Genomic DNA, 115343 nt, shown 5'->3' on the forward strand with positions numbered 1-115343 from the left:
CAGTTCCTGCCGCAATTTGATGCCAATGGCATGCTGGACACTCTTGGAGTCTGGGTAGTCGAACACGTTATAGCGCAAGTTGATCAATGGCAGCAGCAAGACATTGTTCCCGGAAAAATTGCCATTAATCTGGCAACAGAGCAAATTTCACAGCAGCTTTATCAGACGGTGAGCCGGTTCATTCAGCACAATCCCAAACTGGCTAAAGAACTTGAGTTTGATTTAAGCGAAAGTAGTTTAAACGAACCGCTGCCGCACACTCTGGAAATTATTGAACAGTTGCATCAACTCGGTATAACTCTGGTGATTGACCGCTTCGGTAAAGGTATTGCCAGTATGCTGCATTTGAAAACCATGCCGGTGAGTAAAATTAAAATAGAAAGAGAGTTTATTCGCGATCTTGATACTAACGAGCGCTCACGCAATTTGGTGCGTGCGGTTATTCGCATGACTTCTGAGCTGGGACTGGAAGTACAAGCGGTTGGCGTAGAAAACCAGGCCCAGTTAGGTATACTCGCCGAATTTGGCTGCCAATACTGGCAGGGTGAGCTTTACAAGTTACCGCAAACCGCCGACACCGTATTTACTCAGGACACTAACTAGCCCGGTCTGCCATTAAGGCCTCATAAACCTGAGTAATATGAGGGTCGTTGACGCCCAGTTGCTGTAGCGCCAGCTGTAACTTGACCAGGTATTCGGCATTGGGTCCGCTGGGACCGGACGAACGAGCGATATGTCTGGCAATTTCCGACGCCGGAGCCTCGCCAAGAAACGCTTCGTTGTCTTTTGTTGCAATATAAACAAGGCCTTCTTGTTGGCTGCCGTCACGAAAGCTCATAGGCGTGGTGAACCTTAAATAGCCGTTTTTCTCACGATGATCTAAATGCCCGAACACATCGGGTGAGACTTTGTAGGCCATTCCCGTGCACTCTTCACCCGGAGTTTCTGTTAAAGTCAGTACCCTGCCCGGAGCTTCGGGTGTACCCCGATGGTCGTGCGACCCTTGCCAGAAACGTCGTGACCATCCTTGTATTGAGGCAGCCGCCCGTTCCAGATACGGAAAGTCGACTTTATAAATCAGTGAGCCATAACCAAACAACCAGACGGCCTCCAGCCCACTTAAGTCCTGCCGCTCTTTATTCATTGCAATGGTATCGTGTGACATACTGCTCTGCCTCAATGTCGCCTGACTATCTAAAGGGGGCGTAGCCTGACGTTTACGTCAGGATAGATATTTCACCTGACATAAATGTCAGCCTACATGCGCTCACCTGACATGAATGTCAGGCTACAGCGGCTTATAGCCGATACGGAAGCCGCCCCAATGTTTTCCATTTACATAAACGGGTACCGATAAGTCGTGCATAACCTCGCCGGTATCGCGCTTATAGGTCTGTAACAATAACGTTTGCGTGTGAGCTCCGCAACGTGCCCCGGTTTTGTCATTAAATAGCCGACGCGAACGGTTGCCGACCAGGTCTTTCTTCGGGTCACCTGTTAACGGTTTATTAAACGCATCGTTGTGCCGCGCCACATAGCCTTTCGGATCAGTGGCAATAGCGTAAATAATGTGTTCATGCCGCTTCAGAGTTGGCTCCTGAATAGCAGGCAATATACTCTCGAAAAACTCCGTGTAAGGTGTCTTGTATTTTACCGGCTCGGTTCCTGGAACCGCTTGGTAATCTCGCGAAAACAGTTGTTCTGACGTCAGCTCGCCTTGCTCAATAGCCTGCTCTAAACGTTGCCCAATTTGTTCAGCGGCGTCGGTTGCGGCCTGGTAAATCATTCTATGTTCAGCGTCGGCATCATTTTCAACCAGGTGTGCGAATAATTGCTCCGACTGCAATTCCAGTTGCTCGGCCTGCCCACTTACGTCATCCAGTTGCTGGTACTGTTCAGATAAGTCTGAGTTTACAGAATGCAGAAGCTCGCCGTTGCGGGAGAGATCTTCTGCGTTCTCACCCATTAACCCGGTAATTTTCTGCAATTGCTGCTCCACCGTTTCAGCTTGTTCTACAATACTGGCCAACTGTTCAACAATGCCCTCGGTTGTTTCCGACTGCTGTTCAATGTGCTTTGACAGCTGCTCAATATTATTGACCGCAACCGTGGTTTCATTATGAATCGCTTCTACCAAATTACTCACTTCTACGGTTGCATCCGAAGTTCGCCCGGCAAGCGTTCTGACTTCATCGGCTACGACCGCAAAGCCACGACCATGTTCACCGGCGCGCGCCGACTCTATTGATGCATTCAGCGCCAGCAAGTTGGTTTGTTCAGCGATGCTGTCAATAACCTGAGTCACTTTACGAATATCATCGGCTTTAGCCTGCAGTCCTCTGACCGCTTCAGCACTTTCGCGGCTGTCCGCCACTACCAGAGCTATTTTTTGAGTGAGCTGCTTTATTCTTTCGCGGCCTTCGTGGCTTATCTGCTTGGTTTGCTCTGCCGCAACAGCCACTTCCGATGAAAAGCTTTCTATTTCCTTCGCCCGCTCACTAACCCTTGACGAGTTATCAACACTCTCTTTCAGGCGCTCGACAATATCCGCTAAAACGGTTTTAAACCGGCTTATCGCAAAACTAAGCTCCGCGGTCGCTATCGCATTTTTACCTGAGTTTTCGGCCAACTGATCCGTGCCGTCACCCTCAAGGGGCTCTTCATCACCCACCATTCCAGCAGAGTTAAAATAGCGGGCATAAAACCAGCTCAAGCCAATGAATAATAGGCTTTGCAGACATAACTGCAGCCACAGCCAGGGCACAAAAGAAAGGACAAGAACACCGGCGGCTATCGCCAAAGCCGTTATTAACAAAGGAGGTTTCACATCAACTGTGGACATTTATTTGCTTCCATAAGGCGTAAAAAACGCAACGTACCATGTATAATTATCGAACAGTTTCTATGAAACTTTATGGTGCTGCACTACGACCTTGGTAGCAGGTGCAGACGGGCAAAGCACCCGCCTGCGGTTTTTAAGGTTGGAAATTAACGATCTTTGTCGGTATCAGAGTCGTTGTCTGAGCCCAATTCTTCCTGCTGACGAAGGTAACCAGCGGCCTCTTCATCAGAAGTCTTCGACTGCGATTGCTGCAATCTGTCCTGGTCTGTTGGAATGGCGCGGGTCTGCTCATTTAACTGATGTATCTGTGAGGCATTGCCCAAATCGCGATTACTGGTTATAGAAGCAATAGACTCGCGGTCTTTCAGGAAGTCGATAACATCCTTACGGATAGACGCCATTTCGTCATCCGATTTATGCATTTCCAGAATATGTCGCGGATGCTCCAGATTTTTCATTCCGGTTGCAGCGAAAGTGGTCGACACAATACGTGACACGATAACCCAAGGCGTAATACTACTGCGAACCAGCGTATTCTCTGAGCGAGTACTGTCGTGAATACCGGTACCGGTTGAAATTTTAGACTCAGTAAAGGTTCCTTCGCACTTAAAGTAAATAAGCATGGATTCAAACTGAATTTCCGCATAAAACAGATGCGCGATATTAGCGGCTAAACCCGCAAATGCCCGCAGGACATAGCCAATAAGATAAAAATGAGCGGCAGTCATGACTCCGCCTGCTAAGGTCATTAAGTCGCTATAGGGAGTCTCTTCAGTCAGCCTATAGTTCATGCTATCAAGAAGTTTGACCACATCGACTGCTGCATAGGCTAAGAAAAACGTAAAAACCACACCGATAATGAACAAGCTATTACCCAGCAACAAGCTGACCAAACGCGACTTATCAAATAACCCGCCCAGTCCCATAGGTTTTACCTGAGGCTGAATTTCCTGAATCATCTCGCCGCTAAAGGCGCCTTTGCCGTCAACGTGTTCCTGCAAGTTAGGGTCGAGTTCACGATACACCCGGTTTGGCACTTCGCGATAACGGCGGTTTGCCATTACCAGGTTGTCGAGGTTAATAAAAATCTCTTTAGGGTGCACCGACTCCTGCCAGTTTTCCCGTAATTCAGAGACTTCAGAAACCGGATTCGCATGGGCTAAACGTCTTTTCAGCAACACCACAGTGACAGCCGTGCAAACTAAAGCGCCAACAAAAATGCCAAATAAGTACCAACCGGCATGAAAGTCCGGCAAAGCCGCATAATATTGCTCAACCGTTGCCGCCGTTACGTCTGTTGCAGCCATCCACCAGCTCACTACCAGCCCTACCACAACAGGCAACAACAAGGCGAAGGCAATAATTTTGACCAAATCGCCACTGCCCATAGAGTCAATAGTCTGCTCTGCCCCACGGGATATCGCCTTACCCGCGGCCTTCCATACGTGCATGATGTAAAGCGTCAGTAAAACAGTGTAGACAGGGAAAGCCAGCACGCCTGCGTCTCCGGCAAAACCAGCCAGGGACACAAAGGCAGCAAAGCCAAACGCAACCATTGCCGTAAGAGTACGCACCCAGGCACCTAATAAGCGTTGCGCCATATTACGAATGGGGTAAGGCATAAACAGTAATTTGGGAAATACCGTGTGAGCTATTCGCGCCAGTAAGCCTTTGGGTTCAATAAAGGTGCTGTTTTTGCGGCCCATAAGCATCTCTTCCAGAGCCTGATCGTTATAAGCAACATAACGCGACTCTTCCTGCGCAGTACTGCGCTCAGACTTACTAAAGTTAGGAGCCAGTGATGTAGGGTGATTACGGCCAACAAAGTAGCGCAGCATTGCCATAATGCCGCCGCTAAGTACCTTAATGCCTACGGCCAGAAGTGAAATACCAAAAATAGCCAGTACCCAACCCATAATCGGGTCTTGCTTTACAGAGCCTGCTCCGGCTACCAGCAAATAAACGCCAAACAGCGATTGCACAACCCCACGAATACTCGTTACCAAGCCTTCGGTTTTAAACGGGTTTTTTAACCCAAGATCAATCGAACCGTAATCAAACGCCACCGGATTTCCCCTACTCAATGCCTGCTTAAAATAAAGGCATTAGGTTAGCGGTAAGTTAACTACTGAGCAATAGAAAAATAAAAGCCTGAAAGCATTGAGCTCCATTGACATCAAGCCATGTGCGTAGCAATCTAAGCCTCTATTTTACTACCAAGCGGCACAGACTATGAAAACCATCGTTGATCACCTGGCACAGTATGCGGCTTATCACCGGAACCGTAAGAATGTAATGACTCATCTTGTCGGTATTCCGCTGATTGTTGTCGGCATCATTAGTTTATTATCTCGGCCTGCGCTACCCTTGGACTACTTTTTGATTACCCCTGCCAACTTAGTTGTTCTGGCGGCGGTTATTTTTTACATCCGCCTGGATATCAAACTCGGTTTACTCATGACTATTTTGCTATGGCTGTCGCTATCAGTCGGGCGTGACATAGCCGCATTACCAACCAGCTTATGGCTTAGCTGGAGCATTGGTCTGTTTGTTGTCGGCTGGGTATTTCAATTTGTCGGCCATTATTTTGAAGGCCGCAAACCGGCTTTTGTTGATGATATTATGGGCTTAGCAATTGGCCCCCTATTCGTCGTAGCAGAGGTCGTATTTATGTTGGGCTTTAGAAAGGACTTAAAAGCAGCGGTGGAACAAAAATTATGATGGAACTGGATTACCCGCAGTGGTTTCATGATTGGGCAGCAACCCAACCCTGGGCCTACACAATTGGAGCCTGTTTTTTCCTTGTTATAGCGGTTTGGTTGTCTCAGCTTGTAACCAAACACGTTTTACTGCGCGGTATTTCCCGTCTGCTGTCTCAAACCCAGCTAGGCAGTGACCCGGGCATCGGCATTCGCGTTATTGTCAGCCGCCTGGCTCAGGTTGTTCCTGCGTTAGTGTTGTCCGGCGGTATTTATCTGGTGCCGGACTTACCGGAAACGGCCACCACCATCATACGTAACATCAGTATTGCTTACCTTATACTAACTCTTGCGCGTTCGTTCAGCGCGGCCATGACCAGCGTTAACGAAATATACACCCGGCAGCCTGACGCGCATACAAAACCAATAAAGGGTTATCTGCAAATTGCGAAAATAGTCGTCTATGTAGTGGCGACTATTCTCATTATTGCCTCACTGCTGGACCGCTCTCCGGTTATTCTGCTGTCAGGAATTGGCGCCATGGGTGCGGTTGCCATGTTGGTATTTCAGGACACCATTTTGTCACTGGTCGCCAGTATTCAGCTCTCATCTAATGACATGCTTCGTGTAGGCGACTGGATTGAAATGCCCCAGTTAAACGCTGACGGCGATGTCATTGATGTGGCACTGCATACGGTTCGGGTACAAAACTGGGATAAAACCATTACCAACATTCCCACCAAGCGCCTTATTTCCGAGTCGTTTAAAAACTGGCGAGGCATGCAGGAAAGCGGTGGACGCCGTATAAAACGAGCTTTATACATTGATCAGAACAGTATTCACTTTTTGTCCGCAGAGCAAAAGAAAAAGCTAAAACGGTTTTCGTTGCTTAGCGAATATCTGGAGCAAAAAGAAAAAGACATATCGGAATGGAATGCAGGGCTGGAGAAAAAAGGTTTCGACCCTATAAATGGGCGTCAGGTAACGAATATTGGCACCTTTCGCGCATACATAAAGCAGTATTTAATGCACAGACCGGACGTACATCAGGGAATGACACTCATGGTTCGCCAGTTAAACCCCGGGCCTCAGGGGTTGCCCATTGAAGTGTACTGTTTTAGTAACGATACCGCCTGGGAAATCTACGAAGGTATTCAGTCCGACATTTTTGATCACTTGTTTGCCATACTGCCACAATTTGACTTACAGGTTTTTCAGGAAACCTCTGGCCAGGACGTTCGTTCAGCGGTACAAGCGCTTGAGATTAAACCAAGAAGTGATGATGAATAAGTTAAGACTGAACTAACACTTTACTGTCATTAAGTCTTCATGTTTGCGGAGTAATTTCTTTTACTCTGGGAAAAATGCATGGAGTAAAACAGTGAAGCAATTTAACCGACGTGACTTTTTAAAGCTATTTGCAGCAACTGGCGCAGCAGTCACCGTATCAACAGCATTACAGGGCTGTGTAAGTATTGGCAAAGCCAGTGAGCGCAGCTCCGTCAAGTTTGACCACGGCGTAGCCAGTGGCGATCCAACTTCAAACGCCATTTTGTTGTGGACTCGCGCAGTCCCGGAAAATAGCGCAGAGAAACAAGTAACGCTGGGCTGGGAACTGGCCGCCGATGAAAACTTTTCAAAGATCATTCGCTCCGGAACAGCCACAACAAGCGCCAGCCGCGACTATACAGTCAAAGTCGACGTTACCCAATTATCGCCAAACCAGCGTTACTACTATCGTTTTTTAGGTAAGAACAGCAAAAGCCCCTCCGGCAAAACACAAACGCTTCCTGAATCTGGCTTAAGACCACTGAAGTTTGCGGTTTTCTCCTGCTCTAATTATCCCGCCGGTTACTTTAACCCATACTCCGAAGCGGCAAAGGACGACTCTATTGATGCGGTCATTCATTTAGGTGACTACATATACGAATATGGAGCTGACGGTTACGCCACCGAGGGTTCCAAAGAAATAGGTAGGGGCTTACCCGACAACAACAATACCGAGCTCTTCACTCTGACCGACTACCGCCGTCGCTACGCGCTTTACCGCACCGACCAAGGGTTACAGGCGCTGCACGCACACGCCCCTTTTATTGCCGTATGGGATGACCATGAAATTAGTAATGACACCTGGAAAAACGGCGCAGAAAACCATCAGGAAGATGAAGGTAGCTTTATAGAAAGACGCGCAGCCGCGGTTCAGGCGTACTATGAATGGCTTCCTATTCGTCCGCCACAAGGCGAAGCCAACCTCACTATTTATCGTGATTTCAAATTCGGTGACTTAGTCGATTTGATCATGCTGGATACCCGCGTCATCGGGCGTGACAAACAACTCAATTATGACGACTACCGCGACGTAGAAAGCGGCCAGTTCAATACCCAAAAATTCCAGCAGGACATGTCCTCTGACCGCAGTATCATGGGCAAAAAGCAGTTACAGTGGCTGGTTAATAAACTGAATAACAGCTCGGCGCGCTGGCAAGTTTTGGGGCAACAACTGCTTATGGGGAAAATGAACTTTCCTGCAGCCGCATTCGCGGCAGATGACCGCAGTAAAGTCACACCACTGCTGTTACAAATAGCGGAGCTTAAAAAGCGCCTTCAGAACGGCGAAGAGTTAACAGCCCAGCAAAAGGCAATGGTCACTCAGGTTACGCCCTACAATCTCGATGCCTGGGACGGTTACCCCATTGAACGTGAGATGCTGTACCGGGCGGCGCAAAAAGCCAACAAGCAACTGGTGGTTATTGCCGGTGACACTCATAACGCCTGGCACAGCGAGCTGCGCAGCTCTGATGGTGCTCACATTGGAGTCGAGTTTGCCACGTCTTCGGTCTCATCTCCGGGAATGGAAACTTACCTAAGTCTGGACACAAAAACCGCAGAACAGCTGGCAAAAGCACTTCCTACGCTTATAGAAGACTTAAAATATACCAACCTGCATCAGCGTGGTTATATGAACCTCTTTGCATCCGAGGACGCGGTAGAAGCGGAATGGGTATTCGTGGATACGATTCGCAGCAAAGACTATCGGGTAGTGAATAAGCACAGAGCGCGCTACACGGGAAGTTAGTTTAAAACTCATAAAATGAAAAAGGGAACCGTGACACAGGTTCCCTTTTTTCGTTTAGCGTAAATTTACATACCAAACTTCTTAGTAAACTCTAAATAGAATAAACGCGGAGGACCAGCAATAAAGGTTGGGTTACCAAAGCTTCCGCCCGTATTCCCGGCATCAACCAGGTATTCTTTGTCGAACAAGTTGGTGGCTTTCAGCGCCAGACTCCAGTCGGCAGAGTCATTATAAAGACCCAGCGACGCATTCACTAAAGTGACAGAGTCCTGACTAATATCCAGACCGGCTACCGGCGCATTTTCCGGTTCAAAGAACACTTCAGACCGATAGGTGCCGACTACAGAGCCGCGCAAGGCGTATTGACTGGAAAGTGCCGCCTCGTATATCACCCCAAGGCTTGAAGTCCATTCAGGCTGAAGACGGAAGCGGTTTCCGGCTAAACTGCCGTTGGTGCTGTCGTCATCGATTTTCGCATCCAGATAGGCCAGATGACCAAACAGCTCAATGCCTGCGCCTAAATTCGCATTAATTTCAGTTTCGACACCAAAGTTCGTCGCAGAGCCTGCGTTTGCGGTGTAAAAGTTGCCCGAATCGTCCTGCAGCGTTACCTGAAAGTCTGAATAGTCCTGATAAAACACCGACGCAGAATAACGTACACGGTTTTCGGTTAAGTTTCCTTTAAGACCGGTTTCATAATTCCAGATAACTTCCGCCGGAATTAAACCAAAATCACCCACTGCTTCACCGTCTGCATCAAGAGTCGAGCTTACATCAACAACTTCCGAACGACGTCCCTTTGAAACAGTAGCAAACCAGTTATTGTCGTCGTTCAGCTTGTAAATAATATTAAAGCGAGGCAACCAGGCGTCTGAACTGTTGCTGGCGGAAAACACCTCGCCGTCGGTTGAAACAGTCGGCAGCAGCGTTTGGGTTGGCAGACCCAGCAAAGGCAGCAACTGGCTGTTCGGCATGGTCGCAGCAAAACCACTTTCGCGATCTTCTGAAACGTAACGAATGCCCGCAGCAACTTCGGTTTTATCGTTTAACTGGTAAGTTAAATCGACAAAGGCAGACCAGGATTCGTTGTCACCAAAGTTTGTAAACTCACCTGCGTATGGAATTTCCTGCAAAGCGCCACCGGTTAATACCGGCGTTAACTGATTAACCGAACCATCAGCATTAATACAAGGTAAACCACTTGGCAAAGCACCGGCGCAGTTCAGGAAGATAGATTCTTCTGTGCTGAACGGTACGCGCTGACTGCCGTCTTCCGTGAAGTAATTTATGCCCCACAGCATTAAAAGATTATCGCCGGCGTAGTTAAAGCGAAATTCCTGACTGAACTGGTCACCTTCGGCATCTTCACCAAACTCCAGGAACCATGCCTGGGTGCCGTCTGCGTCGAACACTTCCAGTGAATCGAAGCTGCGATAACCACTCACCGAGGTAAAGCTTAAGCGCGGGCTAATAGTCCAGTCCACGGTTAAATTAATGTCATCAACAGTTCTGTCTAAACCCAGCTTTTCACGGCCTAAGACCGAGGCCGAGTAAGGGCTGCCGGTCATTTCAACAAAACTGTAAGGGCTGGTGTCGCCGCCAGTTGGTGCGAAAATACCATTCTTAAATGAGGTTCCGGTATCTTCATTTTTCTCATAGCTGTAAATTAGGTCAGCAGTCACCGCATCGCTAGGCTTAAAGCGAAGTGAACCTCGCAAGGCTTGTCTGTCAACGCCATTCATGTCGTCCTGACCCGGCGCAATGTTCTCAATAAACCCGTCTCGTTCACGATAGCTGAACGCCAGGCGCCCGCTAACTAACTCATTACCACCGTTAATGAAACCACCCAGTCGTTTCTGAGATTCATTTCCTGCACCAGCGCTTAGCTCGGCGGAGAAGCCAGGCTCTGGCTTACGAGTTATGACACTAATAGCACCAACCGATGCAGCCGTACCGAATAACGTTGCCTGCGGGCCTTTTACTACCTCTACACGCTCTATATCAAACAACTCAAAGTAGGAGCCACGTGAACGTGACACATCCACTCCGTTGTAATAAACCGACACCCGCGGAGATGCCTGAGCTGAGCCGCTGTCTGAGGTAATACCACGAATGACAAAACCAGGGTTGTTCGGGCTTTGTTCCTGAATAACCAAACCCGGCGTCAGATCGGAAATCATATCCAGTTCGTTCAAGCCCAGCTCGTCCAGACGGCTTCCTTCAAACGCACTGATACTGGCAGGCACGTCGTTAATAGACTGCACACGTTTTTGTGCAGTCACTTCAATTCGCTCAAGTTCATCTGATGTGTCCTGTTGCGCAAAAGCAACAGGCGCACTTAACGCACAAAGCGCGGCAACAACAGAGTTTAATACTTTATTTGTTGGGAACGGTAATGCCGATGTTTTCTTATGAGTAGTCATAACCCTTAAAACCTTAATGTGAGTGGTTAACGCGTTAACGCCGGGCTAATGTACTGAGGTCAGTTGACGATACGATGACGAATAAATGACGCATTTGTTGCTGATCTGTCAATTTTGTTGAGCCGCCCTTTAAATACTTGTATGGTCTCCAGTCCGTTATATTTAAAAACATTAAGACAGGTGGTATCACTTGAAAAAGCTTTCCTCAAAACTGGCGGCCTGCGGGCTTGTTATTTTCAGTCTGGCTGTCTCTAATGCCTTTGCCGGTGACAGTTCGTTGCAACAAGTGTCTTTCCAGTCAGTGCTCGAACTGCCTTCTGGTAGCCCCGATAACAACTACAATTACGGACCTCAATCCTCTCAGTTTATTCAATACTGGAAAGCGCCAAAACAGTCCGACACCGCAGCTAATGTGATTTTTATTCACGGTGGTTGCTGGCTAAAAGAATACGATATTACTCACACTAACCCGGCAAGCAGTGCATTAAGGACAGCGGGTTTTAACGTCTGGTCTGTTGAATATCGGCGTCTGGGAGAGCAAGGCGGAGAATGGCCAGCGAGTCTCAATGACGTGAAAACCGCAGTTCACTTTATACAGCAAAAGCTCAATGGCCAGCCGGTAGCGGTGATGGGACATTCTGCCGGTGGCCACCTCGCATTTCTGGCTACCACCCAGGAAACACCCTTGGCTGAAAATATAAACGCGGTTATTGGCCTGGCCGCCATTACTGATATGGTTAGCTACACTCAGGCGCAAGGCAGTTGTAACCGTGCCGCCAGCAACTTAATGAAAACAGCTTATACCAACGAAGACGACTACCAGGCCGCCAGCCCCAAAGCGCAGAAGCTGCACGCTAATACCTGGCTTATGCGGGGTACCGACGACCAAATTGTCCCCATGAGCCAAACCGCCGATCTCGACGTAGAAAAAGAACAACTTGAAGGCGCAGGCCATTTTGATTTGATACACCCGAATTCAACTGCTTGGGAAGCCATTATTCAGCGACTGAACAAAGAGCTAAAACCATGAACCTTACTGACGTAAAAGAACTCGACAGCATTGACCCCTTTGCCCAGCACCGTGAACAATTTCAGTTGCCGGTTAATAAGGTTTATCTGGATGGCAACTCGTTGGGGGCCATGACCAAAGCAACGTCAGCCCGTTTACAGCAAGTTATTCAGCAGCAATGGTCGCAGGATCTTATCAGTAGCTGGAACGAGCATAACTGGGTTAACCTGCCGCAAAGCGTCGGTGAAAAAATTGCCAACCTTGTTGGCGCACAGCGGGAGCAGACCATTTGCTGTGACTCAATATCGGTGAATTTGTTTAAGGCACTGGCGGCGGCACTTACCATCGCGCAACGTCAGGGTTCCGGCCGTAATATTGTGTTATCAACAAAAGACAACTTCCCTACAGACTTATACATGGTGCAGGGAATTTCGCAGTTTGTTGGTGAGCACCGTTGTCAGCTAAAGCTGGTTGAGGAGAACGAACTGGAGCAACAGGTTGACGATAAAACCGCAGTAGTTTTAGCAACCGAAGTGAACTTCAGAACAGGGAAACGACTTAACGCTAAGCAACTTATTACCAGCGCACACAGCCAGGGAGCACTGGTTATTCTGGATTTAGCCCACAGCGCAGGGGCAATGCCCGTGCACCTGGACGACTGGGAAGCGGACTTTGCGGTTGGCTGTACTTATAAATATTTAAATGGCGGCCCTGGCGCGCCAGCCTTTATTTATGCCGCAAAACGCCATCATAAAAATATGAGTCAGCCTTTAAGCGGCTGGTTCGGACATGCCCGCCCGTTTGATTTCACTCCGGACTACGAGCCCGCTACCGGTATTCAGCAGATGCTGACCGGCACCCCCTCCATTCTCGCTATGGCAGCGGTTGACTCGGCGCTCGAAGCTTTTGAAAATGTGGACATGGAAAAGTTAAGAGAAAAGTCCCTTCAGCTGGCCGAGGTTTTTCATCAATTATTAGAAGACGCTGCGCTGGGCAGCTGCCTACAGCTTATTTCTCCGCAGCAACGGGAACAGCGAGGCAGTCAGTTGTCGTATCGTTATGAGCACGCCTATGGCTTATGTCAGGCGCTTATTCAAAGAGGCGTAATAGCTGACTTTCGTGCCCCCAATTACATCCGCTTTGGGTTTACCCCTCTTTATAACAGCTTTGAGGATATATGGCAGGCCATTGAGCAGTTAAAGCAAGTTATTGAAGCCAAAGAGCATCTCGACCCGCGCTGGCAAAGCCGTAATACTGTAACCTGAAACAAAAAAGCCTCAGCAACTGTATCCTGCTGAGGCTTTTCATTACCATTTTTCTATCACCAAGCAATAATTACATCATTTTGGCTACTGGAATTTTCTGACCATTAAGTACGCCTTCACCGTTTTCCATCTGGAATTCGCTGCGGTACTCGTCATCTTCTTCCTTCAGCAAACCTTGTTGTATGTACATATCAATCATCATTGGCGCTTGTTGTTCAGCCATTTTCTGCAGTTCAGCTTCATCGGCACCCGGCATTTGCATACGCATTGTTGACAACATCTGCTGTTCAGCAACCCATTTCAACAGTGGCTTATCAATAGCAATGGATGAGTCAACAATCAGGTTGGAAAGCCAGAATTGCATGTCTTCCATATTGTCCGGCATTTGGCTTACGCCCACCAGCTTAGCGCTTAGGTCACCTTTAAATTCGCCCGGCTCCATTTTCCCGCTAAATTCACTAATAACGAACTCAGGCTCTGCCTGCAGTAACTTAGGTAGGTTTTCCTTTACCAGCTTTTGCGTCGCAACTTCTATTTCGTCGGGGTTCTGGTCATAGATCTTTTGCATCATTTGGTTATAAGCAAGCAAGAACTCAGAATCGATGTTATTAAAAGCCATCTTCAGCTTCAGATCGTCAAGGTCAAAGTTTTCGGCTTTCAGCGACTCTACAGAATAGTTCATATCAATATTCATGCGCTCTTTGTCGTCGCTGAAATAATTAACGAACTCAATTCCAAGATCTTTCAATTCAAACAGGTCGACATCATCCGGCTGGCCTACAATGATTTTATCAAGCTTCATAGACATTTCGCCTTCATAAAGCTCGCCCTTCACAATTTCCAGCATGTTGCCTTTAGCTTCGGTGCTTATTTCAAACTCACCAATGCTGATAGCCTGGCCCTCAATAAGACCTTCTGCGCCTTCCAGTTTTCCTTCGTAACTGAACTCATCCGAAGAAATGGAACCTTCACCTTCATAGCCAGTAAAGGTCAGTGACGTTTGCTCATCATTCGGTTTAGAACTGAACGCGACAATTTCATCGTCATAACTAACACCACCAAAAAAACCTGCTGAACCCGTCAGGTGATAAAAAGGCGTGCCTTCTTCCCATTCAATATATTCTCGTAACCCATCGTCCTTGGCATGAGCTTCAAACGAAGCCATACCCAGACCAGGAGAAAATTGAGTCAGAACCGGACCGTGCTGAACATCAATAACCACTTCAAAAGACAAGTCATCAGGTGCTGACCCTTCCGGATAAATAGAGCCGAAATCTACGCCCAGCGCTATGGTTGCAGTTGAACCGAACCAGCCACTATCAAATGAGACCATACGGGCGTTATAAGCCGGTAATTGATTTATCACTTCAACATGTTGCTTTAACGCACCCTCAACTTGAGGGCCAACGAATTTAGGGCCAATTAGAGCGCCTGCAACTATGACGATACCGACGCCACCAAGGAGTCCTTTCTTATTCATAATATACCTTTCATTTATAGGGCTGGATTGTAATTATAATGTTGTAAATGATACAGAAACTTTTTAATAACGGCAAAGTTTTTGAGTGTAAAGGAGCGTTAATGAAACCCACGCGGATAATGATCAATAAGTGAAAAGATGGGATAATGCCGCTTATTGCTCGCTGACAGCAGTCAACTTATCAACCGCGGTGCCCCTTAAATGGAAATCAATGTAAACTTTCTCGACAATATGCGCCTTGAGGCGAAATTCGATGACTTCACAGTTATTTCGGATCAGCCTATTCGATACAAAGGCGATGGCTCTGCTCCCGGTCCTTTTGACTACTTTCTGGCATCTTCTGTTATGTGCGCGGCGCATTTCATTCGCCTGTATTGCGATACCCGCGATATTCCAACCGAGAATATCCGCATTTCACAAAACAACGTTGTCGACCCGGAAGACCGCTATAAGCAGCTGTTCAAAATTCAGGTTGAGTTACCGGCCGATATTTCCGAGAAAGATCGCAAAGCCATTATTCGGGCCGCTGAGCGTTGCGCCGTTAAGCGCGTTATAGAAAATGATCTGGAGTTTGACGTTGAAGCGGTTGAAAGCATTACTCAAGATGCTCAGGCGTTACTGACCATACGCCCGGACAGCGAAAGCAGAACCTTTATTGAAGGCAAAGACTTACCGCTGGAACAGACCATTGCTAACATGACGGCCATACTGGCCGATTTAGGCATGAAGATAGAAATATCCTCCTGGCGCAATATTGTCCCGCATGTGTGGTCGCTGCACATTCGCGATGCCGCCTCCCCCATGTGCTTTACCAACGGTAAAGGCGCGACCAAAGAAAGCGCGTTATGTTCCGCACTGGGTGAGTTTATTGAACGCTTAAGCTGTAACTTCTTCTATAACGACCAGTACTTTGGTGAAGAAATAGCAAACGCAGAGTTCGTACATTACCCCAACGAAAAATGGTTTAAACCCGGCGCAAACGACGAGCTGCCAACGGAAATTCTGGACGAATACTGTCGTGAGCTTTATGACCCGGAAGGCGAGCTGCGTGGTTCACACCTAATAGATACTAACTCAGGCCGAGCTGACCGCGGTATTGTGTCCTTGCCGTTCACACGTCATTCCGACGGCGAGACAGTCTATTTTCCGTCGAACTTAATTGAAAACCTGTATTTAAGTAACGGCATGAGCGCGGGTAATACTCTGCCAGAAGCTCAGGTTCAGTGCTTATCAGAAATTTTTGAGCGCGCCGTTAAAAAGCACATTATTGAAGAAGAAATTGCCCTGCCAGATGTGCCGCAAAAGGTGCTTAACAAGTACCCGAATATTCTTGAAGGAATAAAAGCCTTAGAAGAACAGGGCTACCCAGTGTTAGTTAAAGACGCGTCACTTGGCGGTCAGTTCCCGGTAGCTTGTGTGACCTTAATGAACCCGCGCACCGGCGGTGTCTTTGCTTCTTTTGGTGCACACCCAAGCTTTGAAGTGGCACTGGAACGCAGCTTAACCGAGTTATTGCAAGGGCGTAGCTTTGAGGGTTTAAACGATCTTCCGGCGCCAACTTTTAATTCAATGGCAGTCACCGAACCAAATAACTTTGTGGAGCACTTTATTGATTCATCGGGTGTCGTGTCCTGGCGTTTCTTTAGCGCTAAGTCCGACATTGAATTCGTTGAATGGGACTTCAGCGGCTCTAACCAAGAAGAAGCCGATACGCTGTTTGATATTTTGCAGGACATGGGCAAGGAAGCTTACGTAGCCGTGCATGAAGATTTAGGCGCGCCGGTGTGTCGAATTCTGGTTCCGGGCTATTCTGAAGTTTACCCAGTAGAAGATCTTATTTGGGACAACACCAATATTGCCCTGCAATACCGCGAAGACATTCTCAACCTGCACCGCTTAACCGATGAGCAGCTAGAAGACTTAGTTGAGCGCCTGGAAGACAGTCAGCTTGATAACTACATGGACATTATCACCCTAATTGGCATTGAGTTTGACGAAAACACGGTTTGGGGTCAGCTCACCATTCTTGAGTTAAAGCTGCTTATTTATCTTGCATTGCAACGCCATGACGACGCTTTCGAGTATGTAGAAATGTTTCTGCAATTCAACGACAACACCGTTGAGCGCACACTGTTCTACCGTGCCATTGAAGCCGTGCTGGAAATTACTCTGGACGAAGAACTGGAATTAGGAGATTACCGCTACAATTTAGGCCGCATGTACGGTGAAGAGACCATTGAAGCCGTTATAGGCTCTGTTAACGGTACTACACGCTTCCACGGTCTAACGCCAACCAATATGCAGCTTGAAGGTTTGGACAGACACTTGCGCTTAATAGAAAGCTATAAGAAGCTGCATGCGGCAAGGGCTGAACGGCAGGTTCAGAACTAAAAGTTCAGCCCGACAAAGGCGCCGCGGTTGCGTTTTGCGACCGCCTGCATAAAGGCAGCGAAGGTTTCTGCGTTACCACTTGCGCGGCTAAAGCCGATACCATGAATGCGCATTACAGGCTTGCCGTCCGCGCCCTGATTTTGACTGGTGATCTGCCGAACTATCGCATCCAGATTATTTACCCGATAATCGTCACCAAAAACATACAAGCTGGTCGTACCCTTGGTGTTTTTATAAAGATTAATGGCTTTCAGAATACCCAGCTCGGGCGCACTTTTACCACCGGTAAAGTTTGGCATTTGTTGCATGGCCATTTGTCTGAACCTTTTGCTGTCAGGTAACCAGTCACCCGCTTTACTGCTGAACATAAAGTCACCGTCGGCGGCCATAATCTGGAAGCCCTTCATTTTCGGGTGACTTTCTATGATGTCGTTAACTACACTAATGACCCGGCTCCAACCCCGGCCTCCCGACATAGACCCGGAATTATCAATAACAAAAACTACGTACTCAGCGTCGGTTGGAATACCGCCTACGTCATCATCCGGTGTGTCTGTACTGTTCGGCGTGTTTAGCATTGCCGTGGCTTGCCGTATTTCAGCCCTTAACGACGAGGCTTTATCCTGCAACTGTTGTAGGGTTTTCTGTGCCCGCGGAATAGAGCTTTCTAAATTCTTTTCCTGCTCAGTAACTGATGCGGTCTTTTGCTCTGCGGCAGACAGCTCATCCTGTTTGTCGGACAAAGCTCCTTTTAATTCCTCCACCGACTGCTGCGCCTGCAAAACTTCTGCAACTAAGGTACTGAGGTTAGCCGGTCCGCGTTCGGTATCCTCGGTACCGTTTTTCGCTAACAACACCAGCATAATCACCGCACCAAAAGCACAGGAAATAATATCCAGAAAGGCAAGGTTAAAAACCTCTACTGGCGCACGCTGAATTTTTTTCATTATGGCCACTCCGGAGCTGGTGATAAGAATGTGCCACCACTAACCCGCGACCAGTTCCAGTAAAGCGGGGAAGCGTAGGGGTCACCTTCTATCGGCAGAAGAATAATATTGTAACGAACGCCTTTAGGAGCGCGCTTGATGGTCTCTACCATCAATGCCTGACGGCAGTCTGAGGAAATGGACTTTTTCGTCGAAATAAAGTTACGACACGAAAGCGGCAGACCGTCGCCTAGTGTCGGCAGACCGTCAGTGACAATATACACATCGGTAATATCCGGGTTTGTCTCAAATAACGTGCTAATACCCAACTGAAGGTTGGTTCCGCCCTCTGGCACAACCGCGCCTAAGTCCTTCACAATAGAATTCATAGAGCCGCTGACTGACGCCGTACTCACATTACGCATGCCCAGCCGTTTGGCGGTATCGGAAAACGTTACCAAACTCACTTTCGAGGTTTGCGGAAGCCTTGCCAATAACCACTGAGCAACCCGGCGTGTTCTTATCCACTTAGCGGTAGACACTTTGTCGCCATCGCTTAAAGCCAACTTGCTCAACACATCAATTAAGTTGTCGCCCATCATAGAAGCACTTTTATCGATCAGAATGCCTATTTGTTCGCCTTCCACCTTCATGCCGGTGATAAAGTTTTGCTCACCAGTGCCTGAAACTTCAACGTTGGCTGACTTCTCAACTTCTTTGGACAACGCCGCTAACTGGTTTTCCAGGTCGGCAACTACGGCCAACTGAGTCGACAAGTCCTGCAAAGCTTTGGTTTGATCCTGGGTGGTGTCGTTTTTCGCTTCTTCAGAGTCTTCCTGCTTAGCCGACTCCAGCGCAATTTTGTCATTAATTTCGTCAATGGATTTTTTCAGACGCTGCAGCTCGTCCATTGACGCCGCCAGCTCCTGCTCGAGCTTTTCTTTTTCTTCTGAAGGGTCAGGCGTAAAGGCTTTAAAGTCTACCAGGATGAAAATAAGAATAACGGCGCCCAGGCCGCATGCCATGACATCCAGAAAAGATAGATTAAATCCGTCGCCAGCCTGGCGTGTTCGTCGCATCTGAGCCGCTCAATTAACTGTGTAAATGAGACAGCAAATGCTTCTCGCAGGACTCTTGCGTGCGGATCACCATCTTGTCCTGACGGCTGTTCAGCAAGTGCATAAACAACATCAGAATCAAAGAAATAAACAGCGCCACCAGAGTCGAGTTAAAAGCTACCCCCAGTGATGCAGTCATACCGGCAATGTCTCCCTCAAGCGCTTTGTCGGCCTGCGCCAGCGCCGCGCCAATACCGCGAACCGTACCCACGAAGCCAATAGACGGGATAGCCCAGATAATGTAGCGGATCATGTTGTTACCGCTTTCTAACTGAATGGCAATATTGTCTACCGACGACTCGATAGTATCAGCCGCATGCTGAACGTTTTTGGTGTTCTTAAAACGACGAATACAGTTAATCCAGGTGCTGTATGCCGGGGTTTCTTTATAAGCCGAACTTTCTAAATCATTTAATGCCGCATCAACGTCCAGCGCTTCCGACTTATCGTAGCTTTCCAGTAAGTCTCGCGAGTAAATTTCTTCTTCGTCAATTAACCGCCACAGCTTATACAGCATAAGAAACAGACAGAACAACATAAGCGAAATACACACCTGCTGTTCAACATCTTTGAAGATAACCGAAAATGCAGTTAAAGCTTCTGTTCCTTGCTCTGCCATTGCCACTTCGGCCGCCGGGCGAATAAGTCCTGCATACAGCAAGTGTATAAGGGTAAAAATAGCCAGTAGCACACCACCACTGACAAAAAAGTTAGGGCTCATTGAAAGCGTATTATTTTTAGACATTATGCATTCCGGGCGTTAAATGTTGGTGGGGAAATCTTGTGGTGCATCCAAAGACACAAAGTAAGCAGTCGCGCTGCCGGCCAGAGCCAGCAGTATGACGCCCAAAATCACGCGTTTTTTCATGATGTTTCTCCTCATCACTCATGATACCGGGCTATTCTAAAGCCGATATCCTCTGCCGAAGCGCTTTCACCGTCGCGAACGCTGGCACGAATATTCTTCATGCGTCCGGTTTTATAAGACGCACCTTTTACCACATGGCCATTGCCGCGAGCCGCGCCCAGGTAATCGGTGTAAACCCGGTCAAGGTCGGGCGGGTTTAAAGTGTAACTGTCGTGTACCCACTCTTTGACGTTGCCGTCCAGATCAAAAAAGCCGCCGCGCTCTGCTTTAAAGCTGCCTACCGGTGCTTTACCGGCAAAACCGTCATTGTAACCGCGTAAAATAAAGGTTTGCTGACCTTTTGCAGACTCATCGGCAAAGTTGCCCTGCTTGTCACGCAGGTGTTCCTGACTGCCCCATACGTAAATAGTAGAGTCAGCTCTGCGATTAATTTTGGCAATGTATTCCCACTCGGCTTCGGTCGGCAAGCGGTAACCACGCGAGCTCGCATCGGTTCCCACCACTTTACCATTACTGACTTTATAAAAAGGCTGCAGGCCTTCCTGTTCGCTCAACCAGTTGGTAAATAGCGCAGCCTCGTCCCAGGACACATTCGTAACCGGCATTTTTGTTTTGCTGCCAGAGCCTTTAAACGCGGCGAACTGCGCTTCGGTAATTTCATGGCGCGATATCCATACGTCGCGTGAGAAATCCACTTTCACCTGATGCTCATTGCGCCCGCGACCAGGCTCATTAACCGGCGAACCCATAGTAAATTTTTTCGGCGACAGACGGTTCATTTCAATGCCTAAAGTACTGACAAACAACGGTCTGCCTTCTTTTCTTCTGGCATCGAACTCACGCAGTATCTCGGCTTTTACGTTCACCAGCCGATCGCTGCTTGGCTGAAACTCTTGCTTAACCGTGCGGTAACCGGTTTTACGAAACTCAACTTCAGAAGGCAGAGCTTGCAAAGTGGTACGAAGCGGCGTCGTGCCCTGCTTTTGTCCGTTAATGTACAGGTCGCTGGGTTCGTTGGCGGTAAACGCTACGTCACCCATTTCCGGGTCTAAGTTAAAGGTCAGCTGCTGGTTTTCGGCTGGCCCCAGTTTAATTGTCCGGCTTTGCTTAATGTAGCCGGCCTTTTCGTAACGAATAACATGTTCTTTATTGGCATCAACGCTAATTGGATTTTTTGCCGGCGCGCCGTTAACCAACAACGCCCCGCCCTTCGGACTCACTAAGACATTAACAGTGGCCTGCACTGGCTGTAGTCGGTAATTACGCTTAGGTTCTTTGTTGCGCACGGTTAAAGACACCGTGTCCGTAATCGGCTCATACCCGGGGTAATTCACCACCACAGGGTAATCGCCGCCCACTTTAGCAACAGTTACCGGCGTTGAACCAACCTCGTTGCCATCAAGGGTAACCGACGCGCCAGCCGGGCTGGAGTTGATAGAGATAGTGCCACTAATAGGAGTTAACCGAATCTGCTCTTCAACCTTACCGTCTATTAGCGCTTCAATAGCTACTGAGGCGGGCTCATAAGCCGGATGAGAGACCGACACCGTATAAGTTCCGGGAGCAAATTCACCCTCAAAGGTAGAAGCCGTTTCTCGCTGCTCACCGTTAACTGACCAGACAATATCATTTGCGCCCGGCTCTGTTGTTATCGTCACTTTTGCCGGTTTAGGCTCCAGCTCAACTTCAATGGTTGAAGGGCTGTTGTCGTTTACCTGCACTTCTTTGGTTTGGTACTTGTCGGCCGACACCGCCACAAGGCCGCCAGAGCCGACTGCGTAATATTTATTGTCGATGAAAAAACCAATACCGGAATTAACCGCAAAGCGCTGAGTTTGCGCCGCTTCTGTTGGCTTTACGGTAAAACTGTAGCCTTTGGTTAGAAACAACCAGCCAAAGTAAATAATCAGCAGTGCAAGAATACTGACCGAGAAGCCAATAGCCATTAACCGTCGTTTACGTCTTCCTTTCTCAATGGCTTCGTCAAGTGTGGCCACGAAGTCTCTCCTGTTTTTTTAATTATTCTACGCTAAATTATGCTAAACGCGTTCGTTACACTGAACGTTAATAACAATTGGCGTGCCCGACTTCTCCACCACAACATCGACAATGGTTGAGCGGTAGCCTTCGCGGCGGCCTTCTAATTGGTATTTACCCGGCTTTAACTGGATGGTTTTCTCTCTTACCTCACCCACAACACCAACGCCCAGTACTTTTATATAAGTGCGGTTGTCGGAGCGAATGGTCACATCGATGGGCTGATTTTCTTTTTCAATAAGCTGCTCAACCTGGTTTATTTTTTCACCCAGCTTTGCACTCAATTGCGTGAGCCCACTGTATTTTGACACCGCATTTACGGCATTTTGGCGAATGTTGTTGTCTGCAAGGCGGCCCGGTCTTTCAATATACACATCCAGCGCACTGCTGGCGGCTAATATTTCTCCCGCGCTTTGTTTAGCCTGCTGCACAACCCGGCTGTCCGGATAGTCCGCCAGACCCTTTTCTGCCAGCATCTGTACCGTCTGCCATTCGTCGGCACCGGCAAACACCTGAATGCGTTTTTCTAACGACTTCACACCCTGACTTTTTAACTCAGCGTCAATTTGCGCTTGCAGGGTAGCCAGTTCCGGCCGGTTGTTGTCTATCGCCGAAGCTTTGGCTAATGCCTCCTGGGCGCGATCAAAGTCCTTGTTATCAATGGCATTGACCGCCGTTGCCAAGGCACGGGCAAAACGTTGTTGTTTAATTTGCTGTTCCACTTTCGCTAAGGCTGCCTTTGCTTCCTGCTGTTGCGGATCAAGCTCTAGAATTCGTTGATAAGCAGCGCGCTGCTTCTCTATGTTACCTTCTACACCGCCCACTCTGGCCTGTTCATACAAATCAGCAACTTCATGGTAGGTGTCTATACGTTTCTGCAACGCCAGCGCATCGCTATAGTCGCCTTTTACGTTTATAGCCTGAGCATTCAACTGAGCGGCGTCATCAATGTCGTCGGCAGCAAAGGCTTTTGCTGCGTCTGCATAAGGTTGTTTATAAGCCTTTTCAAACGCGTTTTGGTACTCTGTAATACCAGTATTAAGTTGCTCGATAGTGGTTTGCGCCTGGCTGTAATTACTGGCGCCATAGTCATTAAAAGCCTGATCTATGTTGGCCTGAAAGCCCTCAACTTTGGCGGTCTGCCACTTCGATAAATACGGGGTAGCAACAAGATCAGAAACGCGCTGATTGGTCTCATTTAAGGCCGTTTGCAGCGCTTTTCTGTCTATTGCCTGGTTAGCAGAACTTGTCTGCAGCTCGCTTTTTTCTTGTTTTTCCGCGACTACCGGCGTGTTACCCGAAACCGGAAAATAAGCGAGTAAAGTAACGATAACGCCAATCAGCAAACAGGCAAAAACAGAGGCAATTACGCCAGTTACTATCATTTTCTTCTTTTTAGCGCGGTTTTCCGCTATTTGCTGATCAACAGACGACATCGTTACCTTTCCTTAGGTGAATTAAAGCTGAGTTAACGGCGTTGATTCGAGATCATAAATCTCTTTCAGCTTTTCGCGTAATTGCGCGTATTGCTCACCAGCGGTACCGGTTAATTCAATGTTCTGGTCATTAAGCTCAACCACCTGCGGCGTTACTTTTATGTCCAGGTTTTGTCCCATCTCATCAAGCAGTGCGCGTTGAGTGCCTAATTCACGATTGGTTTTTATTGCTTCGCTTAAGCTGTAAACCGCGCCTAAGCCCGCAGCAGCACTTGCCACCTGGCCCGCAGTAGAGCCTGAATTTTTTCCAAGCAAAATAGCAGCCGTAGCTAAAATACCAGCACCAACCTGCGCGCGGGTTCTCTCTGCTTTCTTACGGCGGATATCAATAGCAACCGGTAAGGTCTCTTCCTGATATGCACGGTAGGCGTCATGAGTAGTGGCATAAAACGTGTCGTAGCTGTCCTGCAATGAGTCAACAAACTGCTGGTCTTTCGCTTTAATCACATTAACCCGCTGATACATGGGGTCTGATTCAGCCGGAGCGCCGTTCAGCGTAATAGTGGTTCTATTCGAAAGAAAGCCACTAGACTCACCGAGGTAACCGCCGAAAGCCTCAGGACTGTACATTGCGGCATAGCGCATATCTGAAACCGCCTGAATGGTTTTCTTCTCTTCTTCAGACTTTTGAATTAGCAAGTCATAAACATAACCCGCAATGCTTTTAAAAATAGGGCCATAAGGGTTCTCACCCTTTCTTAACGCGTCACGGTAAAAGCCTGCGCCTACCTGATACTCAAACTCTTCCTCGCCCCAAATTTGGTTACTGGCGTCCATAACACGAACACCAATTTCAACGGTTTCGGTGTCTGAGTAATTAATTTTTCCTAAGACGTAAACATCGGCACTGACATTAGCATTGGGAGTAACGTTAATAGCACCAAAGGCCTTAGTATCAGAGAGTGCTTCGCGGGTATTTACGGCGAAACGGTTCGCTTCTAAACGGCGTACCTGCGGCCAAATATCTTCTTCAACAATGGCTTCATCATCAATATTACCGTAACTGTCTTTCGGCAAACCCGGGTCAAACACCGGAATAGCAACGTTAAGGTAAACATTAGAGTTGTAGCTGTAGCTACGCTCTTCTTTTCCTAAAGCTTTAGAGCTTCCCGGCCCGCTCATACTTGGGCCAACGCTGGTGACATTGGTTTGAGTTGACTGGCAGCCGGCTAATGTAAACATTGCAGAAAGCGTCATAACGACTGAAAATCGTTTTAGTTTTTTTAATTGAGCTAGTGTATTCATTGTTCTTCTTCCGTTAATTATTAACATCCGTACTCGGCCATTAAGCCTTTAAAATGCTCTTTCTCGGCTTCTGTTGTTGCAGAAGCCATGCCTTCTTTCACTGCGTCGCACACGGCCGAACTGCCACCACCGCTGTTGCCACGCTTATGATCTTTTGTATCCACCGAACTTTCCGATGCCATTGACGTAGATTGCTGTTGCTGCTCACTCGAGTTTGCGCCGCTATTACCTGAGCTGCCGGCAGAGCCCGAAGCACCACCTGCAGCACCAGAACCGCTACCGCTGGCAGCATCAGCAAGGCTGCCGGAAGCCGACGTGGTCGCCTCTTCCATACACTCTGCCGAGTCATCTAAAGAGGCAAATAACGCAGCCTCTTCAAGAGCAATGCGTTCTTGCAGAGTGAGAGTGCTGGGGTCGACGTCGTCAAACTCTATGTAGGCACAATCGGAATAGCTTTTATCCTGCGCTTCAGCCACACCACTGCCCAAGCAAAACACCGCCAGAAAACACACAGGCGTGTAGGCAAAGAAGTTGATGAGTGATGAACTGATTTTATCCACGGCTAGGAAACTATAAAATGACTTGAGGGCAGTACTCAGATAACGTTAAGTTAAGGTTATTATATTCCCGAATGTAAATAAACTGTAAATGTAAATTTTTTGTGGGGAAGCCGTTCGTTTGCTGCTATTTACAGCACTCCATCATTACCTTGAAAACGCTGTAGCATAAAATCAATAAACAGCCTTACCCTGTATGGAATATTTTCTCTGTCCCGGTAGAGCATTTCACACCCGCGAGCCTGGTTGCTCCAGTCCGGTAAAATGTGTTGAATTTTGCCTGACTCGAGCAGAGATTGCGCGTGGTAGTCGGGAATAAAGCCAACGCCTATGCCACCGGCTATTACTTCAGTCAGTAAACTCATGTCATCCACTTTTAAGCGTATGTTGTCGGTAGCCGTATAAGCCTGCTTTTCACCCGAGTGAATATGCTGCAGACTCCAGATCAACATAGGCGAACATAGTACCGTGGGTAACCCGGCTAAGTCGGCGGGAGCCTTTATGTGGGATACGTCCAAATTTGCCGGACCGCAAATAGCAAAACGAATATTGGTTAATTGTCGGCCAATCCAGTGAGTTGCGCTGTGATGACCAATGCGAAAAGCCAAATCCATGGCTTCTTCATCAATGTCGATAGTTTGGTTTGATAGCTTTAAGTCGAGCTCAATGTCCGGATACTGCCTCATAAACGCATTAAAATGATGAACCAGTACCTGAACGCTGAAATTAATTGGGGCAGAAATTCTTATCGTACCCTTGGCCTCGTTTCTGTCCTGCTGCAGGCACGCAGCCACATTGTCCAGCTCGTCGAAAATAGGCGCACTTCTGCGGTAATACCGTTGCCCCGCAAAAGTTAGTTGCACACGGTGAGCGTCGCGATTAAAGAGCCGCAACGCTAAGTCTTGTTCCAGCTTGGCAATTCTGCGGCTGAGTGTGGAAAGCGGCATTTGTAAGGCAACCGCCGCTTGTTTAAAACTGCCATACTGCGCCACCATACAGAAGCAGCGCATGTCATCCAGTGAGTAATTAGGTTTCATATTTGGAATTTTAATTCCCATTTTCTCTTATTTATACCGTAAATAGAATCTATACACTGTCAGTCATGATTTCTCAAGTTTCTTCCTGCGGAGATACGTATGAACCGTTCAGCCAATACAAACGCTGTTTTGCTATTACTATTATGCGCTTTCTTCTGGGGAGCTTCCTTTCCCGTGGGCAAACACGCTCTGGGAGAAGTTCACGCCCTGACGTTAGTTATTTGGCGTTTTGCCATAGCCGCCGCTTGTCTGTTTGCTTTCATAAAGTGGAAGCGCATACCCATACCCGAGTTAAGAGCTAAACAATGGCTGTGGGTCGTTGGTGTCTCAATTGTTGGCGTAGGCGGACTCAACCTAGGGCTATTCACCGGCCTGGCTCAAACTAACGCCAGCAACGGTGCCTTGATTATGGCGCTAAGCCCGTTAACCACATCGCTAATTGGCTCTTTATTGCAGCGTAAGCTGCTGACGCGCGGTGCCGTATTCAGCCTGGTGGTGTGCTTGTCGGGCGTGTTGCTTGTGCTGACCAACGGCGAACTGAAACGCTTACTCAGTTTCGAATTTAACCACGGCGACCAGATCATCTTTTTAGGTATGTTGTGCTGGAGCCTCTACACCTACTTAACGCAAGGTATTAGCCGCTGGATGCCCATGATCCCCTATACCTTTATTGGCATGTTAGCCGGCCTTGGCGTTATTTCTGTAGTAGCGGCGTTTAGCGCGGAAGCCCACCCTGTTCAGGAAAGCCTGGCAATAAGCCAAATTGTCTTAGCCGACTTACTCTTCATTGGAGTTTTTGGCACCGTGGGTGGCTACCTTTTATGGATTTCCGGCGTCAAACAGCTTGGTGCCGCAAACGCCTCTTTGTTTTTTAACTTCGTGCCAATTTTTGCCGCACTTACCGCCGTAACTTTCGGCCAGAACGTTACCGGTTTGCAGCTGCTTGGTATGGCGGTTGTAATTTCAGGGCTGCTGCTACCCCGACTAACTCATTGGCGACAGCAGCGTTTTGCGCGCATGGGTTAAGACAAATAAGCCATAATTTGAGGGCGGAAAATAAAAAACACCGCCGCCAACAAACATAAACCAGCCCAAACAAAGTCCAGCCGGAACGGCTCATTCATATAGAAAATAGCAAAGGGTACAAACACACTTAGGGTAATCACTTCCTGAATAATCTTGAGTTGCCCTAAGTTCAGAACCGTATAGCCAATTCTATTAGCCGGAACCTGAAATAAATATTCCAGCAACGCGATGCCCCAACTAACCAATGCGGCAATAATCCATGGCTTATGGTTCAGGTCTTTAAGATGCGCATACCAGGCAAAGGTCATAAATACATTGCTGATTACCAGCAAACCAATTGACCATACAACAGGGTGAATTCCGTAAATCATGATGAAAAGTCCCTAGATTACTTTGAGCAATATTGTTGTTAAACGAAATAATAAGCTCTTGCTTATCGGATACCAGGATAGTATCTTATAAAAATGTCTAATTCTAATACACAATTTTCAATCGCCGTTCATATGCTGGTAGGCATGGCAAAACATGGCAAAGTGAGCTCTGCGGTGCTCGCCGAAACAGTGAATGCTAATCCAATTTTCTTGAAAAGGATTCTTGCGAAACTATCAAATGCAGGTCTTATTAGCACAGTATCGGGAAGAAATGGAGGCTGCATGTTATCTCGGCAGCCCGAAAAGATATCATTACTTGACGTGTATAAGGCTGTTGAAGCACCGAAAGCTTTCGCTATCCATCGTTACGTAAAGAATAACTCTTGTGCTATCAGCTCTAATATACAGGGCGTATTGGCCGGGGTTCTGACCAAAGTTCAAATATCGCAGGAGGAGATCCTGAGCAGTAAATCAATCCTTGATATGTCAAATGAAGTGACAAGAAAGGAGTAACTTTTTTTTACCTAAATTAGATACTTTTTTAGTATCCATTAAGAGGAGTTTAACATGGCTAAATTAGACGGAAAAATCGCTCTCGTAACCGGCGGTAACTCGGGCATTGGCTTTGCCATTGCAAAACAGTTTATTGATGAAGGCGCGTTCGTTATCGTTACCGCTCGAAGAAAGTCTAAGCTTGAGGAGGCAGTTTCAGAACTTGGAGACCGCGCGGCAGGTTTCACTGCCGATGTTTCAAACCTTAAAGCATTAGACGACCTGTACCAGTACATCAAAGAGAAATTCGGGAAACTGGATATCGTAGTAGCCAACGCTGGCGGTGGTAAATTTCAGTCACTAGGTGAGATAACGGAAGATAATTACTATTCAACATTCGACACCAATGTGAAAGGGGTAATCTTTACTGTACAAAAAGCACTGCCACTTCTTTCCTCATCGTCATCAATTATTCTTACGGGCTCCAGTACTTCGGTTAGTGGAACACCCGCATTTAGCGTATACAGTGCTAGTAAAAGTGCCGTTAGAAATCTTGTCCGTAGCTGGATTATTGACTTGAAAGGCACCGGAATTAGAGTGAATGTTCTTAGTCCAGGTACAACGAAGACTCCAGGACTAGTTGGCCTTGTTCCCAAAGAGCAGGAAGATGAATTCTTACATGCGTCTTCATCAGAAATTCCGCTTGGACGATTAGGTGAACCACAAGAGCTAGGTAAAGCTGCCGCTTTTCTTGCGTCTGATGATGCTTCCTTTATCAATGGCATTGAGCTATTCGTTGATGGAGGTCAGGTTCAAGTTTAGAACCCAAATTGAAGTGGACGAAGAAACAGGCGAGATTAAATCGACCAAGTACACTTGTTACATCAGTAGAAAGTTAACTGGTTTAAAAGCGGATAATGAACGCTTAACTACCCGCTTTCACACATGCCTGCTGTGTCTTTAGGAGCCGATTAATCGGCTCCACTTGGAGTGCTGAGAGTACTTGCCATGGATAGCTCACGCCTTGCTATGAATCGCCACCAGTCCACTAAACTCGAACAAGATCCATCAAGGGCTCAAATGAATAAAGGGCAGCCCTCCTACCGGACGCTTCTTCAACTGTTTTAAGGATACCTTGATCAAGTAATACTCTCGTGAATCGCGATGCTGTGGCTGAAGGAATACCGCTACCTGCACTAAACCTATTATTTCTAAAAACTGGGTTAGTGAATACAAAATCTAATGCAGCTAAGCTCCATTTTGAAGATAACAAATCCGCAAACGTTTGCTTCATCTCTTCGTATAGACCTCTAATATTTTCTGCAACAGATAAATTTCTGATAGCTTGCTGCTCAATTGCTTCGAGAAAAAAGGAACACCACTCATCCCAGTTTCCGGTCTCAGAAACACGTCTCATAGTATCAATGTATTCATCCTTATTCTCTTCAAGGTATCCACTTACATAGAAATGAGGAGCTGATATAGAGCCTGCTTGCCAAAGCATTAACGTGATCAGCATCCTACCAATCCTTCCATTTCCATCCTTAAATGGGTGCAGGGCTTCAAACTCAATATGGGTCATCGCAGCTTTAATTAAAGCTGGGTCTCCATTGTTTTCTATATAGTCAAACAAAGTATCAAGCCCGTCTTGTAATTTTTCTGGGCTAATTGGCACAAAGAGTATTCTCTTTCGGCCTTTGTCAGCTAGATAGTTTTGCTCATTTTTGAACTTACCGGGTGATTTTGAAGCTCCTCGACCAAAAGAAAGTAATCGCCCATGGATGGTTCTAATTAAAGATTGCGAAATCGGGTATCCATCAATAATAGCTCCCTGTGCTAGTTTCAGTGCTCTCTGATACAGCAGGGTTTCGATTACTTCAGACCTTACTCCCTCAGGAGTTGTCGTTTCATTTTCATGGTCTGCCTCATATTTGAGGATCTCATCCATCGTACTGACCGTTCCCTCCATCCTCGAGGAGATGACAGCCTCCTGGTTTCTAAGAGGAGCTAGCAATATCTCACTGTTATGCATGTTTTTCAGCATCTGGTCATATCGTGCTATTGCATCCGTAGCTTTAAGTAATGCGCCGACGAATTTACTATAGTCCAATTTTTGAGGTGGGAATTTTTCATAGTGATAGTGAACTGCATGTTCTAGGTTGAGTTCCATTTTTGAGTTTGCCGTTTTAGTAAAGGTTTTAGCATCTAAGTGTATAGGTTTATAATATTTCATAAAGTTTGAATGTCAAATAACTCAAAAAGTGATAAACAAAAATATTTTGACGCGAATCGATCAAGCCCTAAATTCATTTGTTTCTCATTTTTGGCAGTTATTGATTACCAATTGGATTTGATGTGCATATATTAGCATCTACTGGTTTTGCCTATCACTTTTGTGATTTTTTGATAGACAAGTGTTTTTGACGTGAATTCGTTAAGCTCTAAGGTCTTTGTCCTTCATTTCAAAAGATATTTGGTACGCAAAAGACATTAAACAGCAGTTATTAGACTAACTATGAATCAAGAGCTAGCTTCTCATGACCACTACATTCGGGCGGGAGAGACGAAAAGGTCGGCTACCTTAAATGTTCAGAACTATTAGATCCTAAATATATCTCAGGAATAGCATACTATTATGCGACGTGGAGGGAAGAGCTTACAATAACGTTAAATAGCTAACTTCATCAAAGCATTAAAGAGATAATTAATGATGAACATCTTTGTATAAGTGGTGGCCCCTCCCAGATTTGAACTGGGGACCAACCGATTATGAGTCGGGTGCTCTAACCACTGAGCTAAGGGGCCATTTTTGATTGAAAGCTGTGAAGCGGCGCAAATTATACGAACTTTTTAGGCTTTTGTCATGGGTATCAGCACGTTAAATCGTGAAGTTTTATCAACTTTTTCATAACTGATGTCGCCACCCTGGCTGTGCAGTGTGTCCCGCACTACCTTAAGGCCTATGCCGTAGTGCTTTGGGGCCAGCTCGTCGGCGTGGAAGAGTAAATGCTTGTTTTTCTCTTCTATACCCGAGCTTTCGTCGCTAACGGCAATTTTTATAAAGTTTTCTTCGGTGGTTGCCTGCAGCATAATTTCGGAATTTACCGGCACAAAGCTCATTATATGGCGTATTAAGTAGTCCATTGCAAAGCGCACAAGTAATGGGTCGGCCTCTAGCTTCAGCCCTTTTTCTGCTATGGCGGTTAGCGTAATATCTTTTTCGTTACCATGGCCTTCGTGGTAGTCGGCTAGGTTCTGCAGAAAGTCTTCTACATCCAGTGACACGGTTTTGCCATTGCCCATTTCTGAGGTAACTTTCTCAAACGAATTAAACAGTTCGGTTAGCTGCGAAACCTTGCGCTTAATGTCGTCTTCACTCATTTTTGAGAGCTTGCGCTGCATGTCTTCCAGATCAGTTAATGCCAGCGCTGTCATTGAGCGGGCAATGCGCCCTACCAGCGTTTTCTGGTTAGCCATAATAACTTTGTTCATCTGCTGGCTAAGCTCACGCTCTTTGGCCTGAATTTTCTGACGCGCCTGATACAACAGCAACAACAACGGCTGTATTTCTGGTATTTCAGTGGTTACGGTAACGGCCTGAGAGCTGTCTTCAGCCTGCGCCACAATGCGGTCACGTTCAGAGTGCCAGTTGCGGTTAAATACCGACTCGCACACCACCAGTATGCCGCCAATAATGGCAAGCAACACAAACAGTACGCTTACAATAATAGAGAAGTCGGCAGGTACCAGCTGTACTTCTTTTTTAAGCCAAATGCCCAGGTTGTAATGGTTTGTCTCGGGGCAAGCAGCGACTACTGTCGCGACCCGGTCATTCGACTGTACCGAGACCACCTCGCGCTGCTGCTCTAATGAGCGCTGTACTGCAGAACGGACAATAGGAACATCGTCATTACTAATGCCAATTTCCGAGGCGCTACTGCCGCTGGTAGGGAATGCGAAACCCATAAAGCCTTGGGCTGTGTGCCAGAAACCACCTTTAACGCCCTGAGTATCCGCTATAGCGTCGCTGAGTGCCTGATGCATTAAGTCGGGGTTGGCTACTTGTTGTTGCGGTGATTCAGAAGCAGGGAAAAGGCTATTTACCGCTAATTGCACATTCTGGCAGGAACGGCTCATGGCATTTTGATTGCGCTGCAGGGTTTCGCTTGCCGAAAACCAGAACGCAACTAACAAACCGCCGACAGCCACTGCAATTAACGCAATAGCCAGACGGCGGTTATATTTAGTGTGAGATGAGAGAGACTGCACTTACCTCACTCTCTGTTTTTAAGGTAAATTGTAAAAACTGCGGGCATTTTGATAAAAGACTTTATCAACTGCCTCTTCGCTATCCAGAGCATTCACAATATTAGTGATGTCTGAAGGCTCGAATGAACGATTACTGCGCGTGCCCGGTAAATCGGTACCAAACATCAACGCGTCCGGGTTCGTTTCATTCAGGGTTTTAATAGCCTCTTCAATATTCACTTCGGTACGACCAAAACCACTGGCTTTAATTTTTACGCCACCTTCAGCTAAACGACGAACCTGGGACAGGCCAGACTTCGCCATACCTAAATGGTCAACACTGAGTTTCGGCAATTTAAGCAGCGTAGGAACCATGTCGTCCAGCTCGCGGCTGTCAACATATATTTCCAGGTGCCATCCGGCTAAGTCCCAAATGCGCTTACCAAAATCAACAATACCTTCAATATCACGATGCACACCGCGTTTTAAGTTAACGCGCACACCGCGAATGCCGTGCTCTTTCAATTGCTGAATTTTTTCATCGCTAACGGTTCCCGGCAACTGGGTAACACCCACAAAGTTGTTGCCCAGGTTTTCCAGTGCGGCTTTCAGGTAGCGCTGTTCAAAACCCTGGAACGAACCTGACACAATGACTCCACCTTCAATAGGCATGCCTCGTACCAGGTTACGATAGTCATCAATGTAAAAAGGCTCAGGGATATGACCTTGGTTTTCAATTAGCGGAAACTCGTCATCATAAATGTGCAAATGCGAGTCAATAATACGTTTCGGCCAATTGTCACGGTTGTTACCCATGCTGCCTCCTTTGTCAGAGAATATCTTACTCATCCAAGAACGATTTAAGCTGCTCTGAGCGGCTTGGATGGCGAAGCTTTCTTAATGCTTTGGCTTCAATTTGACGAATTCGTTCACGTGTCACGTCAAACTGCTTGCCCACTTCTTCTAAAGTATGGTCGGTATTCATATCAATACCAAAGCGCATACGCAATACTTTAGCTTCACGTGCTGTTAAACCACCAAGTACATCACGAACCGAGTTACGCAGGCTTTCTGATGTTGCCGAGTCAATTGGCAAGTCCAGCGTGTTGTCTTCAATAAAGTCACCCAGATGCGAATCTTCATCGTCGCCAATTGGGGTTTCCATTGAAATAGGCTCTTTCGCTATTTTAAGTACTTTGCGAATTTTGTCTTCCGGCATCATCATGCGCTCTGCCAGTTCTTCCGGCAGTGGCTCGCGACCCATTTCCTGCAACATTTGGCGAGAAATACGGTTCAGCTTATTGATGGTTTCAATCATATGAACCGGGATACGAATAGTACGCGCCTGGTCCGCAATTGAACGGGTAATTGCCTGACGGATCCACCAGGTTGCATAAGTTGAGAACTTATAACCACGGCGGTATTCGAATTTATCCACGGCTTTCATCAAACCAATGTTACCTTCCTGAATTAAGTCCAGGAATTGTAAGCCACGGTTGGTGTATTTTTTCGCAATAGAGATAACCAAACGCAGGTTAGCTTCAACCATCTCTTTTTTCGCACGGCGCGCTTTGGCTTCGCCAATGGACATGCGACGGTTAATTTCTTTAACCTTACCAATGGTTAAGCCAGTTTCACGTTCTACATCAACCAGCTTGTTTACGCAGCGTTCAATTTCGCCGCGAACTTCTTTCAAGGTGTCGGAGTAGCTCGCACCAGAGTCAATTTCTTTATCAACCCAGGCCATGTTGTTTTCATGGGTAGCAAAAGCTTTCATGAAGTTGCGTTTAGGCATTTCGCCCTGTTCAACGCTTATCTTCATAATAATACGTTCCTGCACACGAACACGCTGCATCATGGCACGCATATCTTTAACCAAACGGTCAAATTGCTTAGGAACCAAACGGAACTGTTTGAATAAGTCGCTTAACTTGTCGATTTCAACACGAGCGCCCGCGCCATCACGACCATGTTTAGCAATGGCCTGACGTGTCGCTTCGTATTGTTCGCGCAGTGCATTAAATTTGCTGCGTGCAAATTCCGGATCAATACCGGTATCCGCTTCTTCCTCGTCTTCGTCATCATCGTCGTCTTCTTTTTCCAGCTCTTCGCTTGGAAGTTCAGAACCCACGTTAGTAGCAGCTACTGGCGCTTCGTCTACTTCGTCTGGGTCGATGAATCCGGAAATAATGTCGGTTAAGCGCAGCTCTTCGGCTTCGTAGGAATCCCACTGCTCAAGCAAGAAGTTAATGGCTTCAGGGTATTCAGCAACAGAGCACTGAACCTGGTTAATGCCTTCTTCAATACGCTTGGCAATGTCAATTTCGCCTTCACGAGTCAGTAGCTCAACGGTACCCATTTCACGCATGTACATGCGCACTGGGTCAGTTGTGCGACCAATTTCGCCATCGACAGAGGCTAATGCTTGCGCGGCTTCTTCGGCAGCGTCTTCATCTGCAGCACTTTCTGCCATCATCAGATCATCGGCATCGGGTGCGCTTTCAAACACGCGAATACCCATGTCGTTGATCATGCGAATAATGTCTTCAACCTGATCGGAATCAACAATTTCCTGAGGTAAATGGTCATTGACCTCAGCAAATGTCAAAAACCCTTGTTCTTTGCCTTTCGCAATAAGGACCTTAAGTTGCGATTGCCGATTCTGCTGCATACAGACGTTCCACCTGTGACTGTGAATGTAGAGTATCCAAAATGACCAAATAGTATATCAGAATACTGATTTTGAAGCTAGCGTAAGGCGTACCCAGATGTACTATCTTGCCTTACTCAAATACTGAATCAGCGTCTGATATTCCTGACGCTCAACTCGTGTTAATGCGCCTTCCTGCTCTTTCTTTAAAAGTGCGTTCGCGCGCTGCTCAAAATATTGGTCAATTAGATAAATAAATATATCGTTAAATTCTTGCTCAACGTTGTCTTCGTCAAGCTGATGTTGCCATAACGCGAGTTTCTGCAAAGGCTGGTAAAACTCGGTATCGCGCCAGCCTTCTAACACCTGCGCTGTGGTCATTTGTCGTTCTGCACACTGCTTGTGCAAAGCAATTAGTAAATCAATGCCGCTAACCTGCAGCTCTAACAGTTCTTCACGAACCGGAACCGACTGCGCCAGTTGCGGGTACTGCAGTAACAAAGCAATAGCTTTGCGTAACGGCGTCATTTTTACGCTTTCTTTTGGTTGCGACTGACGTTGCGGCTTTTCAAACTGACGCTCCAGTTGCGACGTTTCGCGGCGAAGCTTTTCTGCTAACCGCTGCATTAAGGTGTCGCGATAATATTCACTAGCCACTTTCTCAATTAAGGGTTTTGCAATATTCAGTAATTGAGAGCGTCCGGCGTCGCTACTAACGTCAATGTCGGCCTGTAAATGCTCGAAGAAATATTCAGTGAATGGTGTCGCCTTTTTTAATTCACGTTCAAAGGCTTCGGCGCCGTGCTCGCGCACAACTGAATCTGGGTCTTCACCTTCCGGCAAGAACAGAAACGCCATATCCAGACCGTCGCGCAACAGTGGCAAGGCATTTTCTAATGCACGCCAGGCGGCGTCGCGGCCTGCGCGGTCACCGTCGTAACAACAAACAATTCTGCCACTAGTACGGAATAACCGCTGTAATTGTTCACTGGTAGTAGCCGTACCCAAAGACGCAACGGCGTAGTGAATGCCCGCTTCGGACAAAGCCACCACGTCCATATAGCCTTCGACAATACAAACCTGTTCTGGTTTCCTTACGGCCTGCTGCATATGCCAGTAACCGTATAACTCACTGCCTTTGTGAAACAGTCGGGTTTCCGGAGAGTTTAAGTACTTGGGTCCGTCGCCATCAATAATGCGACCGCCAAAGCCCACCACCCGGCCACGCCGGTCATGAATAGGAAACATGACCCGGTCACGAAAAAAGTCGTAATGCCGACCTTTCTCGTTGCGGTTAATAAGCTTTAATTCCAGTAACTGCTGGCGTTGCGGGGCCGAGCTGCCAAACGTACTTAGCAGGCTGTCCCAGGCGTCCGGTGCATAGCCAATTTGAAAGCGTTTTACCGTTTCGCCGCTTAAGCCCCGACCTTTTAAGTAATCTATAACCCGCTTTGAGTTTTCATGGTGCTTTAACTGATGCTGGAAAAAACGAGCTGTTTTACTCATAAGCTCGGAGTCATCCTGCACCTGTTGCTGCTTCTTTTGTGCTAACTGAGGGTTCTCCGGTTGTTCCCGAGGAACCTCAACTCCCATAATGCCGGCCAGTTCTTCCACCGCATCGGGGAAGTTTAAGCCGTCAAACTCCATCAGAAAATCAATAGCGTTACCGTGCGCTCCACAGCCAAAGCAATGGTAAAACTGCTTGTCCTGGCTAACGGTAAACGACGGTGTTTTCTCATTATGGAACGGGCAACAGGCCTGATGGTTTCTACCGGCCTTTTTCAACGGTACGCGGCTATCAACTATTTCAACAATGTCTGCTCGTTCGAGCAAATCATGGATAAAGCTTTTGGGGATCAGGCCTGCCATATTGTTTCAATACCGAAGTTGCGAAAACAAGAAAGTTGCGAAAACAAAAAGTAGCAGAAACACGAAAGCCGCGACGATATAGTCACGGCTTTCAGCACTTTACGGAAAAGTGAACACTCAAATTGTCGTAGGTATGGTCTTAGTAAAGACGAGTACGACGAGCGTTATCACGAGACAGTTTTTTCGCGTGACGCTTTACCGCAGCAGCTTTCTTGCGCTTACGCTCTGAAGTCGGCTTTTCATAGTGCTCGCGACGACGAACTTCAGAGAGAACACCTGCTTTTTCACAAGAGCGCTTAAAGCGACGCAAAGCTACGTCAAACGGCTCGTTTTCTTTCACTTTAACGACTGGCATTAAAAAATCACCTCGGGTAAATTATCTGTTTCGGTTAAAAATTAACCACTACGGGTTCAATTGGTGCTGAATTGTACCGACTCAGATTCGCCTTGTAAAGTGTTATCCGAAGCATCCCATCCAGGGTCATTATCGCTAAGCAGTTCGCGGACTGGCGTAGAGTGCAGGAAAAGCTTACTGACTAAATCCTGTAAATTATTTGGTTTTTCTTTGTACGACAAACCAAGTTGCCATAACTGCGGGCCGACCGACCTGATGCTTCGGGTTATTAACTGCTGAAGCAAAATGGTTTCGTCGTCTGTTTTGACTCTGACTTCAGCTTCTAAGCCTCTGCTGTCCTCGATATTAACCGGTGAGGTGCCAAAGTAATTGAATGCGATACCTTTATTGGAAATATCCACAATTTTCCCGGTTAGAGGTTCACCGAGTTTATCTTTTAGCTGCAACTGGAGTCTTGCATCGCAGTTTACTCCAACCCTTGGCGAAGACCGCAGAATTTCCACACTGGCATTTCTGGGGTAACTGACAAACAGAAGTTTTTGCGGGTATTGGGTAATATGGAGAATGTCGACTACGCCGGTTACCTGCTCACCTTTTGGAGAGACCGTTTTTATTGCAACATTCTTTTCTGTAGCCAGCATTGGCAAGATATCTTGCCAGCAATACTGTCTGGAAAGTTCCAGAATAAGATAATCAGGATGCTGTTGACCCACCAGCGTCATATTTAAGCGTTTATAGCTCTGCTTATCTTTAATCTGGACTTCGACGGACTGCCTGAATCCACTGTTTGCCAAAACATCGCTGTTCTCCCGCATCAGTGTTAACCCCTGCTTTATTATTTTTATGAAACTCATCATAGCTTATATCTAAGGTTTTTTAAGCCACAGGCCAATTATTTTTATTTGATGTCAATTGACGTCATTTAATGCGTACACTGTAAGCTCTTCCTCAAAACCTGTTGTTTGGTGTTTGTCATCGTTAGACTGGATTTGAGCTTAAGTAGTAAGGATACAAGTTTGGCTGAGGTACATCCGGACAACAATTTTCCCTATCCAATACCAGCACGTTACCAGTCAATAAAGTTACTGGGACAAGGCGGTAGTGGCCTGGTCTATAAGGCCTACGACCAGCGTTTAAAACGCACGGTTGCAATTAAGTTTGCCCGCTCGCCCTCTATTGTCAGCCGACACCGGTTGGTAAATGAAGCGCGTTTGTTATCCAGCGTTGACCACCCTGCTCTTTGCCGGGTGTTTGATGTTGGCGAACCAGAAGTCTCTTCCTCCTCATTGTTTATGGTGCTTGAATACATTGAAGGCAAACCTTTAAGTAAGCAACGCAGCTGCCTGTCTGTCTATGAGGCAGCCAAGGTGGTTAAGTCGCTGACTGACGGAGTTTGTCGCATGCACGAGGCCGGATACGCACACAACGATATTACCGCCCAGAACATTATGATCCGCTCGGCAGACAATACTGAAGACGAGTGCAATAATTCCGCGGTTCTGGTTGATTTGAGTATTGCGGCGCCGAGCTCACCCACCACAATTAAGCGCGATATATATCAACTGGGCGCGTTACTGTTATTGTTATTGACCAACATGAAACCGGAGCAGTTTTTTCTGCACCCAATAACGCACCGCAACCGGCTTCCTGCCGAACTCAGCCGCATAATACAAAAGGCGCTCTCGGCTGAACCAAACGAAGGTTTTCTGCATTGCCGCGAGCTTCAGCAAGAGCTGAATGGCTGGCTCCGTCATTATCAGTTAAGAAAACGCTTCTTTTGGCTGGGAGCTGGTGGCGCCGCCATTTTAGTTATTATTTTTGTTTTGTTCATTTTTCTGCGGGAACAGACAAACCGCCACCTGCTGGACGGCTACTCGATTGAACAGAACCAATACGCGCATGCGCTTGTCTTTGCTCATTATTCACGACATCTTGCCAAAGGCGGCCAGCTTCAACAGGCGGTGGTGCAGGCTGAGTTAGCACTTACCCACTTCGACGACGCTGTAGCAAGCAGTCCGGAGCTGTTGAAGTACCATTCCGAACGCGCTCACTTTGTGCTGAGCTCAGGCAACATTTTTACCCGCTCACAACGCACGACTATGCTGCTTAATGCAATTAACGAACTGGGTAACCCGGATACCTATGAAGAAAAAGCGGCAGCCCATTATTTGCGGGCAGAAATGTATTTAGGTCTTGCTGAACTTAATAGCGAACAGCCACATTTAGTTGAACGATGGAGAGCATCTGCACTAAATTCACTAGAGGCAGCGATCAAGCACCAGCCTGGTGTCGATCGCTACCAGCAATTACGTACTGAAATCGATAAGTCTCAGCCCAGTGCAGGGACGGATTGATCTCTTAAGCGATAAAACTCTTTTACATAGTCATCAAAAGTACCGGCATCCAGTGCGTCACGCATATCACTCATTACTTTTTGATAAAAGCGCAGGTTATGAATGGTATTCAGGCGTGACCCCAGCATCTCGTTAGTGCGATCCAAATGATGTAAGTACGCCCGTGAATAATTTTTACAGGTGTAGCAGTCACAGTTCTCATCTAGCGGAGAGGTGTCCGTACGGTGCACTGCATTACGGATTTTTACTACGCCAGTGCTAATAAATAAGTGACCATTACGTGCATTACGGGTTGGCATAACGCAGTCAAACATATCAATGCCTCGACGCACAGCTTCAACTAAGTCTTCCGGCTTGCCCACACCCATCAAATAGCGAGGTTTTTGCTCAGGCATTTGCGGCGCAGTGTGCTCTAAAATGCGCATCATATCTTCTTTCGGTTCGCCAACCGACAAACCACCAATAGCATAACCGTCGAACCCGATATCGGTCAGGCCTTTCAGAGAAATATCGCGCAACTCTTCGTACATGCCGCCCTGAATAATACCGAACAACGCTGCTTTGCTGTCTCCGTGCTCTTGTTTAGAGCGTTCGGCCCAGCGTAGCGAAAGCTCCATTGAACTGCGCGCTTCGCCCTGAGTGGCCGGGAAAGGCGTACATTCGTCAAATATCATGACAATGTCTGAGCCCAGCTCACGCTGAACCTGCATAGACTTTTCCGGGGTCAGCAGTATTTTCTCGCCGTTAATGGGCGAACGGAAAGTCACACCCTCTTCGGTAATTTTACGAAGCTCACCCAGACTGAATACCTGAAAGCCGCCAGAGTCGGTCAGAATAGGCTTGTCCCAGTTCATAAAGTCGTGCAAGTCACCGTGCTGCTGGATAATTTGCGTACCCGGACGCAGCATTAGGTGAAAGGTATTACCCAGGCAGATTTGTGCGCCGGTGTCTTTTACCTCTTCTGGTGTCATACCTTTTACGGTACCCAGAGTACCTACCGGCATAAACGCTGGCGTTTCCACGGTTCCACGTCCAAACACCATGCGCCCACGACGCGCGCGACCACTGGTTTTGTCTAATTCAAATTTCATTGTCATAAGTATTCACTTCAGTGTATTAAGTTTAGCGCTGTAACAGCATGGCGTCGCCGTAGCTAAAAAAGCGATAGCGCTCTTTAATGGCTTCATTATAAGCATTCATAATTAAATCACGACCAACAAATGCCGAAACCAGCATAATGAGCGTAGACTCGGGCAGGTGAAAGTTGGTTATCATGCTATCGACCACTTTAAATTCATAACCCGGATAAATAAAAATATCGGTGTCATCAAAAAACGGTTCAATGGTTTCGTTAGTTGATGCCTGAGCAGCCGATTCCAGCGAACGAACCGAGGTTGTGCCTACAGCAATAACCCGGCCCCCCGAGGATTTGGTCTGCTTAATGGCATTACAGGTTTCAGCACTGACTTTCGCGTATTCGCTGTGCATAACATGGTCGTTAATGTCTTCCACACGCACCGGCTGGAAGGTTCCGGCGCCTACGTGCAGGGTAACATAGGCGAAGTTCACGCCTTTATCGCGCAGTTGTTGCAGTATTTCGTCGTCAAAATGCAGACCGGCGGTAGGGGCAGCAACGGCACCCGGCTCGCGGTTATAAACGGTTTGGTAACGCTCTTTGTCAGAACTTTCATCCGGACGGTCAATGTACGGTGGTAATGGCATATGCCCGTATTGCTCAAGTAGTTCGAGCACAGTCTCGTCATGTTCAAACTTCAGTTCAAAGAGTGCGTCGTGGCGCGCCAGCATAGTGATTTTTACCTGGCCTTCCAGCAGCAATTCGGCACCCGCTTTGGGTGCGCGGTTAGCGCGGACATGAGCAAGCACGCGATGGTCGTCCAGCAAACGTTCAACCAAAACCTCAACTTTACCACCGGACACTTTTTCGCCCAGCAAACGTGCAGGAATAACCCGGGTATCATTAAATACCAACAAGTCGCCAGCGTTTATCTCATCCACAATATTTTTAAAGTATTTATGCTCAATTCTGTTTTCATTGGCTTTTACCGAGAGCAACCTACTGGCACTGCGTTGCTCCTGCGGATAGCGGGCAATAAGCTCATCGGGTAGCTCAAATGAAAAGTCACTGACTTTTAAAGTAGAATGATTGGTATCTGACATATCCGTGCTGTAATTGCGAGATGTAGTGAAGCGCGGATTTTACTGGAAAGTAGGCAGCCTGTCACTGTTGCAGGCTGCCCGTTTATCGCAAGTTTATGCTACGCCGAAAATTGCTTTTAAAATGTAGAAGAAAATAATCGACATAATAGCACCCGCCGGCAGTGTAACCACCCATGAAATAACGATATTGCGAACAACACCAAGATTCAGAGCGGCAATACCGCGCGCCATGCCGACACCTAACACTGCACCTACCAGAGTTTGCGTGGTTGATATTGGCAATCCGGTACCTGAGGCAAGAACCACGGTTGACGCAGCAGCTAATTCCGCTGCAAAACCACGGCTTGGGGTTAAGTGCGTAATACCGTTACCAATGGTGGCAATAACGCGTTTACCCAGCATAGCAAGACCAGCCACAATACCAACAGCGCCTAAAGGTAATACCCACCAGGCTAATGTCGCTTTACTGCCAATATCACCACCGCTGGTAACTACGCTCACTACAGCGGCCAGCGGCCCGATAGCGTTAGCAACGTCATTTGAACCATGAGCAAAGGCCATAGCACAGGCGGTTACAACCATTAATATCGCAAAGACTTTTTCCACGTTGGTGTAGTGCATGTCTTTGTCGTCTGAAGGGTTAAACTTAAGACGTCCAATTGCCATCTTACCAATAGCAAAGACCAGTACCGCAATACCTAATGCCCACAGGTAACCTTCAATGCTGCCAAGGTTCAGCCCTACGTGCTTAAGACCTTTTTTAATAGTGACCAACGACAGTACAAAGCCCGCTAACCCCATATAATAAGGCACATAGCGCTTAGCCATTGCTAACGGATTAGAACGATCAAAAATGAGCTTCTGTGCACTCATAAATATGAGGTATGCAATGAACCCGGATATAGCCGGAGTGACGACCCAGCTTCCAACGACACCTCCCACTTTCATCCACTGAACCGACTCCATGCTAACGCCAACGGCGGAGAAACCAACAATAGCGCCAATAATGGAGTGAGTGGTTGATACCGGCCACCCCAGATAAGAGGCAATTAAGAGCCAGAACCCGGCAGCTAATAACGCCGAAATCATACCGAACACAAGCAGTTCTGGTTGATTAACGAAGTAGCCGGAATCAATAATGCCTTTTCGAATGGTTGAGGTAACTTCGCCGCCGGCCAAATAGGCACCGGCAAACTCAAAAACCATAGCAATGAGAATTGCTTGTTTTATTGTCAGAGCTTTAGAACCAACCGACGTTCCCATAGCGTTGGCAACGTCATTTGCCCCAATACCCCAGGCCATAAAGAAACCGAAAACCGCGGCCATCCCGATAAGCAGGAGGCTATAGCTAGAAATAATATCCATAAGTCAGACTCCGCTTAGACGCGCGCTAGCATTAGTTCGAAACGTGCACCGACTCGTTCAGCCAGGTCAGCTAAGTCGCCAACCCAGTCGAGAATACGGTATAAGAACATCGCATCTACAGGGTTCATATCGAGCTCGATTTTGCGTAGATCCTGACGCAGTTTAATTTGAAGTTGATCGGTGTCGGCTTCAATGGCATCAAGTTCTATAATGAAGTTATCGACAAGGTCTCGTTCACGGCCTTTAAAGCCGGTTTCCAGCAAGTCATCAAACTCGCCGATGGTTTCGCGGGCTTTATCGGTTGCATCCAGACAACGGTTTAAGTAAGCATCAAAATCTTTAACCAGAGGCTCGGGAATAACCAATTCACGCCCCGTAACCAGACCGGAGATGTCTTTGGCTTTATTGGCAATTTTGTCCTGTTGAGAGACAAGTTCAAGCAAGTCGGCTCGCTCTACAGGCATAAATAAGCCACTGGGGAGGTTCAGACGGATTTTACGCTTCATATCATCCGCGGTTGATTCGTGTTTTACGATGGTTGCACGAGCCACTTCTGCGCTCTTCCAATCCTTCGAATAAACCGCTTTAAAGAAATCTTTAAGCGCATAGGCGCAGCGGTGCACTTCGTCCATGTGCTCAATCATCGGTTTAATAGGGGACTTTGCAAATACCCCAAGAAATGAGTTCACTGACATAACATTATCCGATTTTTTCAGCCGATGTTAGCTGCGGCGAATGTTAGCGAAATCTAAAGGTAAAGGGAACCGTAAGATTTGATTAATTCATCACTCACTGAACGCCCGTTCTATTTGAGTTCGCTGAGTATCCACCTCAGCTTCTACTTGTCTTAACAACTGGTGTGCGTTGTCCATTTCGTTTACTAATTGCTGTAACTGCACTGAGAATCCGTTCACTTTGTCTGTCTGCTGTTCCGCCAACCGGAATGACGTTTTAGCTTCTTCGGTTGAAGCCTGCGCCTGAGCAGAAACCTCATTTGCAGTTTCCACCAGGCGTTCAACGAATTGCTGTTGCGAATGACTTGCTTCGGCAATTTCCTGGTAGCCACTTTCAATAGAAAGCGATGCCTCCGTCAGCTGATTCAGAGAGTCATTAATGCCACCAAGAGAGGACTGTGTTTTCTGCGCCAGCTGCCGGACTTCATCAGCCACCACCGCAAAACCACGGCCCTGCTCACCCGCTCTGGCAGCTTCAATGGCGGCATTCAGCGCCAGCAAATTGGTCTGGTCGGCAATGCCTGAGATAATGGAGAGCGCGTCTTTTACCTCTTTTACCGAGTGATCCAACTCTTCGGCGGAGCGTTTGGCTGTTTCTATGGCTTTTTCATTCAGCTCTGAGGCATCTCTTAATTTAAGAATATGCTGACGGCTCTGTTTCATTGAATCTTGAGTATCCAGTGCATTCTTTTCCAGGGTACGAGTGCACTGATTTAACTCGTCGGTTAACTCACTCAGCTCGGTAATACCGTGAATAGTGACCGATGCAGATGACTGCGTGTTGGCAGAGGATTGCACAATGTGTTGCAGCTCTTGTATTACTCGCTTCAGGGCTTCGTTGACCACAGTCATTTGCTGGGACTTTTCTTCGTCGCGAAGCTGAGTCTGCTCGAGTATGCCGTTAAAGAACCGGGCAATCTCCGCCATCTCGGTGTCTCGATCGGCGTTAGGTAAATAGTTGAGTTCCTGCTTAACCAGTAAAGTTTCCATGGCATTGCGTAAGCTTCGCAGAGGGGTCAGAACCATGCGTTTGAGTAACACAAAGTTCAGTATGGCAAACACCAATAGCACCGCCACCAAAGCCACAAGACTCAGCTTTATCTGCATCAGGCTGGCTTGCTGGTCTTTCAAGAGGCTCTGTTCTACTTTTACGGCCAGCGATTGAATGTTGGCAATGTCATCGGAAATTGAAGCAAAGGCTTCACGTCTCGACTGAATAAGCTGTAATGTAGAGGACAGCTCTTTTGGGTATCGCTGAATTAAGCTGTTCATTTCTGAAATAATTTTCGGACCCAACTCTTTGGCTTCTCTTGGCACAAGCATCATTGACTGGTCGGGAAGCTCTTCTTTTACACCCAGCTTGGGTAACTGCTGCAACCGGGATATTTCTTTTTGCATCGCGCTAAGCACTTGCTCTAATGCCTGCTCCTGCGCTTCCCCGTTGGATAAACGTTCCCGCGTATGCACCAGGTCAGCAATTAATAACACTAAGTCGCTACCGATACTTTGATAACGTTCGGCAGCCGCCGGGTTATTGCTGCTGCCTTTTTGCACGTAGTCAAACAAACGCGACAACTCGTTGAATAGAGACCGCTCGGCATTTACCAGCAGAGCAGCCTCCTGACCAGAAAGTTTACCTATGGCGCGGTAGTCATCAGAAATTCGGCTGCGGATGATATCCAGTTGTTCTTGCATAACCGAAGTGGAGGCTAAATTCAGTGTACCAAGCTGGGCGTTCACCTCATTCACCGAGGCCTCGGCTTGATTCAATAAAAGCGCATTACCCGATTGCAGATAACCACTGAGCTCAGTGACTACTTCAACCATCAGTTTCTCTTTTATCGATGAGTAAATATTCTGCTGCTGTTCAAAATGCTTTAATTGATTATTAGCCCAGATAAGAGCTGACAAAAAAACTAACGACAAACCCAGCAAAGAAAAAGAAGAGACACGACTAAAAGTTGAAACGCGCATAAATAAGCCCAGTTGATATCACGGGGCTAGCTTAAGACGGTTTTGTGACAGCTTAATGAAAAAAGCCGCGGCAATTGCCACGGCTCTGAGGTTTTCTGAGGTATAGCGCTAAGTTTTCTTAGAAAGAATAAACCAGCGTAACAGCTGTTTCAGTATCAAGTTTCTCGATAGTTTCATCAGCAACCTGAGAGTTATGATTTGCTCCCAGTGACACCTTCATAGCCAGCGAACTGTTGATGTTCGCTGAGACTGACAACTCGGCTTTACTCTTCGTATTGTCTTCACCAACTTCAGAAGAAAGTAAGGCGCTGAAACGTGAGTTTTCACTGATTTTCCAGTTTAAGCTACCAGCTACACGCAGAATCATTGAGCCATCGGATTCAACCGGCGGCTCACCTTCAACCTGCACAGGTTTGGTGCGTGAATAACCGGGACCAATTTCATAGTCGGCGTAAATGTCTTGATCATAACGATAACGAGCACCATAACCCGTTGCGACAGTAGCCTGATAGTTAAAACCACTGAATTCATCTTCTTCATAGGAACCGAAGACAAATAATGAATCGCGGCTATCAGGTGCAAACTTATAGTTACTCTGCGCCGAAATGAACATCCGGTCTGCAGTTTCGTTCATTTCACCTGTATCCTGATCTTTCTGCTCCGAGGTGTAATAATCGAATACGCCTTTATGGCGCCAGTTCTGCACGTCCCGCGATGCGGTAAACTTGCCTTTCAGACTTTCTGTTTCAGTGTTACCTGAGGTGTAAAGCAGGCCGAATTCGGCGCTGGCTTCCCACTCTTCTACGGTTTCAGTATCAATGTCGTCAGCATCGTCAAACATAAACGTTTGCGCACTTGCTACAACGGGTAAAAACAAACTAGCGAATAATAAAGAAAGTCGCACACTAACCTCGTATCTGTATCTTTTATAAAGTTCTTAATTACTTAACTATGGCGTCTAATTCGCCGTTTTCGTAACGCTGAAACATTGTTTCTAAATTAATTGGCTTTATTTTACTCGCCATACCCGCACAACCAAAGGCTTCATAGCGCGCGCGACAAATGTCTTCCATCGCTTTAGTTGCCGCGGTAAAGAATTTGCGCGGATCAAAGTTTGACGGATTCTCGGCCAAATGACGACGAATAGCACCCGTTGAAGCCAAACGTAAATCGGTATCAATGTTCACTTTGCGAACGCCGTGTTTGATACCTTCCTGAATTTGTTCAACCGGTACACCATAGGTTTCCGGAATTTCGCCGCCAAATTCGTTAATAATTTTCAGCCATTCCTGCGGTACAGATGATGAGCCATGCATAACTAAGTGTGTACCCGGAATGCGACGATGAATCTCTTTAATGCGGTCAATGGCTAAAATATCGCCTGTTGGCGGACGAGTAAACTTGTAAGCACCGTGTGACGTACCGCAGGCAATTGCCAGCGCGTCAACATTCGTTGCTTTAACAAATTCAGCCGCTTCTTCAGGGTCGGTCAGTAGCTGTTCGTGCGACAACTTGCCTTCGGCGCCAACACCGTCTTCTTCGCCAGCTTCACCGGTTTCCAGTGACCCCAGACAACCCAGTTCACCTTCCACAGAAACACCACAAGCGTGGGCCATTTCTACGGTCTGTCTGGTTACTTTTACATTGTAATCGTACTCTGCAGGCGTTTTGCCATCGTCCAGCAATGAGCCGTCCATCATTACCGAGCTAAAGCCCAGTTGAATAGAACGCTGACATACCGCTGGCGAAGTACCGTGATCCTGATGAACAACCACCGGAATATGAGGCCATTCTTCAACCGCAGCCTGAATTAAGTGGCGCAGGAAAGGTGCTCCGGCGTACTTACGAGCACCAGCTGAGGCCTGCACGATAACCGGGCTGTCAGTGGCATCGGCGGCTTGCATAATTGCGCGCATTTGCTCTAAGTTGTTGACGTTAAACGCCGGTACGCCGTAATCGTGTTCTGCGGCATGGTCTAGTAACTGTCGTAATGACACCAGGGCCATAAAAATACTCCTTAATTAAAAAACTTGTGTTCAGGCGTCTTTAGCCCGTTCTTGTAAAATAGCAACGGCTGGTAATGTTTTACCTTCGAGGAATTCAAGGAACGCCCCGCCACCTGTCGAGATATAACTAATCTTATCAGCGATAGCGTATTGATCAATTGCTGCCAGGGTGTCGCCACCTCCGGCAATAGAGAACGCATCGCTTTGCGCAATCGCTTCGGCTATGGTTTTTGTACCATGCCCAAACTGCTCAAATTCAAAAACACCAACCGGCCCGTTCCAGACAATGGTTCCTGCGTTTTTCAGCATAGACGCTAATTGCTCTGCGGTTTCAGGACCAATATCAAAAATCATATCGTCGTCAGCAACAGCATTCACGGCTTTAGTTTCTGCCTTGGCTTCTGCGCTGAACTCTTTACCTGTTACTACATCGACAGGTAATGGAATGTCGCCGCCTTTAGCTTTTGCCTGCGCCATTAAACGGTTAGCTTCGTCGGTTAAGTCCGCTTCGTAAAGCGACTTACCCACATTATGGCCTGCTGCCGCAACAAAAGTGTTAGCAATACCGCCGCCCACAATTAACTGGTCAACAACAACGGACAAAGACTCTAATACCGTCAGTTTTGTCGATACTTTAGAACCACCGACAATAGCCACTAGCGGGCGCTTCGGATTTTCCAGAGCCTTACCTAAAGCTTCTAATTCACCAGCCAGCAAAGGCCCTGCGCAGGCAACGGGGGCGTATTTAGCCACACCATGAGTGGATGCCTGAGCGCGATGCGCGGTACCAAACGCGTCCATTACATAGACATCACATAAGCTGGCTAATTTTTTAGCAAGCTCGTCGTTATTCTTCTTTTCGCCAACATTAAAGCGGACATTTTCAAAAACTACCAGTTCTCCGGCCTTTAATTCAATACCGTCGAGGTAGTCTTTACATAAGCGCACCGGGCAATCCAGCGCCTCTTGCAAGTAATCAACAACGGGTTGCAACGAAAACTGCTCATCGTACTCACCTTCGGTTGGACGGCCAAGGTGAGACATTACCATGACTTTAGCGCCAGCTTTCAACGCTTGCTGAATGCTGGGCAGTGCGGCTTTTAAACGCGCATCGGATGTCACTTTCCCATTCTTAACCGGAACGTTTAAATCTTCCCGAATCAGTACGCGTTTGTTATTTAAATCCAAATCAGTCATAGCAATGACAGACATGCGATATCCTCTCTAAGCTTAATGTTCTGTTTGTTCAGCCATCGTTTTTGCTGTATCCAGCAACCGGTTCGCAAAACCCCATTCGTTATCACACCAGCATAACAGCTTAACCAGTCGCTTATGACTAACGCGGGTTTGCGTGCCATCAACAATGGATGAATGTGGATCATGGTTAAAATCTATTGAGACTAAAGGCTCTTCGGTGTAATCCAGTATGCCCGCCAGCTGCTGCTCGCTCTGCTCACGTAAAACCTGGTTTATCTGCTCAATAGTGGCGTCGCTGTTTAGCGTAACGCTTAAATCCATAGCGGTCACATTGGTGGTTGGCACGCGCACGGCAATGGCTTCAAAACGGCCTTCTAAGTGCGGCAGTATTCGTTCAATGCCTCGTGCCAGCCGGGTGTCTACAGGAATAATAGAACGTCCGGCGGCGCGGGTTCGTCTTAAATCCGGATGGTATGCATCAATAACCTGCTGGTCGTGCATAGCCGAGTGAATGGTTGTAATCGCACCGGAGTCTATTCCGAAAGCATCGTCCAGTACTTTAATGACCGGTACAATGCAGTTTGTTGTGCAGGAGCCGTTCGATACCACTTTATGGTCAACGGTGAGCTCTTTTTCATTCACACCGTAAATTGCGGTGAAATCAACGTCCGGCTTGCCGGGATGAGAAAACAGCACACGTTTTACGCCTTGTTGCAGATAAAGCTGACCGTCGGCCTGACTGCCAAATACACCGGTACAATCAACAACAAAATCAACCTCATGAGCGCGCCAGTCAATGGCTTCAATCTCAGTCTGGTGAGTTAAAGCAATATCATCTCCGGCAACCGTCAGCGCATCACCCGACTGCGTTACTTTTTCTCCAAAGCGACCGTGGCTTGAGTCGTATTTAAGCAAATGCGCTATCGCTTCCGATGCCGCAGGCTCGTTAATAAGCACTACCTGCACACTGTCACGATAGCCGTTTTCGTACAGCGCGCGCAAAAAGCTTCGGCCAATGCGGCCGAAACCATTAATCGCAATACGAGCCGGTTCGCTCATTTAAGCTCCCAACAAACGTTTAGCGGCAGCCACGGTATTTTCTGTGGTAATGCCAAAGTGTTTGTATAAGTCGCCGGCCGGAGCAGATTCACCAAAGGTTGTCATGCCAACGACTTCACCGTTAAGGCCAACATATTTGTACCAGAAGTCGGCAATACCAGCTTCAACGGCAACTCGACGCGTAACGCTGGATGGCAACACCGACTCTTTGTATTCATTATCCTGAATATCAAACACGTTGGTCGATGGCATAGAAACAACGCGTACGTTATGACCCTGATCAGTCAGTTGCTCAAAGGCGTTAACGGCTAAATCAACTTCAGATCCCGTAGCAATTAGAATAACGTCCGGCTCGCCGTCACAATCTTTCAGCACATAACCACCGCGGGCAATGTTCGTTAACTGGTCGTCATTGCGCTCTTGCTGTTGCATGCCCTGACGGCTGAACACTAACGCCGATGGGGTTTTACTGCTTTGTACTGCGGCTCCCCAGGCTACGGCTGTTTCAACCTGGTCGCACGGACGCCAGCACTGCAGGTTTGGTGTCTGACGTAAGTTAGCCAGTTGCTCGACAGGCTGGTGCGTCGGCCCGTCTTCACCCAAGCCTATAGAGTCGTGAGTGTAAACAAAAATACTGGGCTGCTTCATAAGCGCTGACATACGCACGGCGTTGCGTGCGTATTCCATAAACATTAAAAAGGTAGCGCCGTAGGCTTTAAAGCCGCCGTGTAAAGTCACACCGTTCATAATGGCAGACATACCAAATTCACGAACACCGTAGAACACATAGTTACCACTAGCGTCGTCGGCAGTAATGCCTTTTGCGTCGTTCCATAAGGTTAGGTTAGAACCGGCCAGGTCGGCAGAGCCACCCAACAGCTCAGGTAATTTAGGACCAAACTCATTCAGTACATTCAGTGAGGCTTTACGAGTTGCTACCGCTTCAGGGCTGCTCTGTAACTGCTTCGCGTAGTTATGCACAGTATTCTCAAACCCTTCCGGCAGTTCGCCATTTAAACGGCGCTTCAATTCTTTTGCCAGTTGCGGATACTCCTGCTCATACGCCACCCAGCGCTTATTCCAGGAGGACTCTACCGCTGCACCTTTATCCACCGCAGACCATTTTTGGTATACGTCTGCCGGTACTTCAAAGGCTTGGTGTGGCCAGTTCAGTTGCTTACGCGCAGCAGCAATTTCGTCGTCACCCAGCGGGGCACCATGGCAGCTCTCAGAACCTTGTTTGTTCGGTGCGCCATAGCCAATTACGGTTTTACAGATAATAAGAGTCGGTTTGTCTCCATTCGCACGGGCTTCATCAATCGCACGGGTTATGGCAGCTGAATCGTGTCCATCAACTTTATTAATTACGTGCCAGCCGTAAGACTCAAAACGTTTTGCGGTATCGTCGGTAAACCAGCCTTCCACTTCTCCGTCAATGGAAATGCCGTTGTCATCGTAAAAGGCAATGAGCTTACCTAAGCCTAAAGTGCCGGCCAGAGAGCAAACTTCGTGCGAAATGCCTTCCATCAAACAGCCGTCGCCCAGGAAAGTGTAGGTGTGGTGATCAACAATTTCATGGTTGTCGCGGTTAAATTGCGCAGCCAGTACTTTCTCAGCCAGCGCCATACCTACGGCATTTGCAAGTCCTTGTCCCAGCGGCCCGGTTGTAGTTTCTACACCAGGGGTATAGCCGTATTCAGGGTGACCCGGGGTTTTTGAGTCTAACTGACGGAACTGCTTAATGTCTTCAATGCTCAGGTCATAACCGGACAGGTGCAATAGCGAGTAAATTAGCATTGACCCGTGTCCGTTCGATAACACAAAACGGTCGCGGTCAGCCCAGCTGGGGTTGTGAGGGTTATGTTTTAGGTAGTCACGCCAGAGAACTTCGGCAATATCTGCCATACCCATGGGTGCTCCGGGGTGGCCTGATTTGGCTTTCTGAACCGCATCCATACTAAGCGCACGGATAGCATTGGCGAGATATTGACGTTCTGACATGAAAAACCCCCTGGAAGATGAAGAGCAACTTGCGATGCGCGTATTCTCCACATTTCAGGGGGTACAAGCAAATTTATAGGCAATATTTTGTTTAAATATCAGCCTGTAAATCGGCAGCTTTGTCGGTTTGTTCCCACGGCAAGTTGTCCCGGCCAAAATGCCCGTATGCCGCTGTCTGTTTATAGATTGGGCGTTCCAGGTCAAGCATTTTGATTAATCCGTATGGGCGCAAGTCAAAATGACGACGCACCAGCGCAATTAATTGCTCTTCTGAGTGCTTCGACGTACCGAAGGTATCGATGCTGATAGAGGTTGGCTCTGCCACACCAATAGCGTAAGAAATTTGCAGTTCACAACGTTCAGCCAGACCAGCAGCGACCAGGTTCTTAGCAACATAACGCGCGGCATAAGCTGCACTGCGGTCAACTTTTGACGGGTCTTTACCCGAAAAGGCGCCGCCGCCATGACGAGCCATGCCGCCATAGGTATCAACAATAATCTTACGCCCGGTCAGCCCGCAGTCACCCATAGGCCCGCCGACCACGAAACGACCGGTTGGGTTAATGTGAAACTGTGTGTCTTTTGAAACCCACTGCTCCGGCAATACAGGCTTGATAATTTCTTCCATCACCGCTTCGCGCAGCGTTTCCTGAGTAATATCTTCTCTGTGCTGAGTGGAGAGCACGACGGTATCAATGGCCACCGGCTTACCGTTTTCATAAACGAAGGTCAGCTGACTTTTCGCGTCCGGACGCAACCAGTCCAGTGTACCGTTATTGCGTACTTCCGACTGACGCTGCATAACGCGGTGGGCGTAAGTAATAGGAGCCGGCATTAAAACGGAGGTTTCGTTTGAAGCATAACCAAACATTAAGCCCTGATCACCTGCGCCCTGCTCTTCCGGGTTAGCACGGTCAACGCCCTGATTGATATCACCGCTTTGCTTACCAATAGCGTTTAACACAGCACAGGACGCACCATCAAAGCCCATGTCAGAGTGCCGGTAGCCAATATCTTTTACGGTTTGACGCGCCAAGTCTTCAACATCAACCCAGGCCTTTGTCGAAATTTCACCACCAACCAGTACCATGCCGGTTTTCACGTAGGTTTCACAAGCAACACGGGCTTTAGGATCTTTTGCTAAAATTGCATCTAAAACTGCATCGGATATCTGGTCGGCAATTTTGTCCGGATGCCCTTCGGACACTGACTCTGAGGTAAACAGGTGACGTGACATATGCCCACTATTCCTTAATTTTAATGAAATCGTTTAATACTGGTTGCATAATGTAACCGATCACTCTGTTTTTTTCTACTTCTGGACGTCTAAAAGTCCGAATAAGGCTGACGACATGCGAGTACCGCGGATTTATCACCCCGCCTCTATAAGCTTACAAACTGAAACCGAATTGAGTCCGGATGCTTTCCAGCACCTGATCAAAGTATTGCGTTTGAACGTAGGTGATAGCATTGTTTTATTTAACGGTGACGGTCAGAACTACGAGGCGAAAATTACCTCAGTTCAAAAAAAATCCGCGCAATTTGTTGCAACCAACAGTCAGGCTAACGCATCTGAGTCATCGGTCAATGTTCATTTAGCACAAGTTGTTTCGCGCGGTGACCGTATGGACTTTGTACTGCAAAAGTCGGTAGAACTGGGGGTAACCGAAATTACCCCGCTGTTCAGTGAGCGCTGCGGTGTTAAATTAAGTGGCGACAGGCTGGAGAAGAAACAGCTGCAATGGCAGAAAATTGTCCATTCTGCCTGCGAGCAATGTGGCCGTAGCGTGGTTCCACAAGTGAATCCAGCACAGCAACTCACTGGCTTTATTGAAAGCGACTTCGAAGGGTTGCGCCTAACGTTAGACCCAACCGCCACCCAGCCGTTGTCGTCATTTCAGCAGGCCGAGAAGGGAATACAATTATTGATTGGTCCAGAGGGCGGATTCACTGATACTGAAGTCAGTGCCGCCGAGCAACAAGGGTTTAAACCCATGCGTTTAGGACCAAGAATACTACGAACAGAGACCGCCGCGCTTTCAGCGCTAACCGCCGTGCAGTACCAGTTTGGCGACTTAAGCTAAAGGAGTTTACATGAAGAAGTTAGCTATGGTGATGGATCCTATCGCCACCGTTAAGACCGAAAAAGACACCAGTTTTCGTTTATTGCTGGAAGCTCAGGCGCGTGGTTATCAGTGTTTTTATCTGGAAATGGGCGACTTAGTTATTGATAACGGTCAGCCAATGGCCTTTGCACGGGAAGTTCGCGTTCAAGATCAAAAAACGGACTTTTACAGCCTAAGCGACAGTGAATACCGGCCGCTTGAAGATTTTGACGTCATTATGATGCGTAAAGATCCACCGTTTGACAGCGAGTTTTTATACGCCACGCAAATTCTGGAACTGGCCGAGCAACGCGGTAGCCTGGTGGTGAATAAACCGCAGAGCCTGCGTGACTGCAACGAAAAACTCTTTACCTCGTGGTTCGCGGATTCTATTGCCGACACTCTGGTGAGTTCCAGAGCGGATGTCATTAAAGCTTTCCATAAAAAGCATGGTGAGGTGATTTTAAAACCGCTGGACGGTATGGGTGGCGCTTCAATTTTCAAAGTCGGTGCCGATGGCAGTAACTTAGGCGTTATTATTGAAACTCTGACCGAAAAGGGCCAGCGCTACGCCATGGTACAAAAGTACTTGCCAGAGATTAAAGACGGCGACAAGCGCATTTTAATTATTGATGGTGAGCCTGTGCCTTATTCTTTAGCACGTATTCCCAGCGCCGGGGAAACTCGCGGCAACCTGGCAGCCGGTGGCAGCGGGCGCGCTCAGCCTTTGTCGGACAGTGACTGGGCTCTGGCTCGTAAAGTCGCACCGGAATTGAAAAAACGTGGGCTCATTATTGTTGGACTGGACGTTATTGGTGACCGCATTACAGAAATTAATGTGACCAGCCCAACCTGTATGCGCGAAATTGAAAACGCCTATGACATTAATATTGCTGAGTTGGTCTTTAAAGCCATAGAAGAAAAGCTGAATTGAAATTCAACTATGCGCCCCCATGTTATCAGTAAAGATTATCGTTAAGGAGTCGGTGAATCGATGAACAGTTTGCAGAACCATTTATTGATAGCAACACCTATGCTGAACGATCCAATGTTTAAACGGACCGTGACCTACATCTGCGAGCACAATGAAGAAGGCGCTATGGGCTTAGTTATTAATCAGCCTGCCGATTTAAGCGTGACCTCGCTACTGGATAAACTGGAAATTGTTTACCCGGAAAATAACCAGCACTTACAGGGCAACGTTTACCAGGGCGGACCTGTAGGCCGTGAACGTGGCTTTGTGATCCACCCTCCACAGGACAATTGGCGCGCCAGCCAGAAGATGAGTGACGATATTATGGTGACCACCTCGCGTGATATTCTGGAAGCGCTTGGCTCATCTGCTGCGCCACCTCAGTTTCTTCTGACTTTAGGCTACGCAGGCTGGGAAGCCGGACAACTGGAAGAGGAGCTGGGGGAAAATTCCTGGCTGGCTATTCCGGCAGACCCGGAGCTGCTATTCAATACTCCACCTTCCGAGCGTTGGCAAAAAGCCACCGAGCAACTGGGGTTTGACGTGTGGCAACTGGGGCCGGATGTAGGACACGCATGAGCACAGTAATAGGCTTTGATTTTGGCACCAAAAGTATTGGCGTTGCGGTGGGCCAGACCATAACAGCAACCGCATCGCCCTTAGCAGCTCTTAAAGCCAAAGAAGGCATTCCCGACTGGCAACTGATTGAGAAACTGTTTGCCGAATGGCAACCCGAACAGTTAGTGGTGGGTCTGCCCTTAAATATGGATGGCACCGAACAGCCGCTAACTCAAAGAGCTAAAAAATTTGGTAACCGGTTACGTGGACGCTTCGGTTTACCCGTGGCATTTCAGGACGAACGGCTGACTTCGACCTCGGCACGAGAAAGCCTGTTTGCTGAAGGTGGTTTTCGTAAACTGAAAAAAGGTGCGGTTGATAGTCAGGCTGCATTAATTATTGTTGAAGATTTTATGAACGGTTATTTGCCAAAAAGCGATAATTCGTTATAGTGTCGTCAGTAATAAGTTAAAGCGATAGGAGCTGGCCTTGTTTGGTAATGAAGAACCCTATTCAGTAACCGGTAACACCATTTTACTGAAAGACGAAAATAAAAAACTGCTTTTAATTACTGGTCCTCGTTACCAAAACATATTGGTTTCGCGCGGCTCTGTAGAATTAACGGACATGTCGGCTGAGCGTCGCCCGGGTTTCCGGATTGTGACTCTGCAGGAAGTCTTTAAAAAAGATAAAACCTACTTTTTTGTTCGTGCCGGTGGCGTCGAGTATCAAGTTGACCTTAAATTCGAAGACAGTCCTATTACAGAAATGAAGTTCTAGAAATTAACGGGAGTAGCCAGAATGACACATAAACTCTGTGCTGTTGTCTGGTTACTCTTTGTCATCCCCTCTGTCGCCTACAGCCAAAACTTTTTCCAGCTTAATGAAACCGATAACGAACAACTCGTTTTTTCTTACCAGTGGCGCGATTTCGATGACCGTCAACAGTCATTCAGTTTCCAGGTTGATAAAAAAGAGTTCCTACAGCCACTAAAACGTTACCGCGGGTTTAATCGTGAACGCAGTCAGCGTGAACTGGCACATCAACTCAACCGTTATATAAAGCAACAGCAATGGCAAGGCATTCAGGCTCGTTTAACCCCGCGCCAGCAGTCCGTTGAGTTAGTTACGGCAAACGCCAGAACAGCACAAAAGCAGCAACAGTTTAACGACTACAAAAGGCGTTTACGTGACTACTACCATGAGCGTTGGGACAACTATCTGAATGCAAACTTCTACCGTCAGTTGACCCTGCCTCCCGGAGAGCAAGGTATTATTCCCGACCATCCTGCGATAGCCAATGAAGTTACTCCAACTCTAAGGCCGTTAATACAGGCTATTGGTGAACAGCTGGGTACGAATACTCAACGAAATTACATCAACTATGTCGCCAGTTTTATTCAGCAAATACCCTACAACGACTTAAACAACAAACTGGATAGCCGGGGTGATGGTTTTGTCCCTCCGAACCAGCTGCTTTATTACAATCAGGGGGACTGCGACAGCAAAGTCACCTTAATGACCTCGGTTATAACGCAAATTATCGAAACGCCAAAAATGGCGATTATTTATTTACCTGAGCACGCAGTTTTTGGCATTGCTATTAGCAGGCAACCCGGGGATACGGCAGTTAAACACCAAGGGAATAACTACGTGCTGGTTGATGTAACTGGCCCCGCGGCAATGCCGATGGGCCAGGTTAGCGAAAAGACTAAATTTCAGATAGAAACTCAGCAGTACACAGTGGTACCACTCAACTGACTACAAGTGCTCTTCCGCAAATTTTGCGAGTGGACTACGCACTACGCCGTTTAAGTTGATGGTGGCGCTGCCCGGATAGTCTTTAAACCGCTCAACGATGTAAGTCAGCCCCGAGGTTACCGCGGTTACCCCATTCTTGATATGTTACCAGCACCCCATTCTTTACTCATCGTTATTTTCATGTCACCATGCAGTATAGCCTGAGGGAATAGCATGATAACTAAAAGCTCGACTAAGATTATTACGACCGAAGTAAATTTAGGAAAAATACCCTTTTTCTTAACTAATGAAACAAACGATCTCTCTGAGCTCGAAACTCCTCCGCATGGTCTGCGAGCATTGAGTTATCACACCGACCAAATTATTGAGGATTTTCCTCTCATATCCTGCCCAGATAGAATAAAAGAATGCATGGAGTTTAATCTATTTATTGCGGATCGAAAAACTGGCGCATTTTCAATCAAAAAAAATAGATATTCGCAAAACGAGCAGTATGTATGGAGTCAAGGATATCTTGGAGCTAAGAAAGGTTCAGGGCTGAAAACTAAAAGCCTAATGCCAATTGCAAAAGATTTACGTCGATTCTTAGACTGGATGATAGACGAAAATATCACCTACGAAGAAATTATTGCGGTACCAATAGATTATGATCCGAATAGCATAATGGAAGCTGAAGAACTACTTCCTGTTTGGAGATTTCAACAACACCTCACTGATCTTGTTGAAAGACAAAAGTTATCATTCGAATTAGCAGATCGAGTTCTTCAAAATGTGAGAACATTTTATTTGTGGAGTTACAGAAGAGGTGAGAGTAACGCACTACCGTTCTCACACAAAATAAAGAATATAAGGGTGACTCGAAGCGAGAATGCTGATGCAGTTTTCGCTATGCCGGGCACTAGAGCAGCGAACAAAAGAGCACTGCGGTCATATGTAAGCAATTTACGTATCCCGAAAACCGCTATCCAAAAAGATAAAACCCCAAAAAAGAAACTAATGGCTTACTCTGGAGCCGAGCTAAAACTGCTGATAGGTACAAGTCTTTATGCTCACCGTACATATGGATTATTCATCAAGTGTGGCTTATTCGCCGGGCTACGAGCTTTCGAAGTAGTACAAATCAATCATGATGAAATAATCAGCCCATCAGAAAAACGAGTCTCCTTTTCACTTTCATTGCTTCGTAAATTTAGCAAACCAATAAACCTCAGGATTTCTCCAAAGCTCATGGAGGAGTTGTGGAACTACACTCAAGACAAAGAGTATTTGAGACGGCGCGAGTTACATGAACGCAGATACGGAGCCAACAGTTCAGAGCACCCTCTCCCTCTTTTTCTAAACAAGAGTGGAGAGCGGATGTCAGAAAACAGTGTTAAAAATTCGATAGCTAAAGTCCGGCTTGAGCTTAAAGAATTAGGCCTGCCAATAATTGAAAGAACATTTCACGATCTCAGAGCTACATTTGCCACACTCTGGGCTATTGCTCTAATTCGAAAAGATTATGAGCCCAGCGAAATTAAAGCCAAGCTAACGCTTCTTCTCTCACATGAGAACTTTCACACAGTTCAAAGGTACCTCGATTTTGCGACAGAGGGACGTGTAGGCTATCACGGCGCAATGGACCCTTGGGTGGTGGACATTTATCAAGAGGTTGCAGCAAGAGCTGACAAGTCGGGGCAAAATAATGATTCCTGATAGAAGCTTAAAGCTTGTAAAGCAGTTTGAGACCCTTTCAAAGCCCCTTGGTCAAAATGTACTAAGAATTTTAGAGGAGTCCTGCAAACCCTCAGATAAAAGACGCTGCGCGGGACATGACGTAACCGAAGAAAGATTGAAAGATCTTCTTAAGTACATAGAGCAAGCTACTAGCTCATTTAACAGCATTCATTTTCTACGGTTTGTCGAAACAGGATTCGATTTACTTAAGGATAAAATTGAATGGGCTAGAGTTGAAAAAGAGCTCTACGAAGTTGAAGCAGTTCAAGTATATACACGCCGTAAGGGCTCAATCCTTGCCTCGTTAATACATTTAGCTAAAACATATTTTGATGACCCGTCCCTGAGTTCTCCCTCCCGAGTTCGCTCATCAACATCAGACCTCTCGATAGATATATCGAAACTATACATATATTCCGCCGAGACGGTCGTAGATTGTAGTGATTTGTTTCTTAACGTATTGAAAAAACCTAATGGCTACAATAAATATAAATCAGGAGTGCACTGGATTTCACAAGCTTTGGTCAACGCTAAAGGCGATGAAGCTTTAAAAAGAGCCTTTGAGAAAAAGAAGACTGTTGTGGACATTATCGATGATGACACTACATTTGAAATGCTCAAATCAAAGATCCCCTCAGATAATCACAGCAGAATTATTAAGTTTCGCAGTGCTCACAACCCCCAATTACACGGGCTTGAGTCAAAATCAGCTAAAAAGTCCTCTCATGTGTTAAAGGCAGGTAATATCAAACGTGGAGCTGTTTGGATATATGAACTGTCGCCCGTTTGGTTCATACAATGCCAAGAATATGTGAACGAAGTACACAAAACACGAGGCAAAACGGCGGCCTTGAGTGCCATAACCCGTTTAACGAAGTTAGGTAGCGCGATTTATGATCACAAAAATAAATTACCTGACTTGAAAGACTTCAAAAGCGAAGGTGTTTTAGCGTTTTATAAAAATGGTCATTCTCTAGCAAAAAGCGTCTACCAAATCAAAGAAAAAAGAGTAGCTGACACGCTAGGAGAGCTTATAGCCGTACATAACTACGTTTACGGGAGTGATTGGAAAATAACTAGCCTATTAAACTTAGTCGTAAAATTTGACAACGAATCGAGTGACGACTCTGAAAATCATATAGTGCTAGACCCATTGCTTGATAAATTTCCACATCTTGCCCAATCAATTTTCGATTTCGCACAGTATGAACTAAACCGTATTGATGGGGATAAGAACTCAAGGAACACTGTTTTCAGCCAAGTTTCAATATTAAAAAACATTTTTAAAAATCATTTAGGCACACTCCGCAAGGCAGAAGTTAAACCTCTACAAGAGCATGGCGTAGAAGGTTTAGCGATGAATGATTGTCGCCTAATAAAGAAGATCAGGTTTATTATTAGAGATAAATATCAGACTGGTGAGTTTACGCTACAAACTGCGCGTTTTTCACAGTCAGTACTAAGTTTGTTTTGCGACCATTTCAACCTTCCAAAGGTAAAGTCCTACAGTATTTCCAAAACTAAGAGAAAAGCTAACGAAGACAAAAACAAAGCTTCCGATTACTATTCGTTAAGAGATGTTGCTTCTCTTGCCTATTCAATAGAAGTAGGGTTACTAGATAACAGCCTATCGAGCAAAGATGAGCTCTTCCTCAGACTTGGTAGAGTTTTACTAAAGACTGGCTGGAACCTAGATCCAGTGTTGATGCTAGAGATTGACGACTTGTTGAAATTAGATGCACCAATAATTGGCAAAACTACGAATTTTGTTAGATTGTTCAAGAAGAGAGCTGGTTATAAAACTCAATTTTATGAATTCAATATCGATGAAAAGGGAATTGAAAAAGAAGGGCTAGTTTTCGGAAAAGAGGTGACTAATGCTCTATCTGACCTTGAATATATCAGAGACAAAATCTCCGCTCGAATCCGTCCATCACTCAAAGAGAATAGTAAGCTAAAATATCGTTTATCGCTTTACCGGGCCTCAAATGGACGCATTTATAGTCCATCATTTAACAACTTTAACTCGCAAATTAATCAGATTTTACGCAAGTACGAATGTTCTATATCGTTCAATGTCCAAAGAATTCGTAAAGGCGGTCTCAATTACGTATATAAGAGCTACGCAAAAAAGTTCAAGAAGTACTACGAAGCTGGTCAGCATTCTCTGAGTGTTTTTCTTGATGTTTATCTTCGAGATGATGGGCTAGAGTCTGAGGAAACTATTTCTTCTGCCACATCTATCATGGCTGACTACTTTACCGGTCGGCCTCTAGCAGAAGAGATCATCATCGTTACCGACATTCCTCCTGAGAGTAAACAAACACCTAGCGGACGGTGCGTTTCCACAGGAAATGATGAAGAAGCTGAAGCGTTCATGAAACTACGCCGCAGATTAAATCGAGAATCGGGCAGTGACAACTCTCAGTGTGGTGACTTCAACGCATGCCTATTTTGTCGCCACTATCGGCTTGTTGCGGATGCAGAGCACGTTTGGCGTCTATTGTCTTACCAGAGCTACGTGGTCGGTGAAATGGAAAGAGGAATTAGTGATTATGAGAGCTCTACTGATCAATCAGAGTATATCAATCTGTTGAATAAGCGGGTTGAAAAGATACTAGCCGATGTTGAAGAAATAAATAGCGCGGCAGTAAGAGATGGAGAGTATGAATTTAAGACCAAGGGTTGTCACAAGGATTGGGCCTTTTTCGCTAGTTTTGGGAGTGAGTCGTGAAGATTTTTGACCTGATAGAACACATATCTGTAGCTGACGAAACTGGCCTTTTGAGAATAAAGCCACTTAACGAAATTGATTACAAAAAAATTGCTTCGACAAACATCTACGAATCCGAAAGCGTCCACCAAAACAGTCATAAGAAAACCAAATTTAACGATGACGTATGGCGGATATCGGGCAATAAGTCTATGAACTTTTCTGATTTACAAGGCGCACTGAAATATGAAGTAAAAGCTGCCTTTTTAATCGCGAACTACTGTGGTGTTTTTGAGGGTGGGAGAGGTATAAAATTTCAATCCGCAAAAATACAAACTTCACACTTAATAAAATTCGCGAAAACATTGCAGAAAGCAGGAGTTAATTCACTCCTTATGTTCGACTCACTTAGCGGGTTGATAAAGAGAAACTATATTATTAAATTCATAGAAATCAATTTTATCGCTCGTGGAACTTACACTTTCGAAAGTTTTCAACGTCGATTCTTTGAAGAAAAGCTGAACTATGGCTTATTTTCAAATGATACGGTTTCAATTTTCCAGGAAGAGTTTTTCAGACATAACCTATCATCTGAAGCTCAAGATTCGGTGCTATCCCATCCAGTTGTTCCATCTGGAGTATTGCAAAGAGCAATTCAAGAGTGTGACAAAAAGATATCAGGCGCGAAAAACCTTATTTCTGATTGGGAACTTGCAAATAAGGGTTTTACAAAAGCAATAAGACAGATGAATGGAGGCATAGGTAAACACAATACTGTATCAAGTATTACGAAAGGCCTTACTTCGCAAACCACCGACCCACTCAGGATTGGATTTAAAGCACTGGATAACCTTAAGTTATCCGTACTAATGTACCTACTTACATTCACAGGTATGCGGAAGGAAGAAGCTCTCTCATGCACCATCGGTTGTGCTGAATATAAAGACAGTAAATATTATATTGAAGCTACTTTGAGCAAGACTGATGATACAAAGATCAAAATGAAATGGGTGACAAATAAGGATACCTACGACGCAATTAAGTTACTTGAGCGTTATGTAATCGGCATGCACGACAGAGCAAGAGCTATCTTGAACAACCCTAACCTTAGTATTACGTCAAAATTAAAACATCAGCTATCCCATGGTTTAGTTAAAAAGCATATATTCGGTGTAGCTGATACCCTTAAAACCGTTAGGTTTACAAACGCTGCGTTAGGGATCAATTCTGACTATGATAGTAGCGTGTTTGGAAATAAAGACTCGAAGTTCTCTCTACAACTATACAAGTACCAACTGACTGAAAAAGATATCGATCAACTAGAATCGCTAGGTTGCAATTACAAAGCGGTTAGAGGACGCTCAAAAGGAGAAAGTTATGTTGTGGGAGATACTTTTAGAATCACACCGCATATGCTCCGCCACACTTTTGCGTGGTTCATTATAGCCAATAGGCTTGGTCAACTGGACGATATAAAACATCAGTTTAAGCATTTAGCAAGCTCAATGACAATGGTTTATGCGTTCAGGGGGTATGACAGCACTGATGAAATGATCGACTTGTTCGAAGATTTTGAGGAGCTCTTGGTTGACAATATAGCCTACGAAATAGCATCACAAGCAACTAACGGCACGCTGAAAGGAGAAGGAGGGAAACGCCTAAACGACGGTGCCAGAAACCTTGTCTTCAATGTTACTGCTTCTAATGGGTCTCAAACGGAAAGAACTATCAAGCAAATACACTTTAGTAGCTTAGAAGCGTACAAGGCATTTTTAGTCCAGAACTTGAAAAATATCCGGGGGCTTCCTCATGGATATTGTACTGGTGGTTCTGAATGTAAATTAAAAAATGTCGGCATTCCAAGTGGTTGTGTTTATTGCCCTAATTACATTGTTTCCGAAAAGCAACGGATACATTGGCAAGCTATGAAAAATTTTGCCGATGACAAACTACTCATTTACAAGCAGTTATCTGATGAACAACAAACAGAATACTCTTTGATGGCCGAGGCGTGGAGAGATACCAGCAACGCTGCCTTAATAATTCTAAAAAATTCAGCGCCTGATAACGCTGAGGAGAGTTCAGCATGAGCCCCAAAGACGAAAAATCTGGTCAAGAACTTATGATGGACGCGTTAAACGAGTTGATCGCAACTCCCAACGCAAAAATTAATAGAAATATAGTCGCTAAGCGGGCTCGTTTGAGTCATACCTTACTTAGAAAGAAGTCATATAGCGATGTTGAAAAGAGAATAATCAAGGCTGAGAAATTAAGAGCCATTGAAATGGAAGATAGAAGCAAAGACCAGCGGATAAAGCAGCTCGAAAATATGTTAGTGGCTGCTAATATCAAGTTAAAGAAGTTGACCGAACGCTCACAAGCACCATCATCAAAAACCATAAAAAAAATAGAAGGTGACTTAGTAGCTCAGCTTTTAGAGATGTATAGGTATAACGATCTATTGAGGGCTAGGTTGGCGGAAAAGCATGGCGAAAGTATAGACAAAGAGACAGGCGAGGTTATACATATCAACCGGATCAAACGACGTTAGGTCAGGGGAAACTGGACTTCCCATACTTTGCTAGACACTTGTGAAAGTTACAATTTCTCGCAAACCTATCGAGCGTCTATTTATGATGTAATCTTCCCCTAGGGCGCACGTGCTACACTTCATCACTGGATAAGAGAGTGTATTAGGTTTACATGCCCCTAGAAGTGACAGCGCATGACACTGTATACTGTTAGACTACTGGTCATTTACGCGACTTCTCCCCACCCGATCTTGTATCATACTCCTTTATGAGGGGGCGGAGGTTGAGTTCTGCGATGTCTTTGTAATATCAATTCTTAAGAGCAAGACTGAGAAGGGTTTTTAGACCCCTTTTGCTATAATGCTCGCTCAGCTACGTCAGCATATCGGTACTGTCCAATGCTTAGTAAGGCTGAAAATCGAAAAATCATAACGATGAGTATAAATCCGAAAATGGCTAGAAAAAGTAGAATTCTTGATTTGTGCGAACGAGCATCGAGCCTGAACCAGAAGCAGCTGTTAACTCTAGAGTCTCAATTTGATGTTAATGTTGTAGGGGGCTTGGAGAACCTTGTAAATTACTCTCCAAAAAGTGAGCGACCTATCCATAGATGGTTCCGTTATCGTGAGGGATATTCTATCGAATTAGTCAAGAGCATGCTGAGTGAACTACCCAAGAACTCAGTCATTTTAGACCCTTTCTGTGGTGCAGGAACGACTCTTTTAGCTGCAAAAGAGCTGGGTATGAAAGCTATCGGACTAGACGTTAATCCAATGTCGGTGTTGATAGCAAAGGTTAAAACTCGAAATTATAACAGCTCGCAAATAGATGAAATTAGGAAGCTTACCGACTCTGTATCGTCCCTTACCCTAGATAGCGCTTCTGACGAAGCCCCTGAACTTAAAATTATTGATAAAGTTTATCACCCAGAGATTCTAAAATCCCTATTGATAATAAGGTGCTTCATTAAAGCAATTCAAAATGAAGTATCAAGAGACTTCTTCAAAGTGGCTTGGCTATCTATTATTGAAGGTACATCAAATGTCTATAAAGAAGGGAACGGGATTAAATATAGAAATAAAAAGCGTTCTAAGTCAGGTTCATACACAATACCAATTGAAATATGGCAAGAGGAATATTTCCCGCAAGATAAGTTTCGATTTGTTTTAGAAACTTTCTTAAAGAAGTTGGCGGAGATGCTAGATGACATAGCTATACCAGCACCAGACAGCGGTATTACGCCAATAGTAAAATGTGCAAAGGCTGAAGAGATAAGCAACCATGTGAACAGTGAAACAGTGGACTACGTTATTTTTTCCCCACCTTATTGTAACTGCTTTAACTATTTTAAAATTTTCAAGATAGAGCTCTGGATGGGAGAATTCATTGATTCATATGAAGACATGCGAAAACTCAATAGTCAGGCTCTGCGTTCCCACGTAGAAACCACACTGAAAAGAGATTCAGATAAGCGTCTCCCAGCTGTAGAAGCGATAGTGAACCTTGTAGATAGGGATAAGGTTTGGGACAAGAGAATACCCGATGCTATAACTGGGTATTTTGTTGATATGAACTCCGTGTTGGAACAGTGTAAAATCGTTTTGAAAGATAAGGGTTTTTGTTCTGCGGTTGTAGGTAACTCAGTTTATGGAGGAATTGTAATCCCTACCGATCTAATTTTAGCTAGCCTTGCAAGGGATTTAGGTTATGAGAACCAGCATATATCTATAGCTCGATTATTACCTACGAGTGCACAACAGCAGAAATCATTAGGTGATAAACGGCGGTATATGAGAGAAAGCATAATTACCCTGAGAAAGGGGGAATTATGATTGATGATCCAATTAACAACCAAAAAAAAATGACAGTTGAAGAGCCTGAATTAATCTACGTAGACGAGATCCCAAAAAATGTAACTCACGGAAAGAATAAGGTATTTGTTATAAAAAATTCTGGGCTAACTCGGGCTACTCATAAGTTTCACCGATATCCGGGTAAGTTCATTCCACATGTACCGAGGTGGGCTTTAGATAAGTACTTAAGTCCCAATGATAGCTCAAAGTTAGTTCTTGATCCATTTATGGGATCGGGCACCACCCTCGTCGAAAGCAGTATATTCGGTGTATCATCTTATGGCTTAGATATAGATCCAATTGCACGTCTCATATCTAAAGTCAAAACTGCTTCTTACGACTTAAGGGCCCTACAGAGCCATGTGTCCGAACTGAAAGCAATATTAATGTCGAACCAAGTGGCTGAACTTTTTACACCAACGCTCCCGACTCTATCACATTGGTTTAATGAAGCTGCGGTGAAGCAACTTGGAGCTATTCGCGCAACAATTGATAGGTTCAAATCTGAAAAAACCACATACGATTTTTTTCTCGTATGTTTTATCGCCATAATAAGAAGAGCATCGAATGCCGATAATCAAACTCAGAAAACCTATGTCTCGCATACACATCCGAAAATTCCAGAACCTGCCCTACCTTTATTTCTAAAAACAATCGACGATTACTACAAGCGTGTAGTTGAATTTTCGGAACTGAGCTCCACAGATGTGCAAGTTAACATTCTAGAAGAATGCGAAGCTAGAAACGTCGGAGACTTTTGGAGAGAGCACGGCCTACCAAAGATAGATTTGGCAATCACGTCGCCACCTTACGTAAAAAGTGTTGATTACGTTTACAATCAAATGTCCGAATACTTTTGGATTGGAGATCTTTTTGAACTGGAAAGTCAGGCGAAACAAAACTTACAAAAGAAATTGTATGTTGGCACTGATAAAGTTTTCGCTTCGGAGTATCGAGAACAGAATTTTCTGGGGATCGCGACAATAGATAAAGTCTTAGAGCAACTGTATGAATCTAATCAGAAAAGTGGATACATTGTATATAAATATTTCTCTGAAATGCTTCAACATTTTCACCAGATGCGGTCGGTACTAAAGGAAAACTCTAGATACTTGGTTGTAGTTGGCGATAGTGTAGTTAGTGGCATTCCAATTGAGACACACGAGCTATTAGTCGATTGCGCTGAATCTGTTGGATTTTGTCGAGAAAATACGTTTGGATATGAGATAAGGAATCGACATATGCGGTTCCCTCGTCAAGGAAACGGCGGTATTGTAAAGTATGACTGGCTCTTAGATTTAAGGAACTGTAAGTAATGTCTGAAGATTTTTACTGGCGAGTACCAAGAGATAGCTTGATCACAAACTCTGCATTGCAGATGTTCCAGTTACTATATCAAAGAAAAGGCTCAATATTCGATGAGGTTAAGGCTGATATAGATAAAGATTATTCAACACTAACTGGAAAAGAGTATAAAAAGCATGGTGGGCTAATCCAAACATGGGTAAAAGTATTTCAGGAGGCCGGCTGGGTCGCATTAATCCCGAATAAAGACGGAAAAGAGCTGATTGAGATAACCCCAGCCGGGGAGCAAGGGTATCAAATACTTATAAAATTACCTGATTTCCACAAGGCTGCTCCCTACTTTGTAATTGAACTACTTAGTCGAGCACAGTTAAATAACCCTGCGAAACCCAAGTTGACCAAAGACACTGAATATGAAGAAAAACTCTCTTCAAGTGATATATTTCCATATTGGACTCTTTTTAAAATTATTATTGAACTGGAAGATTATATTACTGCTGACGAGCTGAAACGCTTTGTATTCAAACTTCACAGTTCTTCTGAAATTGATAATGCAATAGAAACAATTCGTGCTTATAGGATAGACAAGCATAAAGGCCTCAGTAAAAGTGAGCTTGATACTAAATATAGCGCTGAGCTAGAAGGAGCTAAATCTGAGCCCAAGTACTATATGGGACGACTCGGGACACAAGTTGGTAAATATCCTGCTGTTCTTGAAAAAGAAGGGACTCAGAAATGGGTCCTAAATAAATATTATAAGCCTACTATTCTTGAGATTCTTAAAGAAGAAAAGTCATTTAAGTTATTTGAATCAATTATTGATTGGACACAACATATTGGCAAACCAGTTGATTTAGATGGCGAGTCGCAAAACAACTTGGATAGAGAGGATGATCCTGAACCGGAATTGATACCTCCTGAAATAGACAGTAGTGACAAAATTTTCCAACAATTCAAAGAGCTAATTGATTCAGGTAGTAGAAATTTTATACTATCTGGACCTCCCGGTACTGGCAAAAGTTGGTATGCTCGACAGGTAGCTCTATTACTATCCTCTGGAAAGACTAAGTATATAGAAAGCACTCAGTTTCATCCAAACTTTGGCTATGACGAATTTGTAGAAGGCTATGTTCCATCGTTTGATGAAAATCAAAAGAGCAACGGATTTGAAATTAGACCTAAAGTATTCTTAAAAACGTGTAGTCGCGCTAAGCGCGAGCCTGATAAACTTTTCATAATAGTCATAGACGAATTTACTAGGGGTGACCCAAGCAGGATATTAGGAGAGGTATTAACTTACATAGAACCTGATTATCGGGATAAATACTTTCGTCTTGCATATTCGCAAAGAAAAGAGCAGATTCCTAAAAACCTGATCATTATTGCAACAATGAATCCATACGATAAATCTGTGTCGGATTTGGATGATGCATTAGAAAGAAGATTTGAAAGCATCCTTATGAATCCTGATAGAGAAGTATTGAAGTCATTGTTGGAAAGGAACGGAATGGAGCCTGCACTTCAAGGACGTGTAATTAATTTCTATAACAAGGCTAATAAGTCTTCACCTCATGGTTTGGGACATGCGTTATTTTCGAAGGTGTCCAACCAAAGCGACTTAAGACGTCTTTGGAAACACAAGTTAGAGCGTATTTTTGAAAAGATGTTTCGCTTTGAAATGGAGAAGTACAATGAGCTCAATCAACTCTACAATGAAACAGTTTTGAATGAGTAGTGATTTGGAATTGCAAGACGTTTCTGTAAAAAAACCAACTGAATACATTTTTGATATTCACGAAAATGAATATATCGACATCCCTAATGATTTTATTATCGGGGCTTCGGGTGATATAGAAATAAATAAGGAGGTTTTCGAACATAGCTTAGTAGAAGTAAGCTACCGAAAGGGTAAAATATCTGTTCGGTCGGGAAACTATATTGGTGAAATAAGACTTAACAAAAATGTAATTTTAAATATTAAGCCTAAAGCTCCAATTGCAAATCTCATGCATATAATTTCATGTGCGAATAGTGAAATAAAAATATTAGAATATTATAAACGGTTTTACGGAATTTCGAGTATAGAATCTCAAAATTTAAAACACTTTCTTGTATCTTGCTTCATAGTTGAGCTTAGACATCTTTTATCTGAAGGTATTTTCAAGGTTTATATTGAAAAAGAAGATATCGTCAATTCACCTAAGGGTAAAATATCGTTCTCTAAAACTATTTCTCAGTGCGTTGCTAAAAACCATCCTAATAAGTTAGCAGTTATTGACTACAATTTCACTTCAGACCATGAGTTGAATCAGTTAATAAAATATACAATTTGGTTCTGTTTATATCAGCTACCAAATTTCGATGGTGAAAAATCAAAGGCATTGAAAAAGAATTTATATGAGATTTACGAACAATTCGATAATGTGACATTGGATCTAAGCAGAAAATTCATTGAAAAAGTTAATAAAATAATTTTAGATAACTCAATTCCTACGCTTAGAAGTTATTATTACAATATAATCAACTTGTCAAAGGAAATTATAAATGCTTCGATATTGGATCTTGAAAAAAACACTAATAATATCTCTTTATCTGCATTCGTAATTAATGTAGCTTACGTTTTCGAATCTTATTTACTTAACCTATTCAAATCTAATCAATATGGATTTAATGTCTTTGATGGAAACAGTGACGGTAAGAAAAAATTATTTAATGACAATAATACTTATGAAGCTAAGCCTGACTATATTTACGAAGATAAAGATAATAACATACGGCTCGTTGCGGATGCAAAGTATAAAAAGTCAGCAAAGGAAACCGACCGCTATCAATTGATTTCTCATGCGCTTTCTTACGGAGCTAATATCGCAGTGTGTATTTTGCCAAGCTTTATTACTCGGGAAGAATCATTAGTGTACATTGGCGAGATTGGTGGCGGTCATAAAATTAATTTCTATAATTATTATCTAGATTTACAAAATGAAAACATTGAACTAGTTGAGCAGCAGCTTATTGATTGCATCAGTCGCTTAGTAAATGAAGCTTGATTATATTCAAGCTGCTTAGATTCCCACGTTAGTTCGGAAACTAATAAAAATAGGTATGCTTTCTAGAGAATGCTAATACTCGAAGCTTGCAAGGTTTTGAGAGACCTGAGCAACAACACTCTCGTCACCTGTAAGTTATTCGATTAATCTGTACCAAGACAGCCTCACAGCTGTGAGCTATTCGACTAATCTGTACCAAAACAGACCCGCACCTGTGAGTTATCTGATTAATATTTACCATAACGCCTTGAAATAAAAAGATTCAACATGCTTCTCTATCATCAATTGTAGTGCTCAAGAAGGCGTTAACGAATATGGGAATAAACGTATCATTAAGGTCGATTGGCAACTATTCGAGTATATCCATCTTGCCTATTGCTTAACGCTTCACAAGTTGCAGGGGTTACAAACGAAAAACGTAATCATACTTGTTGAGCGAGGCTTTTTACTTGACCGAAGTTGGCTATATACGGCTGTATCCCGAGCCGAAGATAAACTGCATATTATTGGCAAAAAGTCAGATTATCGATATGGTGTCAAGAAGAAAGGGGCTTACGATACCCAAAAAACTGCCTTAGCTGAAATGCTGAAGTACTCATACACAAGCGATACACAAAGATGACTTTCGTTGCAGAGCTAATAAACTTGTAACTTTACATCAGACACAAAAAAGCCGACACAATGTCGGCTTTATACGGAGCTGCTTAAATATTATTTAATTGAGAGACGAGTCTTTGTGCGGATTCTGCCTTCTTGCTTAGCTTTAGCGATAGCGGTGTGAAGCATGTGCAAACCGGCGACTTTCCTCTCAGAAACTTTACGAGTTTGGTTTGAATGCATAAAAATCTCCAGAATCACTGTCGTGGGGGTTATTTATTAACCGATAGTTCCATCTTAACGCAACACCCTTATAGTTGGCCAGTTTCTTATAGAAAGCATTCAACTTAGAGTATTGAGCTTCCGCAACATACACTGAAGGCGTTATCTCACTACACGCATAGTGCGATTTTAAACCGTCCGTGATAACAGGGTAGAACCCCACCGAGACTTCCAGTAGCTAATTTCGCTTGTTGGGCCAGCTATGAGCCTAATTTTTGCTAAATCGAAACAAGTTATGTTTGACATTCATAACCTTTCAGCTTAATTTTGAGTGGTACGTAAATCATCCGGGATCAATAACCTACGTACTTAGAACAACTCATCAACCAATGACAAGTTGCTAGTTCACTCCATGCTGATCGAGATCCTATCAGGGGTGAAGGAGTAATTATGTCTATCTACAACATTTTCTTAAGCCAAAAAGACAAGGCTTTTCTGAAGGCTCTGGCCAAAACCATCAAATCAGAGTGTTCCCCTGAGTCAGAACTTACATCTATTCAAAACACTATCGCGTCCAGTTTAGGCTACAACAGTTGGAACGCCCTGCAAAAATTTAATCAATGCGATGTTCAATTCACCGATCTGGCATCAATCCTGAAAATCGCTATTTCACATACGGTAACAGAGTTGTTTAATGCTACCGATGTCAATGACGCTAGTAACGAGCTTTATAGCTTGTTTTTCGGCTCCTCGGTATGGACTGAATATGGCGACAATACTCCCGGTAACACGATTAACATGTGTTTACTACCACTCGACCATCAGGGGCAATACGAACTAGTTGGCTTCACGAGTGAGCTAGATCTTGTTAAGAAGATAGAAAGCCGTCTCAGTACAAGTCTGGTAATGAATCCCGTTATTAGCATTGACAGAAAACTGATTAGCCGTCGTGAGCGTCCATATGCTGCGCGCCGCCCTATCCTAAAATACTTTGAATCAGTAGAAGGGATTGTGTTTATAGAGTCCGATACGAAAATCTGCCATTTTGATTATATCTCATCGTCGGAGATTAATATCACTAGTGATGATATCAAGCACGCTTTAATGCGTTGTGCTTTTCTTAGTCCATCGTCCTACATATACCAATTTCGAATTGAGAAAGATTTATTTGTAGCTCGGGTCTATCGTGAAGAAATTAATAGTAGCAGAAACAGCTTGGCGGGTGCGGTAAAAATTGATAGCGAAAACCGCGATCTTCTAAAATCTCGAACGCACCCTGTAGAGGGCTATTCATGCGTAGAGGATGCTTTAATCTATGCTGCTTTTGATGACAATTTTCACATGACGCCTAATGAGAACCATAGTTACTTTGATTTTTGCCGATATAGCATTGCAAAGATTTTCGAACTTCAGTCCTTTGCGTCCGATCTCGTCAAGGTGGCTGATACCTTTAGATAGAAAGTCGCTGACCTAATTCGAGAATACTCAGGTTTCATTTAAAAACTCACCACTTCTGGAAACGTCATCAGAATAGGTATGTTATGACAAAACGACCTAAGTATATTGGCTACTGGGTTAATGGCAATTTGATGGGCGTTATATGCCGGATGGAGAGAAATGAACATTTTTATTACTATAGTGGCTGATCGAACCTATTCATGAGTTTCGTAGGCTCAAGGGCGAAGTTCTCTTCACTTGCCGTTAACTTCCAGTCTAAGTAAACTCTAATTAATTTGAGCTGCAAACGTCATGTAAATATTTGCCCCAAACTTCACTTGTACTCGGGGGACGCCGTCAGAATGCGATTAAAGAGAGTACGAGCAGCACTTTTAGACTCACCATAGTTTCTCGTCATTAATCATGTGTGTGCTAGCACGAGCATATACTGGAATCTTTATAACTACGTTACGTCTACTCTTCTACTGACAGTTGAATAACGCCACTGCCTGCCATAAGCAGAAGCCTTTCCTTTTCGGTTAATTGGGCTTCAGCTGCTTGACCAAGGTATGCCCAGCGCTCAATCACTTCTGAGGCTGATTTAGGCTGACGCTCAAATACTGCCTGCGCTTCATTGATGAGAAACTGGTCAAGCTCGACTTTACCTATGCCTTGTTGCTCTTCGTCCATTTGCTACCTCGTGAATTAGGAGTGCTATTTCGCGCAACTTGACTGTTGGGCGGAGCGACTACTCGTTGGGTTCAACTAAACATAGCTTCCCTATCTTTATTAAGCAATAGCAATCTAAACATAAAGGATTGATTAATAACAAAAAATTTAAATTTGTCAGTGTTTTTTAATTCGTTTTTTTATTCTGTATCTGGAGTAACTGACTGTATAAAAACACGATATTGGGTATTAATTGTATGAAAATATAATGGTATGAAAAGTCGAAAATTCAATAGTAAACAATCTCACTTTTTTCCAAGGTATCCGTCATTAAATGATGCAAATAATTGCTATCACTCACTCATAGACTTTAGATAGCGGCTCATTGCCTCTTCAAAAATGTGTTCATCGCCAAAGTCATCAGTTATTAATGCGGCTGCTTCACCATTAACAATTGGGTCAATTGCATCAATAACGGAATAGGCCCATGATGAAAAGTTAGCCTTTTGCTCCTGAGAGCCATGCTGATAAATATCGGCTCCGTTTAGCTCGCTCAGAAACATTCGGCAGTCCCTAGCTCGCTGCCATTTCATAAATAGCGCAAGAAAGGTCTTTATGCGGCTGTGCTCCGAGGTGACTCGTCTTTCATGCTCTTCGCGACGCAGCCTCAACTTTTCGAATCGTTGTCTCCCTGCTTCTCGCTCAGCTCTTACCACTTTTGTTTGCTCGGATGACTGCTCCAGTGTAGTCATCACGTGAGCAAGCTGCTGTTCAAGGGAGAGGGTTGGCTTATCCTCAAAAACGCCTTTTACTCCGGCTGGCATCGGACCTTCAATAATGAGCTGTAGACAACCACTAGGAACATTGATTTTTTCATGCCAGACACGACCATATTTTGTTTTCTCTTCAATCTCCTTTTTCTCCAGTTCACGCTTTTGTTGTTTGAGGCGCTCACGCAAGCGAAACGGAACGGGCTCCCCATTGATTGTCACCAAGTTAGTTAAACGTTTCGCATAGCGATGCTTTTCGACTTTTACTATCCAGCCTTTCTTCTCGAAGGATTCAAGTAGTGTATAAAAAATATAAATAGCCCGAGTTTGCTGCTCTGGAGATACATCCAGCCTCATCACTTTATCATTGTCGTATGGCTGAACCATCAGGAAGTCATACTTGTAATGAGGTTTGGACATCGACGATTTAATCGATTTTAGCAAGGGGTAACGAGATATCGGTTTTGTGGGCTTTGGTAGTGGGGCTGGAACTAATTTGGACTTTTCACGCTTAGTTCGTTGTAGTGGAGTAAGGTCAATAACAAGTGAGGGTGATACCGACTTAGGTAAAGGTGTTACTGAAACCTTTTTATTCAGAGCCTTCTGGGCCCAGTAACCGCTTTTAGGTCTTGGGATACTATGTCTATCAAGAAGTTTCCCCAGTCCATTTGCATCCACTTGCCAACAGGCTGCTAATTTATTTAGCGGTGAACTCCACACCGCATAATAAAGTTCAGCAATGGTGTATTTTCGTTTTATCATTTTGTAGACCGCCTCATCCTTAGGTTCCTGACTGCACAGTTGGTTGTTCATAAGCCTTCTTCCGATGCCCAAATAATAGCCGGAAATTGTCTATGATTCTCTGTTCAATCCATAGAAGGGCTGGAAAGTGTCTAGGTTAGTGATGGCGGTCCACTATTCATGTTTCATCGAACGCACTTGCAACAATCTGTGTCCGACGCGTAACATTTGGGCGTGGCATATAGACACATTATTTACTCAAAGCCAAATAATGGTGTGAGGTTCACGCATTTGGACATAAGCTATTGATAAAGATGAGTAAAGTTGACAATCCAACTGGTATTTTTTTATCTTTTGCTGAAATCATTTGAGAGTAAAGTCCTTTTGACTAAGAGGCGTCTACTAGGGCTAAGCAGCAATTTCACCGACGAAACCCATTATCAAGCAGTTATCAAAATCATACTTAACAGGAAGTGAATGCCTTTTAAGGCTATCAACGTGAAGCCGCAGAATGCGGCTTCACGAACGATGCACTTTTCTTGTCCAAATATTAGGATAAACAGTGATCAACCTGCCTTTCGCATTGATTAAAAATCTAAAAGTAAGTTTCCGTAAACTCAGCCAACGCACTTCGTTCAACTTCATCAAATACTAGAATGCTAGCCCTATCGAATTTTCGGTAAATATTTATCGCAGCGCTTATCCCCGCGCTGGCAGGTGTCACAAACTTATCGTCAATTTGAGCCAAATTGCCCAATAAAATTGTCCGGCAATTTGTCCCTCCGCGACTGAGGACACCTTTCATCTGTGCTCGAGTAAGGTTCTGACACTCATCTACAATGAAGCATGTATCATCAAAACTCCTACCTCGAACATACGCCAAGCTAGTAATTTCAATATTGGCGCTTTCCATGATGTGCTCTACAGTCGTAGCAGTTGCTAGCTCATCTCCGACTTCACCATGCATCGAAATTAAAGCATCAGTGACACCACCAAGAAGGGGTAATGATTTTTCTTTCAAATCGCCCGGCAGAAACCCCGGATCGTCGTCCATAAAATCTCTTGAGCGAACAATGACGATTCGCTTATATCGCTTGTCTTCCAAAACTTGATGCAGTGCGGCTGCAACGGCAAGAAAAGTCTTACCTGAACCTGCTGGCCCCATTAAGATGTTTAACTCGTAATGCGGATCTGTAAGCTGGCTTAGTGCTATCGTTTGTCTCGGGTTTTTCGGCAAGATGCCCCACACTTTGGATGGCTTTCGTGGAAGAAGCTTTGTGAATATATACTTTTCTGTTACCTCAGACACCATACCAATGTGACCAGCTTCATCGTACCAATGACTGTTGTATTGGATATCGTCTCTAAACAATGAACGATCTAACTGATAAATGTCACCTGACAATTTGAAATCATCATCTGTTGTGAGTTTTGCAAACAGGTCACCCTCGAAAAATTGAACCCCCGTGTAAAGTAAGTCTAAATCTGAGATATCATTATCAATCGGTACATCTTCAGCAGAGACACCAACTGTCCGGGCCTTTAACCGCATATTGATATCGCGACTCACAATCGAAACTGGTCTTTCAATTATTCTTTGTAATTGCAGAGCGTAGTTTATAATCCTATTATCAGCCTCGCTGCCAATACCATGTGATAACGCATTGTCTAAATCGATCTCCGTATCAATTGCGATAAACAATTTGCCCCGACTTCCCGTTTCACCGTTACCTAAGTCAACTCCATTAGCCAGTTCATCAGTATCATAGCCTGAGACAATATCTTCGAGCATTCGAATACATGCACGCGCATCAGCGCTCACAGACTTGTCTCTTCGTTCTTTAAGATTATCCAGCTCTTCTAGAACCGTCAGGCAAATATAGATATCATCTTCATACGCGTATAGGGATTTCGGATCGTGAACTAAGGCTGAGGTATCAAGCACTCGAGGTGTATTAGTCTTTTTAATCATTATGCTGCCTCGCTGAAGTTTGTGTCAATTAACGAAGTATTTGTGACCCTGCTACAGTATTTAATAGTGAGATGGGATGACACAGACTTAGCGAGTTCAAATTTTTTGTTACTGAATGAAGTCATTTTTACAGTTTTTTCTGTTACCCCAGTCTCAAGCCAGTAAAAACAAGAAGGTGACAACTTTTCCAACTCTTTTAGAATTGGGTATTTTGTTAAATAGTAACTATCAATTTGCGCCAGGTTACCCGACACCACTAATTTGGTGTTCTCGCCACAGCGGGTAATAAGCGTTTTTAGCTGAGACGCGGTTAAATTCTGAGCTTCATCCAGAATAACAATGGCATTTTGTATGCTACGCCCGCGCATAAAGTTCAGCGATTTAAACTGAATGTTGGCCTTTTTCATTATGTAATTGAGGCTCGATTCCATGCTCTCATCCTGCTTATGCAAAGCTTCCAGCGAATCAGTTATGGCCGACAGCCAGGGAGCCATTTTTTCTTCTTCGGTGCCGGGCAAATAACCAATAGATTCGGCAATTTCAGGCGTATTACGGGTAACGATAATTTTCTCATAAATGCCCTGTTCCACCACCATTTGCAGTGCAGCCGAAAGCGCAAGAAAAGTTTTACCACTGCCGGCAGGTCCGGTTAGAGTCACCATGTCCATACTGGTATCTAATAAAGCGTGCATTGCCATAGCCTGATAAATATTCTTAGGGTGAACACCCCAGGCTCCGTAAGACATCATCCGTTCTACGCTTAAATCCATCAGCGTTACGGTTTCGCTGTCGTATTCTTCCACCCGCGCCGCAAAATTATTGGTTGAGTCAATAATGTATTCATTAGCGAAAACCTGAGGCAGCAGTTCACGGCTCACCGTATGGTAGGCATCACGACCTTCCTGCTGCGTTTGCACTTCTCCCACCTGCGACCAGAAGTCGCCTTCAAACTTATAAAAACCTTTGGTCAGCAAGCGAATGTCGTCAATAAGCTGGTCGGTGCGATAATCTTCAACATACTTCATACCTGCGCCTTTGGCCTTCAGGCGCATGTTGATGTCTTTGGTAACCAGCACCACGCCAGCCGGCGAGCGCTCCCGTTGAATTTCCAGTGCCGCCTGAATAATGCGGTGGTCGTTCTCTGCCAGCGACAACACTGACTCGGTCTGCTCTAGCTGATAGTCGGGGAAAATGGCCAGGGTTCCGTTCGCTGTGTGCTCACCTTGCACCCGGTTTAACGGAACACCAGCAACAATTTCTTCCGGTGTGGCTTCTTTTAAAACCTCTTCCAGTGAGCGAATAGCGACCCGGGCTTCTCGGCTCACGTCTCTATTGCGGTCTTTTATATTATCGAGCTCTTCCAGAACCACCATGGGGATAACCACGTTGTGTTCATCGAAGTTGAGAAAAGCGAGAGGGTCGTGCAGAAGAATATTGGTGTCCAGGATAAAGAACTTGCCAGCGTTTGTTGTCATTAGCGCGTACCTTTGCTTGTGATTATTCTTTTCTTACAGCTTAGCCTAAAATTCATGACACAACGGTTACAGAAATAAATTTTTCCTCGGAATTGGCGAGCGAATTAAGTACCATTGCGACCTTGGAAAATGGCGCGCGGGAGTGTGTAGTGAGCGAGTTTAGAGTTGGACAACGTTACCTTAGTGAAACTGAAACCGAATTAGGGCTAGGCATGATCACCCAGGCCGAAGGTCGTCACTTAACCGTGATGTTCCCCGCAACCGGTGAAGTGCGACTGTATTCAGCTCAGGAAGCCCCTCTGGCGCGTTATCAACTGCAAGTACAGCAACAGGGCAAACACGCCGACGGCTGGAGCTTCACAATTCATGAACTGACAGAATCACAGGGTATTGTGACCTACCATGGTTTACGCGATGACAATCAGGAGTCTGTTGTGGTTCCGGAAACCCAGTTATCGCATCAGGTGGACAGTAACCCAGCATTGACTCGTTTACTGGCAGGCCAGGCCGACCGCCTGGATATGTATCAGTTGCGCTGCGAGGCCAGTGAACATCTGGCGCATCATCAGGCCAGCGAAGTTGCTGGTTTATTAGGTGTTCGCACCCATTTGCTGCCGCACCAGTTGTATATTGCCAAAACCGTTGCCGACCGTTACCACCCGCGCGTGCTTTTAGCCGATGAAGTGGGCTTAGGAAAAACCATTGAAGCCGGCATGATCATCAAACGCCGCCTGAATACCGGCCGCTCACAGCGGGTCTTGATTGTGGTACCGGAATCGTTAATGCATCAGTGGCTGGTTGAGTTACGCCGCCGCTTTGCGCTGAACTTTACCCTGTTTGATGATGAGCGTTGCGAACAAGCGGAAGCCGACAGTGAAAATCCGTTTTTAACTGAACAGCACATTATTATCAGTAGCCGCTTTATGCACGAGTCGCGCTGGAGTCAGGCGTTGCTTGAAGCGGAATTCGATCTGCTGATTATTGATGAAGCACACCATTTACAGCCAGAGGCGCCCGAATTTAGTGCGGTTAAAAACCTTTGTGAAGCGGTGCCCGGCTTGTTGCTGTTAACGGCAACCCCTGAGCAGGAAGGTGCCGAGGGCCATTTCCAGCGACTGCAGCTGCTGGACCCGGACAGATTCTCCGACTTTGCCAGTTTTCAGCAAGAGCAAACCGAGTATAAAGAATTAGCAGAACAGGCCGAGTCAGTTACTGACCAGGCCAAACTCGATGACCTGCTGGATAAACATGGTACCGGCCGTGTGATGTTCCGTAACCGCCGGGCCGATATCGGCGGTTTTCCTGAACGCCATTTTCATCCGGTAGAACTGGATGAATGCGAACCCGATGAAGACATGCCCTGGTGGATGGAAGATCCGCGCATTGACTGGTTATTGAATCACATTAAACAAAACCGTTCGGAAAAAGCACTGCTGATATGCAAAACGGCAGAGCAAGTTCTGGATTTATCCGAAGCCCTGCGGGTATTGGCTGGTGTGCAGGCGGCAACCTTCCATGAAGGTATGACACTGACCGAACGAGACCGTTCTGCCGCCTTTTTTGCCAGCGAAGAAGACGGTAGCCCTATTCTGCTGTGCTCAGAAATTGGCAGTGAAGGCCGTAACTTTCAGTTCGTGCATCAGCTTATTTTATTCGACTTGCCGAGCAACCCGGACTTGCTGGAACAACGCATTGGCCGCTTAGACCGCATTGGTCAACAGCAGAATATTGATATTTATCTGCCTTACTGCAAAGGCTCGGCTGAAGCCATATTGCTGCCCTGGTACGAGCAGGGTATGAACGCCTTCTCTCAGTGTAATGCGATAGGCCGTAAACTGTATGATGCTTTTGGTACGGACATTGAGCAGGCTGTTGCTGAGCAAAAGCCACTCAGTGACGAGTTGCTGGAGCAGACGAAAGAACTGCACAAAACCTGGCTGGAACGGAACCGTGAAGGGCAGGACAAGTTGCAGGCACTAAACGCCTGCCGTCCTGAAACCGCTGAAAAAATCATAGAACAAATTCATAGCGACAGCGATACCGACACCCTGGCCGACTTTATGATTGCCTTCTTTGACCGTTTTGGCGTGACTAACGAAGTGCTGGACGAAGAGCGCTGGTTTATTCGCCCGGGTGAGCATATGCGTGTCGGCAGCCTGCCGGGACTGCCGGATGATGGCATCACCATAACCTTTGACCGGGTCACCGCGCTGAACTTTGAAGATACTGACTTTTTAAGTTGGGATCACCCTATGGTACAAGCTGCACTCGAACTGTTGACTGCAGATGACTTTGGCAGTACTTGTGTGGCGGAACTGAAAAATCCAGCGATTCCAGCGGGTAGCTGGTTCCTGGAACTGGACTTTGCCAGCATAGTACCGGCACCTAAAGCCGCGGCGTTGCAGGAGTTCTGCCCATTGCAGAGTTTACGTCTGTTGTTTAATGGTCAGGGTCAGGAGCTTTCCGCTAAAGTATCGCGCGAATTGCTCGATCAACAATCCAGCTTTATTGATAAAAAAACCGCGCGACAGATATTGCGTCAGTTACGCGACCCTGCGCAAAAAATTATTCAGTCCGGCCAGCAACAGGCTCGTGAGTGGCAGCAAAAGCAGTTGGATGAAGTAAAGCAAAATGCATTGGCCTCGCTGCAACACGAGCGCACACGACTGCTCGAATTGCGGAAGAAAAATCCGTCAGTACGCAGCAGTGAAATAGAGGCTATAAATTGGCGCGAAGAGCAAATTACAGCGGCGCTGGAAAGCCCGCAGTTATCGCTTCAGGCCGTGCGTATTCTGGTTAATAACCATTAATGACGCTGCTCCATTATCAGCCGCCGACAACACCATTTCTTCAGGTTATTTATGAAGACAGACAGTTGCTGGTGGTTGATAAGCCCAGCGGGCTACTCAGTGTTCCGGGTAAGCGACCAGAGCATAAAGACTCGGTTTATACCCGCGTACAGCGCGTGCATCCGGAAATAAGAGTGGTCCACCGGCTGGATATGGCAACTTCCGGAGTTCTTTTACTGGCAAAAACCAAAGCCGCGCAAAGCCACCTGAACCGACAATTTCAGAATCGCACAACCAGTAAAAGATATATTGCACGCGTTTGGGGCAAATTGCCCGCTCCGCAGGGAGAAATAGAGTTGCCGTTGTCCTGCGACTGGCCAAACCGCCCACGTCAGCACATGGATTTTTTCACCGGTAAACCCAGCACGACTTTTTATCGGGTAACGAATTTTGATAACGGTTGCAGCCGCGTTGAACTGACACCTCATACCGGACGCTCACATCAGCTAAGAGTTCATATGCAGGCCATTGGCTGCCCCATTCTGGGGGATAAGTTCTACGCCCACAACGAGGCCTTCAATGCCGCCGAGCGCTTGTTGCTGCACGCAGAATACCTTGGCGTAACCCATCCGCAAACCGAACAGCCCATAGAGTTCTCCAGCCCCGTTCAGTTTTAGCAATTTGCACTCAAGCTAGCGCCGCTTCAGCCGATACAGGCTGCATGAAGCGCTATCTGTTATTGCTGCTGCTGACGCCGGTGTTTATCAGCCCCGCAGTAAGCCAGGACGACTTAGAACGTTATTTGCCACAAAACCAGCTCCATTGGTTGACCGGAAATGACGACGAACGCTATTTGGCGTTAAAGAAAGAATACTTGCAGGCCTTTGAGCGCGGACAAATGGTGCTTTTACCAGATTGGTACTACCATCCACTGCAGTCTTTTTATATTCGTCCGATTTATGAAAACGCACCGGATTTTGGCTGGACCACCTGGGCTTTAACCCCGCCTGACCATGACATACGCACAGACAATTTGCAGACACCTGCTACGACAACGCATTTCCCTGAGGCTGCGGACGAAGAGGTATTTACGCCCCCAGTTAATGCCTTACAGCAGCGCATGACTCTGCTGCTGGACGAGACACTGGATCGCCCGGGCTTTTCTGTATGGGTAGTAGAGGGAATTACTGCAGACATCGCTCTGCGTTTGCTGGAAAGAGAGCCCTCAATAATGCCCGATGCGATTGTCCTGGTTAACGCTTATGTGCCTCAGTTTCAGTATAACCGCGCTCTTGCCGAACGCATTAGCCAGTCGCAACTGCCGGTTCTGGATATTAGCAGTGCGGAAGCTAACCGTTGGGTGAGTGAACACTGGGCCTTGCGTAAAAAACTAGCGAATAAATACCAGCACCCAGCGTACCGCCAGCGTCAGCTGGTTAATTCCGGTAACACCGGGCAGCGGGAATTAATCTCCACCATAAAAGGCTGGCTGGAATTTCACGGCTTTTAACCTTTCCAGCCCCAACGTTTTTTTAACGGATGCCGCGCTTTTCTTTGATCTTCTCATAAGCCGCCTGAATGTCCTGAGCACGTTGCTGGGCTTGCTTCATTACCTCTTCCGGTAACCCCTTAGAAGCCAGCTTGTCCGGATGATGCCGGGCCATTAATTTACGATAAGCTTTCTTAATTTCGGCGTTACTGTTTTGAGCTGTTACGCCAAGCACTTCATAAGCGTTTTGAATTTCATCCTGGCTGGTGGTTTTGCGCTGTTGCTGATGCTGTTGCCGACGATGCTGATGAAAACGAAAAGCCGCTTTTTCCATCATCAACCATTGGTCCAGCTGAAAGCGAGTAAAACCAAGGTGTTTAGCCACGTTAACCAGAACTTCATGCTCTGACTTTTCCAAAACACCGTCATTTAACGCCAGACCAATCAGCTGCTCCATAAAAAGCTGCAGAACATCGCGATTGCCGTAAAAGGAGGCACTAAAATCCTTCATGACTTGTTGCAGAGGAAACGTCGGTTCTTTACCTTCGCGAAAGGCTTCCTGTGCTTCGCGGGTCGCGTCCTGATTTAAATTCAAACGACGCATTAGCTCCTGAGCCTGAGAAATATCGCTAGTGGTGACTTTACCTTTTGCCTTAGCAACGTGGCCCATTACCGCGAACAGTGTGTAAATAAAATTGGCGTCCCCGGCGGCTTGCTCTGCCCCATACAAAAAACGCCCCCAGGCGCCTTTTTGGGAAAAGTCCTGAGCCATTCCCCGATCAAACCAGTGACCAATGAGCGCCCCCAGAATAGCACCCGGCCATTTCATAAACGCAAAGCCAGCCAGTGCGCCGACTACCTTTCCCCAAACCATGTTATTTCTCCAGCCGCTGGTTAAGTTGATGCAGGCGTTCCGGTGTACCTACGTCTGTCCAAAATCCATCGTGATAGCTTGCTGCCAGTTGCTTCTTATCTATTGCCCTGTCGAAAAAAGGCTTTAATGGCTGTTTCCCCTCAGGGTATGGCGCCAGCAATTCTTTGCGATACAAACCAACACCGGAAAAGGTTTTACGGGCATCATTCTCATTTTCCCCATTAACCAACAATCCGTTTTCAATAGCAAAGTCACCATTTGAATGATGAATCGGATTATCTACCATAATTAAATGTCCCAGCAGCCCTTTTTCCAGGTCCGTTGGTAAATCTCGGTAATCCCAGTCTGTCCAGATATCACCATTAATAACCCAAAACGGGTCCTCTCCGAGCAGTGGCAAGGCTTTAATAATCCCCCCCGCAGTCTCAAGTCCCCCCTCAGGTTCCACAGAAAATGAAACCTGCAGACCCCACTGGCTGCCGTCCCCGACAAAATCTTCAATTTGCTCACCATGCCAGGCGTGGTTGATAACCACCTCGTTAACTCCAGCACTCGCCAGTTTTTCCAGGTGATAACCCAACAAGGGTTTTTCCGCTACGGGTAACAAAGGCTTTGGCTGATTATCCGTTAACGGACGCATGCGATTGCCCCGGCCAGCAGCTAAAATCATCGCTCTCATAAGGTGTCCTTCCAGGCTGGGATGATGCGCTCACGCAACCAGCGGTTGTAATTTGAAAGCTGCGGATAGTTAGCACTTACTCGCTGCAAATACCCCAGGGTTCTGGGCACATCCTGTAAATAGCCAGGCTTATGATCACGATGCGCCAACCGGGCAAAAATACCTGCCGCTTTGGTGTGTCTCTGCAGTCCCATCCAGTCAAACCAGTGTTGCCATTGTTGTGGTTCAACCTGCGCCGCTAAGCAGTCAGACTCAACCAGATGTTGCCTCAACCCTTCACTCAATTCGTTAACCAATTCTTCTGGCCACTCAATATAACAGTCGCGCAATAAAGACACAGCGTCATAGGTCACCGGACCCAGTACCGCATCCTGAAAATCGATAATACCGATACGGTCATCGTCCAGTAGCATTAAGTTGCGTGAATGAAAGTCCCGATGAACTCCCACCTGCGGTTGCTGCAATGCGTTATCAATCATTTGCTGGCTAAACTGGCTCCAAATGTCATCGTCCCCGGTATGCCAATCCAGATTCAGGTGGTGTTTTAACAACCAGTCTTTAAATAAAGAAAGTTCACGTTCCAGCAAAGCGGTATCGAAAGCGGGCAGCTCACCCTGTTCAGTCCGGCGTACAGACATAATGTCAGGCAGCGCGGCAAGTGCCTGCTGGTAGTATTGCCGGGCATTTCGCGGATGCAGTTTACTCAGCAACAATATCTGACCAAAATCGGATTGCAGCATAAAACCCTGGTCTAAATCCGCCGCAATAATCTCTGGCACAGTAACGCCTGCTTCAGAATAGGCTTGTGCAACGGCCAAAAAAGGCTTCATTGGTTCTTTTTCGGGAGGGCAGTCCACCGCTATCAGGCTTTCCTGCCCATTAGTTGCCCGAAAATAGCGACGGAAACTGGCATCACCGGATACAACTTCTAAAGTTGGTTGTGAAACGCCTGTCTGGGCTTCACACCAAGCCTGCAGAGCCACTTCTCGTTTGTCTTCCAAAATATCCTCCACCAAATTTGTCGCAAAGCCTTAAAACTAGCAGTGTACCAAATAGCGAAACAAACAAAATTGCTTTATTATACCCTCGCGCTGCAAAACAGAATAAATGCATTTAACAACAACGACGGAAGATTAAATTGCTGCAACGGTTTATTACTTCGCTAATGCTACTGCCCTTTTCCGGCAGCGCGCTAGCGGCTTTACAAAATCAAGACGCACCACAACACATGACTTGCACCGTGCCTCAGTCTACTGAGAGTACGATTACCGCCGTCCAGTTGCAGGAAACCGATGCAGGAACTATTGGTGTTGAATCGCGTAGCGCCGAAATTCTGGCCAATGAAAAAGCGTATTTTACCGGTAACGTCATCATTCAGCGTAACGGCCAGTGGCTTTCAACTTCAAAAGCCACTATCGATCAGCAGCGGGGTGAAATTATCGCCTCAGACGGCATTACTTTTAATGACGGCTATTTAAGCGTTACGGGTGATTCGTTATCGCTAGACTTAAACGATGACGAGGCCAAACTCTACAACAGTGATTACCGCCTGCGAAATCATAACGCGCGTGGCCACGCAGAGTTGCTTTCATTGTCCCGGCAGGAAGTGTTATTACAGGACTCAAGTTTCACCACTTGCCCGGGTGAAACTCCGGCCTGGCAATTACGCGCAGAGCGTATTCAGATAAATGAAACCAGTGATTTCGGTGAAGCCTGGCACGCCCGATTTGAATTATTCGATGTACCGGTACTTTATTTACCCTATTTTAATTTTCCTTTAAGTGACGCGCGTAAAACCGGTTTGCTCTACCCCACGTTCGACTCATCATCAACCAGTGGTTTTGAAGTAGAAGTTCCCTACTACTTTAATATTGCTCCCAATATGGATGCGACAATAGCTCCGGTTTATATGTCCGAGCGCGGCACCATGATGAAAGGCGAGTATCGCTATTTATTTGAGCAAAATGCCGGACAATTCAATTTAGAATATTTAGGCAATGACGACACCCGCATTGCAAATAAAAAACGTTACCTTTGGCACGTTCAGCATTCCGCGCAAATAAACCAAAATTTGAGTTTTTACCTGGATGCGACTGAAATTAGTGACGACAACTATCTGAATGACTTTGGCAGTGACTTTGCAGGCCGGGCCGACACTCACTTATATCGCGTAGCCCAGCTTGATTACGACAATGAAAACTGGACCGCACAATTACGCACCGAAGACTATGAGCTTATTGGTGACTACCGCAGTCCGTATCGCACACTGCCGCAGCTCAGTATCGACTACAATACCGGCGACTTCGTTGGCTTTAGTGCCAGCTTATACAACGAGCTAACCTATTTTCAGAATCAGGATCAGACACGCGAATACGCGACTCGGGCACACATAGAGCCGAGTATTCAGTACCGTTTTGAAAAACCCGCTTTTGATACAGAAGCCGAGCTTTCTTATCTTTATACGCGCTATTGGCAGGAAAGCCCGGACAGCAAGATTGCCGAGGAAGTTACACGAGCGCTTCCGCGCGCTCGTGTAAGAGCCCGTTTGCACCTGGAACGCGCCATTGAACTCGGTGACAGCCAATATCGGCAAACGCTGTCGCCACAAATTCAGTACTTGTACGTGCCTTATGAAAACCAACAGAACATTGGTATTTATGATACCTCCTTATTACAGGATGATTACCACGGACTGTTCCGTAGCCGCCGCTTTTCGGGGTTGGATCGCATCGCCGAGGCTAATCAAATAACATACGGTGTCAGCAGCAGCTTATTCACCCAGAATGAACGAGAAGTTTTACGCGCCAGTATCGGGCAAATTTACAATATTAATGACAGTCGCACGCAATTGTTTGCCAGCAATGAAGAAACCACAACTTCCAGTAACAGTGAGTGGGTTGCAGACATTAACTGGGCCGTTGATGAGAACTGGTCAATACGCAGCTCAATTCAATACGATACGGAACTTAACTCCACCCGTAAGAGTCAGACCGCGGTAGAGTTCCGTAAAGATGAATCAAACCTGATACAGGTCAGTCATCGAACCGCTACCAACATTCTGAACAACGATATTGAACAAGTTGGAACGCAGGCGGTTTGGTCAGCAAGTTCGCGCTGGCAAGTCGCATCAAATGTCTTTTACGATCTCACACATGATCGTTTAAATGATGCTATGGTGGGCATTCAATACAGCAGTTGTTGCTGGGCCTTACGGGTTAGCGCATACAGACGCATAAACCGTGATCTTGAGCCGGCTTTTAGTGCGACTCAGATAAACGGCGAAACTCAATTTGACAATGGCATTAGTATACAATTTATTATCAGCGGTTTAGCTTCTGATAGCAGTGGTCTAATTAACATGCTTGAGAAAAGTACGTACGGTTACCGCCGTCCTTTTTATCTCAGTAACTAGTGGTAGGTATAATGAAAAAAATTGCATCGTTTTGTTCAGCAGCTGTGCTGATTGCATCGTCTTTTTTGCTGAATAACACCGTTCAGGCTCAACAAATACTGGATCGCGTTGTCGTCGTAGTGGACGACGGCGTGGTACTGCAAAGCCAAATTGACCAACTTATCAAACAAGTTAAAAACGGTCAGAACTTCAACGCAAGTAACGCGCCTTCAGACGAAGTTCTGGAAACTCAGGCTATAGAACGCCTGATTCTGCAGGAAATTCAGTTGCAAATGGCTAACCGCATGGGTATCGAGATTGACGACAACCAGTTAGAGCAAGCCATCAACGAAATAGCAAGTAATCAAGACCTTACAACAGCTGAGCTTCGGGAAAACATGGTCAGTAGTGGTATGAGCTGGGCAGCCTACCGAGAAAATATTCGTAACGAGTTGGTTATCCAGCAAGTTCAACGAGCAGCTGTACAGCAACGTGTCTCTATCACGCCGCAAGAAATTAATAACCTGGTGAAACTTATAGAAAGCAACCAGGAAGTCCAGACAGAGTATCGTTTGGCTCAAATTCTGATTTCCGCTGATTCAAACTCATCACAAGCCGAACTTGAAAAAGCCAAAGAGCGCGCCAACACCGTTTTGAGTTTACTGGACAAAGGTAGTGACTTTGCTGATTTGGCGGTACGTTCCTCTTCAGGTTCTGCGGCATTGGATGGCGGTGACCTGGGCTGGATGACAGTTAACAGCATGCCGACCTTATTTGCGGAAGCTGTAGATGGGAAGTCTGTAGGTGACGTTGTTGGTCCAATCCGAAGTGGTATCGGCTTTCATATTTTGAAAGTACAGGACAAGCGCGGAGAGCAAACGGTCGAAGTACAAGAAGTTAAAGCGCGTCATATTTTAATCAAGCCTTCCGTTATTTTGTCAGACAACAAAGCGAAAGAGATGCTCAATCAATACCGTGAGCAAATTGCCAATGGCGAAAAGACTTTTGCTGAACTTGCACGTGAACATTCAGCTGACCCAGGTTCGGCCTCTCGTGGCGGTGATTTGGGCTGGGCTCGTCCAAATAAATACGCACCGGAATTCAAGCAAAAAGTAGAAAGCATTGAACAAGGCACAATAAGTGAACCGTTCAGCACGCAGTTTGGCTGGCACATTGTAGAAGTTACCGGCCGCAGAACTCTGGATGCAACGGAAGAAAGCAAGCAAGAACGCGCATACCAAATGCTGTTTAGCCGTAAATTTCGCGAAGAGCTTGATAACTGGCAGCAGGAAATTCGCGACCAGGCGTTTATCAGAAGAGTTGCTGAGTGAGTATACCAACTCTTGTATTTACACCGGGTGAGCCCGCAGGTATTGGCCCGGACTTAATTATAAAAATAGCGCAGCAGCCCTGGTCGGCTGCTGTCGTTGTCTGTGCAGATAAAAATTTACTGAAACAACGCGCTGAACAATTGAACCTTCCTATTACCCTGCACAGGTATAGAAAAGGTGAAGAACTTCCGCAACACGAACCCGGACACCTTTGGGTAGAGCATATTCCAGTGTGCGAAGACGTGACTCCGGGCGAGTTATGCACAGCCAACGGTCATTATGTGGTTGATTGCTTAAAAAGAGCCTCTGACGGTAATCTCTCAGGCGAGTTCGATGCCATTGTTACAGGCCCCGTACACAAAGGTGTGATTAATCAAGCCGGCGTGGCGTTCTCAGGACACACTGAATTTTTAGCTCATGAAGCAAACTGCAACGATGTGGTTATGATGTTGGCCACAGAAGGCCTGCGCGTGGCACTGGTCACGACTCACATTCCGCTGGCCTACGTGGCAAAAGCTGTTACCGCCGAACGTCTGACCAACATTATTACCATACTGCATAACGACCTGACGAAGAAATTTGGCGAGTCATCACCCAAAATATTGGTTTGCGGACTAAACCCTCATGCGGGAGAGTCGGGGCATTTAGGCCGGGAAGAAATAGACATTATTATTCCTGTTCTGGAACAACTTAAACAGCAAGGCATGAACTTGCACGGCCCGTATCCCGCGGATACCATTTTTCAACCAAAGTACCTTGAGGATGCCAGTGCGGTGGTTGCTATGTATCACGATCAAGGTCTTCCGGTACTAAAATATAAAGGTTTCGGGCAGGCCGTAAATATTACCCTCGGATTACCCTATATCCGGACTTCTGTTGATCACGGTACAGCACTTGAGCTGGCCGGGTCTGGCAAGATTAACGACGGTAGTTGCCGCCTGGCAATGCAAACCGCTATAGATATGGCAAGAGCAGCGTATTATGAATAAACACCAGGGCGGAAGTAAAACCCACTTGGGTCACCGGGCGCGTAAACGGTTTGGCCAAAACTTCCTGAATGACGACTATATTATTGAGCAGATTGTTGATGCCATTAACCCTCTGCCGGGTGAGAACCTAATAGAAATTGGCCCGGGTTTAGCGGCATTAACTGAGCCGACAGTAGATCGCAGTGGCCATTTAAAAGTTATCGAAATTGACCGTGACTTAGTTGAACGGCTTCAGCATCACCCTTTTTTGAGTTCAAAACTGGAAGTGATTCAAGCCGATGCCCTAAGCATAGATTTTAGTCAGTTTGCCGAAGAAAGCCCGGCACGAGTGTTCGGTAACCTGCCCTATAACATCTCCACGCCTCTTATCTTTCATTTGCTGAAGTTTGCCGATGATGTAAAAGATATGCACTTTATGCTGCAAAAAGAAGTGGTTGATCGCTTAGCGGCAGAGCCCGGCTCAAAAAGTTATGGCAGAATCAGCGTCGGTGTACAGCAAGCCTGTAAAGTCACTCCGGTGGTTGCCGTCCCGCCATCGGCGTTTACGCCGCCACCGAAAGTAGAATCGTCGGTGGTTCGGTTAGAACCCTACGCCGAAAGCCCGCACCCAGTTAAAGATAAAGCGCAACTGCATAGCTTATGTTTGACAGCGTTTAACCAACGCCGTAAAACAATAAGGAACAACCTTAAACAGTTGGTTCCTGCGGAGCAGCTGGAAGCCCTTGGTATTGACCCGGGCGCAAGGCCGGAGACGCTCTCTGTAGATGATTACTGCAGGATATCCGACTGGCTCACTGAACAAGCGGAAAAGAATGACAGTCAGTAACATTACAATAAGTGTTAAAACACAATATTTAGCGGCGCAGTCAAACCCTGATACCGGGCAATATGTGTTTTCATACACCATAACCATAACTAATGAGTCCAGCCAGTTAGTGCAGTTGCTTGCCCGCGAATGGCGCATTACCGACGCTGACAATAAAATCACCCGGGTGGCTGGAGATGGCGTTGTGGGACAACAACCTAAATTGGCTACCGGTGAATCATTCAGTTATACCAGTGGCACCGTTCTGGCTACGCCTATAGGTACTATGGAAGGACACTACCTAATGATAGATGAACAGGGCTCGCAGTTTAAAGCGCCTATTCCATCGTTCCGTCTGGCCATACCTAATATTATTCATTAATTATGAGCAATTACGTTGTCGGTGATATCCAGGGTTGCTTCCGCGAACTTGAAGCGCTGCTGACCCAGGTCAGCTTTAACCCTGCAAACGACTCTTTATGGTGTGTCGGTGATATTGTCGCGCGCGGCCCCAGTTCGCGCGATGCTTTGCGTTTTTTCTATGAAAACAGTAACTCGGTACACAGCGTATTAGGTAATCACGATTTAAACTTAATGGCAGTGTTACTTGGTTACCGCCAGCCTAACCCAAAAGACAAACTCAATACGTTATTAGAAGACAGTGATCGCTATGACTGGTTAGAGTGGCTACGCCACCAACCTTTGATGCATCAGCTAGAAGAGCACAAGACAGTCATAGCTCATGCCGGTATTTACCCATGGTGGACACTCAAACAAGCCGGTCAATACGCACAGGAAGTGACAAAAGTTCTTACTGGCAATGAGTTTGAAAACTTTATGCAGCAATTATTTGGCAACTCTCCGGAAAAATGGGACTCAAGTCTGCAAGGTTTTGACCGATACCGTTTTATAGTGAACGCGTTTACCCGAATGCGTTACTGCAACCCGGAAGGTGAACTGGATTTTTCCCAAAAAGATAATCCATATGAACGTTCATCGCAGGATTCGTATAAGCCATGGTTTAACTTTTGGTCAGAATCCGAGAATCGAGTATTATTCGGGCATTGGGCTGCGCTAATGGGCGAAACCCGGCGTCAGGATGTGATAGCGCTGGATACTGGCTGTGTCTGGGGTCAGTATATGACGTTATATAGCGTTGAGAATAAAACCTTCTTTCATGAACCGGCTTTGACCGGAAAGTGACAATAATAATTATGCAGTGCTGAGGAAAGTTTCATGAAAATTACTGTTGCCATGCGAGTTATCGGTGGTTTTGCCATCATTACTTTGCTGTTACTCATCATTAGCTTAAGCTCGTTGTTTAATATCAACAGCATAGGTTCGTCAGTTGATAAACTCAACGATGAGGCGGTCCCTGCATTGAACCAGGTCTCGGCGATTAAGGTCGATATTCTCGAGCTGGGTACCGTTCAGTTAGAAACTTTTTATGATGAAAGTTTAGAACAGGTAGAAGCCCACAAAAAAGAATTCAATGAATCGAACAAATTGCTTTTTGCCTCTCTTGATAAACTTAAAGAACTTATTCAGGGTAACGGTCAAAGCGACGAAATTAGCGCTTTGGAAAAGGACTCGCGCCAATACATTGACCTGATAGAGCGCCTGTTTAATCAGCACAGCGAGTATCTGCAACTACAAAATGTTACCGCCTCTCAGTTAGATGAAATTGCATTCAATATCGATGATGCGGCTATTATGCTGCTAGATACTATGGACGCTTCTAATAACGAAGTCATTTCTCGTGAAGCCAGTAATATCGAGTCGTCACTGTCCAGTCTTATCACTTTAATGTATGACTTGAACAAAGCTAATAAATTAGACAGCGCCCAAATCATTCGCAGTGAAATCGATATTAATATTGACAGTATCCGTCCTCGCCTTGAATCCTTAGATAACGAAGCAACTGGTGGCACAGAAGCCATGGTTGATGACGCTATTGGAACAGTTCGTGACGCACTCGACAGCCTTCAGGGTGCAGGTTCCTATCCGGACAATGTCATTCGTCGCCAACAACTGCGTTTAGATTCTGAAGACTCTCTGGATAAATCAGAAATTCAACTGAATAAACTGATGTCTGAGGCTGATCGTCTGCAAACTGCGGTTCGTGGAATAGCAGACGGTACTCGTGTTTCAGTAACAGACTCTATCTCTACCAGTAGCTGGCTCAATAGTATTATCACCGTAATTTCTATTGCTCTGGCGGTGTTTATTTCATGGTACACCGTGCGCAGTATCAGCCGCCCATTATCGCGGGTTAACCATATGTTGAACATTATGGCGGATGGTAACTTAACCGAACGTGTTGACTATGACGCTCAGGACGAATTTGGTGAACTCGCCTCAAACACCAATAAACTGACCGGTAATTTACGTAAACTGATTGAAGGTATTGCGAACCGAGCAACGCAGCTAGCTACAGCTGCAGAGCAGTCGTCCAATGTATCGGACGAGACCACTAACGCTATTGACGAACAACGTCGTCAAATTGAACAAGTTGCTACGGCGACTCAGGAAATGAACAACACAGCTAGTGAAATGGCTGACGGTGCCGACCAGGCATTGCGCGAAATTCAGCACTCTGATGATGAAGCCAAACGCGTTCGTCAAATTTCAGACAAAAACCGCGCGACTATCGAAGGCTTAGCCAACGAGATTAAAGGCGCATCTGAGGTTATCGACCAATTGTCAGAGAACAGCAAAAACATTGGTGGCATTCTGGATGTTATTCGCGGTATTGCCGACCAGACTAACTTGCTTGCACTTAACGCGGCCATTGAAGCGGCACGTGCCGGAGAACAAGGACGAGGCTTTGCGGTTGTTGCTGACGAGGTTCGTACTCTGGCTAGCCGTACTCAAGAGTCCACCGAAGAAATTCAGGACATGATTGAGAACTTACAAAATGACTCTCAGCGGGCCGTTACCGTAATGAATAAAGGCCGCGAGCAGGCTGAACTCAGTGTGCAGCAGTCCGATGAAGCAGCTCAGGCACTTCAATCTATTACTGAGTCAGTGCATCAGGCGTCTGACAGCAGTAACCATATTGCTAATGCGGCGAAAGAGCAAAGCAGTACTGCGCAGGATATCAGCGAGCGTCTTGAGTCTATTGTTTCCATTGCCGAACAAACGGCTTCTGGTTCCAAACAAACAGCTCAGGCGTCTAATGAAGTCGCTAAACTGGCCGATGAGCTCCAGGACTCAATTAAGAGTTTCAGAGTCTAAAGTAAAAACCTCTGAACTGCAGAAACGAAAAAGGCGCCCTTTAAAGGCGCCTTTTTATATTTCACGGATTTTATTGCCTCAATAATTAACGCTGTTACGCCGTTAAGTTAATTTTAGCGAAGCGACGTTTACCCACCTGATAAACTCCAGAGTCCTTTTCTGTGCACAGGTAACGCGAATCGCTGAATTTCTCACCATCCACTTTAACGGCATTTTGTTTTATCATTCGTAACGCTTCCGAGGTGGACTCAACCAAGCCGGCTTCTTTTAGCACATTACCTATTGCCATTCCCTCAGCTCCAACTTGCACCGTCTTTTCCGGAATATCATCCGGTAAAGCGTTTTTCTGGAAACGCTGGATAAAATCCTGTTCGGCTTTCTCTGCGTCGTCTTCCGAGTGAAAACGAGCGATGATTTCTTTTGCCAGCAAAACTTTCACATCACGTGGGTTTTTGCCGTCGGCTACAGCAGCTTTCAGTTCGTCAATTTCGGTAATGGAACGGAAGCTGAGTAACTGGAAGTAACGCCACATAAGCTCGTCTGACACCGACATAATTTTACCGAACATGTCATTCGCCGGTTCAGTAATGCCAATATAGTTATTCAGCGATTTTGACATTTTCTGCACACCGTCCAGCCCTTCCAGTAACGGCGTCATAATGACAGTTTGTGGACGCTGCCCTTCTTCTTTTTGCAGTTCGCGACCCATTAGCAGATTGAAGCGCTGGTCGGTGCCGCCAAGCTCAACGTCTGCTTTTAATTCAACCGAGTCCCAGCCCTGAACTAATGGGTATAAAAACTCGTGAATAGCTATGGACTGATTGTTCTGGTAGCGTTTTTTAAAATCATCACGTTCTAACATACGGGCTACGGTCTGGCGCGCAGCCAGTTTAATCATATCGGCGGCTCCCATTTTCGACATCCACTCGGAGTTAAAACGGATTTCGGTTTTAGCCGGGTCGAGAATTTTAAAAACCTGTTCTTTATAAGTTTCAGCGTTAGCAATAACCTGTTCCGTGGTCAGCGGCTTTCTGGTCACATTCTTACCTGTAGGGTCACCTATCATGCCGGTGAAATCACCTATAAGGAAAACCACTTTATGACCAAAGTCCTGAAATACTCTCAACTTGTTGATTAAAACAGTATGCCCCAAGTGTAAATCAGGTGCAGTTGGGTCAAAGCCAGCTTTCACTACCAGCGGCTTACCACTGGCTAGCTTCTCTGCCAGTTCCTGCTCGAGTAAAACTTCTTCGGCACCGCGAGTAATCTCGGCAATAGCTTCCGCCACTTCGGTTTTCATCCACATCTCCAACTGTAAAAACTCATAAACCAGCCATTTTACGCCATTATTACCACTGTTTTAAGCTCAATAATCTGGTATTCTTCATTTTTTCGTATTATCCTCGAAACCATAAGGTTATTCCGTGGTCGTAAACAGGTGCGGTAATCCCCGTGTTTGCTGACACATGTTTACTGGGTAATCACAATAAAGAAAGTGAAGTGCGCTATAATATGACATTAAAATCTGTCACCAAAATTCAGCGGATGTTTCTGCAACTTCCGCATTCTCATAAAATTCTGATCAGTGCGATCAGCGTTGCCCTCTTGCTATTACTGATCATTCCGTCGGAACCTGCCACGGCATCTAAGAACAGTACTTCAGCTGAGCAGTTAATGCCGGGTAAACGTTATCAGCTCGATTTAGCTTTTGAGCAACCCAGCTCAGATGAAAGTACCGAAAACTCAGAGCTGACCTGGCAAACCTATCAGATTAAATCGGGTGACAGCTTAGCTAAAATATTTAGCAAAGTAGGCTTTAGTGCCCAGCAACTGTATCGCGTTACCGAGTCCGGCGATGAAGCCAAATATCTTCGTAAAGTTCACCCTGGCGATTTGCTTCGCTTTGCGACTGACAGTGACGATAACCTAGTGCAGCTAGCGCACCAGATAAACGATACAGAAACGCTTATTATCACTCGTCAAAACGACAGCTTTGTTGCTGAAATCGAAACTAAAAAAGTTGAAGTTCGTACTGAATTTACTCATGCCGTTATCGACTCCAGTTTCTGGAATGCCGGTATCGACTCGGGCCTGACTGACAACCAAATTATGCGCATTGCCAATATTTTTGGCTGGGATATCGACTTTGCCTTAGACCTGCGTAAAAACGACGAATTTAGCGTACTTTATGAAACGCACTATGTAGATGGCGAGTTTGTTGGCTATGGTAAAATTTTAGCCGCGGAATTTGTAAACCGTGATGAAAACTTTCAGGCTATCCTCCACGATAACGGACAATATTACACGCCGAACGGTCGCGCCATGCGCAAAACCTTCCTGCGCTCTCCGGTTAACTTTACCTACATAAGCTCGAGCTTCAACCCTCGCCGCTTACATCCAGTTACCGGTAGAGTGCGCCCGCACAACGGTATAGATTACGCAGCCTCTACTGGTACGCCTGTAATGTCTTCTGGTGATGGAAAAGTTATCGCGGCTGGTTATACTTCATTGAATGGTAATTATATTTTTGTGCAACACGGCGAACGCTACGTTACTAAGTATTTACATCTTAGTCGTAAGCACGTTAAAAGAGGTGATCGTGTTAAACAGGGTCAGGTTATTGGCCGTGTCGGCGCGACAGGTCGGGTAACAGGCCCACACTTACACTATGAATTCCTTGTTGACGGCGTACATCGTAACCCCCGCACGGTAGAATTGCCGGAAGCCAAGTCGCTGGGTGAATCAGAATTACCGGCTTTCCGTCAACACGCGGATCAGGTAATGGCCATACTAAACGACAACAGACGCGTTTACCTGGCGATGCAGTAATGTTTCAGCGTTATATTGGACTGATGTCGGGCACCAGTATGGATGCGGTTGACGCGGCATTAGTTCAGATAGATGCGCAAGGCACGCCCAGACTTGAAGCTCATCACTCTTTGTCTTTCCCCCCGGAATTACGTACTCGCTTATTGGCTTTAAGCCACACAGACAACTGGCAGGCCGATGAGCTGGCCGGTTTAGACATTGCTTTTTCCGAGCTCAGTGCCGAAGTGGTACGCCAACTTCTTGAACAGGCCGATATAACAGCAAAAGAAGTTACCGCTATTGCCAGTCACGGGCAAACCGTTCGGCACAAACCCAATTCAATACCAGCTTACACCTGCCAAATAGGCGATCCTACACGGCTGGCTTTGGGTACGGGTATTGATGTGATTTACGATTTTCGTCGCAAAGACATCGCCGCAGGTGGTCAGGGTGCGCCGTTAGTTCCCGCTTTTCATAAGCAGGTTTTTGCCCGCAAGAATCAAAGCATTGCAGTGATTAATTTAGGTGGTATTGCTAATGTCACCTGGCTCGGTCATGAAGGACAACTACTGGGCTTCGATACAGGACCTGCCAACACCCTGCTCGATCAATGGGTTCAGCATAATGACTCAAGTAAGAGCTTCGATAAAAACGCCCAACTTGCGAGTGCGGGCAAGCTTCAGCCCGAACTGTTAAGACGTTTATTACAGCATCCGTTCTTTGCCAAGCCAGCTCCCAAAAGTACGGGTCGCGAGGAGTTCAACCTAAATTGGCTGCAACAACAATTGGCAGGGCAGGATATATCCCCGGCTGATATACAGCGCACTTTGACCGAACTTACCGCTATTAGCATCAAAGATGCACTGACAACCTTGCCACAACAGCCCGATACGGCTTATTTTTGTGGTGGAGGCACCCGAAACCCATTATTGATGGAGCGCTTAACTGAGCTCTTAGCGCCGATTCAATGCGATACTACAGCAAGTTTAGGCGTTGACCCGCAATGGGTTGAGGCAATCGCTTTTGCCTGGTTAGGCTGGTGTTACGAGCATAAAAAACCGGGTAACCAGCCTGAAGTTACAGGAGCCAGCCACCCGGTTGTTTTAGGCGCTAAAGTCCTACATCAATAGCAGCGTTATTCAGCACCCAGTTCTTTGAAGGCGTCCCGAGTCAGGTTTTCATTGCCATCAGCCCCAACGACAATACTGTCTTCAATACGCACACCGCCGTATGGACGCAACTCATCAACTTTCTCCCAGTTAATGTCAGCACTGTCTTTGTGCTCTTCCAATAGCTGGTCTACCACGTATAAGCCCGGCTCAATAGTGAAGACGTGGCCAACTTCAATGTCTCGTAGTAAGCGTAAAAACGGATGACGCTCACTGCGCTCGTAGCTGTTGCCTTTGTCATCTTTCAAGAAGCCGCCAACATCATGTACCTGCAAACCAATAAAGTGGCCTAACCCGTGCGGCATAAAGGCACTGGTGTAACCTTTGTCGTAAATGCTTTGCGCATCACCTTTAATAAACTCGAAGTCAGTTAAAATTTGCGCGACTTTCAGATGCATAGATACATGCAGGTCGTAATAGCTCACACCTGGTTTAATCTCGCTCAACAGCTCTTGTTGAGCTTTATCCATAGCTTCAACCAAATCCGCGTAGAAACCCTCTTCATAAGCGTATGAGCGGGTTATATCAGAGCAATAGCCACGGTAGCGTGCGCCAGCATCAATTAAGAACGAACGGATTTGCTTAGGCGGAACGGTGTCGTATACGTCGTAATGCAAAATTGCGGAATGGCTGTTCAATGCAACAATGCTATTGTAAGGCACCTGTGACTCACGAAAGTCGATAGCGCTCAGGTAAGCATGGTGTATTTCCAGCTCGCTTTTACCGGCAAAAAAAGCTTCTTTTGCTGCAACATGGGCTTTTGCCGCTAAGCGGTTGGCTTCGCGCAAATTATCCACTTCCCATTGCGTTTTTATTGAGCGGTGGAAATGCAGATGATCAATCAATGCCTGCGGGTTACGTGCTTTGACTTTCCAGTCGCTGACTGGCTGTGCAAAGTCTTCACCAATAAAGGCAGACTGTTCTAAGTCACTGCCTAAATCTTCCGTCAGCGTGCTTAAGTCGTCGATAATTTTTAAATCGACATGCTGCTGCCATTCTTCTTCCGGCACGTTAACCGGAGCATGCCAGAAGTCCCGAGCCTGAAATAAGTAAACCGTAGGACGTTGGCTACCCTTACGATAAAAAATAGCACTTTTGGGGCTTTCTGTGACCGGAACCCAATATTTAAATAGCGGATTAACCCGGTACGGCGGCGCGTTATCGTCGAGAAAATCAACTCGTGGCTGGCCCGAGTAAACCAAAACGGATTCAAACTGATTATCTTCTAACGCTTTATCAAAGCGGCTACAAACTGTCTTGATGTGTTCTGCGTACGCGCTCATAAAAAAACCTCACAAAAAATTGTGAGGTTATTCTAGCGGAAAAGCCAAAAAATTTCAGCTGTTCCCGGGGGGAAGCTAAAGCCTAAACGGAAAAGCTGGAGCCACAACCACAGGTTGTTGTGGCATTCGGGTTGTCGACAAAAAAGCGTGAGCCCTGCAGCCCTTCTTCGTAGCTGACCACGCCACCCATTAAATACTGTAAACTCATTGGATCAACCAACAGGGTGACACCGTTTTTTTCAATTTCCATATCACCCGGGTTTTTCTTTTCATCAAAGGTAAAACCATATTGGAAGCCCGAACAGCCGCCTCCAGTTACGTAGACACGCAACTTCAAATTTGGATTCTCTTCTTCAGCAATCAGCTTACCCACTTTGCTTGCCGCTTGTTCAGTGAACTCAATCGGCATTGCCTGCTCTGCTGCACTGCTCATGATTTCTCTACCTTAGTTGAACTCTACTGCTATTTTCTCTTACCTGAGTATTTTGGTCAAGTATCGCCGTCACTACGCACACCGGGGTTTGCATCGCCACGGCTAATCTCTTTCCAGAAAAACGTTCGATCCAACGTTCCTCTACCACCTTTGGTTAGCTGCACTTTTACTTCAACCCGCTCAGGCACAAGCCCTTCAGGCATAAAGAAGTCGCCCTCATACAAAGAGAAATAGCGCATAGAAAAACTGCGATCATCTTGTCCTATATTGGCCAGTTTCAGTAAATCATACCGCTTTTTCTTGCCATCAATACGGCCGACCAGTTCAACGGTGACATTACCCTGCACAAAGCTGCGACGCTGCTCAATTTGCAGTACCGCCAGAGAAAAATGGAAATGATTTTCCGAACGATTCTGAGTAACGGTTAAAGAGTCTATAGTAACACCGCTTTCCTGTAGCTCCGGCGCCATAATTTTCTGATAAAACGCTAAGTCACGACGCAAACCATAGTTATCATTTTGTAACGCGCTCAACTCGTCCTGCAAACTTTGATTTGCCGAGCGCTCAATGTCTAGCTCAACTTGCAGAACGTGGCGTTGATACTCCATCTGTTCAATGCGCTGATAAAGCTGCTCAAGTTGCTGCGACTGCTTCGAAACTTCTTCTTTCAAGGCTTTTGCATGCCAAACTCCGGCTAAATAAGCCAGGTAAACAACCAAAACAGCAACACAGATCAACAACACAAATACCGGGAAAGCTCCCCAGCGCTGTTGCCAGTATTTCAGGTTAAAATAGGGCTTCATAACTTCCAGCTCATTTCCATCAAGCGTTTATGCTGATATGTTATTGATAAATATGCAAGCTCATCCCACGGTTTAAGGTAAGGATCTTATTTTAAATGGCCTCTAACTCGGTATTCCGACAGCAACTGCGCAAACAGCTGGCGACCCCGTCGACCACTATCGCCATTTGTTTAATGGGTCTGGCCGGCGGTATTCTTGCAGCTCTTATGATTGCAGGATTTCGCCTGGCGATAGAGCAAGGTGCTTATCTTGTCGGTAATGAAAGCTATTGGCAACAGCCTTTACCAACCACTTACCGGTTTCTTCTGCCGATTATTGCCGCGGCTATTGTTTATCTTCTATTCCGGGTGTCGGGTTCTAAGCATGTACGCATGGGTATTCCCTACGTTATCCATCGTATGAAACAGCATTACGGCATGCTGCCCTGGCGCAGTACGGTGAACCAGTTTTTTGGAGGGATAATTGCATTGGTTGCAGGTTTCAGTGTTGGCCGCGAAGGGCCTGCTGTTCATTTAGGCGCCGCGGCAGCTACCTGGCTTGGTTTTCATTTCGACGCCCCAAAAAACTCCATACGAACCCTTGCGGCCTGTGGTATTGCAGCAGCTATCGCGGCCTCTTTTAACACGCCGTTGGCAGCTATGGTTCTGGTAATGGAAGTGGTACTGCGGGAATACAAAGTTCACGTTTTTATACCCGTAATGCTGTCGGCGGTAGCTGGTTCGCTAATTACCGAAGAGATTTTTGGCGTAGCCTCTGAGCTGGCCGTGCTCTCAGCTCAGGATATTCCAACCACGCAACTTCCCTGGGTTATGATACTGGGCGTTGTACTAGGCTTTGTCGGGGTATTGTTCAAAAAGCTCATGCTGGATGTCATGGCAACCGTACAAGACATGTCATTGCTTACCCGCTTGCTCTTTGCCGGACTTATTACCGCGATGCTGGCCGTCATCATTCCCAGCAGCTTAGGTCCGGGGCTTACAGCCATTGAGCAGGTATTGAATCATCAGGGTGAAATATCGCTGCTGACCACCTTACTCATAGCAAAGCTTTTTGCCTCGGCTATCGCTTTAGGTATGGGCATACCCGGAGGTTTAATTGGTGCGGTTTTTGGTATTGGAGCCATTATTGCAGCGGTATTTGTCGGCGCAGTTAACGGTCTGGATATTCAACAGCCACTGTCCTTCGACAGCTTCATTCTGCTTGGAATGGCAGGCATTTTAGCGGCCTGTATTCACGCACCAATGGCAGCTCTGCTCGCTATTGTCGAGTTGTCTCGCAGTGTGGAAATTATTATTCCCGCTATGTTAGTTATTGTGCCTGCCTATCTCATTTCCAGTCAGCTACTAAAATCTAAATCCATTTTCATCTCCCAGTTAGAGCTGCAGGGTTTACCTTACCAACTGGCTCCGGTGCATGTCGCTTTACAGAAAACCGGTGTTGAAAACGTTATGGAAACAGATTTCAAATTGCTGCTTGAGCCCACTCAGAACGAGCTGGTGGATTCACTTGAATCTGCGCAGGCGAAAACCGTTATTGTCATGTCTGTCGATGAAGATAATCAGGCACTTTATCGCCTGGTGACTTATGATATCAACGCCGGCGACAGTCCCAGCCTGAGCTACACTCCTATTAAAGGAATTCGGGTCACGTCGACTCTGGCCGAAGTGTATGATGAAATTGGAGCCCAACGCCGGGGTGCTGTATATGTTTATGAGACCGACGACGGCCAGCCCTGCGGCATTGTTACCTGGGAACTTGTTCGTAAAGCCCTACAGAGAGAACTCGCATGACATGGATACTATGGGTTAAAGCCCTGCACATTGCTTTTATGGTGGCCTGGTTCGCCGGCATCTTTTACTTACCGCGTTTATTTGTTTATCACGCAATGAACGCCAAGCCAGCGGTAGACGAGCAACTCTGCATAATGGAAAGGCGCTTACTCTACTTCGTCACCCCCTTCGCCATTCTTACGCTCATTTTCGGTGTCGTACTTATTTTTGCCTATGGTTCAGCCTGGTTTGCCGCCAGTGGCTGGATGCACACTAAACTGGTACTGGTGTTACTACTTTTTGTGTATCACGGTTACTGTTTCAAACTATTGAAGGACTTTAAAACCGGTACCAACCGTCGCAGCCACCGGTTTTACCGAGTGTTTAACGAGCTCCCGGTACTGGCACTTTTCGCTATTATCATTTTAGCGGTAGTTAAGCCTTATTAGATTCTCTTGTGCCGCATGATTTGCTATAGTGTGCGCCCAGTGACATTCTGCGGCAGAGGCGCACCCAAAGATGAATTTCACCGGCTCCAACATTCTTTCTGTAAATCAGTTCAATCGCGACAGCATTGACTACATATTTTCCGTTGCGGACAAGATGCAACCTTACGCCCGGCGTAAAACACGCACTCGAGTTCTTGACGGCGCTATCCTCGGTAACCTTTTCTTCGAACCTTCTACCCGTACCCGGGTAAGCTTCGGCACGGCGTTCAACCTGTTAGGGGGCGAAGTCCGTGAAACTACCGGCATGGAAAGCTCGGCCATTGCAAAGGGCGAATCGCTTTACGACACCGCTCGCGTATTAAGCAGCTACAGCGACGTTATTGCCATGCGACACCCCAAGTCGGGCTCAGTAAAAGAGTTTGCTGAAGGCAGTCGGGTACCGGTCATTAACGGCGGTGACGGCGCAAACGAGCATCCGACTCAGGCATTGCTGGACCTTTACACTATCCAGAAAGAACTGGCGTACCATCAGCAGAGCATTGATAACATGCACATTTGCATGATTGGCGACCTGAAGTACGGACGTACAGTACATTCACTGTCCACTTTACTCTCTATGTACAAGAACATTAAGTTCACTTTAATTTCGCCACGTGAACTTTCTATGCCGGGCTCCGTATTAGATACGCTGGAAAACGCAGGTCACCGTGTAACGGTTACAGAAAAAGTCGACGGTATTGTCGACGCTGATATTGTCTATCAGACTCGAATTCAGCAAGAGCGTTTTGCCAGCCCGGAAGACGCTGATCAGTATCGTGGTAAGTTTCGTTTAAATCAGGACATTTACACTAAACACTACAAACCCAATACGGTCATCATGCATCCTTTGCCGCGGGATTCGCGCGCCGAAGCTAATGAATTGGATAACGACTTAAACCAAAACCCCAACCTGGCTATTTTCCGTCAGGCTGACAACGGAGTTCTCATTCGTATGGCTTTGTTTGCATTAACACTTGGGGTCGTTGATCAGGTTGATAAACACCAATGTGATGTCATCTGGTACAGCGAAAAAAGCCAACAGTAAAGAGGTAGTTACGACATGAGTCGCTCAGAAGAACTATACACTAAAGCACAAATCAGTATCCCTGGCGGCGTTAACTCGCCGGTTCGGGCTTTTAATGGCGTTGGTGGCAGCCCCATCTTCTTTGAGAGTGCTGAAGGCGCTTATATGATTGATGCAGACGGCAAACGTTATATCGATTACGTCGGCTCATGGGGCCCAATGATTTTGGGGCATAACCACCCGGCAGTGTTAGAAGCCACCCTGCAGGCCGCCAAGCGAGGCCTGAGCTTCGGCACACCAACGGAAGTTGAAATCACCATGGCGGAGACTATTCGCAAAATAGTCCCTTCTATTGAAAAAGTGCGCATGGTGAACTCCGGCACTGAAGCCACGATGACTGCCATTCGTCTGGCACGCGGCTATACCGGCCGGGATAAAATTCTGAAGTTTGAAGGTAACTACCACGGCCACGCCGACTCCTTGCTGGTTAAAGCCGGTTCCGGAGCATTAACTTTGGGCGTTCCTAACTCTCCCGGCATTCCGGAAGACTTCGCAAAACATACTTTAACCGCGACTTACAACGATATTGAATCGGTAAAACAAATTTTCTCTGAAATGGGCGATGAAATTGCCTGCATTATTGTTGAACCAGTTGCCGGTAACATGAACTGTATTCCACCAGTTGAAGGCTTTTTGGAAGGCTTACGCAGCATTTGTGACGACCACGGTTCAGTTCTGATTTTTGACGAAGTTATGACCGGCTTCCGTGTAGCTCCGGGCGGCGCTCAGGATCGTTACAAGATTAAACCGGACCTCACTACTTTGGGTAAAGTCATTGGCGGTGGCATGCCGGTTGGCGCTTTTGGCGGTAAAAAAGAAATCATGGACTACATTGCGCCAGTGGGCCCTGTGTATCAGGCAGGAACCTTGTCGGGTAACCCGGTCGCCATGGCAGCAGGCTTAGCAGCGTTACAGCAATTATCCACCCCAGGGCTTTACGAGCAGCTTTACCAGCGCGTTGACACGCTGCTCGACGGTTTACAAGAACTCGCTGACAAGGCTGGCGTACCAATGACAACAAACCGTGCCGGTTCTATGTTTGGTTTCTTCTTTACCGAAGAGCCTGAAGTAACCACTTACGCTCAAGCTACGCAGTGCAATATGGCGCACTTTAAAACGTTTTATCACGCCATGTTAGAACAAGGCGTGTATCTTGCGCCATCAGCCTTTGAAGGTGGCTTCATGTCAGCAGCGCACAGCGAAGAAGACATTCAAAACACTCTGAATGCCGCTGAAAAAGCCTTTTCTAAGTTAGTCTAACACTGCAGCTGTAGCGCCTGGCCTTGGCCCCGGCGCTTTTAGCCACCAAATAAACGTTCCCACCAGCTTTTCTCGCGGATAGTGCCTTCACAGGTAATATCCTCGGGAAGCCTGATTTTCTCAGCTGGTAATTTTCTCCCATTGTTACAGTCTTCAGGAATTCGCTGCCCTGTGGTTGGGTGAAAGTTTTGCATTTGCAGAGGTTCCGGCACATCTAAAGCCATGCTCAACGGCGGTAAGTAATCATAAAAATCCGCCACAACTTTGAGAGCGCCGCTACTTCCGGTTAAGCCAACCGGTTGATTATCGTCACGGCCTAACCAAACCGTAACCACGTGCTCACCATCTACTGCCACAAACCAGCTGTCACGATAATCATTCGTTGTACCTGTCTTGCCACCAACTACCTGACCGGCTAAAGCGCTTTGCAGCCGGCTTGCGGTTCCTTCAGCCACCACTCCGCGTAAACCATAACGAGTCAGATAAGACACGTTTTTATCGAAAACTTCTTCCGCTTCAGGTGGCTGACGCCGATACAGCACTTCGCCCTGATGTGTAGTAATAGAAGAGACTGCGGCCAAAGGCTGATAACGACCATCATTCATAAGCGCGCTGTACATTCGTGTCACCGCCACAGGAGACAGCGACGCTGAGCCCAAAGTCAACGACGGGTAGGCTTCTAGCGGCGTTGTCACTCCTAACTCACGTAAATAACTCACTAATTGGTCTATGCCCACTTCCATGCCTACCCGAACGGCCGGTAAGTTTCGCGACTGAACCAAGGCATCGTACAACAGCAAACTACCATCAAATTCTTTATCGTAGTTTTGCGGCTTCCATTCTTTTCCTTTTTTGTCAGATAACGTAATGGGTTCATCTGCGACAGGGGTATGCAGACCAATGTCTGAATCCTGCATCGCGGCGGCATAAATAATGGGCTTCATTAGTGAACCTATTGGTCGCAGTGCTAACAACGCCCGGTTATAACCTATAGCCTGACTTAAGCGCCCACCAGCCAGCGCACTAACCGTGCCGTTGCGATAATCAGCAACTACCATTGCCCCTTCTAACTTTTCATCTTGGCCGTTAGCCATAAGCTGTTGTGCTAACGAGCGCTGCACTGCATTTTGTACATCCACCTGCAAATGCGTGAAGATTTTCAGCCCGGTTTCCTGCCAGTCTTCCGGCAGGATAATGCGCTTCATTTCCCGACGTACTAAGTCCATATAATGGGGGTAAGGGTGTTCAACCAGACGGCGGCTTTCTTTAACGTCAAGCGCCTGCTCAATCGCAGCAACGTAGTTATCTTTACCCAGTAAATCCTGTTCAAACATGACTTTAAGCACCGTGTCCCTGCGGCTGCGGGCACGCTCGGGGAAACGTCTTGGGTCATAATAAGAAGGACCCTTTATCATCCCCACCATTAAAGCAATTTCGCCAGGGTTTAGTTCCTGCACCTGCTTACCAAAATAGAACTGACTGGCAAGCCCTATACCGTGAATAGCGTTGCTTCCGTCCTGCCCAAAATACACTTCGTTGAGGTAGGTCTCTAATATGGTGTTTTTATCAAACCGGTAATCGATAACCAGCGACATCATGGCTTCGTGAAACTTGCGCCACAACGTCTGCTCTCGGCTCAAATAAAGGTTTTTGATCAGTTGCTGAGTCAGTGTAGAGCCGCCCTGAACCGTTCTGCCCGCTTTCAGGTTGGCGGCCAACGCCCTTAAAATTGACCAGGGCGATACCCCCTGATGATGGTAGAAGTTTCTGTCTTCCACTTTTAATAAGGTTTCAATGAGTAAGTTAGGCACGACTTCCAGCCCAACTAACAAACGGTCTTCTTTACTTAAGGTACTAATGCGGCCTATTAGCTCAGGTTCCAGGCGAAAGCTTTCCAGCTCTCTGCCACTGGGCCAGCTCTTAATAGATTTAATGCGGGCGCCGTGAAAGTTGATTTGCACTCTTTGCGCCATTTGCGGCCCATCGGAAAAGTCGAAAGGCCGTCTGTGCACCATGACATTGTTTTTACCAACCGAGTAGTAACCCGACTGCTCGGTATTACTATTACGCTGATAACCGACTCGCTCCAGAACGTCGACTAACCGTTGCAGCCGCATAGGATGATTCTTTCTCAGCGTTACCTCATCCGCGTATACCAAAGCAGGCGCCTGATAGCGCTTGTTACTAAAATGACGGGACAAACTGGCATCCAGATAAATGGCATAAAGCCCAATAACGGCGACAAGTACCAGGCCTATCTTAAAGCTTGTCCAGAATAGGTATTGAAACCATCGACTTTTTATCACTACTGCTGCCTTTTGGTTTTAAACGTTGCGGTTGCATTCAGAGGGTCTTCCGGCCACGGATGCTTAGGGTAGCGACCACGCATTTCTTTGCGCACGTCGGCGTACGCATTTTGCCAGAAACTCGCGAGATCATTGGTTCGCTGTAACAGACGCCCGGCCGGAGACAGAAGATCCACGGTCACAACTTGTTGGTTATCAATAATTTTAGGCGATTCAGAGACACCAAACATTTCCTGTAATTTGACCTCAACTCTGGGGGTATCGTCCAGATAATTTATAAACACTTTACGTTCTGTCGGAGTTTGCCACCATTCAGGACAAGCCGAATTAAGACGTTGCAGTTCTGAGTAGTCGAGAAAATAACACAAGGCCTCGTAAGGATCCCACTGATGCAATTGTTTTAATGACCGGATATTCGTCCAGTATGGCGCAGCCCAGCGCTCCAGGCTATTAAGTAGTCCTGCATCGCTCATGTCGTAAGCCCCCAGCTCTCCGGCTTGTTGCAGCCAGTAGACCCGCCGTTGTAGCTGTTTCGCGCGTTGACTCCAGCTGAGTTTATCCAGGCCTTTATCGCGCAACCACAGGCAGAAGGCTTCGGCTTTTTGTTCATTAGAAACAGGTCCACTATTCGTAGTCTGGCTGAGTACCAGGGAGCCCAGCTGAGTACGAGTTATTTGTCGCAGTTGTTGCTGCTCACCTACCCATTCAGCTGTTTTCCTGGTCTGCAAAGGTATGCCGGCTTCTTTCAGTAACGACAAGGCATCGTCCACAGGTAACAGACAGCGGCTGCGGCCTATCGTATTTTGCTCATGAAAGGTGACATCGAAAATAATTGCCCAGGTTGGCTGTTTCAGGCGACTGCTGTCGCCACTCACCCGCCCGCCACAGGCCAGTTGAAAGTCGCCTCGGCTGGCATCGTACTTTGCGACTCGGTCGGGGTAACCTTGCAGTAAGGCAGCGGCAAGGCCTTCTTCACAGGTTTCTGCGGATTCTGCAGCTTCTTTCAGACCAAAATGGTTTAACCAATAGCTCCAGCGTTGTTGCCACAAAGGCGCCTGGTTTCGTTGTTGATAATGCTGCTGAGTGCGTTCAAATAGATCGACTGTTTTTATGCTAGTTTGCGGCTCTTCCAGTGTAGCCAGAACACGAGCCATAGCAGCTTGCTGCTCGTTCGCCAAAGCTTTGGCTGCGTCCGCCACCAGTAAAATTCGGGGATCAAAACCGCCGGACTCCAGTTGCCTGGCTTTTGCGGTTAACTGCCCCTGTTTTATTAAGCCGGTGCTGGCTAAAAAGTCGGTCGCCGCAGCGCAATGCCCGGGGTCGGGCTGAGAAAACCAGGCCAGTTGGTTCACCTCACTGCCCCAGCGCAGCACATCCAGTACCAGTGCTGATAAATCCTGAGTGGCAACGTCCGGAGGCGCATAATCGGCAAAGCCATGCTCATCGGAGCGCGACCACAGACGAAAACACTGCCCGGCCTGCTGACGACCTGCGCGCCCCGCACGCTGTGTTGCTGAAGCTTTAGCAATACGTTGCGTTGTTAACTGGCTTAACCTGTATTGAGGCAGATACTGAGCCCGGCGCTCGCGACCACTGTCGACAACCACATCAATACCGTCGAGAGTTAAGCTGGTTTCAGCAATATTGGTTGCCAGAATAATGCGTTTTTCGTCCGCCGCCTTTAATACCTGCCGCTGCTGCTGCAAAGGGATACGCCCATGCAGAGGTAAAATAATTGTGCCCGGCTGCAGTCGCTGACTCAGTTCAGTCGCAATCTTTTGTATTTCATAAACCCCCGGCAGGAAAACCAGAACACCTTTTTCGGCAGCAGCAAAGGCTTCGATAACCACTTTGGGTAATTCAGCCAGCCATTGAGTAACATGAGATGCTGGGCGATAGTGATACTCAACGGGGTAACTGCGGCCTTCGCTGCGCAAAACCTTCACCTGATCACAGTAATTCTCTAACCAGAGTTTCAGACTTTCTGCGGGCAAGGTGGCCGACATAATCAGCAGGTTTAAATCCGGACGCAGTGGCAGGGCATCAATCACCAACGCCAGACTCAAGTCACTGTGCAAATTGCGTTCGTGGAATTCATCGAAGATTAGCGTGCCAATGCCGCTAAGTTCAGGATCGTCCTGTAACCATCGCACCAACACGCCTTCCGTAATAACGAGTAACTTAGTTGCCTTACTGCGCTTGCTGTCGCCGCGCACCGTGTAGCCAACTTGCTCCCCTACCGACTCGCCCAACTGCTTAGCCAAATAATGAGCAATATTCAGCGCAGCAACACGCCGGGGTTGCAGCATGACAATAAGACCGTCATTAGCAATACCCTGCTGCAACAGAAATAACGGAAGTTGTGTTGATTTGCCGGCACCGGGCGGTGCCTCAATAACGACACGTGCTGCCGGAAAGGCTTTCGCCAGCTCCGGCAGCACGCTCTCAATTGGCAAGGTCATGCCAAATTAATCACCTTGTACGGTGGCGGCTATGGTGCGCACACCGGCGGCTGTAGCGCCTGTCGCCCACATAGAGGTAGCCGATTTTTGGTAAGCGCCAGCTAAGTCGAAGTGCAGCCAGCCTTTGCCGCTGTTCGGCGCAAAGCGCAGTAAAAAGCCTGCGGCGTTGCTTGCACCACCGGCACCACCGCCTTTTTGCGGGCGGCTGTTAGCCGTATCAGCAAACGCTGACGGACAGTTTTCACTATGCCATGGGGCCAACGGCAAGCGCCACAGTAGCTCATTTTCTTTATCCGCATTAGCCAATGCTTTAGTGGCAGCCACTTCATCCACACTAAACAGCGCGTTGTATTCATTACCAACCGCCATTTGTGCAGCGCCGGTAAGCGTCGCCGCATCAATAATCTGTTTCGCACCAAACTCACCCGCGGCTTGTAAGCCATCGGCCAGCACCAGCCGGCCTTCTGCATCGGTGTTAACAACTTCAACCGTCAGGCCGTTTTTATAGCGAATAATGTCGCCCAGTTTGTACGCGCGGCCATCAATCATGTTTTCGGCACAGCAAAGAATGAGCTTCACGCGCTTGTTCAACCCTCTGCGTATTGCCAGCGATAATGCACCGGATACGGTAGCTGCTCCACCCATATCGCACTTCATGGCGAGCATGCCTTCGCTCGGCTTAATACTGTAACCACCACTGTCGTAGGTAATACCCTTACCTATCAACGCGGTTTCTACTGGCGCATTCTCATCGCCGGTTGGATTGTAATCTAATACCAACAAACCAGGTGCATGCTGACTGGCGCGACCTACGGTGTAAATTCCCATCCAGCCAGCATCTTTCAACGCTTCACCTTTTATAAATTCGGCGCTGATGGCGTCTGGTGCCAGAGCCTTAAAGTGTTCGGTTACACGTTGTGCCAAACTTTCAGGGTAAATCTCTTCCGCTGACAAATTAGTCAGTTCGCGGCTGAAACGAGTCGCTTCACGCATGGCATCAAGCTCTTTGACTGCAGGCTCATCAGTTTTATTCCAGATAACTTGGTTGGTCGACAAGGTTGACGTAAACCCTTGTGACAATGCCCACTGACGCTCCAGGCTCCAGTCACTGCCAGCAGCTTCAATGGTTACTGCTCCGGTGTTGTCCAGAGTCCGGCCTGCTTTCTGGATACGCCGCAAGTTTTCAGCTTCATCTTCAACTAAGATGATTTGTGCTTTGTTTTCACCAAAGACTAAGTTTGATTTTGGATTCCAATAACTTGCGGGGGCTTCCTGAGTTAAATAGATTGCGAGTGCGCTGGACATTCTGTACCTCTCCCGATAATTTGCTGTCTGTTTATACTAGAGTTATGAGGTCTCTGATGCAATTTAACAAGCCCCTGCGCCAGGGAGTTTTGCAAAAAAGATACAAACGTTTTCTCGCCGACATCGATTTCGGTGACAACGAAACGACGACAACCCACTGCCCTAATACCGGAGCCATGACCGGATGTGCAGAGCCTGGCTTTAAGGCCTGGTGCAGTGTTTCCGATAACCCCAAACGTAAATACTCACTGACCTGGGAGCTCGCTCAGAATAACAAAGGTGAAATGATTGTAGTCAATACACAGCACGCTAACCGCATGGCCGGAGAATTACTACAAACCAACCTTGTACCTGAATTAAGCGAGTGGCAAGAGCTAAAACCAGAGCAACGCTACGGTAAGGAAAAAAGCCGCATCGACTGGTGGGGCGTAGACCAGAATAACCGTGAATGCTTTATTGAAGTGAAAAGTGTCACTTTAGCGGACGCGAGTCAGGGTTACTTTCCCGACGCAGTCAGCCAACGCGCTCATAAACACCTTAATGAACTGATGCAGGTTGTGGCCGATGGTCATCGCGCAGCGCAGCTATACATGGTAATGCACGACGGTATTGAACAAGTTTCTCCCGCCGCACATATTGATAGCCAGTATGCTGAGCTGTGTAAAAAAGCAGCGTCAGTCGGAGTCGAGTTTTATGCCGTAAAGTGCCGCGCGTCGGCGAAAGAAATAAAACTGGAGAGACCAGTTCCCGTAAGCCTTTAAAACTCAATGCATTCACAATTTCACCGCAGAAATTTAATCCGAATGACATTGCCAACCGTAAACCTTTCTGGTATACGTAGCGTCCTTTTTTTAATGTACTGCTTTTTAAGCACTCTTTATATAGAGAATGTAGGAGATCCATGATGCCTCAAGGCAAGGATAAGAAAACCCATGGCATCCTGGCGATGGCCGGCCTGGAGCCGTATCAGGAAAAACAGGGCGAAGAGTACATGAACGATGCGCAACGTTCGCATTTTCGTCGTATTCTGGAAGAATGGCGTCGTCAATTACGTCAGGAAGTTGATCGCACAGTGCATCACATGAAAGACGAAGCAGCGAACTTTCCTGATCCGGTAGACCGCGCTGCGCAGGAAGAAGAATTCAGCATCGAACTGCGTACACGTGACCGTGAGCGTAAGTTGATTAAGAAGATTGAGAAAACCTTACAAAAGATAGAAGAAGATGATTTTGGCTTTTGCGAATCGTGCGGTATTGAAATTGGTATCCGCCGCTTAGAAGCTCGCCCAACAGCTGACCAGTGCGTCGACTGTAAAACGCTGGCCGAAATGAAAGAGAAGCAAATGACCGGAGCCTAAAGGCTCATGTATCGTGGCCGTTTTGCACCAACGCCTTCAGGACCTTTGCACCTGGGATCGTTAGTAGCTGCCGTTGGTAGCTACTTAGATGCTAAAGCGCATAAAGGTGAGTGGCTGGTTCGCATTGAAGATGTCGATAAACCGCGAGCTGTGCCCGGAGCGGCCGATAACATTTTAACTCAGTTAGAAGCTCATGGTCTAGAATGGGACGGTTCCGTTTTATACCAAAGCCAGCGCGATTCGGTTTACCAGCATCAGCTCAACCAGCTGGAGAACGCTCAACGTCTTTATCAATGCGACTGCAGTCGCCGGACTATTCGTGCCCGCAGCGATCACTACGATGGCTACTGCCGTAACCGCCAGCCTCGTTCAACCCCTTACGCCCTGCGCTTTGTTAATAATAACCCCATTGATACATTTAATGACCGCGCGCACGGCGTATTAGAAGATCACTCAGCTTCAGTCAGTGAGGACTTCGTACTGAAACGTCGCGACGGACTGTATGCTTACCAGCTGGCTGTGGTGGTTGATGATATTGAACAGGGCATTACCGATATTGTACGTGGTAGCGACTTGATAACTCCAAGCTTCTGGCAGCTCACTTTATGGCAGTATTTCACCGCAAAACAGCCGCGAATGATGCACTTACCTCTGATAATGAATGACGATGGTCGCAAGTTGAGTAAACAAAACCATGCGCCGCCAATTGACTCCAGTCAGGCAAGTAATAACCTGTTCACGGCGCTGGATTATCTGGGTATTCAGCCTGAACCGGAGCTGAGACATAGCCCTGCCAGGGAAATATTGGAGCAAGCGTTGCAAAGTTGGTGCAAAAAGTGGCATATAGCAGGTCGTTAACGGTACAATATGCAGACAACAACTGATTCTAAATAAAAACAATGGTAAGGGAGAACCACCATTATTAAGCGAATAAAAGCACTGGCAAAGCGCGCCTTTTCCAGTAAAACGGCAAAGCCTGAATCCAGCCGGTTACCTAAATTACAAGTTATCTCACGGGACAAACATCCAATATCCCGCAACGATATCAGTAAAAATGCAATAAAGGTTCTTTACCGCCTGCACAACAGTGGTTTTGAAGCCTATCTGGTTGGCGGCTGCATCCGCGATATACTACTGGGGCTTGAGCCAAAAGATTTTGATGTCACCACTAATGCTACACCAGAGCAGATTAAATCCCTATTTCGTAACTGTCGCCTAATTGGTCGTCGCTTCCGCCTGGCGCATGTGGTGTTTGGAAAAGAAGTCATTGAAGTTGCTACTTTCCGCGGCCACCACGGTGACAGCCCGCAGGAAGAAAATAAGAAAAACCGCACGGCAGATCAGGATGAGCACGGCCAACTGGTACGCGATAACGTCTATGGCAGCATAGAAGAAGACGCCGAGCGTCGCGACTTTACCGCCAATGCGCTGTATTACAACATCGCCGACTTCGCTATTTACGATTTTGCCAATGGCGTTGATGACATTAACGCCGGTATTTTGCGGATGATTGGTGACCCGGAAGTACGCTACCGTGAAGATCCGGTGCGTATGCTGCGCGCGGTTCGCTTTGCCACAAAACTGAATATGCAGATGGATAATTCGGTCAGCGGCCCGTTAAAAGAACTTGCGCCGTTACTGATAAACATTCCACCGGCGCGTTTGTTTGACGAATTCCTGAAAATGTTTATGTCGGGTAAAGCAGAAGCTAACTTCCTGATAATGAAAGAATTCGGACTGTTTCAGCAGTTATTCCCAATGCTGAAAGATTACGTCGCTGACGAACAAAGCCCGGCCTATCAAATGATGCTGAAGGCCTTTAAAGACACCGATAGACGCATTGCAGAAGAGCAGCGTGTTACTCCGGCCTATTTAATTGCCGTGTTGCTGTGGTGGCCATTACAGGCTCGACGCGAACAACTTGAGAACGAAGGTGGCCTGCCACCTATGGACGCATTAAACGTTGCCGCCGCTGATGTTATTCACAGACAGTCGCAACGCGTTTCATTACCCAAGCGGTTCAGTCTGCCAGCCAGAGATATCTGGCAATTGCAGCGTCGCTTGAATATCACTAAAGGCGTGCGCGCTCAGAAAGTGCTTGAACATAAACGGTTCCGTGCAGCTTACGACTTTTTGGTGCTACGCTCGTATGCAGAAAATGGCGACAAAAAATTAGCCGGGCTGGCAGAGCACTGGAGTAAAGCGCAGGACAACCCGGCGCAATTAAAGTCCTCAAAGCCGGAAGCGGGATCAGGCCGACGCAAACCGCGCCGTCGTCGTGGTCCACGCCGTAAGCCTCAGGAAAATAAAGGCAATGACGCGACATAAAGCCTTTATTGCGCTGGGTAGTAACCTGGGTACGCCGATAGACAATATTCTATCGGCTTTAAAGGCGCTGAATAATGACTCCCGCTGGCAGTTATTAGCTTATTCATCTCT

General features: G+C 46.4%; 93 protein-coding genes, 1 tRNA gene and 1 pseudogene (2 of these 95 only partly in view). 48 read left to right on the plus strand and 47 right to left on the minus strand.

The genetic code is table 11. From position 1 onward, the window contains the following. Window positions 1-603: the 3' end of an EAL domain-containing protein gene (locus NJR55_RS07035; protein WP_253619079.1), read on the plus strand. It extends 1659 nt beyond the left edge of the window; 603 of the gene's 2262 nt are visible here — the last part of the coding sequence; its start codon lies off the left edge, out of view; its stop codon occupies window positions 601-603. Here NJR55_RS07035 and NJR55_RS07040 read toward each other — a convergent pair. The 3 genes from NJR55_RS07040 to NJR55_RS07050 form a co-directional block, all read right to left on the minus strand. Continuing rightward, window positions 596-1165, minus strand: a complete 570-nt coding sequence (locus tag NJR55_RS07040; protein WP_253619081.1) for a gamma-glutamylcyclotransferase — start codon at window positions 1163-1165, stop codon at window positions 596-598. The genes NJR55_RS07035 and NJR55_RS07040 overlap by 8 nt on opposite strands. Window positions 1166-1288: 123 nt before the next feature. Next, window positions 1289-2842 carry a methyl-accepting chemotaxis protein gene (locus NJR55_RS07045; protein WP_253619083.1) on the minus strand — a complete coding sequence of 518 codons (1554 nt, stop codon included), beginning with the start codon at window positions 2840-2842 and terminating at the stop codon, window positions 1289-1291. 146 nt (window positions 2843-2988) lie between these two features. Continuing rightward, window positions 2989-4908: a hypothetical protein gene (locus NJR55_RS07050; RefSeq protein ID WP_253619085.1), complete on the minus strand. Its 1920-nt coding sequence runs from the start codon at window positions 4906-4908 to the stop codon at window positions 2989-2991. A gap of 166 nt (window positions 4909-5074) precedes the next feature. On the opposite strand from NJR55_RS07050, the gene NJR55_RS07055 reads away from it, so the two are divergent. The 3 genes from NJR55_RS07055 to NJR55_RS07065 all read left to right on the plus strand — a co-directional run bounded on the left by NJR55_RS07055 (window position 5075) and on the right by NJR55_RS07065 (window position 8617). Continuing rightward, the gene (locus NJR55_RS07055; RefSeq protein ID WP_253619087.1) at window positions 5075-5563 is read left to right on the plus strand and encodes an Mpo1 family 2-hydroxy fatty acid dioxygenase; all 489 of its coding nucleotides are present in this window, start codon (window positions 5075-5077) and stop codon (window positions 5561-5563) included. Continuing rightward, window positions 5560-6831 carry a mechanosensitive ion channel family protein gene (locus NJR55_RS07060; protein WP_253619090.1) on the plus strand — a complete coding sequence of 424 codons (1272 nt, stop codon included), beginning with the start codon at window positions 5560-5562 and terminating at the stop codon, window positions 6829-6831. The genes NJR55_RS07055 and NJR55_RS07060 overlap by 4 nt, the downstream gene beginning before the upstream one ends. 91 nt (window positions 6832-6922) lie before the next feature. Beyond that, window positions 6923-8617, plus strand: coding sequence for an alkaline phosphatase D family protein (locus NJR55_RS07065; protein WP_253619092.1), 1695 nt, complete (start codon window positions 6923-6925; stop codon window positions 8615-8617). A gap of 65 nt (window positions 8618-8682) precedes the next feature. Here NJR55_RS07065 and NJR55_RS07070 read toward each other — a convergent pair whose 3' ends face one another. Continuing rightward, window positions 8683-11040, minus strand: coding sequence for a TonB-dependent receptor (locus tag NJR55_RS07070; protein ID WP_253619094.1), 2358 nt, complete (start codon window positions 11038-11040; stop codon window positions 8683-8685). A 190-nt stretch (window positions 11041-11230) separates the two neighbouring features. Between NJR55_RS07070 and NJR55_RS07075 the strand changes: the two genes are divergently transcribed. Together NJR55_RS07075 and kynU are read left to right on the plus strand one after the other, a co-directional pair. After that, the gene (locus tag NJR55_RS07075) at window positions 11231-12070 is read left to right on the plus strand and encodes an alpha/beta hydrolase family protein (RefSeq protein WP_253619096.1); all 840 of its coding nucleotides are present in this window, start codon (window positions 11231-11233) and stop codon (window positions 12068-12070) included. After that, a complete protein-coding gene (kynU, locus tag NJR55_RS07080; protein WP_253619099.1) occupies window positions 12067-13314 on the plus strand; it encodes a kynureninase in 1248 nt (415 codons plus the stop codon). The genes NJR55_RS07075 and kynU overlap by 4 nt, the downstream gene beginning before the upstream one ends. A 70-nt stretch (window positions 13315-13384) precedes the next feature. On the opposite strand, the gene NJR55_RS07085 is transcribed toward kynU, so the two are convergent. Then, window positions 13385-14794, minus strand: a complete 1410-nt coding sequence (locus tag NJR55_RS07085; RefSeq protein WP_253619101.1) for a YdgA family protein — start codon at window positions 14792-14794, stop codon at window positions 13385-13387. A gap of 201 nt (window positions 14795-14995) precedes the next feature. Here NJR55_RS07085 and NJR55_RS07090 point away from each other — a divergent pair, with 201 nt between their 5' ends. Continuing rightward, on the plus strand, window positions 14996-17185 hold the full coding sequence (locus NJR55_RS07090; protein WP_253619103.1) for an OsmC domain/YcaO domain-containing protein: 2190 nt from the start codon (window positions 14996-14998) through the stop codon (window positions 17183-17185). Here the strand turns inward: NJR55_RS07090 and NJR55_RS07095 are convergent. The 8 genes from NJR55_RS07095 to NJR55_RS07130 all read right to left on the minus strand — a co-directional run bounded on the left by NJR55_RS07095 (window position 17182) and on the right by NJR55_RS07130 (window position 26490). Beyond that, window positions 17182-18132 (minus strand): VWA domain-containing protein, encoded by a 951-nt coding sequence (locus tag NJR55_RS07095; protein WP_253619105.1) that lies wholly within the window; start codon window positions 18130-18132, stop codon window positions 17182-17184. The genes NJR55_RS07090 and NJR55_RS07095 overlap by 4 nt on opposite strands. Next, window positions 18132-19190, minus strand: a complete 1059-nt coding sequence (locus NJR55_RS07100; RefSeq protein WP_253619107.1) for a VWA domain-containing protein — start codon at window positions 19188-19190, stop codon at window positions 18132-18134. Before NJR55_RS07100 ends, NJR55_RS07095 begins: the two co-directional genes overlap by 1 nt. A gap of 13 nt (window positions 19191-19203) precedes the next feature. Next, window positions 19204-19974: a MotA/TolQ/ExbB proton channel family protein gene (locus NJR55_RS07105; RefSeq protein WP_253619109.1), complete on the minus strand. Its 771-nt coding sequence runs from the start codon at window positions 19972-19974 to the stop codon at window positions 19204-19206. Between the two features lie 137 nt (window positions 19975-20111). Further along, window positions 20112-22094, minus strand: a complete 1983-nt coding sequence (locus tag NJR55_RS07110) for an SUMF1/EgtB/PvdO family nonheme iron enzyme (protein ID WP_253619117.1) — start codon at window positions 22092-22094, stop codon at window positions 20112-20114. Between the two features lie 42 nt (window positions 22095-22136). Beyond that, window positions 22137-23570 carry a tetratricopeptide repeat protein gene (locus NJR55_RS07115; protein WP_253619119.1) on the minus strand — a complete coding sequence of 478 codons (1434 nt, stop codon included), beginning with the start codon at window positions 23568-23570 and terminating at the stop codon, window positions 22137-22139. 21 nt (window positions 23571-23591) lie between these two features. After that, window positions 23592-24827 carry a hypothetical protein gene (locus tag NJR55_RS07120; RefSeq protein ID WP_253619121.1) on the minus strand — a complete coding sequence of 412 codons (1236 nt, stop codon included), beginning with the start codon at window positions 24825-24827 and terminating at the stop codon, window positions 23592-23594. A gap of 68 nt (window positions 24828-24895) precedes the next feature. Further along, complete coding sequence (locus tag NJR55_RS07125) at window positions 24896-25435, minus strand: hypothetical protein (RefSeq protein WP_253619123.1); 540 nt, start codon at window positions 25433-25435, stop codon at window positions 24896-24898. Between the two features lie 128 nt (window positions 25436-25563). Continuing rightward, window positions 25564-26490 (minus strand): LysR family transcriptional regulator, encoded by a 927-nt coding sequence (locus tag NJR55_RS07130; RefSeq protein WP_253619125.1) that lies wholly within the window; start codon window positions 26488-26490, stop codon window positions 25564-25566. Between the two features lie 78 nt (window positions 26491-26568). On the opposite strand from NJR55_RS07130, the gene NJR55_RS07135 reads away from it, so the two are divergent. Continuing rightward, window positions 26569-27495 (plus strand): DMT family transporter, encoded by a 927-nt coding sequence (locus NJR55_RS07135; protein ID WP_253619127.1) that lies wholly within the window; start codon window positions 26569-26571, stop codon window positions 27493-27495. Here the strand turns inward: NJR55_RS07135 and NJR55_RS07140 are convergent. Beyond that, window positions 27492-27866, minus strand: coding sequence for a DMT family protein (locus NJR55_RS07140; RefSeq protein ID WP_275978064.1), 375 nt, complete (start codon window positions 27864-27866; stop codon window positions 27492-27494). The genes NJR55_RS07135 and NJR55_RS07140 overlap by 4 nt on opposite strands. A 93-nt stretch (window positions 27867-27959) precedes the next feature. Between NJR55_RS07140 and NJR55_RS07145 the strand changes: the two genes are divergently transcribed. Both NJR55_RS07145 and NJR55_RS07150 read left to right on the plus strand, forming a co-directional pair. Next, window positions 27960-28379, plus strand: a complete 420-nt coding sequence (locus tag NJR55_RS07145; RefSeq protein WP_253619129.1) for an Rrf2 family transcriptional regulator — start codon at window positions 27960-27962, stop codon at window positions 28377-28379. Window positions 28380-28433: 54 nt separating this feature from the next. Next, window positions 28434-29180: an SDR family NAD(P)-dependent oxidoreductase gene (locus tag NJR55_RS07150; protein WP_253619131.1), complete on the plus strand. Its 747-nt coding sequence runs from the start codon at window positions 28434-28436 to the stop codon at window positions 29178-29180. 226 nt (window positions 29181-29406) lie between these two features. On the opposite strand, the gene NJR55_RS07155 is transcribed toward NJR55_RS07150, so the two are convergent. From NJR55_RS07155 to NJR55_RS07190, 8 genes are all read right to left on the minus strand, one after another. Then, window positions 29407-30591, minus strand: a complete 1185-nt coding sequence (locus NJR55_RS07155; protein ID WP_253619133.1) for a Fic family protein — start codon at window positions 30589-30591, stop codon at window positions 29407-29409. A 496-nt stretch (window positions 30592-31087) separates the two neighbouring features. After that, window positions 31088-31163: transfer RNA gene (locus tag NJR55_RS07160), tRNA-Ile, on the minus strand. Between the two features lie 45 nt (window positions 31164-31208). Next, a complete protein-coding gene (locus tag NJR55_RS07165; protein ID WP_253619135.1) occupies window positions 31209-32627 on the minus strand; it encodes a sensor histidine kinase in 1419 nt (472 codons plus the stop codon). Window positions 32628-32645: 18 nt separating this feature from the next. Next, window positions 32646-33422: an amidohydrolase family protein gene (locus NJR55_RS07170; protein WP_011235426.1), complete on the minus strand. Its 777-nt coding sequence runs from the start codon at window positions 33420-33422 to the stop codon at window positions 32646-32648. 25 nt (window positions 33423-33447) lie between these two features. Beyond that, window positions 33448-35277 carry an RNA polymerase sigma factor RpoD gene (rpoD, locus tag NJR55_RS07175; RefSeq protein WP_253619137.1) on the minus strand — a complete coding sequence of 610 codons (1830 nt, stop codon included), beginning with the start codon at window positions 35275-35277 and terminating at the stop codon, window positions 33448-33450. 102 nt (window positions 35278-35379) lie between these two features. Continuing rightward, a complete protein-coding gene (gene dnaG, locus NJR55_RS07180) occupies window positions 35380-37125 on the minus strand; it encodes a DNA primase (RefSeq protein ID WP_253619139.1) in 1746 nt (581 codons plus the stop codon). Window positions 37126-37264: 139 nt separating this feature from the next. Further along, a complete protein-coding gene (gene rpsU / locus NJR55_RS07185) occupies window positions 37265-37480 on the minus strand; it encodes a 30S ribosomal protein S21 (protein ID WP_011235429.1) in 216 nt (71 codons plus the stop codon). Between the two features lie 56 nt (window positions 37481-37536). Then, window positions 37537-38337: a PilZ domain-containing protein gene (locus tag NJR55_RS07190; RefSeq protein ID WP_231378595.1), complete on the minus strand. Its 801-nt coding sequence runs from the start codon at window positions 38335-38337 to the stop codon at window positions 37537-37539. 159 nt (window positions 38338-38496) lie between these two features. Here NJR55_RS07190 and NJR55_RS07195 point away from each other — a divergent pair, with 159 nt between their 5' ends. After that, window positions 38497-39834, plus strand: a complete 1338-nt coding sequence (locus tag NJR55_RS07195; RefSeq protein WP_253619141.1) for a serine/threonine protein kinase — start codon at window positions 38497-38499, stop codon at window positions 39832-39834. On the opposite strand, the gene tgt is transcribed toward NJR55_RS07195, so the two are convergent. The 11 genes from tgt to metK form a co-directional block, all read right to left on the minus strand. Further along, complete coding sequence (tgt, locus tag NJR55_RS07200) at window positions 39810-40925, minus strand: tRNA guanosine(34) transglycosylase Tgt (protein ID WP_253619143.1); 1116 nt, start codon at window positions 40923-40925, stop codon at window positions 39810-39812. The two genes, NJR55_RS07195 and tgt, sit on opposite strands and share 25 nt — an antisense overlap. A gap of 31 nt (window positions 40926-40956) precedes the next feature. Then, entirely contained in the window at window positions 40957-42012 is a 1056-nt protein-coding gene (gene queA / locus NJR55_RS07205; RefSeq protein WP_253619145.1) for a tRNA preQ1(34) S-adenosylmethionine ribosyltransferase-isomerase QueA, read from the minus strand. A 93-nt stretch (window positions 42013-42105) separates the two neighbouring features. Continuing rightward, window positions 42106-43377, minus strand: coding sequence for an inorganic phosphate transporter (locus NJR55_RS07210; protein WP_253619147.1), 1272 nt, complete (start codon window positions 43375-43377; stop codon window positions 42106-42108). 14 nt (window positions 43378-43391) lie between these two features. After that, the gene (locus NJR55_RS07215; RefSeq protein WP_253619148.1) at window positions 43392-44072 is read right to left on the minus strand and encodes a TIGR00153 family protein; all 681 of its coding nucleotides are present in this window, start codon (window positions 44070-44072) and stop codon (window positions 43392-43394) included. 90 nt (window positions 44073-44162) lie between these two features. After that, window positions 44163-46085 (minus strand): methyl-accepting chemotaxis protein, encoded by a 1923-nt coding sequence (locus NJR55_RS07220; RefSeq protein ID WP_253619150.1) that lies wholly within the window; start codon window positions 46083-46085, stop codon window positions 44163-44165. A gap of 118 nt (window positions 46086-46203) precedes the next feature. Continuing rightward, window positions 46204-46926, minus strand: coding sequence for a DUF481 domain-containing protein (locus NJR55_RS07225; RefSeq protein WP_253619152.1), 723 nt, complete (start codon window positions 46924-46926; stop codon window positions 46204-46206). A 100-nt stretch (window positions 46927-47026) separates the two neighbouring features. Continuing rightward, window positions 47027-48091: a class II fructose-bisphosphate aldolase gene (fba, locus tag NJR55_RS07230; protein ID WP_034822116.1), complete on the minus strand. Its 1065-nt coding sequence runs from the start codon at window positions 48089-48091 to the stop codon at window positions 47027-47029. A 30-nt stretch (window positions 48092-48121) separates the two neighbouring features. Then, entirely contained in the window at window positions 48122-49303 is a 1182-nt protein-coding gene (locus NJR55_RS07235; protein WP_253619154.1) for a phosphoglycerate kinase, read from the minus strand. Window positions 49304-49321: 18 nt separating this feature from the next. Further along, window positions 49322-50347 carry an erythrose-4-phosphate dehydrogenase gene (gene epd, locus NJR55_RS07240; RefSeq protein ID WP_253619157.1) on the minus strand — a complete coding sequence of 342 codons (1026 nt, stop codon included), beginning with the start codon at window positions 50345-50347 and terminating at the stop codon, window positions 49322-49324. After that, a complete protein-coding gene (gene tkt / locus NJR55_RS07245) occupies window positions 50348-52348 on the minus strand; it encodes a transketolase (protein WP_253619159.1) in 2001 nt (666 codons plus the stop codon). Window positions 52349-52439: 91 nt separating this feature from the next. Beyond that, complete coding sequence (gene metK / locus NJR55_RS07250; protein WP_011235442.1) at window positions 52440-53585, minus strand: methionine adenosyltransferase; 1146 nt, start codon at window positions 53583-53585, stop codon at window positions 52440-52442. Window positions 53586-53700: 115 nt separating this feature from the next. On the opposite strand from metK, the gene NJR55_RS07255 reads away from it, so the two are divergent. The 16 genes from NJR55_RS07255 (at window position 53701) to NJR55_RS07325 (ending at window position 73187) form a co-directional block, all read left to right on the plus strand. Next, on the plus strand, window positions 53701-54432 hold the full coding sequence (locus tag NJR55_RS07255) for a 16S rRNA (uracil(1498)-N(3))-methyltransferase (protein ID WP_253619160.1): 732 nt from the start codon (window positions 53701-53703) through the stop codon (window positions 54430-54432). 10 nt (window positions 54433-54442) lie between these two features. After that, complete coding sequence (gene gshB, locus NJR55_RS07260; RefSeq protein ID WP_110014378.1) at window positions 54443-55387, plus strand: glutathione synthase; 945 nt, start codon at window positions 54443-54445, stop codon at window positions 55385-55387. A 60-nt stretch (window positions 55388-55447) separates the two neighbouring features. Further along, window positions 55448-56005 carry a YqgE/AlgH family protein gene (locus NJR55_RS07265; protein WP_253619162.1) on the plus strand — a complete coding sequence of 186 codons (558 nt, stop codon included), beginning with the start codon at window positions 55448-55450 and terminating at the stop codon, window positions 56003-56005. After that, the gene (gene ruvX, locus NJR55_RS07270; RefSeq protein ID WP_253619164.1) at window positions 56002-56436 is read left to right on the plus strand and encodes a Holliday junction resolvase RuvX; all 435 of its coding nucleotides are present in this window, start codon (window positions 56002-56004) and stop codon (window positions 56434-56436) included. Before NJR55_RS07265 ends, ruvX begins: the two co-directional genes overlap by 4 nt. A gap of 37 nt (window positions 56437-56473) precedes the next feature. Next, entirely contained in the window at window positions 56474-56764 is a 291-nt protein-coding gene (locus NJR55_RS07275) for a hypothetical protein (protein ID WP_034822093.1), read from the plus strand. Between the two features lie 21 nt (window positions 56765-56785). Next, complete coding sequence (locus NJR55_RS07280) at window positions 56786-57745, plus strand: hypothetical protein (RefSeq protein WP_253619166.1); 960 nt, start codon at window positions 56786-56788, stop codon at window positions 57743-57745. A 213-nt stretch (window positions 57746-57958) separates the two neighbouring features. Beyond that, a complete protein-coding gene (locus NJR55_RS07285; RefSeq protein WP_253619168.1) occupies window positions 57959-59440 on the plus strand; it encodes a site-specific integrase in 1482 nt (493 codons plus the stop codon). Then, a complete protein-coding gene (locus tag NJR55_RS07290; RefSeq protein ID WP_253619169.1) occupies window positions 59430-62195 on the plus strand; it encodes a hypothetical protein in 2766 nt (921 codons plus the stop codon). The genes NJR55_RS07285 and NJR55_RS07290 overlap by 11 nt, the downstream gene beginning before the upstream one ends. After that, complete coding sequence (locus NJR55_RS07295; RefSeq protein WP_253619171.1) at window positions 62192-64264, plus strand: site-specific integrase; 2073 nt, start codon at window positions 62192-62194, stop codon at window positions 64262-64264. Before NJR55_RS07290 ends, NJR55_RS07295 begins: the two co-directional genes overlap by 4 nt. Continuing rightward, the gene (locus NJR55_RS07300) at window positions 64261-64725 is read left to right on the plus strand and encodes a hypothetical protein (RefSeq protein WP_253619173.1); all 465 of its coding nucleotides are present in this window, start codon (window positions 64261-64263) and stop codon (window positions 64723-64725) included. The genes NJR55_RS07295 and NJR55_RS07300 overlap by 4 nt, the downstream gene beginning before the upstream one ends. A 432-nt stretch (window positions 64726-65157) precedes the next feature. Beyond that, the gene (locus tag NJR55_RS07305; protein ID WP_253619175.1) at window positions 65158-66537 is read left to right on the plus strand and encodes a DNA methyltransferase; all 1380 of its coding nucleotides are present in this window, start codon (window positions 65158-65160) and stop codon (window positions 66535-66537) included. After that, a complete protein-coding gene (locus tag NJR55_RS07310; protein WP_253619177.1) occupies window positions 66534-67874 on the plus strand; it encodes a site-specific DNA-methyltransferase in 1341 nt (446 codons plus the stop codon). Before NJR55_RS07305 ends, NJR55_RS07310 begins: the two co-directional genes overlap by 4 nt. Beyond that, window positions 67874-69598 carry an McrB family protein gene (locus NJR55_RS07315; protein ID WP_253619179.1) on the plus strand — a complete coding sequence of 575 codons (1725 nt, stop codon included), beginning with the start codon at window positions 67874-67876 and terminating at the stop codon, window positions 69596-69598. The genes NJR55_RS07310 and NJR55_RS07315 overlap by 1 nt, the downstream gene beginning before the upstream one ends. Then, window positions 69591-70910 (plus strand): McrC family protein, encoded by a 1320-nt coding sequence (locus NJR55_RS07320; RefSeq protein ID WP_253619181.1) that lies wholly within the window; start codon window positions 69591-69593, stop codon window positions 70908-70910. The genes NJR55_RS07315 and NJR55_RS07320 overlap by 8 nt, the downstream gene beginning before the upstream one ends. A 361-nt stretch (window positions 70911-71271) precedes the next feature. After that, window positions 71272-71532 (plus strand): ATP-binding domain-containing protein, encoded by a 261-nt coding sequence (locus NJR55_RS13790; protein ID WP_420844462.1) that lies wholly within the window; start codon window positions 71272-71274, stop codon window positions 71530-71532. Window positions 71533-72179: 647 nt separating this feature from the next. Further along, entirely contained in the window at window positions 72180-73187 is a 1008-nt protein-coding gene (locus NJR55_RS07325) for a hypothetical protein (RefSeq protein ID WP_253619182.1), read from the plus strand. Between the two features lie 453 nt (window positions 73188-73640). On the opposite strand, the gene NJR55_RS07330 is transcribed toward NJR55_RS07325, so the two are convergent. The 4 genes and pseudogenes from NJR55_RS07330 to NJR55_RS07345 all read right to left on the minus strand — a co-directional run. After that, window positions 73641-73856, minus strand: coding sequence for a hypothetical protein (locus tag NJR55_RS07330; protein WP_253619183.1), 216 nt, complete (start codon window positions 73854-73856; stop codon window positions 73641-73643). A gap of 332 nt (window positions 73857-74188) precedes the next feature. Continuing rightward, entirely contained in the window at window positions 74189-75418 is a 1230-nt protein-coding gene (locus tag NJR55_RS07335; protein WP_253619184.1) for a hypothetical protein, read from the minus strand. A 523-nt stretch (window positions 75419-75941) separates the two neighbouring features. Then, window positions 75942-77318: a PhoH family protein gene (locus tag NJR55_RS07340; protein ID WP_253619185.1), complete on the minus strand. Its 1377-nt coding sequence runs from the start codon at window positions 77316-77318 to the stop codon at window positions 75942-75944. 212 nt (window positions 77319-77530) lie between these two features. Next, window positions 77531-78793 (minus strand): annotated as a pseudogene (locus tag NJR55_RS07345) (PhoH family protein); the annotation flags it as partial. Between the two features lie 149 nt (window positions 78794-78942). Between NJR55_RS07345 and rapA the strand changes: the two are divergent. From rapA to NJR55_RS07360, 3 genes are read left to right on the plus strand one after another with little or no spacing between them, the layout of a single operon-like run. Further along, window positions 78943-81603: an RNA polymerase-associated protein RapA gene (rapA, locus tag NJR55_RS07350; protein WP_253619187.1), complete on the plus strand. Its 2661-nt coding sequence runs from the start codon at window positions 78943-78945 to the stop codon at window positions 81601-81603. Then, window positions 81603-82259 (plus strand): RluA family pseudouridine synthase, encoded by a 657-nt coding sequence (locus tag NJR55_RS07355; protein ID WP_253619188.1) that lies wholly within the window; start codon window positions 81603-81605, stop codon window positions 82257-82259. The genes rapA and NJR55_RS07355 overlap by 1 nt, the downstream gene beginning before the upstream one ends. 44 nt (window positions 82260-82303) lie before the next feature. After that, window positions 82304-83092 carry a DUF3530 family protein gene (locus tag NJR55_RS07360; RefSeq protein ID WP_253619189.1) on the plus strand — a complete coding sequence of 263 codons (789 nt, stop codon included), beginning with the start codon at window positions 82304-82306 and terminating at the stop codon, window positions 83090-83092. A gap of 22 nt (window positions 83093-83114) precedes the next feature. Here NJR55_RS07360 and djlA read toward each other — a convergent pair whose 3' ends face one another. The 3 genes from djlA to NJR55_RS07375 are packed head-to-tail and all read right to left on the minus strand — an operon-like array spanning window position 83115 to window position 85625. Next, the gene (djlA, locus tag NJR55_RS07365) at window positions 83115-83945 is read right to left on the minus strand and encodes a co-chaperone DjlA (RefSeq protein ID WP_253619190.1); all 831 of its coding nucleotides are present in this window, start codon (window positions 83943-83945) and stop codon (window positions 83115-83117) included. 1 nt (window position 83946) lies between these two features. Continuing rightward, window positions 83947-84624, minus strand: coding sequence for an N-acetylmuramate alpha-1-phosphate uridylyltransferase MurU (murU, locus tag NJR55_RS07370; RefSeq protein WP_253619191.1), 678 nt, complete (start codon window positions 84622-84624; stop codon window positions 83947-83949). Beyond that, complete coding sequence (locus NJR55_RS07375; RefSeq protein WP_253619192.1) at window positions 84621-85625, minus strand: aminoglycoside phosphotransferase family protein; 1005 nt, start codon at window positions 85623-85625, stop codon at window positions 84621-84623. The genes murU and NJR55_RS07375 overlap by 4 nt, the downstream gene beginning before the upstream one ends. A 137-nt stretch (window positions 85626-85762) precedes the next feature. On the opposite strand from NJR55_RS07375, the gene NJR55_RS07380 reads away from it, so the two are divergent. Genes NJR55_RS07380 through NJR55_RS07410 form a run of 7 tightly spaced genes read left to right on the plus strand, consistent with a single transcriptional unit; the run spans window position 85763 to window position 94377 of the window. After that, window positions 85763-88036, plus strand: a complete 2274-nt coding sequence (locus NJR55_RS07380) for an LPS-assembly protein LptD (RefSeq protein ID WP_253619193.1) — start codon at window positions 85763-85765, stop codon at window positions 88034-88036. Window positions 88037-88047: 11 nt separating this feature from the next. Further along, entirely contained in the window at window positions 88048-89346 is a 1299-nt protein-coding gene (surA, locus tag NJR55_RS07385) for a peptidylprolyl isomerase SurA (RefSeq protein ID WP_253619194.1), read from the plus strand. Next, window positions 89343-90335 carry a 4-hydroxythreonine-4-phosphate dehydrogenase PdxA gene (gene pdxA, locus NJR55_RS07390; RefSeq protein WP_253619195.1) on the plus strand — a complete coding sequence of 331 codons (993 nt, stop codon included), beginning with the start codon at window positions 89343-89345 and terminating at the stop codon, window positions 90333-90335. Before surA ends, pdxA begins: the two co-directional genes overlap by 4 nt. Beyond that, entirely contained in the window at window positions 90328-91161 is an 834-nt protein-coding gene (rsmA, locus tag NJR55_RS07395) for a 16S rRNA (adenine(1518)-N(6)/adenine(1519)-N(6))-dimethyltransferase RsmA (protein ID WP_253619196.1), read from the plus strand. The genes pdxA and rsmA overlap by 8 nt, the downstream gene beginning before the upstream one ends. After that, window positions 91148-91522: a Co2+/Mg2+ efflux protein ApaG gene (gene apaG / locus NJR55_RS07400; RefSeq protein ID WP_253619197.1), complete on the plus strand. Its 375-nt coding sequence runs from the start codon at window positions 91148-91150 to the stop codon at window positions 91520-91522. Before rsmA ends, apaG begins: the two co-directional genes overlap by 14 nt. Window positions 91523-91524: 2 nt before the next feature. Then, a complete protein-coding gene (locus NJR55_RS07405; protein WP_253619198.1) occupies window positions 91525-92343 on the plus strand; it encodes a symmetrical bis(5'-nucleosyl)-tetraphosphatase in 819 nt (272 codons plus the stop codon). Between the two features lie 33 nt (window positions 92344-92376). After that, a complete protein-coding gene (locus NJR55_RS07410; protein WP_253619199.1) occupies window positions 92377-94377 on the plus strand; it encodes a methyl-accepting chemotaxis protein in 2001 nt (666 codons plus the stop codon). A 94-nt stretch (window positions 94378-94471) separates the two neighbouring features. Here NJR55_RS07410 and tyrS read toward each other — a convergent pair whose 3' ends face one another. Further along, a complete protein-coding gene (tyrS, locus tag NJR55_RS07415; protein ID WP_253619200.1) occupies window positions 94472-95677 on the minus strand; it encodes a tyrosine--tRNA ligase in 1206 nt (401 codons plus the stop codon). Window positions 95678-95889: 212 nt separating this feature from the next. Here tyrS and NJR55_RS07420 point away from each other — a divergent pair, with 212 nt between their 5' ends. Then, window positions 95890-97206, plus strand: coding sequence for an OapA family protein (locus NJR55_RS07420; RefSeq protein WP_253619201.1), 1317 nt, complete (start codon window positions 95890-95892; stop codon window positions 97204-97206). Then, complete coding sequence (locus tag NJR55_RS07425; protein ID WP_253619202.1) at window positions 97206-98315, plus strand: anhydro-N-acetylmuramic acid kinase; 1110 nt, start codon at window positions 97206-97208, stop codon at window positions 98313-98315. Before NJR55_RS07420 ends, NJR55_RS07425 begins: the two co-directional genes overlap by 1 nt. A 5-nt stretch (window positions 98316-98320) precedes the next feature. Here the strand turns inward: NJR55_RS07425 and pepQ are convergent, their stop codons facing one another. From pepQ to NJR55_RS07440, 3 genes are all read right to left on the minus strand, one after another. Next, window positions 98321-99637 (minus strand): Xaa-Pro dipeptidase, encoded by a 1317-nt coding sequence (pepQ, locus tag NJR55_RS07430; protein WP_253619203.1) that lies wholly within the window; start codon window positions 99635-99637, stop codon window positions 98321-98323. 82 nt (window positions 99638-99719) lie between these two features. Further along, window positions 99720-100070, minus strand: coding sequence for an iron-sulfur cluster insertion protein ErpA (gene erpA, locus NJR55_RS07435; RefSeq protein WP_011235467.1), 351 nt, complete (start codon window positions 100068-100070; stop codon window positions 99720-99722). 56 nt (window positions 100071-100126) lie between these two features. Then, the gene (locus NJR55_RS07440) at window positions 100127-100873 is read right to left on the minus strand and encodes a DUF6776 family protein (RefSeq protein ID WP_253619204.1); all 747 of its coding nucleotides are present in this window, start codon (window positions 100871-100873) and stop codon (window positions 100127-100129) included. A 95-nt stretch (window positions 100874-100968) separates the two neighbouring features. Here NJR55_RS07440 and NJR55_RS07445 point away from each other — a divergent pair, with 95 nt between their 5' ends. From NJR55_RS07445 to hemL, 4 genes are all read left to right on the plus strand, one after another. Then, the gene (locus tag NJR55_RS07445; RefSeq protein WP_253619205.1) at window positions 100969-102663 is read left to right on the plus strand and encodes a chloride channel protein; all 1695 of its coding nucleotides are present in this window, start codon (window positions 100969-100971) and stop codon (window positions 102661-102663) included. Next, window positions 102660-103091, plus strand: coding sequence for a protoporphyrinogen oxidase HemJ (gene hemJ / locus NJR55_RS07450; RefSeq protein WP_114981652.1), 432 nt, complete (start codon window positions 102660-102662; stop codon window positions 103089-103091). Before NJR55_RS07445 ends, hemJ begins: the two co-directional genes overlap by 4 nt. A 70-nt stretch (window positions 103092-103161) precedes the next feature. Beyond that, a complete protein-coding gene (locus NJR55_RS07455; RefSeq protein WP_011235471.1) occupies window positions 103162-104175 on the plus strand; it encodes an aspartate carbamoyltransferase in 1014 nt (337 codons plus the stop codon). 15 nt (window positions 104176-104190) lie between these two features. Next, entirely contained in the window at window positions 104191-105474 is a 1284-nt protein-coding gene (gene hemL, locus NJR55_RS07460) for a glutamate-1-semialdehyde 2,1-aminomutase (protein WP_253619206.1), read from the plus strand. Between the two features lie 38 nt (window positions 105475-105512). Here hemL and mrcB read toward each other — a convergent pair whose 3' ends face one another. Genes mrcB through pepB form a run of 3 tightly spaced genes read right to left on the minus strand, consistent with a single transcriptional unit; the run spans window position 105513 to window position 111547 of the window. Beyond that, entirely contained in the window at window positions 105513-107780 is a 2268-nt protein-coding gene (mrcB, locus tag NJR55_RS07465; protein WP_253619207.1) for a penicillin-binding protein 1B, read from the minus strand. Then, the gene (hrpB, locus tag NJR55_RS07470) at window positions 107780-110242 is read right to left on the minus strand and encodes an ATP-dependent helicase HrpB (protein WP_253619208.1); all 2463 of its coding nucleotides are present in this window, start codon (window positions 110240-110242) and stop codon (window positions 107780-107782) included. Before hrpB ends, mrcB begins: the two co-directional genes overlap by 1 nt. 6 nt (window positions 110243-110248) lie before the next feature. After that, window positions 110249-111547, minus strand: coding sequence for an aminopeptidase PepB (pepB, locus tag NJR55_RS07475; protein ID WP_253619209.1), 1299 nt, complete (start codon window positions 111545-111547; stop codon window positions 110249-110251). Window positions 111548-111603: 56 nt separating this feature from the next. Between pepB and sfsA the strand changes: the two genes are divergently transcribed. The 5 genes from sfsA to folK all read left to right on the plus strand — a co-directional run. Continuing rightward, window positions 111604-112308, plus strand: a complete 705-nt coding sequence (sfsA, locus tag NJR55_RS07480) for a DNA/RNA nuclease SfsA (protein WP_253619210.1) — start codon at window positions 111604-111606, stop codon at window positions 112306-112308. Window positions 112309-112451: 143 nt separating this feature from the next. Continuing rightward, on the plus strand, window positions 112452-112904 hold the full coding sequence (dksA, locus tag NJR55_RS07485) for an RNA polymerase-binding protein DksA (RefSeq protein WP_011235477.1): 453 nt from the start codon (window positions 112452-112454) through the stop codon (window positions 112902-112904). A 6-nt stretch (window positions 112905-112910) separates the two neighbouring features. Continuing rightward, window positions 112911-113762, plus strand: coding sequence for a tRNA glutamyl-Q(34) synthetase GluQRS (gluQRS, locus tag NJR55_RS07490; protein WP_253619211.1), 852 nt, complete (start codon window positions 112911-112913; stop codon window positions 113760-113762). 150 nt (window positions 113763-113912) lie between these two features. Continuing rightward, window positions 113913-115232 carry a polynucleotide adenylyltransferase PcnB gene (gene pcnB / locus NJR55_RS07495; RefSeq protein ID WP_253619257.1) on the plus strand — a complete coding sequence of 440 codons (1320 nt, stop codon included), beginning with the start codon at window positions 113913-113915 and terminating at the stop codon, window positions 115230-115232. After that, window positions 115219-115343, plus strand: partial view of a 2-amino-4-hydroxy-6-hydroxymethyldihydropteridine diphosphokinase gene (gene folK / locus NJR55_RS07500; RefSeq protein WP_253619212.1) — the 5' portion only. It continues 382 nt past the right edge of the window; only the first 125 of its 507 coding nucleotides appear in the window; its start codon is at window positions 115219-115221; the stop codon falls past the right edge of the window. Before pcnB ends, folK begins: the two co-directional genes overlap by 14 nt.

The sequence above is a fragment of the Idiomarina rhizosphaerae genome, assembly GCF_024159085.1.
Lineage (GTDB): Bacteria > Pseudomonadota > Gammaproteobacteria > Enterobacterales > Alteromonadaceae > Idiomarina > Idiomarina rhizosphaerae.

Bases quoted from the DNA above. Each gene is read 5' to 3' on its own strand.
- NJR55_RS07040 (WP_253619081.1), bottom strand. From the start codon at position 1,165: ATGTCACACGATACCATTGCAATGAATAAAGAGCGGCAGGACTTAAGT.
- NJR55_RS07045 (WP_253619083.1), bottom strand. From the start codon at position 2,842: ATGTCCACAGTTGATGTGAAACCTCCTTTGTTAATAACGGCTTTGGCG.
- NJR55_RS07055 (WP_253619087.1), top strand. From the start codon at position 5,075: ATGAAAACCATCGTTGATCACCTGGCACAGTATGCGGCTTATCACCGG.
- NJR55_RS07060 (WP_253619090.1), top strand. From the start codon at position 5,560: ATGATGGAACTGGATTACCCGCAGTGGTTTCATGATTGGGCAGCAACC.
- NJR55_RS07070 (WP_253619094.1), bottom strand. From the start codon at position 11,040: ATGACTACTCATAAGAAAACATCGGCATTACCGTTCCCAACAAATAAA.
- kynU (WP_253619099.1), top strand. From the start codon at position 12,067: ATGAACCTTACTGACGTAAAAGAACTCGACAGCATTGACCCCTTTGCC.
- NJR55_RS07085 (WP_253619101.1), bottom strand. From the start codon at position 14,794: ATGAATAAGAAAGGACTCCTTGGTGGCGTCGGTATCGTCATAGTTGCA.
- NJR55_RS07090 (WP_253619103.1), top strand. From the start codon at position 14,996: ATGGAAATCAATGTAAACTTTCTCGACAATATGCGCCTTGAGGCGAAA.
- NJR55_RS07095 (WP_253619105.1), bottom strand. From the start codon at position 18,132: ATGAAAAAAATTCAGCGTGCGCCAGTAGAGGTTTTTAACCTTGCCTTT.
- NJR55_RS07100 (WP_253619107.1), bottom strand. From the start codon at position 19,190: ATGCGACGAACACGCCAGGCTGGCGACGGATTTAATCTATCTTTTCTG.
- NJR55_RS07105 (WP_253619109.1), bottom strand. From the start codon at position 19,974: ATGTCTAAAAATAATACGCTTTCAATGAGCCCTAACTTTTTTGTCAGT.
- NJR55_RS07115 (WP_253619119.1), bottom strand. From the start codon at position 23,570: ATGTCGTCTGTTGATCAGCAAATAGCGGAAAACCGCGCTAAAAAGAAG.
- NJR55_RS07120 (WP_253619121.1), bottom strand. From the start codon at position 24,827: ATGACGCTTTCTGCAATGTTTACATTAGCCGGCTGCCAGTCAACTCAA.
- NJR55_RS07130 (WP_253619125.1), bottom strand. From the start codon at position 26,490: ATGGGAATTAAAATTCCAAATATGAAACCTAATTACTCACTGGATGAC.
- NJR55_RS07135 (WP_253619127.1), top strand. From the start codon at position 26,569: ATGAACCGTTCAGCCAATACAAACGCTGTTTTGCTATTACTATTATGC.
- NJR55_RS07140 (WP_275978064.1), bottom strand. From the start codon at position 27,866: ATGATTTACGGAATTCACCCTGTTGTATGGTCAATTGGTTTGCTGGTA.
- NJR55_RS07145 (WP_253619129.1), top strand. From the start codon at position 27,960: ATGTCTAATTCTAATACACAATTTTCAATCGCCGTTCATATGCTGGTA.
- NJR55_RS07150 (WP_253619131.1), top strand. From the start codon at position 28,434: ATGGCTAAATTAGACGGAAAAATCGCTCTCGTAACCGGCGGTAACTCG.
- NJR55_RS07155 (WP_253619133.1), bottom strand. From the start codon at position 30,591: ATGAAATATTATAAACCTATACACTTAGATGCTAAAACCTTTACTAAA.
- NJR55_RS07170 (WP_011235426.1), bottom strand. From the start codon at position 33,422: ATGGGTAACAACCGTGACAATTGGCCGAAACGTATTATTGACTCGCAT.
- rpoD (WP_253619137.1), bottom strand. From the start codon at position 35,277: ATGCAGCAGAATCGGCAATCGCAACTTAAGGTCCTTATTGCGAAAGGC.
- dnaG (WP_253619139.1), bottom strand. From the start codon at position 37,125: ATGGCAGGCCTGATCCCCAAAAGCTTTATCCATGATTTGCTCGAACGA.
- rpsU (WP_011235429.1), bottom strand. From the start codon at position 37,480: ATGCCAGTCGTTAAAGTGAAAGAAAACGAGCCGTTTGACGTAGCTTTG.
- NJR55_RS07190 (WP_231378595.1), bottom strand. From the start codon at position 38,337: ATGATGAGTTTCATAAAAATAATAAAGCAGGGGTTAACACTGATGCGG.
- tgt (WP_253619143.1), bottom strand. From the start codon at position 40,925: ATGAAATTTGAATTAGACAAAACCAGTGGTCGCGCGCGTCGTGGGCGC.
- queA (WP_253619145.1), bottom strand. From the start codon at position 42,012: ATGTCAGATACCAATCATTCTACTTTAAAAGTCAGTGACTTTTCATTT.
- NJR55_RS07210 (WP_253619147.1), bottom strand. From the start codon at position 43,377: ATGGATATTATTTCTAGCTATAGCCTCCTGCTTATCGGGATGGCCGCG.
- NJR55_RS07215 (WP_253619148.1), bottom strand. From the start codon at position 44,072: ATGTCAGTGAACTCATTTCTTGGGGTATTTGCAAAGTCCCCTATTAAA.
- NJR55_RS07220 (WP_253619150.1), bottom strand. From the start codon at position 46,085: ATGCGCGTTTCAACTTTTAGTCGTGTCTCTTCTTTTTCTTTGCTGGGT.
- NJR55_RS07225 (WP_253619152.1), bottom strand. From the start codon at position 46,926: ATGTTTGACGATGCTGACGACATTGATACTGAAACCGTAGAAGAGTGG.
- fba (WP_034822116.1), bottom strand. From the start codon at position 48,091: ATGGCCCTGGTGTCATTACGACAGTTACTAGACCATGCCGCAGAACAC.
- NJR55_RS07235 (WP_253619154.1), bottom strand. From the start codon at position 49,303: ATGTCTGTCATTGCTATGACTGATTTGGATTTAAATAACAAACGCGTA.
- epd (WP_253619157.1), bottom strand. From the start codon at position 50,347: ATGAGCGAACCGGCTCGTATTGCGATTAATGGTTTCGGCCGCATTGGC.
- tkt (WP_253619159.1), bottom strand. From the start codon at position 52,348: ATGTCAGAACGTCAATATCTCGCCAATGCTATCCGTGCGCTTAGTATG.
- metK (WP_011235442.1), bottom strand. From the start codon at position 53,585: ATGTCACGTCACCTGTTTACCTCAGAGTCAGTGTCCGAAGGGCATCCG.
- NJR55_RS07255 (WP_253619160.1), top strand. From the start codon at position 53,701: ATGCGAGTACCGCGGATTTATCACCCCGCCTCTATAAGCTTACAAACT.
- gshB (WP_110014378.1), top strand. From the start codon at position 54,443: ATGAAGAAGTTAGCTATGGTGATGGATCCTATCGCCACCGTTAAGACC.
- NJR55_RS07265 (WP_253619162.1), top strand. From the start codon at position 55,448: ATGAACAGTTTGCAGAACCATTTATTGATAGCAACACCTATGCTGAAC.
- ruvX (WP_253619164.1), top strand. From the start codon at position 56,002: ATGAGCACAGTAATAGGCTTTGATTTTGGCACCAAAAGTATTGGCGTT.
- NJR55_RS07280 (WP_253619166.1), top strand. From the start codon at position 56,786: ATGACACATAAACTCTGTGCTGTTGTCTGGTTACTCTTTGTCATCCCC.
- NJR55_RS07285 (WP_253619168.1), top strand. From the start codon at position 57,959: ATGATAACTAAAAGCTCGACTAAGATTATTACGACCGAAGTAAATTTA.
- NJR55_RS07290 (WP_253619169.1), top strand. From the start codon at position 59,430: ATGATTCCTGATAGAAGCTTAAAGCTTGTAAAGCAGTTTGAGACCCTT.
- NJR55_RS07300 (WP_253619173.1), top strand. From the start codon at position 64,261: ATGAGCCCCAAAGACGAAAAATCTGGTCAAGAACTTATGATGGACGCG.
- NJR55_RS07305 (WP_253619175.1), top strand. From the start codon at position 65,158: ATGGCTAGAAAAAGTAGAATTCTTGATTTGTGCGAACGAGCATCGAGC.
- NJR55_RS07310 (WP_253619177.1), top strand. From the start codon at position 66,534: ATGATTGATGATCCAATTAACAACCAAAAAAAAATGACAGTTGAAGAG.
- NJR55_RS07315 (WP_253619179.1), top strand. From the start codon at position 67,874: ATGTCTGAAGATTTTTACTGGCGAGTACCAAGAGATAGCTTGATCACA.
- NJR55_RS07320 (WP_253619181.1), top strand. From the start codon at position 69,591: ATGAGTAGTGATTTGGAATTGCAAGACGTTTCTGTAAAAAAACCAACT.
- NJR55_RS07325 (WP_253619182.1), top strand. From the start codon at position 72,180: ATGTCTATCTACAACATTTTCTTAAGCCAAAAAGACAAGGCTTTTCTG.
- NJR55_RS07330 (WP_253619183.1), bottom strand. From the start codon at position 73,856: ATGGACGAAGAGCAACAAGGCATAGGTAAAGTCGAGCTTGACCAGTTT.
- NJR55_RS07335 (WP_253619184.1), bottom strand. From the start codon at position 75,418: ATGAACAACCAACTGTGCAGTCAGGAACCTAAGGATGAGGCGGTCTAC.
- NJR55_RS07340 (WP_253619185.1), bottom strand. From the start codon at position 77,318: ATGATTAAAAAGACTAATACACCTCGAGTGCTTGATACCTCAGCCTTA.
- NJR55_RS07355 (WP_253619188.1), top strand. From the start codon at position 81,603: ATGACGCTGCTCCATTATCAGCCGCCGACAACACCATTTCTTCAGGTT.
- NJR55_RS07360 (WP_253619189.1), top strand. From the start codon at position 82,304: ATGAAGCGCTATCTGTTATTGCTGCTGCTGACGCCGGTGTTTATCAGC.
- djlA (WP_253619190.1), bottom strand. From the start codon at position 83,945: ATGGTTTGGGGAAAGGTAGTCGGCGCACTGGCTGGCTTTGCGTTTATG.
- murU (WP_253619191.1), bottom strand. From the start codon at position 84,624: ATGAGAGCGATGATTTTAGCTGCTGGCCGGGGCAATCGCATGCGTCCG.
- surA (WP_253619194.1), top strand. From the start codon at position 88,048: ATGAAAAAAATTGCATCGTTTTGTTCAGCAGCTGTGCTGATTGCATCG.
- rsmA (WP_253619196.1), top strand. From the start codon at position 90,328: ATGAATAAACACCAGGGCGGAAGTAAAACCCACTTGGGTCACCGGGCG.
- apaG (WP_253619197.1), top strand. From the start codon at position 91,148: ATGACAGTCAGTAACATTACAATAAGTGTTAAAACACAATATTTAGCG.
- NJR55_RS07405 (WP_253619198.1), top strand. From the start codon at position 91,525: ATGAGCAATTACGTTGTCGGTGATATCCAGGGTTGCTTCCGCGAACTT.
- NJR55_RS07410 (WP_253619199.1), top strand. From the start codon at position 92,377: ATGAAAATTACTGTTGCCATGCGAGTTATCGGTGGTTTTGCCATCATT.
- tyrS (WP_253619200.1), bottom strand. From the start codon at position 95,677: ATGAAAACCGAAGTGGCGGAAGCTATTGCCGAGATTACTCGCGGTGCC.
- NJR55_RS07420 (WP_253619201.1), top strand. From the start codon at position 95,890: ATGACATTAAAATCTGTCACCAAAATTCAGCGGATGTTTCTGCAACTT.
- NJR55_RS07425 (WP_253619202.1), top strand. From the start codon at position 97,206: ATGTTTCAGCGTTATATTGGACTGATGTCGGGCACCAGTATGGATGCG.
- pepQ (WP_253619203.1), bottom strand. From the start codon at position 99,637: ATGAGCGCGTACGCAGAACACATCAAGACAGTTTGTAGCCGCTTTGAT.
- erpA (WP_011235467.1), bottom strand. From the start codon at position 100,070: ATGAGCAGTGCAGCAGAGCAGGCAATGCCGATTGAGTTCACTGAACAA.
- NJR55_RS07440 (WP_253619204.1), bottom strand. From the start codon at position 100,873: ATGAAGCCCTATTTTAACCTGAAATACTGGCAACAGCGCTGGGGAGCT.
- NJR55_RS07445 (WP_253619205.1), top strand. From the start codon at position 100,969: ATGGCCTCTAACTCGGTATTCCGACAGCAACTGCGCAAACAGCTGGCG.
- hemJ (WP_114981652.1), top strand. From the start codon at position 102,660: ATGACATGGATACTATGGGTTAAAGCCCTGCACATTGCTTTTATGGTG.
- NJR55_RS07455 (WP_011235471.1), top strand. From the start codon at position 103,162: ATGAATTTCACCGGCTCCAACATTCTTTCTGTAAATCAGTTCAATCGC.
- hemL (WP_253619206.1), top strand. From the start codon at position 104,191: ATGAGTCGCTCAGAAGAACTATACACTAAAGCACAAATCAGTATCCCT.
- hrpB (WP_253619208.1), bottom strand. From the start codon at position 110,242: ATGACCTTGCCAATTGAGAGCGTGCTGCCGGAGCTGGCGAAAGCCTTT.
- pepB (WP_253619209.1), bottom strand. From the start codon at position 111,547: ATGTCCAGCGCACTCGCAATCTATTTAACTCAGGAAGCCCCCGCAAGT.
- sfsA (WP_253619210.1), top strand. From the start codon at position 111,604: ATGCAATTTAACAAGCCCCTGCGCCAGGGAGTTTTGCAAAAAAGATAC.
- dksA (WP_011235477.1), top strand. From the start codon at position 112,452: ATGCCTCAAGGCAAGGATAAGAAAACCCATGGCATCCTGGCGATGGCC.
- gluQRS (WP_253619211.1), top strand. From the start codon at position 112,911: ATGTATCGTGGCCGTTTTGCACCAACGCCTTCAGGACCTTTGCACCTG.